This window comes from Ensifer sp. YR511, from assembly GCF_900103045.1.
In the GTDB taxonomy this organism is placed as follows: Bacteria; Pseudomonadota; Alphaproteobacteria; order Rhizobiales; family Rhizobiaceae; genus Ensifer; species Ensifer adhaerens.
Genome location: NZ_FNGR01000025.1, coordinates 1 through 97,601 on the forward strand (window position 1 = coordinate 1; position 97,601 = coordinate 97,601).

At 58.2% G+C, this 97,601-nt stretch carries 56 protein-coding genes and 9 pseudogenes; 36 read left to right on the forward strand and 29 right to left on the reverse strand.

All coding sequences use genetic code 11. From position 1 onward, the window contains the following. Positions 1–155: 155 nt before the first annotated feature. The 5 genes from BLU15_RS28875 (at position 156) to BLU15_RS28895 (ending at position 6,650) form a co-directional block, all read left to right on the forward strand. Complete coding sequence (locus BLU15_RS28875; RefSeq protein ID WP_090300107.1) at positions 156–1,619, forward strand: tyrosine-type recombinase/integrase; 1,464 nt, start codon at positions 156–158, stop codon at positions 1,617–1,619. Beyond that, positions 1,616–3,400 (forward strand): phage integrase SAM-like domain-containing protein, encoded by a 1,785-nt coding sequence (locus tag BLU15_RS28880; RefSeq protein ID WP_090300109.1) that lies wholly within the window; start codon positions 1,616–1,618, stop codon positions 3,398–3,400. The genes BLU15_RS28875 and BLU15_RS28880 overlap by 4 nt, the downstream gene beginning before the upstream one ends. Next, the gene (locus BLU15_RS28885; protein WP_090300111.1) at positions 3,397–5,538 is read left to right on the forward strand and encodes a hypothetical protein; all 2,142 of its coding nucleotides are present in this window, start codon (positions 3,397–3,399) and stop codon (positions 5,536–5,538) included. The genes BLU15_RS28880 and BLU15_RS28885 overlap by 4 nt, the downstream gene beginning before the upstream one ends. Before the next feature lie 11 nt (positions 5,539–5,549). Then, positions 5,550–5,894, forward strand: coding sequence for a hypothetical protein (locus tag BLU15_RS28890; protein WP_090300113.1), 345 nt, complete (start codon positions 5,550–5,552; stop codon positions 5,892–5,894). Positions 5,895–6,020: 126 nt separating this feature from the next. Then, the gene (locus tag BLU15_RS28895; RefSeq protein WP_090300115.1) at positions 6,021–6,650 is read left to right on the forward strand and encodes a recombinase family protein; all 630 of its coding nucleotides are present in this window, start codon (positions 6,021–6,023) and stop codon (positions 6,648–6,650) included. 125 nt (positions 6,651–6,775) lie between these two features. On the opposite strand, the pseudogene BLU15_RS28900 reads toward BLU15_RS28895, so the two are convergent. From BLU15_RS28900 to BLU15_RS28930, 7 genes and pseudogenes are all read right to left on the reverse strand, one after another. Continuing rightward, a pseudogene (locus BLU15_RS28900) lies at positions 6,776–7,342 on the reverse strand (ArdC family protein); the annotation flags it as partial. A 296-nt stretch (positions 7,343–7,638) separates the two neighbouring features. Next, complete coding sequence (locus tag BLU15_RS28905; RefSeq protein WP_090300121.1) at positions 7,639–8,223, reverse strand: hypothetical protein; 585 nt, start codon at positions 8,221–8,223, stop codon at positions 7,639–7,641. A gap of 613 nt (positions 8,224–8,836) precedes the next feature. Beyond that, positions 8,837–9,373, reverse strand: coding sequence for a DUF7007 domain-containing protein (locus tag BLU15_RS39100; protein WP_143034276.1), 537 nt, complete (start codon positions 9,371–9,373; stop codon positions 8,837–8,839). A gap of 234 nt (positions 9,374–9,607) precedes the next feature. Then, positions 9,608–11,284 (reverse strand): annotated as a pseudogene (locus tag BLU15_RS28915) (ParB/RepB/Spo0J family partition protein). A gap of 846 nt (positions 11,285–12,130) precedes the next feature. After that, entirely contained in the window at positions 12,131–17,203 is a 5,073-nt protein-coding gene (locus tag BLU15_RS28920; RefSeq protein WP_090300126.1) for a helicase-related protein, read from the reverse strand. A 98-nt stretch (positions 17,204–17,301) separates the two neighbouring features. Further along, the gene (locus BLU15_RS28925) at positions 17,302–17,907 is read right to left on the reverse strand and encodes a DUF1419 domain-containing protein (protein WP_090300128.1); all 606 of its coding nucleotides are present in this window, start codon (positions 17,905–17,907) and stop codon (positions 17,302–17,304) included. A gap of 156 nt (positions 17,908–18,063) precedes the next feature. Continuing rightward, the gene (locus tag BLU15_RS28930) at positions 18,064–18,960 is read right to left on the reverse strand and encodes a DUF3991 and TOPRIM domain-containing protein (protein WP_090300203.1); all 897 of its coding nucleotides are present in this window, start codon (positions 18,958–18,960) and stop codon (positions 18,064–18,066) included. A gap of 605 nt (positions 18,961–19,565) precedes the next feature. On the opposite strand from BLU15_RS28930, the gene BLU15_RS40210 reads away from it, so the two are divergent. Further along, a complete protein-coding gene (locus tag BLU15_RS40210) occupies positions 19,566–19,724 on the forward strand; it encodes a hypothetical protein (RefSeq protein WP_244546840.1) in 159 nt (52 codons plus the stop codon). Between the two features lie 743 nt (positions 19,725–20,467). Here BLU15_RS40210 and BLU15_RS28945 read toward each other — a convergent pair. After that, entirely contained in the window at positions 20,468–20,734 is a 267-nt protein-coding gene (locus BLU15_RS28945) for a hypothetical protein (RefSeq protein ID WP_244546841.1), read from the reverse strand. Between the two features lie 2,453 nt (positions 20,735–23,187). Here BLU15_RS28945 and BLU15_RS40950 point away from each other — a divergent pair. From BLU15_RS40950 to BLU15_RS40220, 3 genes and pseudogenes are all read left to right on the forward strand, one after another. Further along, positions 23,188–23,511, forward strand: a complete 324-nt coding sequence (locus tag BLU15_RS40950; protein ID WP_090300130.1) for a transposase — start codon at positions 23,188–23,190, stop codon at positions 23,509–23,511. A gap of 424 nt (positions 23,512–23,935) precedes the next feature. Beyond that, a pseudogene (locus BLU15_RS40215) lies at positions 23,936–24,772 on the forward strand (IS66 family transposase); the annotation flags it as partial. A 945-nt stretch (positions 24,773–25,717) separates the two neighbouring features. Next, positions 25,718–26,029: a transposase gene (locus BLU15_RS40220; RefSeq protein WP_090300132.1), complete on the forward strand. Its 312-nt coding sequence runs from the start codon at positions 25,718–25,720 to the stop codon at positions 26,027–26,029. A gap of 564 nt (positions 26,030–26,593) precedes the next feature. Here the strand turns inward: BLU15_RS40220 and BLU15_RS28960 are convergent. After that, positions 26,594–27,712 (reverse strand): IS110 family RNA-guided transposase, encoded by a 1,119-nt coding sequence (locus BLU15_RS28960; protein WP_090300134.1) that lies wholly within the window; start codon positions 27,710–27,712, stop codon positions 26,594–26,596. Between the two features lie 105 nt (positions 27,713–27,817). On the opposite strand from BLU15_RS28960, the pseudogene BLU15_RS28965 reads away from it, so the two are divergent. From BLU15_RS28965 to BLU15_RS28975, 3 pseudogenes are all read left to right on the forward strand, one after another. After that, positions 27,818–28,445 (forward strand): annotated as a pseudogene (locus BLU15_RS28965) (IS110 family transposase); the annotation flags it as partial. A gap of 81 nt (positions 28,446–28,526) precedes the next feature. Continuing rightward, positions 28,527–29,654 (forward strand): annotated as a pseudogene (locus tag BLU15_RS28970) (IS3 family transposase). 114 nt (positions 29,655–29,768) lie between these two features. Further along, positions 29,769–30,228 (forward strand): annotated as a pseudogene (locus BLU15_RS28975) (transposase); the annotation flags it as partial. An 817-nt stretch (positions 30,229–31,045) separates the two neighbouring features. Here the strand turns inward: BLU15_RS28975 and repC are convergent. The 6 genes from repC to BLU15_RS29005 form a co-directional block, all read right to left on the reverse strand. Next, a complete protein-coding gene (repC, locus tag BLU15_RS28980) occupies positions 31,046–32,257 on the reverse strand; it encodes a plasmid replication protein RepC (protein WP_090300136.1) in 1,212 nt (403 codons plus the stop codon). 151 nt (positions 32,258–32,408) lie between these two features. Beyond that, complete coding sequence (gene repB, locus BLU15_RS28985; RefSeq protein WP_090300138.1) at positions 32,409–33,374, reverse strand: plasmid partitioning protein RepB; 966 nt, start codon at positions 33,372–33,374, stop codon at positions 32,409–32,411. Beyond that, positions 33,371–34,585: a plasmid partitioning protein RepA gene (gene repA, locus BLU15_RS28990; RefSeq protein ID WP_090300141.1), complete on the reverse strand. Its 1,215-nt coding sequence runs from the start codon at positions 34,583–34,585 to the stop codon at positions 33,371–33,373. The genes repB and repA overlap by 4 nt, the downstream gene beginning before the upstream one ends. 387 nt (positions 34,586–34,972) lie before the next feature. Continuing rightward, positions 34,973–36,124 carry a site-specific integrase gene (locus BLU15_RS28995; RefSeq protein WP_090300143.1) on the reverse strand — a complete coding sequence of 384 codons (1,152 nt, stop codon included), beginning with the start codon at positions 36,122–36,124 and terminating at the stop codon, positions 34,973–34,975. Continuing rightward, complete coding sequence (locus tag BLU15_RS29000; protein WP_090300145.1) at positions 36,114–36,533, reverse strand: type II toxin-antitoxin system VapC family toxin; 420 nt, start codon at positions 36,531–36,533, stop codon at positions 36,114–36,116. Before BLU15_RS29000 ends, BLU15_RS28995 begins: the two co-directional genes overlap by 11 nt. Beyond that, positions 36,530–36,772, reverse strand: coding sequence for a type II toxin-antitoxin system Phd/YefM family antitoxin (locus BLU15_RS29005; RefSeq protein ID WP_090300147.1), 243 nt, complete (start codon positions 36,770–36,772; stop codon positions 36,530–36,532). The genes BLU15_RS29000 and BLU15_RS29005 overlap by 4 nt, the downstream gene beginning before the upstream one ends. A 219-nt stretch (positions 36,773–36,991) precedes the next feature. On the opposite strand from BLU15_RS29005, the gene BLU15_RS29010 reads away from it, so the two are divergent. Continuing rightward, positions 36,992–38,134, forward strand: coding sequence for an RHE_PE00001 family protein (locus BLU15_RS29010; RefSeq protein ID WP_090300149.1), 1,143 nt, complete (start codon positions 36,992–36,994; stop codon positions 38,132–38,134). Between the two features lie 83 nt (positions 38,135–38,217). Here BLU15_RS29010 and BLU15_RS29015 read toward each other — a convergent pair whose 3' ends face one another. Continuing rightward, positions 38,218–39,852, reverse strand: coding sequence for an ATP-binding protein (locus BLU15_RS29015; RefSeq protein WP_090300151.1), 1,635 nt, complete (start codon positions 39,850–39,852; stop codon positions 38,218–38,220). After that, positions 39,849–41,531 carry a PIN-like domain-containing protein gene (locus BLU15_RS29020; RefSeq protein ID WP_143034277.1) on the reverse strand — a complete coding sequence of 561 codons (1,683 nt, stop codon included), beginning with the start codon at positions 41,529–41,531 and terminating at the stop codon, positions 39,849–39,851. Before BLU15_RS29020 ends, BLU15_RS29015 begins: the two co-directional genes overlap by 4 nt. 353 nt (positions 41,532–41,884) lie before the next feature. On the opposite strand from BLU15_RS29020, the gene BLU15_RS29025 reads away from it, so the two are divergent. The 5 genes from BLU15_RS29025 to BLU15_RS39660 all read left to right on the forward strand — a co-directional run bounded on the left by BLU15_RS29025 (position 41,885) and on the right by BLU15_RS39660 (position 48,935). Continuing rightward, complete coding sequence (locus tag BLU15_RS29025; protein WP_090300155.1) at positions 41,885–44,245, forward strand: DGQHR domain-containing protein; 2,361 nt, start codon at positions 41,885–41,887, stop codon at positions 44,243–44,245. A gap of 120 nt (positions 44,246–44,365) precedes the next feature. Then, positions 44,366–45,394: a DGQHR domain-containing protein gene (locus BLU15_RS29030; RefSeq protein WP_210187471.1), complete on the forward strand. Its 1,029-nt coding sequence runs from the start codon at positions 44,366–44,368 to the stop codon at positions 45,392–45,394. Then, a complete protein-coding gene (locus tag BLU15_RS29035) occupies positions 45,387–47,018 on the forward strand; it encodes a radical SAM protein (RefSeq protein ID WP_090300157.1) in 1,632 nt (543 codons plus the stop codon). Before BLU15_RS29030 ends, BLU15_RS29035 begins: the two co-directional genes overlap by 8 nt. Further along, positions 47,015–48,589, forward strand: a complete 1,575-nt coding sequence (locus tag BLU15_RS29040; RefSeq protein ID WP_090300158.1) for an ATP-binding protein — start codon at positions 47,015–47,017, stop codon at positions 48,587–48,589. The genes BLU15_RS29035 and BLU15_RS29040 overlap by 4 nt, the downstream gene beginning before the upstream one ends. Positions 48,590–48,764: 175 nt before the next feature. After that, positions 48,765–48,935, forward strand: coding sequence for a hypothetical protein (locus BLU15_RS39660; RefSeq protein ID WP_176960381.1), 171 nt, complete (start codon positions 48,765–48,767; stop codon positions 48,933–48,935). Between the two features lie 2 nt (positions 48,936–48,937). Here the strand turns inward: BLU15_RS39660 and BLU15_RS29045 are convergent, their stop codons facing one another. The 5 genes from BLU15_RS29045 to BLU15_RS29060 form a co-directional block, all read right to left on the reverse strand. After that, positions 48,938–50,734, reverse strand: a complete 1,797-nt coding sequence (locus BLU15_RS29045) for a hypothetical protein (protein ID WP_143034278.1) — start codon at positions 50,732–50,734, stop codon at positions 48,938–48,940. Between the two features lie 12 nt (positions 50,735–50,746). Next, complete coding sequence (locus BLU15_RS29050) at positions 50,747–53,008, reverse strand: Rab family GTPase (RefSeq protein WP_143034279.1); 2,262 nt, start codon at positions 53,006–53,008, stop codon at positions 50,747–50,749. A gap of 340 nt (positions 53,009–53,348) precedes the next feature. Continuing rightward, entirely contained in the window at positions 53,349–53,771 is a 423-nt protein-coding gene (locus BLU15_RS39110) for a hypothetical protein (RefSeq protein WP_143034280.1), read from the reverse strand. Between the two features lie 346 nt (positions 53,772–54,117). Then, positions 54,118–55,155 (reverse strand): SH3 domain-containing protein, encoded by a 1,038-nt coding sequence (locus tag BLU15_RS29055; RefSeq protein ID WP_090300164.1) that lies wholly within the window; start codon positions 55,153–55,155, stop codon positions 54,118–54,120. 431 nt (positions 55,156–55,586) lie between these two features. Next, the gene (locus BLU15_RS29060; RefSeq protein ID WP_090300166.1) at positions 55,587–55,979 is read right to left on the reverse strand and encodes a BP74-related protein; all 393 of its coding nucleotides are present in this window, start codon (positions 55,977–55,979) and stop codon (positions 55,587–55,589) included. Positions 55,980–56,159: 180 nt separating this feature from the next. On the opposite strand from BLU15_RS29060, the gene BLU15_RS29065 reads away from it, so the two are divergent. The 3 genes from BLU15_RS29065 (at position 56,160) to BLU15_RS29075 (ending at position 62,121) form a co-directional block, all read left to right on the forward strand. Further along, a complete protein-coding gene (locus BLU15_RS29065) occupies positions 56,160–58,217 on the forward strand; it encodes a hypothetical protein (RefSeq protein WP_090300168.1) in 2,058 nt (685 codons plus the stop codon). Positions 58,218–58,288: 71 nt separating this feature from the next. Further along, positions 58,289–60,031, forward strand: a complete 1,743-nt coding sequence (locus BLU15_RS29070) for an endonuclease/exonuclease/phosphatase family protein (RefSeq protein WP_176960382.1) — start codon at positions 58,289–58,291, stop codon at positions 60,029–60,031. 146 nt (positions 60,032–60,177) lie between these two features. Then, positions 60,178–62,121, forward strand: coding sequence for a S41 family peptidase (locus BLU15_RS29075; RefSeq protein WP_176960383.1), 1,944 nt, complete (start codon positions 60,178–60,180; stop codon positions 62,119–62,121). A 227-nt stretch (positions 62,122–62,348) separates the two neighbouring features. On the opposite strand, the gene BLU15_RS29080 is transcribed toward BLU15_RS29075, so the two are convergent. Continuing rightward, positions 62,349–64,706 (reverse strand): hypothetical protein, encoded by a 2,358-nt coding sequence (locus tag BLU15_RS29080; protein WP_090300174.1) that lies wholly within the window; start codon positions 64,704–64,706, stop codon positions 62,349–62,351. A gap of 372 nt (positions 64,707–65,078) precedes the next feature. On the opposite strand from BLU15_RS29080, the gene BLU15_RS29085 reads away from it, so the two are divergent. From BLU15_RS29085 to BLU15_RS29105, 5 genes are all read left to right on the forward strand, one after another. Continuing rightward, the gene (locus BLU15_RS29085) at positions 65,079–65,816 is read left to right on the forward strand and encodes a hypothetical protein (protein WP_090300177.1); all 738 of its coding nucleotides are present in this window, start codon (positions 65,079–65,081) and stop codon (positions 65,814–65,816) included. Between the two features lie 44 nt (positions 65,817–65,860). Then, the gene (locus BLU15_RS29090) at positions 65,861–75,862 is read left to right on the forward strand and encodes a beta strand repeat-containing protein (RefSeq protein WP_143034283.1); all 10,002 of its coding nucleotides are present in this window, start codon (positions 65,861–65,863) and stop codon (positions 75,860–75,862) included. A gap of 118 nt (positions 75,863–75,980) precedes the next feature. Beyond that, complete coding sequence (locus BLU15_RS29095; protein WP_090300181.1) at positions 75,981–78,179, forward strand: type I secretion system permease/ATPase; 2,199 nt, start codon at positions 75,981–75,983, stop codon at positions 78,177–78,179. Further along, positions 78,176–79,639: an HlyD family type I secretion periplasmic adaptor subunit gene (locus tag BLU15_RS29100; protein ID WP_090300183.1), complete on the forward strand. Its 1,464-nt coding sequence runs from the start codon at positions 78,176–78,178 to the stop codon at positions 79,637–79,639. Before BLU15_RS29095 ends, BLU15_RS29100 begins: the two co-directional genes overlap by 4 nt. A 116-nt stretch (positions 79,640–79,755) precedes the next feature. Beyond that, positions 79,756–80,271 (forward strand): hypothetical protein, encoded by a 516-nt coding sequence (locus BLU15_RS29105; RefSeq protein ID WP_090300185.1) that lies wholly within the window; start codon positions 79,756–79,758, stop codon positions 80,269–80,271. Between the two features lie 100 nt (positions 80,272–80,371). On the opposite strand, the gene BLU15_RS29110 is transcribed toward BLU15_RS29105, so the two are convergent. Beyond that, the gene (locus tag BLU15_RS29110; RefSeq protein ID WP_090300186.1) at positions 80,372–80,572 is read right to left on the reverse strand and encodes a helix-turn-helix domain-containing protein; all 201 of its coding nucleotides are present in this window, start codon (positions 80,570–80,572) and stop codon (positions 80,372–80,374) included. 267 nt (positions 80,573–80,839) lie between these two features. Between BLU15_RS29110 and BLU15_RS29115 the strand changes: the two are divergent. The 3 genes and pseudogenes from BLU15_RS29115 to BLU15_RS29125 all read left to right on the forward strand — a co-directional run bounded on the left by BLU15_RS29115 (position 80,840) and on the right by BLU15_RS29125 (position 84,855). Continuing rightward, positions 80,840–81,849: pseudogene (locus BLU15_RS29115) on the forward strand (IS110 family transposase). A gap of 284 nt (positions 81,850–82,133) precedes the next feature. After that, a pseudogene (locus tag BLU15_RS29120) lies at positions 82,134–83,012 on the forward strand (LysR family transcriptional regulator). 331 nt (positions 83,013–83,343) lie between these two features. Beyond that, positions 83,344–84,855, forward strand: a complete 1,512-nt coding sequence (locus BLU15_RS29125; RefSeq protein ID WP_090300188.1) for a MocR-like pyridoxine biosynthesis transcription factor PdxR — start codon at positions 83,344–83,346, stop codon at positions 84,853–84,855. A gap of 42 nt (positions 84,856–84,897) precedes the next feature. Here the strand turns inward: BLU15_RS29125 and BLU15_RS29130 are convergent, their stop codons facing one another. Genes BLU15_RS29130 through BLU15_RS29145 form a run of 4 tightly spaced genes read right to left on the reverse strand, consistent with a single transcriptional unit; the run spans position 84,898 to position 90,205 of the window. After that, positions 84,898–85,716: an ABC transporter permease gene (locus BLU15_RS29130; RefSeq protein WP_210187472.1), complete on the reverse strand. Its 819-nt coding sequence runs from the start codon at positions 85,714–85,716 to the stop codon at positions 84,898–84,900. Between the two features lie 14 nt (positions 85,717–85,730). Then, on the reverse strand, positions 85,731–86,672 hold the full coding sequence (locus BLU15_RS29135) for an ABC transporter permease (RefSeq protein ID WP_090300190.1): 942 nt from the start codon (positions 86,670–86,672) through the stop codon (positions 85,731–85,733). Positions 86,673–86,728: 56 nt separating this feature from the next. After that, the gene (locus BLU15_RS29140) at positions 86,729–88,351 is read right to left on the reverse strand and encodes an ABC transporter substrate-binding protein (RefSeq protein WP_090300192.1); all 1,623 of its coding nucleotides are present in this window, start codon (positions 88,349–88,351) and stop codon (positions 86,729–86,731) included. A 60-nt stretch (positions 88,352–88,411) separates the two neighbouring features. Next, on the reverse strand, positions 88,412–90,205 hold the full coding sequence (locus BLU15_RS29145) for an ABC transporter ATP-binding protein (RefSeq protein WP_090300193.1): 1,794 nt from the start codon (positions 90,203–90,205) through the stop codon (positions 88,412–88,414). A 285-nt stretch (positions 90,206–90,490) separates the two neighbouring features. On the opposite strand from BLU15_RS29145, the gene BLU15_RS29150 reads away from it, so the two are divergent. The 7 genes and pseudogenes from BLU15_RS29150 to BLU15_RS40960 all read left to right on the forward strand — a co-directional run. After that, positions 90,491–92,029, forward strand: a complete 1,539-nt coding sequence (locus tag BLU15_RS29150) for a M81 family metallopeptidase (protein ID WP_090300210.1) — start codon at positions 90,491–90,493, stop codon at positions 92,027–92,029. 118 nt (positions 92,030–92,147) lie between these two features. Beyond that, positions 92,148–92,828 carry a pyridoxamine 5'-phosphate oxidase family protein gene (locus tag BLU15_RS29155; protein WP_090300195.1) on the forward strand — a complete coding sequence of 227 codons (681 nt, stop codon included), beginning with the start codon at positions 92,148–92,150 and terminating at the stop codon, positions 92,826–92,828. A gap of 95 nt (positions 92,829–92,923) precedes the next feature. Then, positions 92,924–94,138, forward strand: coding sequence for an LL-diaminopimelate aminotransferase (locus BLU15_RS29160; protein ID WP_090300197.1), 1,215 nt, complete (start codon positions 92,924–92,926; stop codon positions 94,136–94,138). Positions 94,139–94,161: 23 nt separating this feature from the next. Continuing rightward, a complete protein-coding gene (locus tag BLU15_RS29165; RefSeq protein WP_090300199.1) occupies positions 94,162–94,917 on the forward strand; it encodes a YggS family pyridoxal phosphate-dependent enzyme in 756 nt (251 codons plus the stop codon). Between the two features lie 63 nt (positions 94,918–94,980). Continuing rightward, positions 94,981–95,802 carry a pyrroline-5-carboxylate reductase gene (proC, locus tag BLU15_RS29170; RefSeq protein WP_090300201.1) on the forward strand — a complete coding sequence of 274 codons (822 nt, stop codon included), beginning with the start codon at positions 94,981–94,983 and terminating at the stop codon, positions 95,800–95,802. Positions 95,803–95,963: 161 nt separating this feature from the next. Further along, complete coding sequence (locus tag BLU15_RS40955) at positions 95,964–96,161, forward strand: hypothetical protein (RefSeq protein WP_371590140.1); 198 nt, start codon at positions 95,964–95,966, stop codon at positions 96,159–96,161. A 320-nt stretch (positions 96,162–96,481) separates the two neighbouring features. Continuing rightward, a pseudogene (locus BLU15_RS40960) lies at positions 96,482–96,703 on the forward strand (transposase); the annotation flags it as partial. 326 nt (positions 96,704–97,029) lie between these two features. Here BLU15_RS40960 and BLU15_RS29185 read toward each other — a convergent pair. After that, a partial coding sequence (locus BLU15_RS29185; protein WP_143034284.1) for an IS30 family transposase occupies positions 97,030–97,601 on the reverse strand: 572 nt, incomplete at its 5' end.

Consider the following 97,601-nt stretch of genomic DNA (forward strand, 5'->3'; position numbering starts at 1 on the left):
TTATCTCGGCTCTGCGGCCGTGTCTCACAAGTGTCACGGCTTCATGATCAACATATCCGGCAATTAGAACGCGCGGCGTTGCGCGATGGGGCGATGTTTTGCCGGGGCGGGCTCGAGCCCGTCCCGGCAAAACATCGCTGCTCGAAGAGGTCCTCTTGCCCCAGCTCTTCTTCACCGACCTTTCTGCCCTGCCTCGTTCGGTGACGATCGACGGCGTTGCACACGCGTTAGAGGCAGACAAGATAGCGGCTGCAGAGAAGCTCGGGCTCGTTGAGGGTATGCCCTTCATTCTTGGCGGAGAAGGATCCTACGACCACAACCTCAATCGCTTCTTGCGATCCTGCCCGACCATGGGCGTACGCTCCCTGAACAGCCTTCGCGCATATGCGCGAGACATCGTCGTGTGGATGCGTTTTCTGGAAGAACGTCGGGGCGGCAAGTCTGTATGGGCTGCGAACCGTGACGACATCGCCGCGTTCCACCAGGCCCGGCGCCTGTCCGAGCCGCCCTTCCGCATCTCGGCCTCTTCCTGGAACCGAACGATCGCGGCTCTCGACAAGCTCTATAGATGGGCCGTCGATGAGAAGATCATCACAACGGCCCCCTTCACTTACAGGCAGCTATGGTCACGGGCACCGACCTCGGGCGCGGTCGTCTCCGTGGCGATCAACTGTGCCAAGGAGAGTGGAGGTCGCAACGGAGATGTGCAATTCCTGGATATGCCGCGCTATTTGGTTTTTCGCGACGTCGGACTGCGCGGCAGACTTCCTGACGGGCAGGAAGACCCGAGCTGGCGCGGACGCAATGGTACGCGCAATGCTCTGTTTGCGGAACTGCTGATCACGACAGGTCTGCGATTACAGGAAGCATCGAGCCTGCTGCTGAGCGAATTGCCAACGTTGGATACCGAAACAGGCTCTCCAGTCCGCTCTTTAGCCTTCCGTCTGGCTGCTGCGACGGCAAAGGGGTCGCGTGGGCGGGATATCCGCATGCCTATTCGTCTGATCAGGCAACTTCACGACTATGGTTTGATTGAGCGGGAGAATGCTCTTGGACGTCACCGGCGGCGCGGGCGCATCTGCCGGATGCCTCGATCAATCACAGTAGCCGCATATGAGCATCGCGCTTTACGCCTAGCCGACGGCGATCACACGGTCAGAGTAAGCGTCGACCAGTTGCGTCCATCGGATCGGGTACGCCTCATCGACAAGACGACCGGCTCACCCCTGGCGCTCTGGCTGACCGAGGATGGGCAGCCAGTGTCGATGGCGGCCTGGGAAGCCGTGTTCATGCGGGCCAGCGAACGATGCCGCCACCTCGGTTTCGATGACATGCATATCACTCCCCACATGCTCCGTCATAGCTTTGCCGTCCACATGTTGACGCTGCTTTTGCGCGAGCAGGTCCGGTGGGTGGTCAGCGAACGATCGGCACAGCTCGGCTCCGCCTATCGACGGATGATCGGCGATCCGCTGCTCAAGCTTCAAAGGCTGATGGGGCACAGCCGTATCGAAAGCACTTACATCTATCTCGACCATCTTGCCGACAGTCAGGAGATCGTCGATGCGGCCGTAAGCAACTTCGGGCTAGACGCGGGATCCGAGGAGTTCGCGCCATGAGACGGGGGAGGCTGGCCAAATTTCCGCCGCAGTCAGATAGCTCCGACGCGGATACCGCCGCGACCACTACGACTGTCGATCCGCGCCGCTTCGCCGTGCGTGTTGATACGGGCAACGAGTTTATCGTGGATTTAACCGACTTGACTCCCTCATCCTTCGTCGTGGAGATCGCGCCGCTGCTCCGGGAACGAATCCGTCAGATGGGACCAACCCCAATTTGGCGCTCAGTACGCAATAGCGTGAAGATGCTGCGGCGGTTTTGGTCGTTTCTCGATGCTCAGCGCCACACAATACGTGCACTGGGTGACGTAACCGTCGAGCTGATTGACGGTTACGAAGATTGGCTGGAGCAAAATGCAGGGAACCGATCGTCCCAGCGGCAACTTCTGGCGACACTGATCAGTGTATTGCGGATCGCCGTCAACGATCGTCCTGGCGTGCTCACACCCGACGTCGTATCGCGTTTGCGCTATCTGGGGCGTGGTCACGGCAGCGGCGGGCGCCCTCGTGACGCTTACAGCAGTGGGATTGCCGAAGCATTGCGAACCGCTGCGCGGACACAAGTGGCAAACGCCCGTGAGCGCATCGTACTCGGCGACGACCTTCCGGCGCCTCCACTCGGACTTAGCGCCGGTACGCGGCTGCGCGTTCTTTATGATGCCGTCCTCGTTGAGATCGCAAGATCCAGCTGGATCGAGGCAGAACATCCCGCCTTCAAACGCTTCGCAAATCTCGCCCGATATCACAAGATTGATTGCAAGATCGAGTTGCCGCACAGAGGATTCCACTTAACGGTAAGCGACTTCGCCGCGTTCCTGGTGCTGCTGTCGCTGGAGACCGGTATGGAGATGGAGTGCCTGAACCGTCTGAAGGCCGATTGCTTGCGCAATCCTACCCGAGGGTATGTCGAGATCGAGTATTACAAGCCTCGGGCGCGGGGCTCGGAATGGAAACACGTGCGGGTGCGGGACGGATCGATCGCCACGCCAGGCGGACTAATGCGGCTCGCGATCTCATTGACCGAACGGGCACGCCGGCACACTGGTTCAGATCGATTGTGGGTCCTTTGGACCGTCAACGGCCTGCGATCGCTGAGCGACGATGGCACGCAGGGAGTCGATGCTTTTGTCGAACGCTACAAACTTACAGATGATGAGGGCAGGCCGCTGCGCTTGCAGCTCTCCCGGCTTCGAAAGACCTTTAAAGCCGAATGGTATCGTCGCACCAATGGGCAACTCGAGCAGTTCGCCGTCGGCCATTCGATCCCTGTCGCAGCCAGGCATTATGCCGACATACCTGCCCTGCGCCATGTCCATGAACAGACGTTAGCTGACGCGTTTCACGACGCTCTCGACGCTGCGCTCAGACCACGCCTCGTCACCAGCGAGCAGGAGAACCCTGCCGTCGAGCCGCAGGACCAGGCTCCCGCAAAAGATGACCAAGACGTGTGGATGGCGCGATGCGGTAACTTTTACGATAGCCCGTTCGCAAAAGCCGGCGATCCCTGCCCCACGCCATTCTGGGGGTGCTTGGAATGCGAGAACGCCGTCATTAGCGAGCGCAAGCTCCCGGCGCTCCTCGCATTCCAATCGTTCATGGCCGATCAGCGTGCTGCCCTCAATGCCGAAGAGTGGTCAGTCAAGTTCGCGCGCGCTTGGCATCGCATCACTCATCAGATCATTCCTGCCTTTGCTCCACAGGTATTGGAAGCGGCCCGAAGGACGACTGATGCAAGAGATCCGATGCTCCTCTATCTGCCGGTAGAGGCGATAGCACGATGACAGCGGCAAATCTCGGCCACATCCCGCGCACCTCCAGCATCCGCAGCGACACTGACATTGTTCTTAAGTCGATGAAGCTGAAGGATGGGACGAATCGGGAAGCACTTTCTCGTTTTGGCGACGACGTCTGGGATCTCGATCCGGCAATCTTTCAGGACATGGCACGGCATGCCTTCCGCACGCTTGACTTCAGCACCATCACCTGTCCGCGGGAGAAGCTCACCGCCAAGGAATACATTTACGCCTGGCTTAACGAGCGATTGCCAGACGCCGCGCGTCGGCTACGGCCCATGAGTGCACGGGCGGCGCTCGGCACGCTACGTCAGCTTATGACCTTCGTTCGGGAACGAGAGGGACGATTCGATGCAGCTCTCATCGATCAGGATCTTCTCAATGCTTATCTCGTGTTTCAGAAGAACCGCTCGGTTTCGCCGTACCGGATCGCTGAGTGCTTGAGGCCGGCTTTGCAGTTGCATCGGCTGGCCCGCTTCCTGACGCATGGCGGCTTAAGTCTTGTGCCCTGGAACGGCGCACCACCCTACAGAGTGGCAGGCTGTAGCGGGCATACGTATGAGAATGTGACACCGCGCATACCCGACGCGGTGATCGCCGAACTGCTGCGATGGTCGCTTCGCTATGTCGAGTTGTTTTCCATCGACATCTTTGCAGCACGCGAGGAATTGGATGAACTGGAAGCGGGCTATTCGGCCCGCCCGCGCGGAGCTCCTGCGGGCAGCGTCGTCGCACGCGTGACGTCCTACATCGACATCCGCCGCCGTGCTGGCCGTGGCATCCCTGTGTGGAATGACCCCGCCGACATTGCAGGCCTGCGAGATGCTCTCATTCGAGGCAAATGGCTCAAGGGGGAAGTACTGAACATTCGGCTCATTTCGTTGCAGAGCTGTGTGCGTCCGAGCAACCTCATCCAGAATAAGGCGGCTTTTGCCCTTCTGCTCGAAGCCGTGCAGGAGCTCGGCGTCGAGCACGGTGGCATGGACACGCCGATCACCATCGATCCGACGAGCGGGCGTCCATGGCGGTCTCGCTTCGATGATTTCTCCCTGGCACACGAAGAGCGCCAGCTCCAGACCGCCGCTTACATCCTGTGCGCTTATCTGACCGGCATGCGCGATAGTGAAGTCCAGGCAATGCAATCCGGCTCCCTGCAGCGCAAACGCAGCGCCGATGGTATGATTGAGCGGCTGACTATACGCAGTACCGTCTACAAAGGGCGTGAAGAGCGCGGGAGCGTCGAGGAGTGGGTGACGATCGCGCCAGTTGTACGCGCCATTGAAGTGGCTGAGCGCCTCGTGGCAAGACATCGGCCACAGCGCAGGCAGGGCTGCATCTGGGTCGCTCTTCATCGTAAAGTTGCCCGAGATGGCGGCGTGCCGCACGTGGTGCAACGTATCAATGGGTTCCGCCAGAACTTGGACCGGCGTTTCGGAACCGCGGATGAACCGGCGATCCCGCTCGTGGATGGGCGATGCTGGATCTTCAACACGCGGCAGTTCCGCCGCACTGTGGCCTGGTATATCGCCAACCGCCCCTTCGGAGTGGTCGCCGGCAAGATCCAGTACAAGCATGCCTCCGTGGCAATTTTCGACGGCTATGCCGGCTCATCGACCTCCGGCTTCCGTCAGGAAGTGGAACAGGAACACTATCTGGGCCAGCTCGATGACATCGTAGAGCACTATGAAGCGGCACGACGCGGAGAACGCTTGACCGGCCCGGGCGCATCGCGCGTCATACACGAGATCGAACGGGTGACGAAGGAGATTGGCTCCTTGCCCGGCGTCATTGCGGATGGCAAACGCATGAAGGCAATGCTTGCTCACCTCGCACGCACGCTGCATGTCGGCTACCTGAACGATTGCTTCTTCGAGCCGGCAACCGCACTCTGCCTCACCCGGTCAGGGACCTCAACAAGCCAGCCTATCCTGTCGAACTGCGCTCCCGATCGCTGCCCGAACTCCTGCATTGCACGCCGCCATTTGCCAGCGTGGCAAGCAGCAATCGCGCATGCCGAAGCCATGCTGCAAGAAAGGCGCTTGTCGAACCTGCAGCGCAGCGCCATCCGGCAAGACCGAGATCGAATGCGCAAGCTGATCGCTCCCCTCCGGGAGGAACCGCCCTGAAGCCGGTCAGCATGTCGACCGACCGCGCGCTACGTGCCGCATTGACCCGGCTTGTCTGCGGCAATGCAACCCGGACCAATGGACGTTTGACGGTTACCAATCTGGCGCGCGAGGCCAATGTCAGCCGGGCAACTGCAAACCGCGCTCCGGCAATCGTGGCGGAGCTCAGAGCGATTTTGGCCGAGACCGCGTCCCCGCCTCTCAAACAGCACCAGCAGATCGATGCGACGCGCGATCAGCGCGACGCAGCGAATGTGGTGGCCCAGCACCTTCAGGTCCGCGCCCTGTTGCAACGCGACAGCGCCAATAGGAATGGTAAACTGCTGTCGGTAGTGGGCAAATTGGATGACGGCTAGCGCTGCCGTCGCTCCGGAACAGTCATCGGCGGCATGTCTTGTCCCCAATAAATTATAGTCTGTTCTGGACAACGCTCGCTCCATCCCTATCAAGGCCCTCCGATCCTAAAATCCCGGAAGGTTCAATTGGGACAACGTGCCGCCATCTATTGTCGGGTTTCGACCGCCGACCAGTCGTGTGAGCGGCAGCAGCGCGACCTGATATCGTTCGCTGCTCGCGCCCATTACGACGTCGTGGCGGTTTTCAAAGAGACGGGTTCAGGCGTGAAGCTTGATCGGGTTGAGCGCAAAAAGATCATGGCGCTCGCCCAGGCCAGACGAATCGACGCCATCCTTGTCACGGAGCTTTCACGATGGGGCCGTTCGACCATCGATCTTCTTAACACGCTACGCGCGCTGGCAAATTGGAAAGTGTCGGTCATCGCCACAAACGGTGTGACCTTCGACTTGTCCTCGCCGTATGGTCGGATGCTAACGACTTTTCTAGCCGGCATTGCCGAATTTGAACGTGACTTGATCAGCGAGCGGGTCAAGTCCGGCCTCGCCGCAGCAAAGGCACGGGGCAAAAAACTTGGCCGTCAGACTGGGCAACGACCCAAATCCGACCGGCTTGCACCCAAAGTTCTCGCGCTTGTCGCCGAAGGCCGCAGCTATCGCTGGATCGCCCGTGATCTTGGCATCAGTAAGAACACGGTCGGTGATATCGTTAAGCGCACCAAATCCGTTGAGAACCTGCCAAGGATCGCGACCCGTTAAGGCAAGACCAAGGCGCCGTCGTCAGCAACAAGCGTACTCACCGAAATCACGCCGCGCCGGCTATTTCGGGTGGCCATGCGAGCGCCTAAACAGTTAGGTGAGACAGATTGGCCGTTCAGATAATGGATGTAGTCCGATCCCGGCACATAGAAGGCTCTGTCGCCACCATGACGGATGACGGCCCCGGTTGCTGCGAAGAAGTCATCCGCGTGACCAATTCTGTCTACGGGTCGCACGCTACTGCCCTCATTCGGAACCGAGTATGTTTCGGGTAAGCCATCGATCTGCTCGACATTGAACACCGTGTAGGCCTTGAGAAAGGGAATGTCGCGTTCGACTTCCTGCCCCTCGCCGTCGGTCTCCGTTTTGCTGATGCGGTTGGCATAAACCACCATCGAGCCCGTCTCGCCCTTGCGGACGCAAGCGCCAAGTTCCAATGCCTGGCGAAACGTCATCCATGTCGATAAAGAAAAGCCGCGTGCCATGCTCTCCGACCAAAGCAGCAGCACGTTGATGCCCGAATACGGCTCGCCGTTATGACGCAAGGGCCGCGAAACACGGCCACTCAGATGCTTCGTGCTCCATGGCTGCACCCACGGCCGCACACCCTCGTCGAGCGCGGCAATGATCTTGTCGGTAATGCGTGCATAAATGTCTGCACGTTCGCCGGCATTCTTGTCTGACTTTTTCATGGCCTTGTCCCTCAACCCCGCGAACCGCGCCCTTCGCGGTTCGTCACGGCGGTCAAGGAAGCGGAGGCCGGAGACGGTGCACCCGCCGGCATCGCGGCTGATAATTCGATTATCGCAGGCGGGCCGAAACGACAGTGGAGGACGGCTTGCCGTTGCGACCGTCCATCTCCGGACGAGGCTAGACCGCAAACCGGGACGAACCGCGATAGGCAAGGCCCATCCAACGACACGGGAAAAGGCCGGTGCGCGGCGCACCGGCCTCATTTCGGATGACGAAGGGGCTTTCGCCCCTCCGGTCAGTCGAAGGCGGACATCTGTAGCGAAGCGGCCTTCTGGTCGACCGAAGGAGCGGAAGCCACAACACCTGCGCGCTCATAAGGCTTCCAAGTCTCGCCGGTGATCTCTTCATAGGCGCTGACAGCGCCTTCTGCGGCCATGCGCAGGACGTGTGCCTGCAGGCCCATGTCGGCTGCGAATTCGCGCTTGCGCTGTGCGCGGCTGTCGAAGCCGACCGGGCCTTCGAGATCCTCATCGCGATAGTCGTTGGAAAGCTTGGTGGTGAGATCGCGGGCCTCCGTAACCGAGCGGCTGTAGAACTGGCCGGCGCCGTAAGCGGAGCCGACGAAGGACCCAACGAGGCGCTGCATGTGGATCTGCATGGCCTTTTCGGCGAGACCGTCTTTCAATGCTTCGGCGCTGTCGATCAGCTGGGCACGGTGGAGTTCGCGGATACCGTCGCTGTCGACGACGGGCAGGCCGAAGCTTTCGGAGATGCGTTGGGCCTGCGCGCTGTTCGGGCAGGCGTGGCAGACCATTTCGAGGGTGGTCGCGCGCGGGGCGGCTGGGCGGGCTTTCGGGGCGGAACGGTTGAGCGATACCATGATGAATGTCCTTGTCCGTGTTGGTTGAGCGATGCCCGAGGCTGCCGTTTGTCCGGCGCTGTCCGTCGGGTGCGGTCGATACGAGCCGGCGAAGCGGCCTGGCCAAAGGTCAGGACGATGCGTGGGGAGAAAGGTGGGGTTGCGGACAGTGCGGGCCGCGTCCGCGGTCTGCAGTGGACGCGGCCACGCCTTGCGAAGCAAGCGTCGAGCCTGCCGCTTCGCGGCGCGGAACGCGGCCTTTGACCAGGACGCCGTCCGGTTCAGACCGCAGCAAACCCGAGAGGCTGGGCCGGATGAACCGCTCGACGTCCGCATTCTCGTCCAACGCGGCGGGAAATCATCGTCGTCTCGCCGTTCCTGCCCAAGAAGCTCACCTCTAAGCGCGCCGATCGTGAAGGCAACCCTGCGGCGGCTTCAGTGCCGCACTTCGTGTTCGCAAAGCGCGTGCGGTGTTCGACAGCTGTGGTCTGCACCTCCACCATCCTACGCTTGCCAACGGCCTGACGAGGAGTCGGCGGCCTGCGCCATGCAACCCGTGCATCGGCAATGGTCCTCCGTGCCTTTTCGGCAGACCCGACCATGATCGACGCTCACCGGCCAAACTGATGTCCAGTTAGCGGGTGTTCAGCCTACCTACGAGTGGCGGCTTCGGGGGCGCCTCACTGCTCGGAGCCGATGAAGCTCGATGGTTCGGATATCGGTCGTCTCGCGCCTCGTCGATGACGAAGACGAAATCGCCGATGCTGTAGAACTCCTCCGCCGCCAGGTAGCGCCGCTGCTCGCCATCGTGCCGGCGGCCAGGCCTTGCCGCGCAATTCACGGGACCCGGGCACTGGGTGGAGAAGATTTCAGAGGCGAACACCCAGCGTTTGGCGTTTTCCTGTTCGAACCGTCGGCGATCCTTCGCGCGCGACTGGCCGGCCCCCAGCGTCTTCGGGTGCATCACTTCCCAGCGTAGGGATAGCCGGAGCGTTTCGTCGGCATGGCGTTTTTCGAAGTCTGTGAAGAGATCGGGAAACGAGACCGCAACGGCGGCACAGGCGCAATCCGCGTAGCAGCGTTGTGTGCGGCGAGATGGGAATGTCTGCTTGCGCTCCGTCGTCAGGGCGGAACCGCCATGGCTTGCAGTTGCTATGGACGACGATGCCATTGTCACGGCCGGCGGCATGTTGCGAAAGCCCCCATGGGGTCGAGACCCTTGTGGCACTACTACGACTACCGAGGAACGCCAGCTGCCGCTGGTGATGTGCCCACTCCTCGACCGTTCGCCTGAATTGGCATCATCAACCGGATCCCTTTCTATTGTGGTCAAAGTCGGCGCTGGTCCAATCAAGGAAACGCCGCCGGATGATGCCGACGGCGCGAATGACACATGCGGTGAAGCCTATTCGGCTGCTTCCTGGAATTCCGTCTCTTTATCGAGCGCATCCGGCTCGGATTCAGGACGGCGAGACGTCTCGTTCTCCTCGGCCTCGGGCTCGGACGAGCTGGTCATGTATCTGACAGCCCACCTGGCGACCTCGCCGGGCGCTGGCGCGATCAGGACCTCGGGATGGACGAAGCGTCCTTCCGAAAAATGCTCGACGAGAGCGGCGCGTGTATCCTTGGCCCTGATGCGGCCGGCGACACCCGATGCCTCCGCGGCGGCTTCAAGCGCCGAACGCGACAAGCAGGAGAGGAACTGCTCTGTGGCAGTGTTGGAAAGGAACTGATCGGCGCCGATCACCTCGCCGGCGATGCGGGCGGTGATGCCGCTGTCGGACCGGTTGCGGCGGCACGACATGACATCGATCAAAACCGATCGTGCCACCTGCTGCAGCGTGTCGCGATCGAAGGCAAGCTTGCCTTCACCATCGATCAGCCGGGCGGCATGTTTGCTGCAATCGGCATGCCCGTAGGGATTGTCCGACGAACCGGTCGCGACCGTCACGTTGATACCGGCAAATGCGAGAATGAGGAGAGCGATTAGCGTATCGTCCTCGATCGGGGCGCGAGCGAGCCCCTCATGGAGAGCTGCCGTCCTGAAATCACCGATCATGTCGAGACCCCTCTGTGTGACGTCCGGCCGCGGCTTGGTCGCGACTGTTTTAGAATCCGCCTCCGAAGCCTCTCCAGTTGCCGGCGCCGTCTTGGCCTCCGACAGTCGATAGGCGACCGACTGGACCGAACCGTCACGCGGGTTGATGTACCAGCCGGTATTGTCGCCCTTTCCGGGCTTCGAATAGATCTGGCTCGCCTTCGCCGGCAGCTTCGGCTGGCCCCAGTCGTTGACCTCGATGATGGCACCACGCTTCGGCAGGTTGCTCGAGAGCTATTCCTGCTGGGCGCCGAGGAATGCCTCCACATCGGTGGTGTAGCGGCTATCCTCGTCAGCCGGCGCGAAGAGATCCTCCTGCCAGACGATGCCGTAGGCTTGGGCCAAGTCGTCGCCGAAGCTCGCGTCCTTTGCAAGCATGCGGGTCTTGGTGAGCGCCCTGGCGATCTCCCACCAGGATGCAGGCTCTTGCTTCTTCGCCTTGTATTTCTTCCAGACCTCGGCCTGCTCGTCGTGGCCAGCCGCCGCGATGGTGCGAAGCTGCTGCTCAGTCGGCATATCACCGCGCGCCATATGTTCGAGCATCGCGGGAAAGACATTGGCGAGCAGACGCAGGCGCCGGATGTGGCGAACCGAGAGAGCCAGGGCGGCAGCGACCGACTCCTCCGTCCAGCCGAGCGCCACCAGGCGCTCGATGGCGCGCCATTGGTCGACCGGGTTTAGCGGCTCGCGGGCGATGTTTTCGACCGCCGAGCGCATCGCGCCGCCATCGTCGGTGGCATCATCGACAAGAACGAAGATTTCCGGCAGGTCGGCAGCGATTGCCTGCGCGACACGGCGGTGACCGACATTGATGACGAAGCCGTTGCCACCGTCCCGTTCAGGGGCGATTACGGGCGGCTGCACGATGCCTACGGCCCTGATGGATGCAAGTAGCACGGCGTCGGCCTGCGGCGATGACTTGGAGCGGCGCGTCTTGTCGGGGTTTTCGTTCAGAGCGCGCGGGTCGATTGAGATCAGATACATGGGCGTGTCCTTTGGGAGTTTGGGAACGGCGCGGTTCGCCGTACATCCTCGTCTTCACCTCGAAGACATCTCCTCGACCGCAGGCCGAGGATCCGGCCGCAATTGCGACGCAGCGCAGCCGGTTTGCGGGCAAGCGAGGCGCATCGCCTTGCGCGGACCGTAGGCCTGCTGCCGCGACCGTCGCGATTGAGTGCCAGCGTCAGCCGGAGCCTTGGCCTGCGAAAGACTTCTCTCTCTCTCTCTCTCTCTCTCTCTCTGCAATCTTTCCCGAGGTTAAAACCCAGCCCCGCCGATAGTGCGGCAATCTAAGGCAGAAACGGAGTCCGCGGGACGCGCCGATTAAAGCTTTAGAACCTTGATAGTTGAAGGGCTCGGCCCATGCCAACATGAAGTAGTTGCGTATCGAGGCAGCGGACGGGGTATGATGCCTTGCCTACGCTTTTGCGATGGAACGACGCGCCATACTTCTGGTCGCCAGCGACAAGTCGGGCGTCAGTCATGAGATTGTACAATGCCGAAAGCGACGATCGTCCGGGCAAGGGACGGACCGGCTGGTGAGCCCAATGGAGAGAGAACAGATACACCGAGCCATTGGAGAGAAGCATAACGCGGCCACCACGAGCCGACCGGTCAATCCGCTTGACGCGGCGGAGGTCTTGTCCAAGACGGCAAAGAAGCTCGGGCTGCCGTCGAACGGCGATCGCTGCCGAACGTCAAGGAGCCGTCTTCCTGAAAATCGACAGCGACGTGCCCACCCATTTTCAGGCGGGAGGGTTTAGGCTGGCAGGAGCGCGTCAACGACGCGCTGCGTGCCGGCGTGAAGGACGATCGTTGAACCGACTGCAGTCACGCGGCCTCTCCTTCGCCTTCCTCGATATCCTGCGTGGCGGCGAGATCGCGCTCGATGTCATCGAGTTCATCGCGCTTCAGAGCAAGCTCGGCGCCAAAGGCGAAGGCCTCTCCGAGGCGCGGCCGGTAGGACGCTAACCGCCGCTCGGCATCGCTCAATCTGTTTCGGAAACTGAAGCACTCCGACTCCATGTTCGAAAGAGAATGCTCAAGGCGCGCCACGGCGCCACCCGGCGTGATGGTCACAGGCAGGTCTATGTCGTAGTCGGCGCCCGTTCGCTTCAGCATCGTTGAATACTGGTAGCCGTCACGGCCAGAGCGCTCACCGCGATATTCCAGCGCAAAGCCGCCGATCGCCGCTATGGGAAAATCGCCTTCCTGCTGCAACTGGACCAGCGTCAGGATCTCCTTCATCAGCGCCCGGCCGGCGAGCTTCCTTTCATCATATCGGACCTTGCCGACGGCCATTTCGAAGCCGGCAGTTGGACCATGGCGCTCGATGTCTCTGCCGATCTCGGCAATCCTGCGCGTTGATAGCTCGATATCACGGTCCGCATCGCGGATCCGCCGGCGGACGGCATGCTGATCGTCGATGTGGGCGGCTTCGAGCCGCTCAAGCCTGGCGATCTCGGATTCGAGCCCGGCTTTCTGCATTAGGCGGGGATCGCCCGACGCGATCGCCTTCGCCATGGCGAACTGGTTCGCCTGCCCCTCCCCCATATCCTCCAGCCGGCGTATCGAGGTATCGCCAGAGAGGGCCGCCGCAATGAAGCGGGCCTTTCGCTCGTTGTTCTGCCACATCGTGGCATCGAGACTGCCAAGCGTTGCATAGGCGAAGATATCGACCTCGTCATGCTGGTTGCCCTGGCGCACGATCCGGCCCTCGCGCTGCTCGATTTGCGACGGCAGCCAGGGAACGTCGAGATGATGCAGCGCCTTCAGCCGCGGCTGCACATTCACACCCGTGCCCATGGTCTCGGAGGATCCGATCAGCACCCGCACCTTGCCGGCGTTGAAATCGTTGAAGAGCCGCTGCTTCGCCTCCGACTTCTTGAAGTCCTGCATGATGGCGATCTCGGAGGCCGGCACGCCCAATCGGATCAGCTCGTCGCGGATCCACCGATAAGCCGAAAAACCGCGCGACGCCTCCGCGGAGATGGTGCCGAGATCGGAGAAGATCAGTTGCCCGGCCCCGGATCGCTCGAACGGCTTGCCGTCCTTGCGGCGATAGTCGGCCTTACTCGTCTCCCGCCAGATGCGATGGGTATTGGCGACCAGCGCGTTGAGCTTGTTCTCCATTTCATTGCCGATCTCGGCGGCGACGAGACGCAGGTCAATCGCTGCGTGCCGGCCGTCGGTGATGACGGAGAGCAGAATGTCATCGCCGGGTTTCGTCGGCCCATTGCGCAGCTCGATCGCCTTGACGCGGGCATCGAGCGTTTTCTGGTAGACCTTGAAAGCCGGGGTAGCCTCCGCTGTCACGATTTGACGGCGGCCGCCGGAAACTGAGGGTACTTTGACGTATTGCCTGAGATCTGCCGGCAAAACGACATCGGCAAAGGTGCGGAACATGGCGATCAATTCGGGGACGTTGACGAATTGCGAGAACCGCGTCACGGGCTTGTATTTACCTGACGGCTGCAGCTCGAGCTCGGTCGAGGTGTCGCCGAATGTCGAAGCCCAAGCATCGAATTCGTGCAGACCACGCTCGGACAGGGCCGCCGCATCCATCAACCGCTGGACGGTGAACATTTCGCCGAGCGTATTGGTGATCGGCGTGCCGGACGCGAGCACAAGGGCACGGCCGGGATTTTTCATGGCGACGAACCGCGACTTCACATAAAGGTCCCAGGCGCGCTGCGAGCCGTTCGGATCGACCCCGCGCAGCGTCGACATGTTGGTGGCGAACGAGAGCTTGCGGAACTCCTGTGCCTCGTCGACGATGATCTGGTCTATGCCGATCTCCGAGATGGTCAGCAGGTCGTCCTTGCGGGTGGCGAGCGCTTCCAGCCGCTCCTTGTGACCTTCCTTCATGCGCTCGACGCGTTTGCGCGACAGCCGGTCCTCGCGATCGACCTTGATGAGCAGATCTTCGTAGAGCTCCAGCTCGTCCTGGATCATTTGCGCCTCGAATGCCGATGGCACGGAGATGAAGCGAAAGGCAGAATGGGTAATTATGATTGCGGCCCAGTTGGCAGTCGCCGCCCGCGATAGGAAACGGTGGCGCTTCTCCTTCACGAAGTTCGTTTCGTCGGCAACGAGGATGCGGGAATTCGGGTAGAGAGCGAGAAACTCCCGGGCGGACTGCGCCAGGCAATGGCCGGGAACGACGAGCATCGCCTTGTTGATCAGCCCGAGCCGGCGCTGCTCCATGATCGCCGCCGCCATGGTCAGCGTCTTACCGGCGCCAACGGCGTGCGCAAGGTAAGTCGCACCTGCCGCGATGATCCGCCAGATCCCGCGTTTCTGGTGTCCATAAAGAGAAAAGGCACCAGAGGCGCCGGGAAGCTGAAGATGGGAGCCATCGAAGGCGCGTGGCGCGATGTTGTTGAAGGTGTCGTTATATATGCGCGTTAACCGGTCGGTGCGGTCGGGATCCGACCAGATCCACGATTGGAAGGCCGTCTTGATCTTGCCAAGCTTCTCCTTCGCAGCTTCTGTCTCGATGGTATTGAGCACCCGGCGCTCTCTCTCGCCGTCGCGGATCGTGTCGAAGATCTGAGGCACCGATGAGTTCAACGCGTCGGAGAGAAGTTGGCCGGCATGGCGGCGATGGGTGCCCCATACGGTGGTGCCGGCGGCGGACCATTCCAACTGGCGGGCATGAACCGTCCAGGTGGCCAGTGCGGGCATGTGATGGACAGTGATCTCGACCTCCATCGTCTCTTTCACGAAGGCAACCACATCGGCGGCCGGGATCCATGGCGCGCCGAGGCGGGCGGTGATATCGGAGGGACGCAGGTCGGTCGGCTGCACACGCATCAGCGCCGACACGTTGCGCGCAAAGGCAGGATCGAGCTCCGCGGCGGCCGTTGCGATCGCAAGCTTCGAGCGCACCGCGCCGGAGAGATAGGCGTCTGCCGTGAGCCAGGCACCATTTGCTGGATCCTGAAAGATCGCCTCGCCGAGCTCGGAGATGACGTCAGCCACGTCACGATGCAGAAGTTCGGCGATATGGTCGGGATCGACATGGCCGCGCGCATTGAGGACGACGGCAAGCGCGTCAGCGGCCGAAGTGATTACCGCCGCCGGAGGCGGTGCGATCACCCGCTCGGTAAAGATCGGACCCGGTTTTGCGGTGTTAGTCTCAAGATCGTAGTCCTCTATCGAGGCGACCAGCCAGCAATCCGGATCGTCGAGGAAGGGCAATAGATTCGGGCGCCGATGCGTCTCGCGCACCTCACCGGTCTCGGGATCTTCCGTGCTCGAGACCGTAGTGAAGTTGATCGGCCCGAAATCACGCACGAAGCTCGACCAGGCGATGCGAAGACTGACCTGCGCGCGGGCATAGGGCTGGTCCCGCTCCTGCAACTTGAGGATCTCGCGCACGGCGTCGCGGATCGGGATGAGCTTGCGGATGATGCGCGCCTGCCTGGCAAAGACGCCGTCCGTTCCCCTGCTCTTCTTCACCTCGACGGAAACCGGTTCACCATCGACGATCTGCATCAGAGCCGTCGCCTTGCCGATAAAATAGCTGCCTTCGCGCACGCCGCGATCGTCTGGGCGTTCGGCCGTCACCTCGCCAGCGTCACCCCCTTGGCCAAGATCGACGGCCTCCGGCTCGCCGTCATAAACCCCTTTTGGAAGCATCTCGATCGCCGTTTCGAGAGCCGCTTCCAGATCGCCCTCGCGCGCCAGGCAGGTGTAGGCTTCGCCGAACGGGCCCGATACGATTGCGTGGCGTCCCAGCACCATGTCAGGGTGGTCGGCGAACCAGCGGTTGACGAGGATCGGTCCCATCCCTTCCTGTGTTTCCTGCACGTCGGAAAGCTGAAGCCAGCTCTCGTCGCCGGCCGGCGCATCGGCGCGACGCTTGTGCAAGAAAAGGATGTCGACGACAACGTCGGTTCCGGCATCCTGACGGAAGGCGTTTTGGGGCAACCTGATGGCGCCGACCAGATCGGCCATGCCAGCAATATGCTCGCGCGCCCGGATATCCGCCTTGTCCATCGTGCCAGCTGACGTCACGAACGCGGCAAGCCCACCCGGTTTCAGCGCAGCGATCGCCTTGACTATGAAATAGTCGTGGAGCCGGAGCCCCTCGCCTCGATCGAGGTGATCGGAGCGGACGATGCGATCGGAAAAGGGCGGATTGCCGATCGCCAGATCGAACGTCGCCGGCAGCGATACGCGAGTGAAATCCTCGTTAATAATGTGGGCGCCCGGCTGAAGCAGACCGGCGATCCGGGCAGTGACAGGATCGAGCTCAACACCGGTAACGCGGCTTCGACCACCGATCGTCTCAGGCATCAGCGACGGAAACAGGCCGGTCCCAATGCCGGGTTCGAGGATGCGCCCGCCCTTGAAGCCCAGGCGGAGCAGACCGGCCCAGATGGCGCGAATGATAAACTCCGGCGTGTAATGGGCATACTGCGTGCAGCGGGCAAGCGAGGCGTAATCGGCGCCGGAGACGGCCGCCTCGAGGTCACGGCCGAGCGTCTCCCAACCCTTGGCGAAGGTTCCTTCACCTGGACGGCGAAAGACGCCGTTGGCAAGATCGGAGGCGCCGAAGCCGGCAAAGCGGATAAGCTGAGCCTGCTCCTCAGGAGAGGCAGAGCGCTTCTGACCTATAATCTCGGTCGAAAGCCGGATCGCAGCTATGTTTCCGGCTGCCCTGTCCTTCCAGCCTTTCGCCAAGCCGCGGTTGCCGAAGAGCCTGAAGTTTCCGGCCCGCGGATCCTCATCGGAGACTCCTTTTTGGACCGTCTGCTGTGGCACCGGCGCATTATCGACGGGTCGCCCCCCTTCGCCGCGTGGCGCCAGGGTGTCGGAACTGAAGGAAAGATCGAAACCGGCCAGTCGGCCAGCATTGGAAAACAAGTCAAAAGTGAAGATGTCGTCATGTGCCATCGGGCATTTCCTCTTGGTGATAGGGCGTACTGCGCCAAGCGGTGTCGCTCGCTTGGCGAGTGCTATGGCGTCAGAAGGGTTCGAATCGTCGGCGCTGATCAGGCGGCGACGGATTCGCCAAGGTGGCGGAACTGCACCGGAAGCTTGGCCGCGATCTCTTCGTCGGTGAGATCATCGATGAGCTTCCAGATTTTCCCCTGCACCGCAGGAAAGACCATGAGGATGCGCCGACCGGCAAAGTCCGCCGCAAAACACTGATCGGCAAAAGCACGGAAATCCGGCCCGGTGATGCTCCAGATGTGTTCAAGTTTTTCGGCACGGCTCATGGACCGCACCGAACGTGATTCCCGGTCGATGATCGCCGCGCGGATGCGGTTGATCGAGCAGGCTGCGGCCAGATCGCCATAGGCATGAAACCAACGGAATCGGCCGTCGATCTTCAGGGTGAAGAAAACGCTAGTGATGCTTTGCGCCAGAAACTCACGCATCGCGAAGTGATCGCCGCGCATGAAGAGCGGCGGCAGGATCTCGAACATACGGTCATGATCTTCTTCGGTGACCTCGAACCACTCACCGGCATAACGGCGTCCGCTCAGCCGTTCCTCGTCGAACGGCGACTGGTTGTGGCGGCTCAGCAGCGCGTAGAATTCGTGGCGGCAGGCGACACCTTCGAAGATCTTGCGGGGTTGGGAATGGCAGGACATGGTCTTCTCCTCGGGTTTTGGCCGAAGCACCTTGTCTCCAGACCTTTTGATCACCCTTCACGCCCCAGGCCGCCTGGGCTTTTTCCGGGTCAAGGGCCGCGCACGCGGGCGAAGCCTTGCCCTTGAAGCGGCAAACCCCATGCGGCAAACCTTCCTTCATCCCCCATTTCTTTCCTTGAGATCCTCGTTCCAGTCACCGCGCAGCGGACGAAGTCGCTGGAAGCCGCAGTCCTGTCGAATAGCAATCTGGCGCAGCATGTCGGCATAGGCTTCGCCCTGGCTGTTGCGGTCCGTCGCCGCGACGAGAAGACCGACGCCTCCAGCGAGCTTTCGGACCACCTCTTCAGTTGCCGGGGACCAGCCGCCGGCGGTGCTCGTATAGAGCGTGTCTCGGCGCTCGCCCTCGATCGCTGCGAGACTAAGGGCATCGATCGCCGCTTCTGTCACGCAGAGCCGCCTCGATGACCGCTTGCCGAAACGAAAGAGGATCTTGTTACCGCTGGAGGAAAATCCTCGCCATTCCGGTCCGCGCTCCTCCCAGCCGCAGATTTGCCCTGCGTCGTTCTCATGCGCGAACCAGGCGCTGCCGAAGGGACCTTGCCGGATCAGCCGTGCTCGGATGGCCTGCCCAAGAATAGCCCGGGGAATGGCGCGCGCGTCGGCGAGATAGCGATATGCTGGCGTTCCTGTTCGTAGAAGCGATTTGGCCGACCAGCGTTCGGGGATCGCGCCATGGTTCGTGCGAGGGCTCAGCGCTGTCCATATCGGCAGGCAGGATGGCTGCACACCGACATGCGCACCGACAGCTTTCACCTTCGCCGGAAAGTCGGCGGGCTTCAGCCAACCGACCAGGGCAAAGACATCGCCTTTCCTGTCCGAAAGAGGATCAAACCAGCCCCTCCCCGCGTGAGTGACAATTATGATGTCGCTGCCGCTCCGATATTTAACGGCCCGGCGGGTGCTTCCCTTCAGATCGATCTGAAATCCCGCCTGCTCCAGGACAACCACGCAGGATACCTTTTCGCGCAGCATCTCGATGTCGTGTCTTTCCATGTCCATAGTTCCTTTCCGCTCTTTAACCCTTGGGCTATCTCCCGAAAGCCGCGAAGACCGGCGGCTGCAAGGGCGCGCAATAGCGGATCGGCGACGACGGGATTGAGCGCGGCGAAGCCTCCCTTGTGGACGACTGGGCGCAAGCGGCACGGATCGCACAACCGGGAAGGGCTCCCGCCTTGCCGACAGCCGGGCCCGAAGGGCGACGCAAACATGTAGACGTGGGAATGACAATTGGGGCCAGAAGGGCCCGATAACCCGATTTAGAGCAGAATGCGGCAGGAGCTGAATAGAAGTAAGGCCTTCACCTTCAATGCCAAGCCGAAGATCGTGCGCGGACCCACCCGCATCCTCAAAGGAACCCAAGGTGTGGCCCATGGCAACCCGGTCGCGATCTCAGGAAAACTCCTGGCAAGCGCGGATCCAGATCCGACGCTATTCAGCATGGCACAATCGATCCAAAGGCGCTGGCGACCTCGACAAGCCCCTAGCTCGTCTTTGTCGCCGAAAGGACGAACTGCTCAAGGTGCTGGAACAGCCAGGCACCCCGCCCCACATCAATGCCTCGGAGATCTGCGCAGATTCGTCAGATCTCGGGCGGCACAATGAGCCGCGATGGTAGCGTCGCTCGCGACACCATGCTCGGGCTGATGAAGACTTGCAGGAAGCTCGCACTGCCCTTCTGGCAGTATCTCGGTGATCGCATCGGTCTCGAAGGCCAGGCCATTCCGCCGTTGGCCACCCATGTCGCAGCCAAAGCCTAGGCGCCCCTCCCCTTCCTACTACCGACCGGACATTGCCCCACTACAGCCGACGCCGGCGTCTTGTATTTCTTCACGCTATGGTATGATCACGCTTCGTTACGCGCTTCGCCCGTGAAAGCGGCATCGCCACCCAATTTGCCTCGGTTACAAAGCCGCATGACAATAGAAGCCAATTTACTAGGTATTAACCAACTGAATTAACGCCGCAAATCTCGCAAACAGAAGCTAAATAGCAATAACTTTCCGTCACCGCGATACTCCCTTCCGCATCCTATGACGGGCTATCGCTTCTTTTTAGAAGAACCCAGACCGCAAGTGCCTTGCGATACGGTCGTGACGCGGACTCTATGTCATTGATTGCCTGCTCGTAGTTGTCGATCAAAACGAGCATTTCGGCACAGACGTAATGCGCAATGAGATCGCAGTCGGAGCGATGACGCTCTTCCTGCAAAGTAACTGCGGTCTCGGCAAAGGATACGATAACATCAGGCAACCGCGGCTTGCCGCAGCCCTGCTGGAGTTTTTCGCAACTCCGTGTTCGAGCGTACGATAGACCTGCGCGCAAGCGGGATCACTTCGCGTATCGTGGGTTCCAACAAGTAGACCAGCGCAGTCATGGACGAGCGCGTGAAACAGGACTTAATAGACCGTGCTCGCGCCCCGTTTCAGGTCGCACTGGCGTGGCCGCTTTGGGCTGGCCTTAGCGAGCCGCCGTGCCGTGCCATCAGCTCGTGAGCGACGGCTTAGCTGGCGATCCTCTGCTGTTCGTCGAAATGGCGCCTGAAATGCGGGAACCTCGCCTCACCGATCGCACTTAGCGCATTGCGGACCTCCGTCGAGAGTCCGTAGGTAGTTTTCGAACTGATCGGCTTGTCCGAGAAAACCCATTTCACGTCGACGAGCAGGATTGGATCGCCGTCGGTGTCGCGTTCAGCGCCGACCACCGAAAAGCCTGCCGGCGCGAGACGGTCGCAAACCTTTTCAACGGCGCTTTTCGCTGCGTTCGACACGCCCTGTTCATCGCTTATAGAAGCCGCTTCCACCAGACCTCGCCATATCCAAAGCTGCGATGCCGGTACCCAAGACGGCGCGTTGCTCTCCCCGCTCCTCCTTCCATCCATAAAATGAGAATATGAAGTGTCCCGAACGTCTTGAGATTCGCTCGTGAAATATGCATTTCTGCGATGGGCTGCGCGGGCGTTGACGATCTGGACTTTCGCAAGACCAAAGAGAAAGAAACATAGATCGGCATAAACGATGCCAAACCTTGGACGGCAAGCCGGGACCTAGTTTGGCCAAGGAGTCGACATCCAGAAGGCTAAGGCCGAGCGCTTCTGAAGCCCGATACCGCAGCGGACACGCTCCAAGGGGCGATAGCGGCCTTTGTGCATTCGAAACCCTACTCTTTGCGAACGCCCGGCCGAATTCGTTCTACCACCATATGGATAGCAAGCCGTTGAACCCGCAGACCAACGAAGGCGGGCAGACTACGCAGGGTCGTTTTCCGGTGTTGAAGCAAAAAAAGCGGCCAATGGTAGGGTAGTTCATATCGTCTCCCTCCTCCCCTCTCCGCCCGTCTCGGCAATGAAGAAGAGCAAGAAGCTCCGTGCGGCCCGTCCTGACCGTGGCGAGTACCAGCGTTCCTCGTCAACCGCTTCGCAATTTGCGCCCAACGCCGCCCACTCCTCGTTCCACGGAGACAGGCAGCACGGCCCCGCAAGCCCCCGAACGCAAGTCCCGTCACAACAGCTGATAAGAGCTGACATCCAGCGAGCAAAGTCACTCAGGCATGGCGGCTTCCACTCCGCGAGCCGCTGGGATCAATCACGGGGGGCGGCTTAAGGAGGGAGACCGGACCCAATGCAAATCAAATCCGACCAGATTGGCTCTGACGACTATCGCAAGAGTCCCACCGAGGATTTCGGACAGCACGATGCCGCGGTCGCACGACCTTTGTCGGGAGTCCACGCTCGACCTTATCGGGTCGTCGTTCGAGACCGCCAACGCGAGCTACGCACAAGCGATGGAGGGAGGAGGCTTCGCTCTGCCAAACGATCGGTGTGCCCGTCCCTGGCTATATGACCGTCGACGCATTTTGCCGCCTCATCCGGCAATGGCCTCCAGCAAACCTCGGTAACGCGCCGATTTCGACGACAAGGGCCCCGCCAACGACCGGCTCGGCCCACGCAGTGGACTAGGTTCCCAGGCGGCCAGGATTAAGCGCGTTGGCGGCCCAAAAGGAGCTGATTTGGCTCCAGACTTCCCTTCCTTCCCGCGTATTCGACAGGCTTTTGAAACGGATCCGATCACACTGACGTAGATGTTTTCTGGCTTCATGGCTAGCTCGTCAATGGTAGCTGGGTAAACGCGGCCATTTCCCGCCCGACGGCGGGCGCTGTGAGACCTCACAGCCACCCAGGAACATCGGATGCGCGCATCCTTCAACACGCTCTGAAGCTGCCGCGGCCCTTTGTTGAAGACTTCCTTCGATTTATCGATGTCCACAAAAGGCGCTATTCTCTGGCACCGGTAACCTCAGCAAGTTCGCAGAGGGGCCAGCATGCGTGGCGTACATAGCCGGGTAATTTTCGTCCTCAACAACGACGCCGAAGGCGTTGATGTGCATGCGAGAATGACAGCCCCCGACATGTTGGCCTACATGACAGCAATGCGCCTGCCCGACCATTCCGAGTTCAGAAGCTTTCCAGCCGGCGGTCCCGAGGAGTTGTTCATTCGCGAATTGACGAGGACGCCGTCACGACCAAATGTCTCCTCGACCCCATTCTTTCGGCCTTATGGTCCTCCGCAGGCTGTCTGGTCGAACTGCACGAAGGAGCTCCATGCCTGGCAGGGCGCCCCGCTGAAGTTCTCTCGTCGGGCAAGTAAGATTTATCCAAGCTACAATGCGTCTTGGACCTTTTGACAGTGCAGGTGAAGGCTTTAGCTCATGAATTCCCAACGGCTTCCCTCTAACGAAAATTCGATTTGACTTCCCTCTGTCCCAATCCTGACTTTGGTTGTGCCGCGGTTAAAATGAGGGCTTCAGAAAACACTTTATCTTCAGCGACTTACCGTCGATGACCGCGGTCAACTGCGCAGCACCAAGTTCCACGCCCCGTCGGCGCGAGGCCGACATCCAGACCTTCAGTCCATTGATCTGAGCTAGAACCCGGCTCCATTTTGGATGGGATCGGCATCTCTGCTCGCGGAACCTTGAGGATCGTGAGGCCTCCCCTTGCGTCCGAGCTCCGCCGTACCGGCTGGGTTAGAAGATGTTCTACGTCGTCAAGGGTCGCCAATAGCTCCGATCTTCGGACGTCGTTTGCAAATCCTGGCATCCGAAGCTCAGGCCGCAAATCTCGCGCCCTTCGATCGACGGAGAGGCGACAGGGTAATCTTAATGGAAAGCGCTGCCCCGGTTGATGGAAAGCCCCTCGTCGGAAACCGACTTGGTTAGTTCCGCGTGTCCCTTGAGTATCCGCTCTTGAGAGCGGACGTAAGAACACACCAGGCAATTCAGGAGATATGCAGTGTTGCGGACGGGAAGAGAAGGCGTGGGCGGTGGTTATTGTCAGATCGCGCGCAGATATGGGCTGAAACTTTCTCGCCAGGTAAGGTGGTTTCTGAAGTCACTCACCAGTTCGAGGTTTCACCCTGCCTAATCTATACATGGCGGCGGCGGGCTTTGATACAGGAGGCCGCTCTCGGCTTCGTACCAGCCAAGCTCGTTGATTCCGCCAGCACCGAGCGCTCGAACCGGCCATGTGCGTTGTCCGGAATGGCGTGAGGGTCAGAATTAGAGTGCAAGCGCATCCCGAACTGGTGGCCGCGGTGATGGAAGCGCTCAAATGATCCCGGTCAATTGCGGGGAGAGGGTGTGGATCGCAAGCGGTCACTGCGAGGTGCGCGAGGGCAGGCGGGATCGGCCGCTTTGGTGCGAAAAGGCTCCGGCCGCAATCCGTTTAAGGGCGACGCCTTCGCCTTTCGCAGCCGCAGCTGATAATAGTCCACTGGTATGATGGGATCGGGCTATCGCTGTATCCGAAACGCATTGCTGAGCGCAGCCGCCTCATTTGGCCGGCGACAGAGAATGGTGCAATCGCGCTGACGGCTGGTTCGATGTGCTATCCACTGGAAGGAGTCAGGCGGAAATTGGCGGCGCCGTGTGAGCCGGGCTGCGGAAATCAGGCTCTCTGCGATTTGCATTCAACATGGAAAACAGCGCTGATTGTTCCCTAGCGATTTTGCTGACTTGCTGGCAGAGCTCATCGCGGCACGCGCCAAAGCCGCGCAGACAGAGGGCCGAGCTCGCCGGCAGCAGGGCCAAGGCGTCCAGTGATCTACCGTCATCGGCCGACTGCAACGGCGTATCAAAAAACTCTCGCGGCAGCGTTGCCGCTCCAAGGCGGAGCCTCGCACACAGCTGATCAATCAGATGAAGTTCAGATGGAGCTTCAACTGGCAGAGTTGCAGATCGCGGCGACCGAGGACGAACACGCAGCCGAAATGGAAGTCGCGAACACCGTTAACGACACCGGCTTCAGCCGCGGTCGGGCCGCGAAGAACTCTTTCCCGATCATCCTCCGCGCCAATGGAAACTCATCCAGACGATACGAGAGAAGCTCAGTTGCAACGATTGCGAAAATATCAGCAAGGCTCCTTCCCCCTCCACGCGATTCCCCGCGGACGGGCCGGACCCAACCTTCTGCCGATGGTCCTGTTCGACACGTTCGGCCAGCAAATGCCGCTCTACCGTTAGATCGAGCGCTTCGGACGGGAAGCCGTTCCGCTCAGCCTGTCAATCGAGGCCGATAGCGTTGGCGGCACGAAGACAGATATGGTCGGAAGTTGTGTCTACGATCCGGATGATCGACCGTCCAGCGGTGCGGCCGGACGGTCGACGTTGTTCGATTATTCCTGGATCGCGCGGGCGAACAGCCGCAGGTACATCTAGCCGCCCATAGCGGCATTCTGCAGCCAGGCGCGTTTTCGGGCTACACCAAATTCCGTCTTCCGGAGGACGGCCAGGCCCGATAACGGGAGCAGCCCGCAGGTCGGCTTACCAAGGGTTAAATGAGCAATTCTGCCGAATATCTGCGGTCGCAGCCATCTATTCCCATCTTCTAATATACCGCTGCGACACCGGCCTTGATGGTAGATCCACAAGCGAGCTTCCAAGCACACGTGACCAGCGCGAAGTTCCATGCACTCAATCGGCACAACTGGTTTCGGTTAGCACGGCTTTGCCATCAATCGCTGTTTATCCTCGCAACCACATCGACCAGACGGCGTCGAATCGAATCCGGGCTAGAGCCGCAATGTTCCGTTCGCCCAGATGTCCATGGGTTCCTCCAAAAGCGCAGCAATGGCCAAACGACACCGGCGGGTTTGTTGGCAACTGCGACTGCTGCGATATTCGGTGGCCGGTAGCTCTAAGCTTCGCCAACCATGTCCAGGATCGACTGCGCCAGCGCATGACTGAGAGGCTGCCGTGATCAATCGCCTCCTGAGATAGCTGTCACAACATTTTCCGATCTCTCCAAGACTCTCACAGCCCCACATGGAAGGCCGCTATTGTGGGCACGGTTTGAAGCGATAATGCCGAATTCTGCGAGATGGGCGCGGATCGCATTAATCAACCGGCGGGTTAGCAATTCTTTGACGCGACGAGACCTGGACCTCCTGCTGCATCGTTCCGATCAAGTCGGAAGATCAATTGGCGATGCGAGCCGTCCATCGAATTCGTAAGCCACTCCTCGGTGTGAGGCTCGTCAACCCGATCCGCGTCCCGCATTCTGAGCATGGAATTGTCATTGCCCGCGACATCACGCAGCTTCGAAAGCGACTTGCGGAAATCATGGTGACTATGCTGCGGCTCTCAGAGAATTGCTCCCATCTCTCACGCACGAACTGCGTGCAGAACTGATAGAACTGGATGCTCGCCTCCGAACACTTGATCTGCGACTGCGTGAACTCTTCCGCAACAGCGAGCAATGCCAGCGCCTGGGAAAGATCGAAGGGGTCGGAACGGTGACGGCTACAGCCTCGGTTGCGGCTGTCGGGCCCGATCGTCATTTAAAAAGGGGAGGGGAGGGAAGGAAGCTTGCCGCCGAGTGGGTCTTGCGCCAAAGCAGCAATCGAGTTGCGGCCGGCAGTGTTTCTTCGGAATAAGCCAGCGAGGAGTTCGCTATCTGCGAACACTGTTGATCCATGGTGCTCGAGCTGCCAGCAAGCACGATCCACGTAGCGTCTGGCTTAACAGGCTTCATCTCCGACGCCATCCCAATATTGCGTCTTCGCGCTAGGAACACTCGAATCATTTGGGCCATGCTTTCCAATAACGAGGACCATGAGATACAGCCATCCGTGGGAAATGTCGCGTGATTAGAGCAAGATCCTGTGGGGAGTGGATAGCGGCCTGCACCGTGGCAGAGTGGGTTCGCTAGAAAATCTCTCTGGAGGTCCATCACGCTGACGACAGCCTAGAAACCCGAGGTACCTGCCGCTATCCGCGTCGATCTTGGCGCAATCTTTGCTTCATTGGAACTCTTATGTTCAATTGCAAGCGGCGTGGCCACGCCTGTTTGTCCCGCCAATAGTGGGCTGGTCCTGCATGGTGTAGCTAATGCGCAATGTAGGAGACAGGGTCTCAAGACGACGGTTTGCAAACTCTTATACGCGGGTTGGATACCGCATTTCCGTGTGTACGCCTGGGGCTGCTTCTATCTTAGCACGGGCATCGACGTCGTCGGCCACTCAGTTCCATCGAAGATTCCCCGACCGGGACCCTGCCTCCAACATTGAGCATCAGCAGATGATCGATCTTGTTTCCTCTTTCTAATTGGTCACCAAATGCGGGCGGCGCTAGGTTAAGCTTGATGAGCTGGTTGCACTTCCTGGCCAATAGCCCACAGGAAGGCCCCCATTTCTCTAGCGATCGCGGTGATCGCGATGGCCTTGTGCTTCCCCGCGAGGATCATTTTTCGGTAGCGAGAGCAGAGGCGGAGCTGACCTTTCCACGCTATTTCGCGAACGGTTCTCGGTAGGCCTTCCAACTGCGCTTGCTTGGTTCGACTTACCCGCGCAGGGAAGCGGTAAGCCCATGCGCCTTCGACCAGCATGCGACGGGCCCGACAGTTCCCGGCCTTAGTGATCCCGCCGCGTTTGACATGTTCACCTGTCGAGCTCTCTGACGGAACGAGGCCAAGAAAGGCCATCAGCTGGCGGGCGTTTTCAAAGCGGCGGATGTCGCCAATTTCGGCAACAAAGACGACAGCGGCAATCAACGACACGCCTCGCAACGCCTGATAGGCTTCGACAACAGGAGCCATCGTCCAGGATTTGACAGTCTCCGAGATCAGATCGGTCAGACGCTTTAAGCGCACCTCGGCATCCTCGATCGCCTGGCAGTATTCCTTGAGCACGATGAAGTGCGCCGGATGCTCGAACTTCAGAGTCGATATCCACCGCATATGCGCCAGCGACCAGGATGAGCGGCCCGAATAGATGCGGCCATGTCGAAGGAGGAACGACTGAAGCTGCTGACGCGCCCGCTTTTGAGCCTCCTGTGCTGCTTCACGGGCCCGCACGAGATCGCGCATAGCCTCATGCCCGCGGTCCGGCACCCAGACCGCCGTCAGCTCACCCGCACGATGTAGCCGTGCCAGGCTGACCGCATCGCGCCGGTTGGTCTTCACTCGATCTCCGGGACGCTTGGGAATTAGTGCCGGTGCCACCACCACACAATCATGGCCCATCTCTGTGAGCTGACGGTAGAGTTCGTAACCTGTAGGCCCTGCCTCGTAACAGAAGTGGAGCTTTGCTCCTCGCTTGGCCAGCTTTTGCGCGATGGATGACACCGAGGCCGGATCTGAGGGTATGTCCCCGAAAAATCTTACCTCACCACCCCGCTCGCCATCCGCGACGGCCACAGAAATCTTCAGTTTCGAGACGTCCAGACCGACGAAAAGCCTGCTATGCTGATCCATGGTTCACCCTCGCTAAGCTTGGGGCTCGGCTTCGGCCACTCCGAAGCAACCCCCGATCTCAGCTTATCGCGGGGGTGAGCCACCTTCACCCCGAGAACATACAGTCTGAGCAAATCGACCTGGCTGGTCACATCGCTTTCGCCGGGAAGCGAGAAGAGTCGCGCCATGCGATCGCTGGCGGCGATATCGCCGGCCTGTTCGCTTGCTTTGCAGATCTGCGTCAAAAAGCACGATCACGCGAGGGAAAGCTTTACCCGTTGGTGGTGATCCAAGACGCGGGATTGGACGGGTTCTGGATTGGCCGGGCGCTGAACCGCGAGGGTTGGACTGAGAGTCACATTGTCGAGGCAGCTTCGATCGCGCTTTCACGCCGCCAGCGCCGCGTGAAAGCCGATCGTATCGACGGCGAGGTGTTGATCCGGACGCTGATGGCCTGGAAAAGGGGGAGCCATGCGTCTGTTCGGTAGTCAAAATGCGACGCCAGAGGAAGAGGAAAGCCGCCGGATTGGCCGCGAGCGAAAGGTGCTGGTCGCTGAGCGCTGAGCGCGTTCTCCACGTCAACCACATCAAGGGACTACTCTTCTGCCAGGGTATCCGGGACTATGCGCTGTAGCGCCGCGATCGCCGAGCGCGTCTGCAAGAGCTTCGCACGAGCGATAACCGTGCGCTCCCTAAACATATCAAAGCCCAAATCTCCCGTGAACTCGACCGTCTCGAGTCATTGCTTGAGCGGTGATCTGAACCCTTCAAACTGGACCGATTTTGGTTAGAGTTTTCCGGTGATTTTTCCTGGCTGGGAAAGGAACGGAAGACGATGAAGGCATCGCAGTTTTCGGACGCGCAGAAGGCGTTCATTCTGAAGCAGGGTGATGAAGGGGTGACGGTCGCGGAGATCTGCCGCAAGGCGGGGATCAGCCAGGCGACCTATTTCAACTGGAAGAAAAAATACGCGGGTCTGTTGCCGCCGGAGATGAAGAAGCTGAAGCAGCTCGAGGACGAGAATGCGCGGCTGAAGAAGATCGTCGCGGACCTGATGCTGGACCGCGAGATGCTGCAGGATGTTATCCGCCGAAAGCTCTGAGGCCTGCTCGCAAGCGTGAGGTGGTGAAGGGCATGTGCCGGGATTGGATGATCTCGATCCGGCGTGCCTGTGGAGCGTTGAACTTTGATCGGTCGACCTACCACTACACCTCTCGCCGTGCCGATCAGGCCGGTCTGGAACGTCGTATTCGGGAGATTTGCGAGACGCGCGTGCGCTACGGCTATCGTCGTGTGCATGTGCTGCTGGAACGCGAAGGTTGGGCCACCAACATCAAGCGAACCTATCGCATTTACAGAGACTTGGGCCTGCAGTTGCGCAACAAGACGCCCAAGCGCAGGGTCAAGGCAAAGCTTCGGGAAGATCGGCAGGTGGCGATCGGTCCGAACGACGTGTGGGCGATGGACTTCGTGCACGATCAGCTCGCGACCGGAAAGAAACAGCGGGTTCTCGCGACAAACGCGTTGCGTTTGCGCTGCGGTGGTCGACACCTTCTCACGCTACGTGCCGGTGCTTGATCCGCGTCACAGCTATCGCGGTGAAGACGTGGTGCAAACGCTGGAACGGGTGTGCCGGCAGGTTGGCTATCCGAAGACGATCCGTGTCGATCAGGGTACAGAATTTGTGTCTCGCGATCTCGACCTGTGGGCCTATGCTAAGGGCGTGATCCTGGACTTCTCACGGCCGGGTAAACCCACGGACAATGCATTTATCGAAGCCTTCAACGGCCGCTTCCGAGCGGAGTGCCTGAACCAGCATTGGTTCCTGACCCTTGCGGACGCCCGCGAAAAGATGGAGGATTGGCGCAGAGACTACAATGAGTTTCGGCCCCATGGTGCGATCGGCAACAAGGTACCGATCTCGCTGATGAATCCGGGAAGCGCCGCCAGCCCGCTTCCCTGAGTTAGGCCGGAAAACTCTACCATCCGCTGGTCCAGAAACTTGGGGCGGTTCAGAACAGCCGAGGCTCTAGTCGCAGCTGGATGAAACTTCAGTGGCAGGTCAGCGGATCAAAAAATTGTCGAGGCTGAACGGGATGTGCTCATCGCCGAACAGACAACGAGCACGCTTTCGCCAGCGGCGGTGCTGCACGGCATCAGGGGAATTGGTCCGGAGTTTGCGGCAGTCCTCGACTGTGAAGGCCTGTTCCGGCACTTCGACAACCGACGTCAAGTTGCCGCCTATGCGGGGCTGGCGCCGTCGCCATCGCAGAGCGGATCGATTGATCGTGAGCAGGGCGTCTCGAAAGCGGGCAATCCCCGGCTGCGAACGACGATGGTTGAGCTTGCTTGGCTGTGGCTGCGCTATCAGCCGGGCTCGGCGCTATCGTACTGCTTCAAGGAGCGTGTCAATCGTAATGGTGGACGTCTTCAAAAAGACGATGATCGTGGCTCTCGCCCGCAAGCTGCTCGTCGCGCTCTGGAAATATGTCAACGCTGGCGTCATCATCGAGGGGTCGGTCATGAAGTCCGCCTGACCGACGAAAGCTCAACTACAAAACCACTCCAATCCCCAGGGCCCGATCAGCCCTGACGGATCCAGGTGAACGGACCGGGGATCATTATGGCTTCGATAGCCGGGAGCAAGGTTGGTTCCGTTCGCCTGAGACCTTGCCCGCCGCAAGGCGGGTGCAGCCGCACTAAGCGGCGACCGTGTGTGAGGTTGTACAGGCTCAAAAACCGGGCCGGTAGAGTATGGGGCTCAGACCTGGATCGAAACGCCGAAGCCGACATGCGACCTTGATGGTGAACCTCCTCATGTGAGGATGTTGAAAAGGGAGAACCACGCCTAACAATTGCAACATACAGCAGGAGATGAAAAACGGTCACTCCCGTCGATTGCAAGCGAGCGAAACCCCATCGACGCTCGCGGCGACGTCATTCGACGCTGCATCAAGAAGCAAAATATACGTCAACACTTGTCCCTTCCTCATCCTGTTAATCTGTTGCAATAGGGCAGGGCCATATATGTCCACAGCATCGTGCCGCGCACCGCCTCGATGAGGCACTTGCCGGGGAATTGGAACACTGCGTTACCGCTATCGTGAGTTCCCGAGGCCCTCCGCCGATCCGCAAAAGACCGACTCGCCGAACTGAACAAAGACATGACGATCTAGCCGCAAATCAAGCCGAAAAATCTTCATGTCCATCAATACGGCACCAGCCGTTCGAAAGACGGCCAACCAAAACTCCAAATGCCATCGTCCCGGGTCTGCAATCTACCAACCGCGGGCCCCGGCTGAGGCTGGCCACTGAAGATCACGGGAAAGATTTCGCCCGCAGCTCCAGCCCTCATCATCCCGCCTTCAAATGAGCATACCCATTGGCTTTCAACAGTGCCATGAGCATAGGTCCCAGAGAGAATTCGGATTGACCCGAACGTCTTGTCAAATCCCGCAAATATCCTCCGGCAGAGTTGATCATGTTCGCACGTTCCAGAATGCACGCCATCGCCACCGCAGCGTTTTCCGGGCCCATAATCTCGCAGGCATTCTGATAGGCCGACGGACTGACCCCGAGCATCGACCGGATCACCACCGCGGCAGACATGAGTTCCCGCCAACTTCCAATCGTTCCGCCCTGTCCATAGGCGACCACCTGGGGGCAGGCCTTTAGCACCAAGGCAAGAGGGAAAGCCTTTAGCGGCTCCCTCGGCAGTCCTTCTTTCCTCGGCTTCGCGCCCTGCTCTTTTTCAGAGCTAGGTTCAAGTTCATTGAGGTATTCTGGTTTTGAATTCTGTATGTGGCGCTCAGTATGAGCAGCATTGCTGCTATTATTTCTGTTTTTCTCTATAAAATCCAGTCGGTTGAGGACTTCCTCCTTCAGGAGTTCCATCTCCTCGAGGATCGAAGTGACGTCATCGATCGTCGGTGTGCGAGGGAGGCGGCTGACTACGCCTACGTAGATCTCTTCCATCGCCCACCAGTCGCCGTCCACACCTTCCTCCATGGCAGCCGAGATGAGCTTGCGTGTGTCGCGTCTGCAGATTGTGAGCCTTTCCTTCGCCTTTCTGAACGCTGCACGCGACGCCACAACCTGCTGGGCCAGCATCGCCAACTCCTCAGCGCGCGCGAGGAGAGGGGAAAGATCGAAACCGAACGCACTTTCGACGTCGCCGGCGCCGTCTTTACGGGCAAAGCGCTTTCCATTGGCACTGTCCTTACGGACGATCAGGCCAGCATCGACCAGCGCGGCCAGATGGCGTCTCAAAGTCGAACCTGGCATGCTGTGTGCTCGTAAGGACAACTGCATATTCGACGGAAAAACGATTAATTGTGCGTCCTGCCGCAACTCGTTTTCCGGATAGAAGCTCAAAAGCGCATCCAGGACCGCTAGACTACTGGACTGGAGCCCGAGTAATTCCATCGCCGCTGAAGCGTCGCGGAAAATCTTCCACTTATCAGCCGTTTTGCCCGCCTTGATCTCGCTGACGGCCTGCTGTTGCCTCACAAGGGCAAGCGTCATCGGTCGCCGCCCGAAAGGCGTCGTCACAAATCCTGTTTGCATCGTTTCTTCACCTTAAGCAGGCAAAAGAAATACGTTCGCCAAAACGGCGCCTAAACTCTTGACGATGATTCTCGGAAATGCGATTCTACCTTTGCTACGAGATAGGGGCTTCCGAGGCGGCGACGTTTTGGGGCCTCTTTCCTTTTGCGGGTTACGCTTCCTTCTTTGGTTGGTCGTTTGCATGGCGCCGTTCGAAAAGAGCGACTGCATCATTGAGCAGAAATGCCGCAAATTCTGCAGCTTCCCTTCTGTCGATCGTTATCTCAAGCTTCGTCTTGCTCTGCTTAACCTGGCCCAAGCGCTGGCCTGATGACGTGGAGAGGACATCAGGCAAACCGCGCACGACGCGGCGAGGCTTGAGCTGCATGAGCACAGCCTTGAACCGCTCTTGCGAGTTCATGGCCTTCATCTCTTCCGCAAGCGCTATTGCCACCGGATCCTGTGTCGAAGACTTTTGAATCAGTTCGGCGAGTTCCTGCCAGCTCCGCCGACCAACACCCGGGGCCGGGCCGATCGCATCGATAAGCTCGGAAGAAAGCGAGTCGATGATGGAAAGCATGCGCGAAAGCTCCGCCTTGTCGATCGACATTGCAGAGGTGATGACCTCGCGCGGAAAACGCTCCTTCAGACGATGTGCAAATCGTGACTTCTCGATGTAGGAAAGGTCCTCGCGCTCGTTGTTTTCTTGCCCCTGAGCGATCACCAACTCTTCGTCGGTGAGACTACGAACGATTGCCTTGACCTGCAGGCCAAGTTCTTGGACTGCACGCAGCCGACGATGGCCGAATGCCACCTGGTAGTGGCCTGATTTTTCCGGATGAGGACGTACAAGGATCGGCACTTGCTGGCCTTGGTCGCGAATTGACGCGAGAAGGCCCTCGATATGCCCAGGCATGCGATCCCGAACGAAAGAGGGCTCGACCAATGTCGTATCCAGGTCGATCACCGCCTGACCTTCAGCAAGACGCCGCTCGATTTCGTCGGCTCGCGCTTGACGGGCTTTCTCCTCGCGCATCGTGCTGGCCACTTGTCCGACGAGTTTGTTGTCAGACGACGTGGCCTTCGCCGGCATATCTGCATCGACCTGGATCAGGTTCAGAAGGTTCTTTCTGCTCATGTTGGTCTTCCCCAAGCTTTCTTGACGAGGGTCTCGATCTCGTCGTTCACGCTGTTCATCGACTCGAGCGCTCGATCGTAAGTGCTTCGAGTGAATTGACCCCGCTCGACTTCGTAGAGCGTTTGATTGGTAAGACCGGCGTCAGAAACCGCGGTTGATTTCAGCATCGGAAAGTTGAGGACGTGAGCGCCGAAGATCGACCGAAGATAACCGACCATCTGATTCTGGGGGCCGTCCGAAGGCTCGAAACGAGTGATAAGGTAACGCATCCAGGCAAAATCGACGTTGCCGCCAGCAGACGCGACTTCTCTGAGCAAATCAGCAACCATCGCCAGGAACTGGTTCATCGACATGACGTCCAGCATCTGTGGATGCACCGTAACGAGAACCGACGTCGCTGCGGTTAGGGCGGAGAGCGTGAGGTACCCTAGCTGAGGAGGGCAATCTATGATGACGATGTCGTACTCTGCACTGACCTCTTCGATCGAGTTGCTCAGGCGCTGGAAAAACATCACATCACCAGGCTGCCGCGTCATCAAGGCCCGCGGAGTATCATGCTCGAACTCCATGAGTTCAAGGTTCCCCGGCACGAGATCCAGGCCGGGAATGTAACCCTTGCGGATGATGTCCTTCAGTGGACGACGCGCGTCATCGTAGCGTATTGCGCCATACATCGTCTCATTCTCTTGGACATCCAGCTCGGGCTGATGTCCATAGAGGGCGGACATGCTTGCCTGGGGATCAAGATCGACTGCTAGAACGCGATAGCCACGAAGCGCTAGATATTGTGCAAGATGCGCCGAAGTCGTTGTCTTGCCTGAACCTCCCTTGAAGTTCATGACCGAAATGACCTGCAACTCTTCCCCATCACGCCGGTGAGGCAGGTATCTGCGGTCGGCTCGCCCCACCTTGTCTAGGTGCCGCCGGATCTTGTCGATATCCTCAACCGAATAGGAGCGCCGGCCACCGGGTGTTGTGCTTACTTCCAAGCCATCGATGTCATTGGACACCTGCCGAAGATAGACTTCCTTCACACCGACTAATTTTGCGGCCTCTGAGGGCTGGAAATGACGAATTCCTTTTCGCGCCACTGGCGGAAATGTGCTCAGATGATGAGCTTGTAGCTGGACCGCAAGTGCCGACGAATGCCTATCAATCAGGCTCACGAGGGTCTCGCGTGATGGCGTATTGGCTTCAGCCGTGGTTTTCATTGCTAGCCCAGAATTCAGTAACAGCGTTTTAAGGCGGCCAAAACCGATTTGAACCGCTGTTGCAATAAGCCCCGATTCTGGCCGCTCGGCAAGCCTTCCAACAAACAAAACCTTAACGGGAGGCCACGGCCGCCGCGGCAAGCCACCAAGTTGAGCCCACAAACCCGCAAACTCGGCAGTTTTCTGACAAAAACGTGCGTTTCGCGCTGCGCCAAAAAAGAGTCGAAAACCTGGACTTGGGGTCGGCTCTTTGCGCGACCAGATCACTTCAGGGTCAAATTCCGGCGAATCACGTCTCTTGTCGTCGCAATATTCCACCATGTGCTCGCGCCTGCTGACACCAACATCTTCGTCGCGGGACTGATCTGCCGGCTCAGGCGGAAGGCGCTAGGTAACCAATCGCGCAGCCTGCCCTTGTTTCCGCTCCGCATCGTTGTAATAGCGCGCTGCCTGCGACACCGATTTGTGCAACGACTGCTGCATGGCTTCAGGCAGAGGTACGCCGCGATTGGCCGCCTCGGTCAGGTAGCCTGATCGCAGTCCCTGCGCCGAAAACTGCGTGGGATCGAGCCCGGCCTGCTTGCAGCGGCCTTTCAGGATAAGGTTTACTGATTGTGGCGTCAGCGGCCGCCGATCGATGTTTCCCCACTGGTCGATACGTCGGAACACCGGACCATCCTTGATTTTGGCTTCTTCGATCCACCGTTTCAATGCGGTTATCGGTGGGCCGATCAGCAGCACATGTTCGTCTTCATCACTGGTGGTCGTCTTCGTGCTGCCCAGACGGATAGCGAGACAGGGAAGGAGAGGGGAGCCCGGGATCGATGGATCCGTCAGCACCTGCTCCTCGTCGGTGATGTCCTCCAACCGCAATTCAGCCACTTCCGATCGGCGTCGACCGCCGGAGGCAAATGCCAAAAGAAGCAAGGCGCGGTCGCGAATGTCGACCAGGCGGTCACCCGCGCATGCGAGCAGCAGCTTTGCCAGGACATCCCCGGTCACCGCCTTTTTGCTCTTTCGTTGCCGTGGCCGGGCGCTGGCGCGGACCGCAAGTCGCAGCGCCGATTTGAGCGAGGGACCGTTGAAGGAACCTGTCAGACCCCGCCAACGGGTCAGAATCGACCAACTGGTCAGGCGGCGACGAACGGTTTCGGGTGCATGCGGCCCGTCGGCGCGCAGAAGCCGCTGGGAACGCAGTCCAGCTTCCACCTCCACCGGCATGCCATGGCTTGGATCTTCCACGCGTTTGCCCGGGTCAAAGAGGTGATGGGCGACGAACTTCAACAGCAGGCTTTCGGGTGCGGGCCAGGGGAGGGGACTGCCGGTCGCGAGCTGGCACCAGGTCTCGAGGTAGCCGAGGTCGGAGGCAAGCGCGCGTAGCGTATTGTCGCCCATGCCTTCGCTGGCCAGATGCTTGAGCGTCGCGACGTCGTCGTCGGTGAGGAGCGCAGCGAGTTGGTCACGCCGGTCGAAGGGCAGGATGGAATCGAGCGCGTCGAGTGCCACCCCTCGCCGCTCTATATCATGATCAAAGCTCATTCTCGAATGGTCCCAGCACCTGAATCCTCTCAGTGCGTGCCGCGCCGGCGAGTTTGCGGTCGAGGGTGGCGAGCGGCAGGGATTGGCGGACCGCAAGGTCGAGGTAGGCGGCATCGTAGGCGCTTAGCCCGTGCGCACTCGCGAGCTCGAGCACCGAGCCGTCCTGACCGGCACCCATGTCTTCAAGGGGCAATCGGCGCAGGCGGGCCATCGCGTTATGGGCCTGGCCGGCGGCAATCCGTTGTCGCCGCTCGGCGCTGATCAAAATGCTGCGCGTCTCGTGCCAGAACAGGTCGGGCACCGGGCAGGGGCCGGAGATCCCGGCGATAAGCTGTTCGGCTGCTTCACTGTATTCTTCTGGCAATAGCCAGGCAGCAGCGATCGACGCATCAAGGATAAATTTGCTCAAAACCGTTGACCCTCACGTTTCCAGTCGAGGATCTCGTCGTTGGACACCGGTTTTGCCCGCATTCTCGCCGCCCGCACCTCGGCGATCAGCGCCGAGAGCTCGTTGTCCTTCTTCACGCGCGAGAGCCGGGCGACCGGATCGTTGCCGCGGGAAATGATAACCTCCTCGCCGGCTTCGACGCGGGCCAGCAGTTCTGAGAGATGGGCTTTGGCCTCGGCGACCTTGACAGTGACGCTCATGGGAAACTCCGTTGAACAGTGTCTCTCGTCGCGGAGATGGCGGACGATCGTGATTTTGATGTTCTGCGCCAAGATAGGACGCGTTTATGAGTTGGTCAACTAGTAGACCACATCACTATCGATACTTGATCCCTATCGATAGTGAAGTGCTGGTCTAACGTCTGTAGCATGTGAGGAACTCTAACTTTCAGATAGAGTTCTTTTCACAATTCATTTATCATGATTTCAATGGCTTACGATCTTGCTGATTTGCCCATCCAGACCCTGTTGCGGCCCATCTCTGATGCCGGCGTCGCGCTCGCCCGTCTCGATGAGCGGATCGCCCGTTCAGCCGTCGGCGCGGGCTTTCTCGAGCGCATGCACTTCGCCGATGCCTGCGCCTCGCTGTGGATCGACGGCGAGCTCGTCCATCTCGAGGACCTGGTGCTGCACGACGCCGGCCATGACATCCGCACGCCGACGCATGAACTGACGATCGCCCGTGACGTGCTGCGCAGCCGACGTCGCATCGCTGCGCAGCCGCCCGGCTGGGCGCTCAGCCTCGACGGCTTTCGCGCGCTGCGGCAGGCGGGACCTGCAGCATCAGCTGACGCCGGCGGTACTCAGAGAAGTGTCGCGGCCACGACCGATCTTGCGTGCGTCGGAGGAGGGGAGGGGGAGGACGTCTCCGCGCAAACTTCCACCCCATTTGACGCCGAACTGGCCGCCATCGATGCGCTGCTCGCCCGATCGGAAGCAGCGATCGAGGCAGCGAAGACGCCTGGCCGTGCCAGCGCGCGGGAAAAGGATCCGCTGGTCTACGATCTCGATTGGGACGAGGACGCGCGCCTCGAAGAATGGCGCGGGGTGCTCGCCGGGATCGCTGATCTGCCGGCGGTGCTGCAGGCGATCGTTGCGCTGGATGCCTGGAACGAGCTCGCCGTGTTGCAGCGCGCGTCGTGGCTCGGCCGGCTGCTGGCCGCGTCTCTCCTGCGCCAGGCAGGTGTCACCACGGCGGCGCACCTCGCGGCCTTCAATCTCGGCCTGAAATCCATTCCCGTCGATCGGCGCCGCCATCGCGACCGGGAGACGAGGCTGCAGGCGATCGCCCAGGGTCTTATCGCGGCCGCCGAGATCGGCATAAAAGAACATGACCGGCTGGCGTTGGCGAAAAAAATGTTCGAGCGGAAGCTGGAGGAGCGGCGAACGTCTTCAAAACTGCCTGAGCTGGTCGAGCTGGTCATGGCAAAACCGTTGGTGTCGGCCGGGATGGTGGCGAAAACGCTGGAGGTGACGCCGCAGGCGGCGCGGCGGATCGTTCTGGAACTCGGCCTCAGGGAGATGACGGGGAGGGGGAGGTTTCGGGCGTGGGGCGTAGTATAGTACTCCGGCCGACTGCTCCCTTAACTGGCACATTCGAACGAATGTTTCGCCTCAGCACTCCTTTGACAAGGCTTCACGTCTACTCAAATCGCCAGCCTCCTCTCGATTTCGCGCCGAGCCTCCTTGTAGAGAACTGGATCGATCATCTCCTGCATCACGCTCCAGACAACGCGCAGAATACGCTCCTCGGTCCCCGTCCGTTCGCTGACAACATCCGCGTCAACTTTTGCTGCCAGTTGGCGTTGCAGCCTCCGTCGATTTTCATTCACGGCAGCGAGCATCAACTTTAATGCTCGAGTGTCCTCGTCATTGGTGATGTCTTTCGAGATCTCAGCGGATATTTCCAAGTAGATTTCATCAATGTGGAGAAGAAGAGCGGCGTCATTCCCACCGTCTACGCCAGCAGGAAGGGTTAATCTCTTTTCTACAGCTTCAGTAATCGCGTCGGCCGAGCGCTTAAAGCGCTTATATCGTTCGTTCCTGACCTTCGATGCCTTGTAAGTCCGTTTTGTCAAGTCTTGCAGGATTGGAACGAATTCTTCCTGAATGCCTCTCCATGCATCGTTTTCTTCAAAGCTGTCCCGGCGAGCATTGGGTACGACGTCATCACTCAGGATGTGGAATTCGCCGATGAACCATTTGTTGAAACGAGCGTAGCTCACCCTCGACTCCGCGAAGAGCCGCTCCATGATATCTGTCCCGTCAATCTGTATGTTTTTCGAACGCACGCGCAGACCAGCGGCGTCGGTGTCGTTCAACGTTGCGACAGTCGGCATATCGCCTATCCACCCCCACCACTTGTTCTCGCCGCTGGTATCAGCGAGCAATGTGACCCCCGAAACCTCGACAGCTTCTCTTTTGCCTTTAGGGGTATGGTGGTTACGGTATGGTTTGAAAATTTGGAACTCGTTGTCGGCTATCTCATCGTCAACCCCCGTCTTCGACGGGTCTGCAAAGTCTTTCTGGCGTATGAACAGTTCAATCGTCTTGATCGGCTTTCCAAATTCGGCAGCGAAATTTTCGATCTTTTGCTCATGTGACCAGAGCTTCGGGTAAAACTTCACTGGTGCCGTTTGCGAGAGATAGGATGAAAGCTTGTCAACGTCTTTCATTTCGTCGGGCGCGAGGTCGATCCCTTCCAATACTACTTCAGTGTAGTGGCTCGTCCGTTCACTCTCGGACGTCGTTCGATACATGTCCTTCACCGTATCCGTCAGGAGGGTCTGAATATCTGTTTGGGTGCTCTCAGCTGGGTCCATTTCTTTACGCAAGCGAACACAATCAAAAGTGACGGTTGTCTCCCGTACGTCTGATCGATGTTTCGTAATGAATTTTAACGTGTTGCAGTACGCTAGCCCGGCAAGGCGACCGATGCCACGAAAGCCAGCTCGTTCAGACCGTTCCTTCGCGGACGCACCTATCGCAGACAATGTGCTCCAAGCATTTTCGCTTCTGATCCCGCTCCCGTTGTCTCTGATCGAAATCGAATTTTTTGTTCTATCGACCGTTATAACAACGAGACCTTCATCTTTCTGGAGCGTCCCGCTGTCCCGCGCAGTTTCAATCGCATCGAAAGCGTTCTGGACGTACTCGCGGATGGTATGGCGCGGCTCGCCATACATCCCTGTAGTCAGAGATTCCAAGACATACGGGCCAATATGTGCACGCCGCGATGGCTCTGATGAAGCGGCGGGTGGAGTGGAGGTCTCGGAGGTCATAGTTCAACAAAGCCTTTTGTATCGTCCCAATTGACTAGGGTCTGACCAGGCTGGTCCAAAAGTAGCCAATCAAGGGGAACACTGTAGCGTTTCGCAATCGCCGCGAGTAATTCATCTACCGTGGCGTTGCCGGTCGGGAAAATCTTTGTCAGCGAGTCAGCTGAATCGATAGGAATTTCTTCAACAATCTGCCGCCCGTCTGCCACGATCTGCTCGAGTTCGCGAGGACGATTGCGCCGTTCTGGTCCGAGCATGAAAGAAAGCCGGATTTTTTCAGCATTCTTTGATGGCAAACGAAGATACCGATCCTCATGGCCTCCGATTTCACTTCCGAACTTTTCAAGCGCCTCCGACACATCGAACTTGCCAAGAACGTGAAATACCGCCTCGACGTCGCCGTCGAGGGGGAGAGGGCGCGGCCTATTGCTGGAATCGAAATACAGGTCTTTCAACACACCGAGATAAAGTGCATTTCGCTCTTCACTTGGTAAGCTTTCAGCCAATAAATCCAGTCTATAAATCATGTTCGAGGCATTCTGCAGCTCGGTGCGGGTTGCCTGCGAAACGCCGCGTCCCAGGCTCTGCAGCTCATCTGATGAGTAGGTATTTATGCCTTGCTGGAGGTCGTCGAGTGCTCTTTCTTGCTCGATAGCGCTCGTCGATGCCAATCCTTCGACTACTTCAGCCGCCGGGGCCACATCGTCTTGAGCTGCCGTGGCTTCATCCGAAGACGCGCTGGCCGGCGGTGACCCAGACGCGGGGATGACCGGCTGAACCGCAGCAAACAGAGCTGGAATCTGATAGTTTGCAAACCGCTCCAATGTAACGGCAAGCATCGTCGTGTTCACAATGAAAAATTCCGAGATTTTACTGGTCGTGCCGATCTCGTGCGTTAGAAGCGGCGGCGCGAGAAATGTCTCGTAGCCATCGCTACTGATGTTTCGATGTGGATTTCCTCCGTCATCGAGGACGGTCTCTGGCCTGAAGACCCAATCTGGCGTGTTATCATCCGTCAACAAAACAGCGGACGTGAACACGGGCTGATCAGAACAGTGTTTGACAATTTCCTGCCAGAAAATTAGGTCACCGAACCGGTTCTCGGGCTTATTCTTGTCCTTGAAGCCTGGCGGAACTCGCCCGGAAACTCGCGTTCCGTACTCGGCCTCGGCCCCGTGCAGCGGAAAGATGTTCGACGACAGTACGTGCTCGTTGATGAACGGGACGATCTCTGCTGCCAAGTCCTGCCACATCTTGGTTTGACCGGCGGCCTTACACTGCTTGATGAACTCCTCGGCTGAGCGGTCGAGGGCCGCGATGTATTCTCTCCGATCGAGGAAACCTGGTCGGCGACGATTATCGGCGGCTAGGCTGACAAGGCGTTTCAGCTCTTTGATCTTCGCTTGGACAGATTTGATCTCGCTTTGAAGGGGAAGCAGCCGCGCAGGGCTCTCGACCATATGCTTGTGGAGTTCATGCGCTGCCCAAACGGGAATGCGGAAGCGCATCTGTAATTTGTCGCTGACCCACTTCAGGAACTCAGTTCGCGCTTCCGCGCTAAGTCCGAACAGCCAAAACAGCACAGAGGTGTCGCAGAACACCACCGTCGTCTCAGCCTTGAGTGCCGCAGCTACTTTCTCGAAATGAATTTTATGAGACACCGTCGGTGGATGCAGCTTCATGGTGTCGGGCTGCGTGGGCATTGTAGCGGGCATTGTGGCCAAATGTTTTCAGTTCTTCGGATAAATTTGGGTATCCAAGCAGTATTATATGTCTTGTCAAGCTTGGCGAGTGCCTCGGCAACTTTAGGGGGCATTTGCTAACGGCAAGTTTCTTTTCTCTGGGCTAACGTGATTGGTGTAGTGCGGCGATCTCGCAAAGATCTACCGGTGTGAGACCAGGAACGGCTTTTTCTTGTGCAAAATGCGTTAAGCTAGCCGAAAACTCGCGAGAAACAGTATCTTCGCATAGACGGTTGTTTAATCGCGAGTCAGTATCCTGAATCACGAACAAGCGGTTCAATGTGGATAATGAAATGCTCCAAGGCCTTTTGTCGGGCGATGAACTTAAGTCCGTCTACAATGCTCGCGCGAAGAACGTAGACGAGAAGACTGTTTCGGCCGCTTCGAGTGGAAGCCTGTCTTTGAAGATCCAGGCTGAAGAAGCGGACGGGTGGACGGTCTCAAAATCCAACAAACGTTCCGTTCGCATGACACGAGAGAAGCCTACCGACCGACAGCTTGAAGACGACATTTGGGCCTTGATGTATCGCATGGGCTTTTCCGAGCTCAACGCCGACCGCAACTTCAAGATCCAGTTGAACGACAAGGCTCCGCCTCGCCAGCTCGATGTGTTCGCAAAAGACCAGGACACAGTCTTTGTCGTCGAATGCACCCACGCAAAGGAAAGTGGCGCGAAATCCGTGAAGGCGTTGATCGACAAGATTGGCGCTATTCGAGAAGACGTCATCAAAGCGGTTCATTCGCATTACGGAAAAGAGCCAAAGCTCAAGGTCAAGTTCGCTATAGCGACCCGCAACATCGAAACGAGATCAGCCGATCTCGGGCGGGCCCATGACGCGGGAATCGCCGTGATCACCGATGATGACCTCGCGTATTTTCGCAGGCTCACGGACATCCTGAAAGTCGCAGCACGCTTCCAGTTTCTCGCGAGATACCTGGAGGGCGAGAAGGTCGAAGGCCTTCGGACGCGCGTACCGGCCACGCGGGGTAGGGTCGGCAGGACCACCTTCTACAATTTCCTGATCTCCCCTCACGACCTCCTCCGTATCTCTTACATCAGCCACATGGGCAAGGCGTCAAATGGTGACCTTGAGACCTATCAGCGAATGGTCAAACCAGCTCGGCTCAAGTCTATTGGCGCGTACATTGATGACGGCGGCTCGTTCCCGACCAACATCGTAATCAACGTCAAGCAGAGCAACCTCAATTTTCAAACTCAGGAGAATTTCGGCGAGACTTCCACCGGAATCCTGACGCTGCCTGGGCAGTACGGCACGGCCTGGGTCATCGATGGGCAGCACCGTTTATATGGCTATGCCTATGCTAACCGTGATCCCTCAAAGGATCAATCTGTCATCTCTGTGCTGGCCTACGAAAACATCCCTATCCGAGATGAGATTCAGATGTTCGTCGACATCAACACGCAGCAGGTGAAGGTCTCGCGGAACCTGGTAAACGAGATCGTGTCCAATCTGGACGTTGAGCACGAAGACCCGGGTCGGCGCCTAGAAGCAATCTGTGCCCGAACCGCCCTGCGGTTGGACAGCAGCAAGAAATCGTCGGTCAAGGGCCGAATACTTACGGTTGCTCAAGACAAAAACAACTTCCGCTGTTTGACGCTGACATCCTTGGCCGACGGCATCTATGGCAATGACCTGATTGGCAAGGTCGGGCGCTCTTCGAAATCGGGGCCAGTCATCATTCTCCCGGGCCCACTCGGAGAAGCTGGGCAGATTCCGAACCTAACGTTGGAAAAAGCCACCGAAACACTGTCGCTTTATTTCGATCTGTTTGCCGGACCGTTATCGGAGCATTGGAAGTTGGGCGATGCAAAGGGCGGATATCTTTGCACAAACCTTGGACTCCGAGCACTGCTTTCGCTTCTGAAAAAGCTGATCGTGTTCGTTGAAAAGGACGGAAGACGCTGCGTCCTGATGGAGCCGGATCAAATCGTTGATGCTGTTCGCCCTCTGGTCGCTCCAATCGTTGATTACTTCCTGCGGGCCGACCCCGCCGATATCGCTCGCTTCCGGAATCGAGGAAGCTCGCTTGCAAGCGTCGATCAGAACTGTCTACAGCTGATGGCGATTATTTCCGAAAAGAATCCCGAGTTCGCGCCTCAAGAGGTCCGGGACTATCTGGACAGCCAGGACGCGGAGGGCACGAAGCGTGCCAAGGAGATGATTGATGAGATCAATCGTATTCTCTTCAAGGATGTAATCGGGGCGCTCAAGCAAAAATATGGCGAGAGCAAAGATGTTTGGTGGCTTCAGGGTGTTCCGAAGACCGTCAGGAACTATTGTGATCAGCAATACAATGAAAACGGCAACACTGACTATGATCGATGGCAGTATTTGTTTCTCGTGAATTACTCTGACATCGTGCTGTACGGTAACAACTGGGACGAATTCAAAGATTATTACAATTTCTACGGGAAGGGTAAGAAGGAAACCTTGGTCCGTTGGATTGCAAAACTGAATAAGGCTAGGACGGTCACCCACCACGCCGAGAAGGGTCCTCTTTCCAAGGACCAGGTAGCTTTCGTGACAAGAGTTCATGAGCTGGTGAAGCGGCACATCGAACAGCGCGAGCCTGTCGACATCAAGGCAAGGTACTTGGCCGAGGACGACGAAGTTACGTCCGTCGCAGCTTAGGGAGCGCTGCACAACTTTGTGGCTGCACGTCACACTTTGTGATCGCGGAATCAGTCGAAGTTTGATATCTGCATTCTACAGGCATCGAATCTGCAGTGAACGACTGCAGAAAGGATCGGAATGCAGGCGATGGAGCAGCTCAGCTGCGTCAAAGGAAATTCGGCCGATCGGGAAGTCCTGCTAGGATTTGCGCCCGCGCGGGTGCTTCACGCCTTGAGTTTCGCCGATGTCCTCGATGAATCGACGGGGCGAGGCTATCAGCGGCGCTTCAGTCCCCAGCACAGCATGGACTTTCGCCGCTACATCCAGCGGTCTGGAAGCGCGACGATACCGCTTACCTTCAATTTAAGGCCTGCCGCTGACGGCTCCTGGTCTATAAGGCAGGCAAACGGCGGCATCTTCATGCTTGAGATCAGGAAGGGCACGAAAGTCCTCTCGCAGGTCGATTGCCAGCATCGGCTTGGCTATCTTGCCAATCTGGATATCGAACTTCCGTTTATGTGCTTTATCGGCCTGACCGAACGCGAAGAGACTGCTATTTTCGATGTCATCAATGGCAAGGCAAAGGGTCTTTCGAAGAGCCTTCTCGATTATCACGATGCCCAGCTGTCAGAAAATCTGAGCGCGGAGAGGCCCGAGCTTTTTATCGCGTTGTTTCTGAATGGCGAAGCGGGTTCGCCTTGGCGCCAGCGCCTTGATATCGGCGGCGAGGCGACATCCGGCCTGGAGCGCCGTGCTTCTCTGCGAACTATGCAGAAAGCTGCGAAACAGTTCTATAAGAAGGTAAAAACCGACCGGGGGCTATCCGTCGAGGATGCTGCTGCGGCTGCGCGGAACTTCTGGATGGCGTTCGCCGAGCTGCTTCCTCAGAGCTTTTCCAAGCCGCGCAATTTCCTGGTCACCAAAGGCATCGGCGTTTACGCGCTTATGGAGGTAGCCGCTGACATGGTGTGCGAAGCGCCCAGGGGTGAGGCCTGGGTCCTATCCTCAACCTACTTCGCCGCATTACTCGGTGATTTTGCGCTTGATTTCGACTGGTCGAGTTCTGGTCCGCTCCGCGGTCTCGGCGGACAGGGCGGGGTCAAGGAAGCTCTAACAATTATTCGCGAAGCGCGTCGTCGCTCGCGCCTGAAGGTTGCCAATGGCTAATAAGAACATTCTGCTCATCGAACCGGGGTACAAGAACAAGTACCCGCCATTGGGCCTCATGAAAATTGCGCAGTATCACGGCCCGCGCGGAAAGCGTGATCGCGTACAGTTCATCAAGGGTGAAGACCGATCCGTCCTCAATGAGGCATGGGACCGCATTTATGTTACCACCCTGTTTTCGTTCGAGTATCCAAAGATTTCACAGTCGATTGATTTCGCCTTGGAAGTCGCGAACGGGCAGGCCGATAAAGTGTTCGTAGGGGGCATTGCTGCCTCCCTCATGCATGAACGGTTTATCGAGGAGCGTCGATGGCACGGAATTCGATTCATTAAAGGGCTCCTATCAGACGCCCCCGCCGTTTCCTTGCAGCTCGATGAATTCTCAGAAGAGCTATACGCAAGCGACACCAGCGGGCGGCCGATTGAGGATCTTGTTCCAGACTATGACATTCTTTCGCAGATCGGTTATCGATACCCCGTTCGCGACGCATATTTCGCCTACACCTCGCGCGGATGCATCCGTAAGTGCCATTTCTGCGGGGTCCCAAAGTTAGAGGGCATGCAGCGGGATACCGAATCCCTCACTGACCTCGTCCGGGCTATCGACGAGCACTACGGCCCGAAAAAAGACCTCATCCTGATGGACAATAACGTTGTCGCATCAGCGCGTTTCAAAGAAATCATTGCTGAGATTCGCGACCTTGGCTTCACTCCGAATGCCAAGCTTTTGAGGCCAGGGGCGAAGGTCGCCGTTCAGCGCAGGGTCGATTTCAACCAGGGTGTAGACGCACGAATCCTTTGTAAGGACCCGATGTACCTTCGGGAACTCGCAACGATCAGCCTGCGGCCGCTCCGTATCGCGTTCGACCATCTTGGGGTGCGGAAGCCGTACGAGCAGGCTGTCCGATACGCCGCCGAGCACGGGCTGACGGAGCTTTCAAATTACATGCTCTATAATTTCCACGACGGTCCTGAGGACCTGTTCGAGCGCATGCGCCTGAACGTGACTCTGAACGAAGAGCTGGGGGTCCGCATCTGGTCGTTCCCGATGCGCTATCAGCCGACGAACAGGCCTGACCGTGGCCATATTGGTGAGAAGTGGTCCCGCTACCAATTGCGGTCTATGCAGATTGTCCTGCAAGCGACCCACGGTATCGTCAGTGGCGCTCCTGATTTCTTTAAACGGGCGTTTGGCGACACGTTCGACGATTACTCTCGAATCCTGATGATGCCGCACGACCTTATCTTCAATCGCACCTGGTATGAGCGCTTTGACCCAGATCAGAAGCTCTACACGTTCCATGCGGAGTTCGCCGACCTCGATTCCTATGAACGGGCGGAGCTGATGGAACTCCTGTCATCCAGGGACCCACGAGAGTTTGTGACGCTCAGCGACAGGGCCAGCCACGACAAGGTCCGGCGCATCCTGCGTTTCTATATCCCGGCGTCGAAAGAAGAGCTGACGTCCATATGGGCGAGGCAAAAGGAACTCGTCCGGCTTGAATCAATATCCGACCTTGGACTAGCAGAGGACGAACGCGTCGAGGACGCAGGCCTGGACTATGATGAAGACTCCGTCGCGCCAGTGATTGTGGAAGCGGCTGATCAAAGGAATGTAGCATGAGTGGAGAAGCAGCCATTCGCGCAAATCGCGCGGCATTGCTTGCGGCGAAAGAGCAGGGCGCGACCGAACCAATTGGCGAGGTCGTAATCGGTCGAGACGTTCTCGAACTGGTTTCCAGCGCGATGTACATCGATCCTATGACCGTCTACCGCGAGTATGTTCAAAACGCCGCGGATGCTATCGATGATGCCAGGGAGCTTGGTCTGCTTAAGGCATCGGAAGACGGTAAGGTGACAATTGATATCGATCCTCCAACCCGCTCCATTCGCATCCGTGACAATGGGACGGGTGTTCCTGCCAAAGATTTCGCCCGCCGGATGGCGGCTCTAGGCGCCAGCAACAAACGCGGATCGAGTTCTCGCGGCTTTCGCGGCGTTGGGCGACTGGCAGGTCTCGGGTATGCGCAGGAACTTGTGTTCCGCTCTCGCGCAGTCGGTGACGAGCTTGTTTCGGAGCTGACATGGGATTGCCGTAAGCTGAAATCCCTTTTGAGGCAGACGGACGGTTCGATTGAAGATCTTGTCCGCACGGTCGCAACATATCGAAGGAAGCCTCCGGGAGAGTATCCGGAGCACTTTTTCGAAGTTGAGCTTCGAGGTGTGATCAGGATACGCAGCGACAAGCTGATGAACCCGGCGGCAGTCGATGACTACCTTGGCCAAGTCGCCCCTGTTCCATTCTCACCCGATTTCAGCTTCGCGGAAGAAATCCGCTCGGTTCTGGAACCGGTGGTCCATCTCGGTCAGCTGAAAATCTACGTGGATGGAAAAAGCGACCCCATTTACCGCCCGCACCGTAATTCCATGGTCCAGGAAAACGGCAAGCCCATCACTTTCGATCGCATCTCGATAAACGAGATTTCGGGAATGGAAGGTGACCCGGCGGCGGTGGTGTGGGTGCTGCATCATGAATATGAGGGTGCCCTGACCAACGGCTCTGGCGTCAAAGGATTGCGTCTCCGAGCTGGAAATGTGCAGGTCGGCGAGAACAACTTGCTCGAAGACCTCTTCCCAGAGGCTCGATTCAACTCGTGGTCCGTCGGAGAAATCCATGTGATCGACCGGAAGATTGTCCCGAACGGTCGCCGCGATCACTTTGAGCAAAATGCTCACTACGCGAACCTCATCAATCAGCTGAGCCCGATTGCACGAGAAATCTCAAAGCTATGCAGAACGAACTCGATCAAGCGGAAATGGCTCCGGGAAGCGGAGTTGCAACAGGAGCAGATCGAGCACGCCATCCAAGTCTTCGATCAGGGAGCGATTGGCAACGTTGAGCGTGAGAAACTGGTCGCGCGAACGGAGGAAAACTTCGGGCGGGCCACCAAAGCCATCAACAACTCATTGCTTGAGGCGTCGGAAACTGAGGCATTTACTCAAAGCCTGGAGGGATTGCGCAAGAAGTTTGAAACCGCAAAAGGACCGAGGGCTGCCCCGGCATCCATACCAGAGCTGGATGAGACCGAACGGCGGGTATTCACTCGCTTTTGTGACTTGGTTTACGAGTGCTCCCCGAATTCGGGTGCGGCAAAAACCCTGATTGATAAGATCTTGGCGCGTCTTCAGAATTGAGGAGGTGCATTCAATCGCGGCGGGCTCTCTTGCATCCATCGTACTGGGTCCACCATATTAGTGTGAACCACAGCGTTGGATTCTCGTTAACTAGCTCAGAGACGGCATTTTGTAATTCTCGTGACGACGTTCACACTACAGGGTATAATGCTATTAGGCACATCGAGGCGAATAGATGTTAAAGTATGGCGAAACCTTCCTGGAATCCAACAAGGATGCCCTTGATAAGCTCAAGACCGTGTTGACGCCTGAAGCCTTTCGCGTGGCTCTGGAAATGGCTCCCAAACAGGATGACGAGGAAGCTCCTGCTCTTGAAGAGGACGAGGAAGAGCCCGCTGCTGCTTAAGGCTACACCCCGTCCGGCCACTGTCCATCCATAATTCTCTTGTTTGGATCGCGAATTATCACTGGCGCCATCCCAGTCAGTCTCCACGACTGAGACCCCGTGTTGTCCGCACGACCGTCCAGCGTTCTTTCCTGAATTGCGGTCGGCTGTAGGGTGAGACACAGCGCCTGAGCGGAGGGAGCGAGGGACAACTCGCTGGTCCTGCCGGTGTCATCACGCCACAAGCCGATTTTGTCCGACGCGGGAAACTGCCGCGTATCATTTGATCGTCGGAGCAAGCCCGCCGATGTCACCGTTAGAACAGATGACCCAGGGTCTTCCGCCAAGACCGTAGCATATCGTGCAGGCCACCGGTCCTTGAGCTGGGGGCCGTCCATAAGAAGGGCGATGACGAGGTTCGGCCCGATCCCGCGAACCAGCTCCTGGCAGGGATCACTTCGTGCCAGGTCCTCGCAAATCAACGTGGTCACCGTAGCAACGCCTCGGAGAACAAACACGTCCAGGCTTCTGTTCAGGATATCGATCTGTTCCCACCATCCGCGACTGCTGTCGAGTGATGATCCCAGCGCATAGGCTTCGATCTGACTCTTCTCGATCCTCCACCGGTGATGCTTTTCTCTGGTGGAGATGTTGAAGGTCATTTTTCCATCCCGACCAGGATCGCGCCTTGCCATTGCTGCGAAATTTCCAGGCCGGATATCGCCTCCCTGGTTCTGGCTGTCGAAAACACCTGAGACAAGCAGCTCAAATCCCTGCCTGTCCTTGAGTTTGTCGCAGAGCCGAGTGAAGACCTCGTAGCTGAGCGCTGCCTCAGGAAAAATGAGGCCATGAACTGTGCCGACGTCACGAGCCCCGGAGTCAAGGACCCCTTCGACGAATTGCCAAAACTGATCAAAGCCCTCGTCGATGATATCAACGTCTTCGCTGGATGGGCACCAATGCGGGTCGACATGAAACCATCCCCATGACGCCTCCTTGGCAGGGGTGCCTTTGAATGCTTTTGCTTGGACTTGGTATGGGAGCGGGATCACGATCAAATTGAACGGCGAAGCCGCTGCGACAGCGGGCTCCGCACTACGGATCTGAGGGTGGGGGCTCCAGAATGCTCGCGCCAGACCCCGTGATGGGAGCAGCGAGAGGTTGTGAGAAAGTGACCGCAACGTACAGCCGACTTTCGGTGTTCGGCTTTTGGGAAGCACGCAGACCTGATCGTTACTGGCATTGGAAACGGTATAGACTTTTCTGTCACGCTGAATTGAATCGCGCATTGCGACTTCAGCCATCGCGGCCTGCGCAGATTTTTCTGAGCCCTGTTCAAATCCCAAATCACGAGCGGCCTCGTCGGCGATGGCAAGAAGCGCCATGGCCGCACGCCACCAGGGGCGGGGCCGTGATTTTCCCGAACTGCTGAGGAAAAGCGGGTTCCTTCCAAACCGGAAAAGCTCCCGCCACGCATCTGTAAGAGCCTTTGGCGGTGCAGGAAGAGCATCTTCACCTTCGCCACGCCATTTTCGCCCCGCCTCGATCCACTGGGACCGGCTTGATTCGTCAATGACGAGGCTGGCTGAGGTGCTTGCGCCATCGACCATCGGAGAAATGTGATGATAGCCGCCACTCCGATGGAGCAGGAAGGCGGCGATTGCGAAAAGGTCGACCGCTTGGCAAGGAGGCCGCACGAAGCTCTTATGCAGATTGCGCGGTTTTCCCTCTAGCCGAGCCTGATAGCCTTGATAGTCGAGGTAGCCAGTTGGAAAGAGTGCCCGTATTGCATCAAAAAGGGAATATCGGTCGTCAGCCATAAATCGCTCGCATCAAATAGTTTCGAGTTCACCACGTGCCTCTCGAATGGCATCTGCCACGAGAGTTCTAATGGTCTTTATGAATTCAATTTTGATTGGTGACATGTCCGGACCGGGGACCGGCGCTGCATGGTGAAGAAGAAGATTTATCTGCTCTGACCGCTGCTGCGATGACCCACGACCCGCGAGGTCGAATGCTCGCTGCCAGGCGATGATTTGCTCCTCCACGATCCTCTGTCTGGAGAAATCATGCAGGGTCCGGAACACGCGATTTCGGACGTCCGCAAGGGCTTCCTGAGCTTCGTCCTCCGACGCGGGCGCCCGCACCCAGGATGAAGGGCTGTCCAGAAATCGTGAGACTTGCGTCTGCAACTCCCGTATTAGGTCAGCGACGGGCTGCAGGTTGCTATAATGGTCAATGCCGACAACCACGCGTCGGTTCAACGCCTTTACGCGAGTCCAATGTTCCTTCTGCGTGCCGCCCCTTCCGCCAACGCCGAGTTTCGACGCCCATCTGTCGGCGAAACGGGTCGTTGCGGCCTGAATAGCAAAGTCGAGGCCGACAAGATTGTAGCGAGGCGCGACATCTGCCTTGACGACAGAAGCTATGGCGTTCCTGCACTGTTGAAAGAAGCGTTCGAGTTCCTTCTGCACGCCGCCTGGAAGTCGGGCGCTCTTTTCGTGAAGCGCTCCAAGCATGTAGCTGTTCGCTTCGATGGATTTCCCTAGAGAATTCGCTACGCCGCCGCCGACGACCTCACGCAACGAGGTCAGGCCGTTTCTGACAGACGCCAGGACGTGATCTCGCTTCGCGACGAAGGTCGGGAGGTTGTCGCCTTTGACCTGGTCGAAGTGGGTAAAGGCTACCGCGAGCTTGCTGTGATAACCGGCAGTTCCGACTGACGACAGGACAGCGAGAGGCGAGGCTTGCATCGGCTGTTCAGCGTTGTCGACTAAAAGGATAACATCAACCTCGGCAAAGCGCTTGGTGATCGACGTCGCGATGCTTGCGGTGCTGTCCGGCGTGTGGCCAAGCCCTTGGCCGTCGAGTAGAATCAGGCGAGGCTGTTCTGACGTGAACTTCGGGAAAAGGGGGCCCGAGACACGCACGCCGTCAACCAAAGGTGTCAGCAACCGTCCATAAGACGGTGCGAAATTGCTCGAAAACCATCTGACTTGCCGAATGAATTCGCCACGATCTTCAGAGGTGAAGCTCCATGATTGCGGCCAGCCGGAGTGTGTTCGCTCGAATTTCCCACCTGGCACGAGATCAAGTCGCGCCTGGATGTCGTCGATGACATCCTGGACCAGATCAGGAAATTCATTGCTGTCGTAGAATTCGCCCTCAAGCAAATCCAGCGCTGTGTCCCAGTCCTCGGGGCTTGCGGTTTCGTACTCAACGCCAAGCGTCACGAGATGGGGGATGGCAATCGATTTCACCATCTCCCGGACGCGGGCGACATATCGCTCCAAGCCTTTCTGGTTTCTCTCAGCCTCAGCGGCCGGGACAGCATCTTCGTCCGCTGATGAGTGCGCCTCCGCGGAAGGAGTTGCGTCAAAATCCCAATCATCGGCCGAGACATCAACCGCAGCGCTCTTCCGCCAGTTTCCAAGAGTGTATCCCAGTCGATACCGCTGGTCAGCGTGATTGAGAAACCTGTCAGCGACCCGCTCATCAGGACTGTTCGTCAGGACGGCGGTGCAGGCGTTGAGGACGCATTCTTCGATTGCAATCCGTAGTTCTTGCTCGGTGAAAAAGGTGACGACCGCCTCATGCTTCGTTCCAGGCTTCAGAATCACCTCGGTCTCGGCAATGGTCGTCTTGGCGGTCGATGTCGACGGAAAACGGTCTTCATCGGGGTCTGAACCGATGAGGTGACGTACAAGAGAGGTTTTTCCGGCGCCCGTGGTGCCGACGAACAAAACCTTGGTGTAGCCGTCGGAGGCGCCCAAGAGAGGCATTATGTCGTCCCTCAGCGCCCGATTGTCGACGTGTGCAACCTCGATATCGTCATAAAAGGCGTCGACGATCCTGGGATCAAAGTTCTGCGAGGCCTCCGGCTTCCGCGCAACGCTCCACCATCTTGGATCGGAAAGGAGCGTGTTCATTTGGCTGACCAGCTTTTCCGCCTCGTCAGCAGACGTGGTCCCAAGGCCTCGACGGACTTTTAGGCCGGTCTTTCGCTTTGTGTCACGCCGCATTGGATGCCGGAACGTCACGCTCCAGCCTGGGCGTCCGGGGTTCTGCGTTTTGGTAGCGGTATACTTGATCACGCCCGTGCCCCCAATGATGTTCCTGGGTGTACCAGTGGGTGACATCAAAGTCAAGGAACACTCTGGAACATCGTGTGGGTTGAGCTACCAGCTGTTCGTGATCGGCGTGGTCAGGGGTATGATCACGCTTCAGTCAACAACGATCGGCATACATGGATCGGCCTAGTGGCATCCGGCGGTCCTGCCGCGAGCTACGCACTGTTGCAGGACTCGGCGGCCGCCTTCCCATACGATCATCGGCACGTATTACGCTGCGGATCTGCGCAGTGAACAATGGCAAATTGGGCGTTAATTCGCGCATCGAGCCCGAAGGCCAACACGCCTATCGTCATCTGCTGGTTCATGAACTGCCTGCTGTTTCCGTGAAACTGAGTAAGCGGCGTCGAAAGCTATCGGGATCGAAGCGGGGCTGTCCAGCGATGGATACAAGCGGCTCGGCAGCTGCACATCGGAAAAGATCGCGATGGACTGTGGTCCTTCCAACCTCTGTCGTGGGCAGCGTGAACCCCGGTGCCCCGCCATCTTGAACTAACAGTTCAAGTGCACGCTGTCGAAGTCGGATCGACGCCACAGATGCTCGGAGCTGATAGTCATCATGCATTCCGCCTTGTTCCAGTAGATCAACAATCCGTGCCACCTGTAGATCATTGTCGTTGCGCTCTTCGGCGGACATACACGCCTGCAACGCGTAAGCTTCATCAAGCAGCTCAAACGTGATCGGCGTTTCATTGGCTACGTCCAAAATTGTCGGCTCTCGGCTCACCGCGGACCACTCCTGTGTATGAAGGATATTTTGACACATATATACAGCACTTTAGCGTATTCAGCCAAACCCGTCGGAGGTTCAAATCCCATCAAGACCTTTTAAGTGCTTACCTGGGCTCTCCGTTGAGTTTTGAGACACGAGAAAATGTAAGGATTTACACAACCACCAAGGCGAAAATTCAACTTCAATGGGCCACATAAGTCCACTTGCGTCAGACCTGCTTCGAACGAAATTAAACGCCGGCTTGTTATAGGCGAGCGCCGCTTATCGGTTCAGTGAACGGACGTTGCCGCTGCAATCTGCGCACGGCATTCCGTTCAGATTTTGTCAGCGCACGCTGACGCTATCGCTTGGAGATGTTGCCGATAATCGTGAGAAAATCATGGGCAAGTTTTGCGGCCTCGTCCGCCTCGGCTTTGTTCTTGGCCTGTAAAAACTCGAACTGCTGCGCGGTCAACTCACAGGCGTCGGGCAGAAAATCGGCGGATATGAAACCCTTCTTGCCGTCGCCGGTTGCGATGCGGCACCATTGGCTACCGCTTCCTGACAGGACAGGCCCATAAATCAATACTTCAATCCCGTTTGGAAGTTTGCTGACCAGCTTAAACTCTCTACCAGGTCCGGTGCGCATGTTGGCGTAAGGTAGCGATGCGTTTGAAACAACCGAAACAGGAAGACCGCTTCGGGGATCGACGAATTTGCTAGGCTGCTTCAAAACCGGTTGTGGCTCAGACCGGTCAGGCTCGACAGTGCTGATGCCGTTGCCGAGCCGGGTACAAGTCTGTGGCGAAAGCTCACGCCGCAGTGCTTCAACAACATAGAGCTGCTTATGCTCCGCGGTTGAAAAATCCGATCGGCTTCCGTCGAGCGCGCTCTGGCATACGGAAAGGCTGGTAAGGTTGCGAATTCTATCGACCTCCTTCTGAGTTTTCTCCTCTTTCAGGGTTCTGAGACCGAGCCTTTCGCGACATGTGTCAACGCTGTCTCCGTGCTCCTGGGATCGGATGACAAAGCGTTCAGCGTCGCGAGAGGACGCCCAGCCGCTGCGATCGCTGCTCAGCGCGCGCCCACAGACTTCTGTGGAAGTGAGGGCCAACGGTTCCGACCCGATCCGGGTAGTATTGGTGGCTACGTCCCCGGTCGTGCCATTGCCTCCAAAAAAACTGCGGATTGGTGGAAGCTTTTGCCCGAGGAATTGCTCGGAAACAAAATCGAGCAGGGCGTAGGTCGGCAGCAATAAGAACAGCAGATAGATGGCTCTTTTCATGAGCCTTTGAACAGGTCCTCCCTCCATATCCCGCAAATGTTGTTTTGATTGCAGAAGAAACGGAGCTAATACAATGAAAGCAATGAAAAATATCTCTATGATATATAGTCTCAATTTTCCCACCAGGTCATTTTCGGGCCGCCTTCTAATTTTTATCCGACTAAAATTCGAGACGCAATGCTGGGTTGCCAAAAACGCCCAGCACCCGAGCGGAAATCCAAGCGGAAGGTCATGTTGAAAATCGGTGGTAGGAATTCATAGTGACCCGTCGGATACCGCGCGCAAACATTAAGGGTAGGGTTGGGCGAGCCCTTTCGACCTCGAACGTGTCCAACGTCGCGCCCGCAGCAAAGGAGTAGGGCGCATATGAGCGAGGCCCCACGCGACTTTACCGATGACCTGTTTTGCGAGTGTAGCCTGGGCGCGCGTTGGGGAGCGAAGCCCGCGACGACGTGAAAATGTTAGGGAATCGTCACGGGAGGCCGTCCCTGCTGACCTCACCGCTTATATGAGCCGCCCAGCTCCGCCATCGGCTCGCTAGGACGCTAAATTTTAAGCTTCTCGGTTTCTGGTTCGACGAGATGGGTGACCTCTGCGGCGATCGCTGAAGACCAAGGGCACCAAAATGAACGTGGGAGGAAGCTACCACCAACCTCGTCGAGCCGACTATCGATGTGAGCCATGTTCGCGTCGCATACTTCGATCTGCCTTTCAAAAAAGCCGACGGACTCAGGATCGATGTGAAACGACCAGTTTGGATTGTACGCGACGCGCGATTGGCGGATCGTGCCGTGAACGTGTCGCCGAATGAGCGATGTGTCGGCTAGGATTGCTCGTGCCTCGGCTATCTTGGCAGGGTCTGTCAACTTGAAGAAAAACGTGTTCACGATGCCGTCCGGCGACGCCTGCCAGAACGCGAAATAGGCATTTTCAGTCATTTGATCTCCCCAGGTACGAGCAGCGAGTTCTTCTGGCTCGTCGTTGTCTTGCTCCACCGCACGGACGTTAGGCCATCGGCAGGAGTTCAACAATAGGGCGAGAAAATCGGTTGAACCTGTTCAACCAGAGAGCGTGGTGTTATGGTTTCCTTTGTTCGGGGAACTCTGCTGGGGGCATCAATGAGTTCAATCCTTCGGCGTGCATTTATCCTGGCCTATGTCCCATATTTCTTTTTTGCTTTGTTTCTGCCTTCGCAGATCGAGCACGTTTTGGCGCAAGCATCGGGGCAGTATGCCTATCTCGGCCTCTGCTACTTCTTTCTTACCCTTTGCGCATGGGCGCAGCTTGTCCTTCTCGGATACCGGGCGCAGCCGAGATGGTTCGATCTCCTCCTCGTCAATCTTCCGGCCATGCTTGCGACGATCGCAATCATCCGCTCGGGTGGCCAGACTCTGGTCCCGATCTTGGTAGCTTTGCTTTCCATCTCGGCAACGGTTGCCGCATGGCCTCACCTAAGAATGAGGGTGTTGTCTCCGGTGGCTCTCCTCGCCGAAGTATGGCTCGTTTTGACCGTGGTGACTGTGGCGGCAACGATTTATTTCCCCATCGACTTTCCCCGTTTCCTGGGCGTGCTGGGCACCATTGTCGTCGCCTTAGGCCTGATTGCCATCGCTGTTGCCCTGCTCTTTCTTCGACCAAGGATTGGCGCGGCGGTGGCCGTCGTGTTCGCTTTGGTCCTCATCTTTTCTGCGACCAACAATCATGATCTTCGGATTGCGGAAAGCGAGTCCGCTCGCTTCGAGGGAGGAATATCGCGCACGTTCCTGAAGTGGCTGCACCAGCGCAAAGACCTCGATCGATATAGAGCGGCAAAACGGCCCTATCCGGTTATTTTGGTCTCGTCTGAGGGAGGCGGAATTTACGCCGCAGCGCATGCCTATGCCGCGTTGAGGTCTTTTCAGGACCGATGTGCCAGTTTCGCGCAGCATGTATTTGCCACCGTCGGCGTATCTGGAGGTTCGTTCGGCAACGTGTTGTTTGCCGAGTCACTAGCGCCTTCGGAGGTAAATGCGCCACTGAAGCCGTGCAAGTTAACGGATGACCGCGTCGACATGAGTACGCTCGCGCGGGATCACCTCTCGCCGGTGCTCGCCCGCATGCTGTTCGCCGAACTTCTTGATGCGTTGTTGCCCGGTCGACTCTTCCAGGATGATCGGGCTTCCGTTCTCGGGCTTTCGATGCGCGATGCATTGCCAAAACCTAGCCGCATCTTCGACCTTCCCATGAGGAACAGCTTTGACGTGAAGGGGAACCAGCCCTTGTTGATGTTTGTTTCGTCCGACGTGCAGCGCGGCCAGCGCTTCGTCTTTTCGCCCCTCACCTCTGATTGGGGGCAGTCTTTGGTTGAATGGTTCCCCGCCTATCTCGAACACGACGTCACGGTTGCTGACGCAGCATCGACGAGTGCGCGATTTCCGTGGATTACACCGACCGCGAGACTGAGCGTGGAGAAAAATCGGGATCGGCTTCTGGGCGATGGAGGGTACTTCGAAAACTCTGGTGCCGAGACCGTGCTCGACGTCATCAAAGATATTCGTACGATGGCTGAGACCAAGGCATTCGACAAGGAGGTCGGAAACGAGTCCGACGATCCCAAATGGGCAGAATGTCAGCTGAAAATTGAACACGCCTTCGAAGCGAATGCTGCTTGGTCGGGTTGCGATGACCATGTGTTTTTTGCCCACTATGCAATTTCGACGGTGGACCAGGGTTCCGACGACGAGAACCCATCGCAGTTGTCGCAATCGTTTCTCTTCGACCCAATACGAACGATGCTAAACGCGAGAGAAGCGCGTGGGGTGCTCGCGCTCGATCGTTCGAAGACGACGTTTTGTGGGCTTGGCGCATGCATTACCCATTTCGACGTGAATTCTGGGTTCTTCTTCCATAGGTTGCCCCTTGACGAAATCGACCTTCCCTTAGGGTGGTCTTTGTCAAACGAGCAGACGAAGGCTGTGGCGGCGTTGCTGCCTTCTCGACGGTGCGCGATGGCGTCAGACGGTGGTTTCAATCCCGATCCCAAACTGGTGAAAGTCGCGGAATCAGGCGGTGGCTCGACAACTGTGAGCGAAAACCTCGCTGACCTTATCGAGGGCAATGTCTGTGACGCAGAAGTGATGGCCTACTTGTTCAATCCGGAACTTCAAAAGGTCAGTTACGGAGTGCGAGAGTGGTGAAAATGAGCGCCGTCTACGCCTCCGTCGAGTCGATAATCGGAGTCGTAGCGGAAAGATCAGGAGGCAGGGGTATGCGTATAGGCGGTTTTCTCGTTGCTTTAGGGGCTTGTTGTGTTGCTTCGTCGGGTTATGCCGCGGAGGTCACGACGATCCCCAAAATTCAGGGGCTTGGTCATGTGTCTCCTTTGGATGGAAAGGTGGTCCGCTTCGAAGGAGTGGTGACCCAAATCCGCGACAAGACATTTTTTGTCCAGGATCCGATTGGTGATGGAAACCACCTGACCTCCGACGGAATTCTGGTTCGTCGTGAGCCGGTCGGCCTTCAGATCGGTGATGTCGTCAGAGTCGAAGGCTCAGTTGAGGAGCAGAGCGGCGGCTTCGGTGAGTTTTCCACGACAACGGTCACTCGCTCCATCTTTACCAAGATCGGCTCCGGCGCCATACCGACCCCGGTAACGATCGGTGCTTCCGGCCGAAAGCCTCCTACTGAAGTGATCGTTTCCGCCACAGGCTCGTTTGATCCCGAGCGTTCCGGCGCCGACTTCTTCGAAACTCTGGAGGGCATGCTCGTCACGATCGCTGAGCCGATTGTCGTGGGACCGCTGGCTAAGAAATCGAATGCTTTTTATGTCGTTGCGGATCGCGGGGCGAATGCGACGGGCATGAACTCGCTTGGCGGCATCACGGCCACTCCGGGCGATGCCAATCCTGAGCGAATTCGCGTCCAGATCGGAAAGCCGTTCGTGCCGGCGAACTTCCTGGTATCGGTAGGAGATCAGTTCTCGCGTCTCGGCGGCGTCGTCATAACTGACGGTGGTTCATATGGGATACAACTGCAATCCCATGCAGAATATGTTCCAAAGGTTTGGCAGTTCCCTCCTGTGGAAACGCAGCCCTCTGCCGATGTCCTCACCATCGCCAGCTACAATGTCGAAAACCTCGATGCCAAGGTTGAAGAGCCTGCCAAGGTTCCATCGACGGATGACGTGGATGACGATGTGGGCGCGAAGAAATTCGCTGCGGTTGCCGACCACATTGTCAAACTTCTCGGTGCACCCGACGTGGTTGCCCTTCAGGAAGTTCAGGATGACGATGGAGGCGAACTCAGCGACGAGGTCGGCGCTGAAAAAACCCTTCGCACCTTGACTGATGCGATCTCGGCTGCGGGTGGTCCAGCCTATCAAGCGGTTTCGCTCAATCCGGTCGATGATGCGGAAGGTGGGCAGCCGGGCGGGAACATCCGTCTAGCCTACCTGGTCAACCCTCAGCGTGCAGTTGTGGACGCAAACTTGGCCAAGCGGATTGGCGATCCGTCCTTCGAGCGCACAAGGCTCCCGCTGGCACTTCCATTGAAGTTCCATGGAACCGAGGTGATGATCATCAACGTTCACTTCTCGTCTAAGTCGGGAAGTGACCCCCTCTACGGAACGATCCAGCCGCCTAAAGATAGCACCGGCCTCATTCGCATCGGCCAGGCGCGCGCTGTTCGCGAGTTCATTCGCTCCCTTCCGGCGGACGGTCGACGATCGGTCGTGATCGTCGGGGATTTCAACACCTTCTGGTATGAGGAGCCACTGCTCCTTCTGACCGGCGGCATGCCGGATCTGAGGAACATGGCTCTCGACAACGAGCCTCTCGATCGCGTGAGCTATACCTTCCAAGGCAATTCGCAATCACTCGACCATGCGCTCGTACTGCTCGGCGAAGGACAATCGGCAGAAATGCGCACGCTGCACGTCAATTCGGTTCTCCCGGAGGAAAAACAGATCAGCGACCATGATCCGAAACTCTTGAGCATTACGTTTAAGCGCTGAGCGCAGCGGCGCAGGCAATGCGAGATACCGCAGAGCGCGGCGAATGGCCAGCTAAGGGCCGAGGACGTTGTGCGCTGGGGAGTGCAGTCAAAACGACGTCGCGGGCAAGAGTGCGGCCATGGATAGCAAATAGGGGGAGTTCAAGAATGTCGAAACGTGAAAAGTCGAAGCGAAATCTTGGTAGCCCGGTCCCCAAGGGCAGGGCCCGTGTGATCGAGTCCCGAATCCACTCGCCGGGCGGAAAGCTGCTTGCCAAGACTTTTGCGTTGCCCGCCGCAGGCCTGGCGGTAGCGCCTATCTATGCCTTTGCGGATCGACAGCGTCTCGTCGACCAACTGACGATTGCCCTTGATAGCTTCTACGTCAACCTCAACCGCAAAAAGGCGATCTACGGCTTCGATCCAGTCCGAGCTCTGGGGCTGCTCCGGCTGCAGCTTGATGCCATGACTGACGCTGAATTCCACGAGAACCTGGTCGAAATACTCGCTCGCGTCAGAGATCGGCACGTCATGTTCTATGGACGAGCACCCTATGGGACCGCAGCCGTGCTGCCCTTTATGATCGAAACCTGCTGGGATGGTGGAGCCGAGATATACGTCGTCACCAAGGTTGATGTGGATGTGAAGTTCAAAGTGCTCCAGCCAGGGGCGCGCGTCACCCACTGGAACGGAATACCGATCGACCGCTATGTTCGCCTAACCGCAAATCTGTTCGACGGTGGAAACGAAGCAGCATCCCTTGCGCGGAGCCTCGCATTTCTCACGCACCGTCCCCTCAAGCAGTTTGGGCCACCACTCGAGGAATGGGTCGATCTCCGTTTTTCGCTTAGTGGTTCTATCTCTGAAGAACGCTTTACGTGGACCGGGTTCGATGCAGCGGCGGCGCCAACTTATCCCGCCCTCGGGCGCAATCTGACCGGCTTTGGTGGCGACCTCCTTCTGATGGACCTTCAGAATGCGCGGCGTGTGCTCACCGCACCTCAAACTTTCGATGCGGCGCCACCTGCCAAACCAGTCCCAGCCGAGTTGGGTGTCCCCGATATCCAGGGAAGCACGGCGCAGGGTGTTATCGACTACGGCACCATTGCGACAAATGCCGGTACTTTTGCCTATCTACGCTTCTGGTCATTTCGCGCGAACGAGGTCGATGACCTGGTCACTGCGCTGGTGCCGATTCTTCCGACGCTTCCGCAGAATGGCCTTATCTTTGATATCCGAGGAAACACCGGCGGGTACATAGCAGCGGGCGAACGGGTGCTCCAGCTTTTCAGTCCACAGCCGATTGTGCCGGCTCGGTTCCAGTTTCGCGTCACCGATCTGACCCGCGCCATGGCAGAAGCCAGCGATGCTTTCGTCAAATGGCGTCCCTCATTCGCAGAGGCATTCAAGACGGGGGAAGCCTATACGCGGGGCATCCCAATTGAGGGCGATGATGCCGATTACAATAAGGTCGGGCGCAAATACAGCGGTCCAGTGGTTCTGATCAGCGACGCTCTGGCTTTCAGCACAGCAGACATGTTCGCGGCCGGTTTCATCGACAACGAAATCGGGAAGGTTATCTGCACAGACAGCAACATGGCCGCGGCTGGAGGCAATAACTGGGGCTGGGATGTCGTGCGCATTCTAAATCCCGATTTTCGTCTTGATGGGGATCTGAAAGCCGACCTTGAAGGCGGAAAACTCTCGGCACAAATCGTCGATGCTTTTAATGCCGCTGGGGTCTCCCTGTCGAAGAAGGCGGCTCTGTCGCCCGCCCAGGTCGATGGCAGTGATACCGCATGGACAATTCACGACGGCGTGCTTTCTCATGTCGTTCGTTATCAGCCATGGATGGGCGCGGAGCTCGCCGTCTATTTGGCGCGAAGCCCTGCTGGCCTTACCGATCTTCCAAACGGAATCTACGTAAGCCTGACGATGCGCCGCGCGTTGCGGGTGAAGGCAAATGAGGGACGTGTACTGGAAGATACAGGGATCGTCCCCGATGTCTCGTATCGAATGACATTCCGCGATGTGATCGAGCAGAATCAAGATTTGTTCGAGCGTGCTGGTGTCGAACTGGGCGGACAGTCGATGCAATCAGCCGCCGAGTAATGACTCGTTGGCAACTCACTCGTCACTGTAGCCTCAACATGGATGCTGGACCCAAGGGCAATGAGCCTTGGTGGGAGATTCTTCAAGCATACGAGATGCTTGGTCGTTTGGTGACTAGGTCAGTGGTTCGGATCCCTTCAAGGCGTCGCCATTAGCGCCGGATAGATGCTGAAGTGGCCTTCGCATCTATCCGGGGTTGTTCGGCGTCCGTAGTCTGTCTTGGCCGGCTATGCGGCCTCCCAGACCTGGTTGAGTATCTTTGCGGCAAGCGCCGCTTTGTCCTGTGGCAGAAAACGACCGTAGTGCTGCTGCACAACATCTGGCGTGTCCTGAATGGCGTAACTCGCCTGCTCGTAGGATCCAGTCTGCTTCAGGATATGTGTCGCGAGCACGTCTCGAAGATTATGAGGACCGTGCGGTAGCAAACCCTTGATGGCGCCCCGGCCAGTGTAGGGATTGTAGATTCCATATCGTTGGATCACGGTTCGCCACGCTTCGTAAAATGTAGTCGAATCGTATGCCGCGTCCAGGCTGGTCGTCTTCACCGTTTTGACGAAGAGCGTTTTCGGGTCCTTTGCCGAACCGAGCAACACACCGCGATGGCGATCAATATAGGCGTTGAGATATTTGTAGAGATCAAGCAGGTCCGGAAGGACGAGCCGGAACGGCTTCTGCCCGAAGAATGATGATCCGGAGTTCTTGAAGGCGACCGACGGGATGAGCACCTCCCATCCACCGTCTCGGTCGCTCCAGCGCAGTTCTCCACACTTCATGTCTTCCAGTCGTCGTTCGGACGTTGGAAATTGGCCGCGCGGGCAGACACGAAGCTGGCGAAGATTCTTTTGTCGGAGGCCCAGGTGGAGGCCCAGTCGAAGCATGAGGAAGGACCGGACCGACTCTGCAGCCGCTCGCGGGTACCGGTTTTCGTCTGGCATACGTTTCAAAATCTCGTCTGTGATCTTGCGATATTCCGCCAGTGGGCTGTCCGCTTCCAGAATGCACATGATCGGTTCAAAGGGATCGCGATGCACACGCATCACACGTTGAACCTCCTTGGAACGGTTGGCGGCGTGCCGATGAAACGCGTCGCAGGCACCATGCCAGTCACGAGAAGCGAACTCGATCTCCTCGGGCGCGATCAGTCCTTCGATGGGTCTGACATACTTGATGAGCTCGGGATGCTGACGGATCCAACCGACTTCCGCGCGCGTGAGAGCTTGCGCGACCATCAACATGTCCTCCTCCCACTTGGTGTAGAAACCGCGGCGTTGCTCCCGCCACTGCAGATACCAATCCCAGACGCCGGGGAAAATCAGCAGTCCAAAGGTCATTTGGCTGAGCGGGACGCCGCGGCCCTTTACAATACAGGCAGGGGAGGCAGCGAGAGCGCCGAACATCAGGCCGAGATGTTCAATCTTTTGCGACGCGGTTTCCTCGCCCCATACGCCGTTCCGCTGAAAGCCAATCGCCGTCAGCGTCGATGTTTTGAACCGGATCAAATCGGCCATTTCCATTGCTAGCCGCGGCGGCGCATCGACGACGCCGGACAGGAGATCAGGGTCTTCAAATGTTTCCGTAGCATTGGTGTTAGCGCTCGCTGCCGAGGTGAACGCTCGCGGCGACAGCGATCCTCCACCGTATGTGACGCCCGGAAACCGGATGGCGTAACGTTGTTTGGTCGCCGCAGCCTGGTAACGTCGGTAGTCCGTTGAACCCGAGATGATGACTCGGCGCACCCAGTCGACAATCTCCTCCCGCTTGGTAAACGGCAGGCTGCCGAAATCGTCGGGAAGATGCAACGCAATCCGTCGCCGTTCCGCGGGGCTGATATCGCCAAGGTCGTGACCATGGAGAGAGCGGGACTGATGAGGCAGCTTCGCCTTGAAGTATCCAACCGACAGTCGGTATCGCTGCTCGATGCGCGAAAGGATCCCGAAGCTCGCGACGGATCGAGGCACGCGCTCGCCCTGGATCCAGGACAGCAGCGTCTTGTCGTCGAACGTCTCACCCAGCCGAATAACGGCGCGATAGAGTTGCCAGTATGTGTCGCCGAACCTGCGCATATGATAAATGAGCGCTTCCTGAAAACTCGCGGGGTCTTCACTCGCTTCGAACAGAGGATCCGGAGACGGCTGCAGCGGTTTCGGTTGGGGGCCCCTTGGCGTAGAAGCAGAGTGGAAATGAGTATCGTGGGCGCCAACCCGTTGTGGTTTTCGGGTGGAGGGCGCAGTGGTTGTCGAGCGACGCTGATCGCGCTCGCTTGATTTGGTGGTCTGCTTCTTTGGCCGAATGTCTTCCACTACTGCTGGCTCCCCGAGCCAACGGATGATCGCGTCAATTCCCGGACGAAGTTGCTTCTTCAGATCCGCAGTCAATTCGTCGGCGATCCCGCAGGCGTCGGCGGTCGCGGTCCAGTCGATGCGACCATTCAGCAGTGGCGGCGACTTGCGATAAATGATGAGGCTGGTGAGGTAGGGCCTGAGATTCTCCAGCGCCCGCTTCGGTGCGATGGGCGCGATGCGCACATCGCAGAATTCGGAGATTTTTCGCTGAAAATGACGTGATGAAAGGTCTGGTTTTGGCATACTCGCATTCCGTTGCTTTCGGCACCAATGCCGGGGGCGAGCGGGATACGAGTGGATTTTTAACAACCTATGTAGTGAGTGACGGTGGATACACCTTGGCTGCCATTTATCCACGACTACTCGGGTTCACATGATGTTCCCTGTATGTGCTCGAAAGATCGCATGATGTATCGACGGGAGGCTATGCCGTTCTTTGCTTTGCCCCCCTGATCGCAACACGTCAGAAATGAGTTGAGGTGCAACAGAATCTCTTGCCGCAGTTGCGTGTAACTGCTAGCTCCACAACTGTAGAAGATAGATGAGCAGTTGCCGTTCGGCAATCGATTTTCGGGACATGTGAGTTTGGGTAAATCTTGGGAAAGATGCAGGCGAATGTTCGCTTGGCGTGACGTCGGTCCGAGCTTGCCGATCGCAGTACTGCTGCTGTGCGCCGGCACTGCCGCGGCACAAGACTATCCTTGCAAGCCGGAACCCCAGGACAATCTCGGCGCCTACTATCGCAAACTGACAATCGATCCGGACTACCTTGTTAAATTCCAGATGGGGCAGCGGCAGTTCGCTGTCCCTTATGCTTATGGAACCGGGAGGCAAACACCGGAACGCATCAATTGTGCGCCTGTCCGGAACCGTTTCGAATTCGCTTTCTGGATGCCAGATCTGCGAGCACCGAAAGAAGACTCTTGGAGCAAGCCCGACTGGCGGCCGCAGGAGCCCGGTCGCTCGCGGCCTAGTGACGACGAGTACCTTGTGAAGGCGCCATTCGTCGAGGAAGTCACATCGGCCACCGTGCCACCACCGAGGATATTGGAAAATCTCATAGGGATTGCCCATGGCGAGTATAGACTCTCCTTCGCGTATGACGGGCTAATCCGGCTCAGTTATTCAGACGATTCCGAGGCCACTTACTTCAACCTCGAAGAGGGACACGAGGAAGTGATGATTAGATGTCACGCCACGACCCTTGCTGAGCCAGCTTGTAAATACAAACTGATGTTTCGTGACCTATCGCTCGTCGTTGAAGGGTCGATGCCAGACAAAAATGGCCTCTCGCAATGGCGTTCCGTCAAGGCAGGCATCCGAACGCTTCTTGAGCGCTGGCTAGTGAAGTAGCACGCCTCCGCTATCCGCAACCAACCTACCAAGGGAAAACTTGCATGGCCGCTGAATTCAGCCTTACGCAAGAGCAGAGAGACCAGCTCAACAAACTGACTGATCGCGGCACACGGAACTTTGCAGATGGTTATGACTATCTTCGTTCGCTGATTGAAGCGGATCCCGACGCAGACAATTACCAAGAGCAACATTTTTGGCTCGGGAAAGCTGCGGAGATCAACCGCAATGATCTGACGAGCGAGGCCAACGTCTTTATCCGGGCTATAACGCGCGCGGGCCTTCTGTGGGACCAGAAGGCCGCCGGCCCTGCCAAAATTCAGGAAACGTCAGACCTAATCGGAAGAACCGTTCTCAAAGATGTCATTGACAATGGCAAATTGCCCTTGGTTGATCGGATCATTGCGCAGGACGCATTGGCCGCGATCAGGGATGGCGGGCAGACGATGGCGGGATGGGGCGGAGCGTTCAATTACTGGGACATTCAGCTGTCATCGAACCCAGGGGACACGGTCGGAAATCGCATCATGGCGGATCCAGCTGAATACGAGAAGTTTCTGGCGGTGGCGGCGCTGGCAACCGTCGATGTCATGCAGAAATTCGGTATGAGTTTACAGCAGGCGGAGGTCGCGCTGCGGGCCCAGCTTCCGAACAAGGCGTTGAGCGACGTGTTAGGCCGGGTGGACGAGGCTCTGACGAAGGGTTTTGGTTTTGCTGGCGATCCTAGTCTAATCGACGGTTATAGCCCAGTGTTTAACGATGCCGAGCAACTTGTCGGCTGGCGAGGGCGCAACAGCGCTGGACTATTCGACTTGACCGACTCGGCCAAGATACATGAGCTCAACCAACGCTTACAAACTCGTCTCGACAAGATGTCGGACCCCTCATGGGAGTTGTCAGCAACTGACGGAAATCTTGGCCTTGACGGCAGTCTCTCCCATGCCGATTTGGGTGCGAGAAGCAGCCCCATCGGCAACCTTGCGGACTCGTGGTTAGGTTCTACCGCAGCAGGGCTCTCGGCACTATTTGACGCTACGGTAAAAGGCCTGGCCGAGCGAAATCAAGGCGCCGAACTGCCAGGGGAGCCACTGTCCGGCAGGCCACGGCAAAACCAATCAATCGACATGCCCGGTAGTATGGACCTGACGCCAATCAACGCGACAGAGCGACTGACGTGGCCCGGCTTTTCTCGAAATCCCGCGCTCGACAATCAGCCAGCGACTTACTCAGGTTTTGGGAACCACGGGTCGTCCCCGGCACCTTCGCTGCCAAATGTGTCCACGCCTGAAGAAATCGGGAGCCTTCCTGGAATCAGTTCGCCCATGGATTCCATTCCTGGAGTCTCGGCCCCGTCGGCCTGGACCGATGCAAGCTATCCTGCGCATATAGCGCCAGTTTCGCCGTTTTCAGGCGTGGTTTCTCCAAGCACCATTGAACGGATAGCCACGCCACTTTCGGTAGCGCCATCCGACATCAGCCCCGTAAATCCGCCCGAAATGCCGCAGCCCCGACCCGGGGGAGTGCGGCCGGATAATACAACGGGGAGCCCCCTGACCGGCGGAAGCGGCGGATTAGGCGGTGGTGGCTCGCGCGGAGAGGACCGCAACGATCGTGCGAGTAACGGCTATGGCGCGGGAAACTATGACCGAGGCTCTTCGGGTGAAAGTAACTCGCGCGGCAGCGGAAATGCGGGGGGATCATCCAGCGGCGGAAGCTCATCGGCAGGTAGTGGACGTTCGCCTTCGGGTGGATATGCCCGAACCCCTTCGGAAGGTCCGACGCCCAGCGCCAGACCCGACCGCGGAAACAGCCCTGGCGACACCGCCAAGGGCAACGGTTTTGGCGGCGGCGGCTCTTACCGCGGGAACGGACCGGGCCGCAGCCCGACAGGGAGAAGCGGCGCGAAGGGCGGGGAAAGGGCCCCACGTGGCCAGAATAATAGCACCAGCAGTAGGGACCTCACGTCGCCGGTACTACTCGACCTGACAGGCAACGGTCTCGACATCAATGCACTGACCTCATCCTCGAGATTCATCGAGACCAGTGGCGACGGTTATGCGCGGCGCTCGGCCTGGGCTGCGGAGGGCAACGGCGTACTGGTCCTTGATCTTGGAAATGACGGTAAGATCACGGACGAAAAGGAATTTGCGTTCGCCGAGTGGGATCCCGGCGCGAGCGGAGACTTAGCTGCCCTAAAAAGTGCGTTCGACACCAATGGAAATGGCAAGCTCGATGCTGGCGATGCGCGTTGGGGCGAGTTCAAGGTGATGGTGGGCGACAATTTGGCGTCGCTTGCTTCGCTTGGCATCGAGTCGATTGATTTGACGCCGACAGGCGCAGGCCGAGTATTCAGCGACGGGTCGGAAATCACTGGCACGACCACCTTCACTCGGACTGACTGCTCTAAAGGTGCGGTCGGAGACGCGGTGCTCGCGATGGAGACGACCGGTTACGTGATAAAACGTGCCACCACGTCGAATGAAGATGGGTCAACGACGACGGAGATCTTTGCGTATAGCAAGGCAGGCACGTTGGCGTTTCGCGAACTGGTGACGGTCAGTCACGACAAGACAACGACAACCACTCGCTTTGATGACGACGGCAATGGGACCTATGATAGACTGCAGACCGTGGTCCTGTCGATTGGAGCGGATGGATCGAGAACTAGGGTCGTGTCGAACTTCGCGGTCGACGGGGCGCTGACCGATCGTACGACGACGACCACGAGTGCAAACAAATCGAACCTGACGACGTTGGTGGATGCGAACGGCGACGGGATTGTCGACGAACGCCAGATGTTCGCCTTCAATGCAGGCGGTTCGACCTCAACTACGATTGAAGCATTGAGCGCCAGCGGCGCGATCCTGAAACGCGTCGTCATCGAGTCCACTGCGGATGGCTTGACCAAGACAACCAGGACGGATCGGACCGGCCGCGGCGTGTTTGATGTCGTTCGGATGGAAATGACCACGGTTGGCGCCGATGGCAGCCGCACGAAAACGATCACCGAGACGAGCGCCAACGGGGCGCTGTTGTCGAAGATCGTGCAGTCGATCTCTGCCAACGGTAAGGTTCAGAGCATCGATCTCGACAATGGCGGTTCTGGCCGGTTCGATGAACGGCGCTCAGTGACCACCGAGGTTGCTGCAGACGGTGCTGTTTCGACGACCAGCACCGTTAGTAACGCCGATGGTTCACTACGGGAAAAGACGGTCGCAATCACGGGTGCGAACGGTCGCGAAACAAATTTGTCCTCGGACCTGACAGGCGATGGCCTGTTTGATGAGTTTACCTCAACCAAGACCACCATCGGCGGCGATGGGACCTGGACCGAGACGACGGAGCGGCGAAGCGGCGATGGTAGCTTGCTCGCCCGGCGCGTCAGCACCAATAATGCATACCGTTCAACTACGACGATTGAAGACGACAAGAATGGCGACGGCTACACCGATGAGGTCGCAACCATTGTTGCCGGCCCCGATCGTTCGACGACAACCACCATCAAGACGCTCAACCGCGACGGGACAGCAATCGCAACGACCGCAGGCACGGTTTCGGTAGACGGTCTGACACAGACTGTAAAACGCGATCTCGACGGCGACGGCGTTTTTGATGAGGTGACGACCGATACCACGGTTACCAACGCCGACGGCAGCCGCACACAGACCATTGCCAGGACCAGCGCCTCCGCGGCCTTGCTCGGCAAGGTAATCAAGTCTGTCTCGGCCAACAGTCTGACCAGAATCACAGAAACCGACATCGACGTCAACGGCTCGATCGACCTTACAGTGACCGACGTTTCTGCGCTTGGCGCGGATGGCCGTCGAGTACAGACCGTGTCCGCCCGTTCGAGCAACGGCACATTACTAAGTTCGTCAGAAACGACCATCAGCGCCGACCGCAAGATGCTGGAGGTGTTGGAGGACACTGATGGTGACGGCAAGAGGGACCGCCACAGGACTGCCGTTGTGGGAGCGGATGGCAGCCGAACGGAAACAGTCGTTTCGTTCGCTGCCGACGGTTCCAAGATCCAGCGTAGGATGACGACAGTCAGTGCAGATGGTCTAACCACGACGGTCGAAATCGATGCCGACGGCAATGGTGCCGTCGATACGCGAACCACAGACGCAACGGTCATCAATGCGGACGGTAGTCGCACCCGCACGCTCACTGCGCGCTCATCGGACAACACCCTGCTCTCGACGTCTACGGTCAAGGCGAGCAGCAATGGCTTGACGAGTGAAACGAGATTGGACCGAAATGGCGACGGCACGACCGACCACTACGGAACAGACTACACGTTTCTCAATCAGGACGGATCACGCACGCGGATCGTCTCTGTTCCCGGCGAAAGCGCCAGCAAGACGATAGTTAGCGCCAATGGTCTCACCAAGTTCATTGAGGTCGACGCCAACAGTGATGGCCACTTCGAGCGGACGAGCAGGGAAAACACGGAGCTGCATGCCGATGGTTCGGTGTCAACAACCGACTACGTCACCAGCGCTACAGGTAAGCTGCTGGCAAAGACGACATCCACGACATCCGCCAACCGCAATTCCACGACGAAGTTGACGGACCGCGATGGCGACGGGATCAACGATTTCGGTGAGTCCGCATCAATTGATGCGACGGGGGTGACAACCACGACTGCTTCTACGTACGCGTTGACTGGCGGTCAGGCGGTACTGAATTCCCGCACCGTGACGATGGTCTCGGCCAACGGCTTGATATCGCGCCAGACGCTGGACATCGACGGCAACGGAACTATCGACAAGACGACCGAGACTGCCAAAACGCTACGCGCCGATGGTTCTGTTTCGGAGACCTTCGCCGAACTGAACGGAGCAGGATCCCGCACGGCACACGTCATCAAGGACGTCAGTGCCAATGGTCTCGCCAAAACCACGCGTTGGATGGCCGATGGCGTCAATCTGAGCCGCAAGGCGACGGAAACGCGCTTGCTGAATGCTGATGGCAGCATTCTTGATACAGTCTCCACGTCCAAGGGCAACGGCACGCTCGAAAGCAAGGTGACGGTGTCTGTGAGCGCGGACAAACGAACGGCAACGACGTCGAGCGACATCGACGGCGATGGCATCGTCGACCAGACCGTTCAATCGACCATACTTTTGAACGGCTTATCGGTAACGACCTCAAAAGATCTTGCCGCCGATGGGATCCAGACCAGCGCCGCAAGGACGGTCACGAAGAGCGCCGACGGCCTTGTGACCACCACGACCTACGACGGCAATGGTGACGGCACAGTCGATAGCAAGTTCGAGATGGTCAAGACCTTGCAAGCCAATGGCACCCAGTCAGAAACGGTAACCCGCTTCGGAGCCAATGGCACTGCTGCCGAGCGTGCTGTTATCGATACGTCGGCAGGCGATTTCTCGATTTCACGGAGATGGGATCTCAACGCCGACGGTACGTTTGAGCGATCCGAAACCGACGTCACAACGCTTAGTTTCGATGGCGCAAAAACTCGGACGGTCAGCACGTTGCTCGGATCAACGCTTCAGAAGCTTTACCAAGAGTGGTCGAATGCCAACCGACTGAGCAAAACCCGCCAGTGGGACCTGGACGGTAACGGCACTTATGAACAAGCTGCAACCGACAGGGTCTTTCTCAATCTGGACGGCACGTCATTAAGGATGATCGAGAGCCGGCGCGATGGCGTACTGTTCTCCTCGCACTACACGACGACGAGCGCCGACGGACGAACGGTCTCTATCAACGACACTCGCGAAGGCTTCGGCCTTCGCATGATCACATCGACGGTCAATGCACTTGCCGATGATACGACTATTGAAACCCGGAGCGTCCGCGATGCTTCTAACCGCCTGACGGAACGGCAAACAACCACAACGTTCGGCAACGGTCGCGATATGAAGATTGAGCGCGACGCCGATGGCGATGGTGACATCGACCAGGTCGAAACTCGGTCGAAAGCTGTCGATGGTGCGAGCAAGACGGTTATCACCGACTTTAACGCTGGCGGCAGCAAGGCTGGCGTCACCATCATCTCGGTGGCTGCCGACGGCCGCACGACGACCACGGAATGGGATCAGGACGGCAACAGTAGCGTCGATCGCCGCCGCGTGTTGACGGAGAGCTTCAACGCCGATGGCAGCTACGAAGGCATTGCGGTTGACACCAAAGTCGCCGGCAATACGGTTGCCGCCCGCACCAACACCAACTCAAGTGCTGATGGGCGAACCCGTTCCATCACCCGCGATCTCAATGGCGATGGGGCTATCGATGTCAACGAAGTCTCCATCTCTGACGTCAGTGGTACTACAATCGTGACGACAACCAACAATGCGGAAGCGCGGAGCACCAAATACCTACGGGAGGGCGATGTTTATTGGTCGGAGGCAATCGCGGCAAAAACTGAACTGACGCTTGCACGCGACGGCCTCTTCCGAACGATGCGATCCGATTACGATGGTGACGGCACGTTCGAGCATGTAGCGACTTCACAAACGCAGATTGACGGATCGATTGTAACCAGGATTGAGGAGCGCAATGCCGGCGGCACTGTCATTGCGAAAGGTATCTCGACGGTAACCGCCGATGGCATGATTACAACTTTGAAAAAGGATGCCAACAATGACGGCAAGGATGACCGGTTTGAAACCAGTGTTCTGCGCATCGACGGTTCCCTCACCAACACGAGCATCGAGAATAATGCCGACGGCACGGTGAAGCAGACGACGCGCACTGAGATCAATGCACTTGGAGTCCCGACGCTCGTTCTTGCCACCGATGCTCAGTCGCGCAAAATCTTAGAGCACATCTTCAGGCCCGATGGATCCTCGACAAGAACTGCGTTCGCTGGTGCGAGCGGCAACATCCTCTGGAAAGGGGAGTTCGGGACGAACGGCGTTCAAACCGGCGGTGTGCTTTTTGATCCGTTGAACCAGAACACCTGGTCACGCGTCGAACAATTCTTCGATGCGGCTGGCGCAAAGACTTTAGAGAAGCAGTTTAACGACAATGGGACGACACAGGAGCATCGCTTCAATCCAGCGACGGGCAAACTCTCGGACGTGCAGACCTTTGCTGCCAATGGGGCACTAACGTCGAAGACGCTCTTTGACGCTCAGGGCAAGGCGACTAGCTCAGTTCTTTACGATCCGCTCAATCAGCAAAGCTGGTCGCGGGCGGAGCAGACCTTCGATACAGCGGGCGTGAAGACGCTTGAAAAGCAGTTCAATGACGACGGCACACGTACGGAGTTCTTCTACTGGTCACCAAGCGGCGCCGTCTCTGAGTCCCACAACTTCAGTGTGAATGGCAGCCTGTTGTCGAAGACTTTCTTCGATGCGGCTGGCAAGCGAACAAGTGCGATCGCTTACGATCCCCTCAACCAGAACGGCTGGTCACACATCGAACAGACGTATGATGCTTCGGACGTTAAGACCCTCGAAAAGCAGTTCAACGACAACGGCACGCGCGTCGATGTGTTTTATCGGTCCCCAGGGGGCAAACCATACGAGTCCCAGAACTTTGGCGCCGATGGCCATCTCGATTCGAAGACCGTCTATGACACCACCGGTGTCAGAACCAGTGCGGTCGTCTATGATCCTCGCAACCAGGCAAGTTGGTCACGCGTTGAACAAACATTCGATGCGGCTCAAGTAAAGACAGTCGAGAAGCAGTTCGGGGATGATGGCACTCGCGCCGAATTCTTCTACCGGTCGCCAAGCGGTGTTGTCTACGAGGTCCAAAACTACGCTACCAACGGCAGCCTGCTCTCGAAGAGTTTTTACGATACGTCCGGCAAGAAGACGAGCGCGGTCGTCTACGATCCTTCCAATCAGAATGCTTGGTCGCGTGTCGAGCAGACATTTGATACGGCGGGTGTGAAAACCCTGGAGAAGCAGTTTCAGGACAACGGGACGCGAACCGACCTCTACTACCGCTCCCCTGGCGGTCAGCTCTATGAGGCGCAAGTATTCTCTGTGACAGGAGTTTTGACGAGCAAGACCGAATATGATGCGCTCGCCCATCAGGTTTGGAGCCGACGGGAGCATCTGATCGATGCGCAGGGGCGTATCACCCAATCGGTCACGTTCAACGACGATGGCTCAAGGAGAGTCGAGAGCTTTGATGCGGCCAACGCACAAAGCTGGTCCACTAGTAGGTCATACCATAACGCCGTTGGGCAGCTCTATTACGTCGATCAGGCCAACGACAACGGCACGTTCAACACCATCACTTATGATGTCGCCAATACTCAAGGCTGGTCACGTTATGAGCAATACAAGGACAATATGGGCCGTGTTCTGGTTCAATCGAACTTCAATGACAATGGCACGCGTTCAACTTATTCCTACGATCCGACGAATGCCCAGACATGGTCGTTGCACCAGCAAAATTACAACGCGGCGGGCCAACTCCATACTGTTGATCAGACAAATGACGATGGAACTCACAATACCATCCAATATGACGTCGATAACAATCAGGGGTGGTCGCGCTACGAACAATACATCGACAACAGCGGCCGCCTCGTAAACCAGGCCAACTACAACGATGACGGGACGAGACATGTTTATAGCTTCGATCCGGCGAATACGCAGAGCTGGATGAAGATCACGCAGGTCTACAATGCGGTTGGCGCACTCGCGTGGCAAGCCAACGAATTCGACAATGGAACAACCGAAACAACGACGTTCAACGTCTACAACAATCAACCCTGGTCGAAGTTCGTCGAAGTCAAGAATGCTGCGGGTACGGTGACCACAACGGCCGCTTATCAAAGCGACAACTCCCGTTTCGTCAAATTCTGGGACGCGAGCAACAGTCAGCCCTGGTCGTATCTCGAGCAGTACGTCAACGCCGCCGGGCAGGTGACGGCGCAATTCCAGCGGCGCGACGATGGAGTGGTTGAAGAGAGCCGCTACGATGGACAGCCGACGGCGCGGCAGCTCGCCACATTCGACGCGGAATACTATATGGCCGCAAACCCGGATGTCGCCGCCGGCTGGAATGCGCCGGCGATCGACCATTTCAGCCAGTTTGGCTGGAAGGAAGGGCGACGGCCGAATGCATGGTTCGATTCGTCTTTCTATCTTCAGCAGTATGCCGACATCAGAAATGGCGGTCTCAATCCGTTCGAACACTGGCGCGGCTGGGGCTATGCCGAGGGACGCAAGCCCTATGCCGGCTATACCGGCTTTGAAGCACGCGCTACTGGCGATCTGGCTGGCATCCAGGAGCCGTTGTTTACAACCCTGCAATGGAACCGCATTGGTGCGATGCGAACCTATGCAAAGGATACATACCGGCGCATAACCTCCGACAACGATCATTCGCGACCGAGATATGGTCCGGGAGTAATGAACACTCTCCAAGGCGTCGCCTATACCTACGATGATCGGAGAGTGCTGTCGCTATACCCCTCGTATGTGCAGAACCGCTTTGGCGTATCGAGCAACAAACCGGTCATGCTCGACCTGGACGGCGACGATCACATCGATCTTCGCATTTTCTCTCCTGCTGTGTTCGAGGCGGGCAATGGCCCGCGGTTCGACTGGGACGGAGACGGCATCGCTGACGGCAGTGCCTGGGCCGGTCCTGCAGACGGCTGGCTGGCGATCGACGTCGCGGCCGATGGCAGTGCAGGTCCGGATGGCCTGATCAACCAGGCGAAGGAGCTGGCGTTCACCATGTGGAAGACGCCCGAGGAACTCGCGGGCGAGCAAGCCGATATCACCGATCTGGAAGCGTTGCGGCTGGTGTTCGACACCAACCACAACAACCAGCTCGATGCCGGCGACGCACGGTGGAACGAATTCCGGGTGTGGCGGGATGCCAACCAGAATGGCGTTACCGATGCAGGAGAACTGCGCACGCTTGAGCAGGCCGATATCCGCCTGATCGAACTGGTGCCGTCGTCCGCCGGTGCACGACAGCTTGCAGATGGATCCGCGATTACCGGCACCAGCAGCTACCTGAAGGGTGATGGGTCTCGCGCGCTCGTGGGCGATGCCACCATCACCTTCCGACCCGGTCAGCCAACGACAGCCGTCGCATAGGCCAAGCTCTGTCGGCTTTGACCTCAACGATCTGCCCACCTCCCTTGGGGGTGGGCAGATCGCTATTGCGCGCCTTGCCGCGCAACCCCCTTTTGCCTCCAAAAATTTGCGCGGTTTCATGAATACCCTTCCGCTTCCCCGAGACGTCTCCCCAGTATCGGAGGTGCCGCAGCCACAGCCTGACCCCGGCCTGACCGCGCTCTGCCTTGTTGCCGGCTATTACCGGATCGCGGCACAGCCTGAGGTGCTGTCTAAGCAACTGGCTCTCGGCGAGCCCGCAGTTGCCGACGATGTGCTGCGGGCGGCCCGGCTGGTCGGATTGAAGGCACGACGTGTTTCCGGCGTTTCCGAACGGCGCCTGAGTGGCCTGCCGACCCCCGCGGTTGCCTGCCTTGTTGATGGCGGCTTTGCGATCCTGGCAGGCGCAAACTCGGCCGGTCAGATGCGGCTGGTCAATCCTGTCAACATGGAAACCGAGGAACTTGAGCCGCGTGAACTTCTTCAGCGCACCGGCGGCTGCTTCATCCTGCTGCAGCGCAAGTTCTTAGGCGCAGGGGCGTCGGCTACCGGCTTCGGTTTTCGCTGGTTCCTGCCGTCGATCTGGCGTTATCGCCGGTCGCTCGGTCACGTGCTGATCGCTAGCCTGTTCATCCAGTTGTTCGCGCTGGTGACGCCCTTGTTCTTCCAGGTGGTGGTCGACAAGGTGCTGGCCCATCGCAGCTATTCGACCTTGACGGTTCTCGTCATCGGACTGGTGGTCATCGGCCTGTTCGACGTCATCCTGCAATATCTTCGAACCTATGCGCTGTCGCACACGACGAGCCGCATTGACGTCGAGCTTGGACGCCGGCTGTTTCGACATCTGCTCAACCTGCCGCTCAACTACTTCGAGACCCGGGCGGCCGGCCAGACGGTGGCGCGCATGCGTGAGCTCGAGACGATCCGCGAGTTTCTGACGGGGCAGGGACTATTCAGCGGCCTCGACTTCATCTTCGCCTTCGTCTTCATCGCCGTTTTGTTTGCCTATTCGACGACACTCGCCTGGATCGTCGTTGCCTCCATCCCGTTCTACATCGCCATCGGCTTTCTGATCCGGCCGTTCCTGCGTGAACGCATCGACGAGAAGTTTGATCGCGGCGCCTACAGCCAGCAGCTCCTGGTCGAATCCGTCGTCGGCATGCAGACACTGAAGGCATCGGCAATAGAGCCTGTCGTCGCCTCGCAGTGGGAAGAGCGGCTGGCCGCCTATGTGCGCTCTTCCTTTGCGGCAACCATGCTGGCGGCCAAGGGGCAGAACGCCATCCAGTATGTCAGCAAGCTGACGAGCGCTGCCCTGCTTCTGTTCGGTGCTCAGGCAGTGATCGATGGCAGCTTGAGTGTCGGCGCGTTGGTGGCCTTCAACATGATCGCCGGACAGGTGGCACAGCCGATCCTGCGACTGTCGCAGCTCTGGCAAGATTTCCAGCAGGTGCAGATCTCGGTGTCGCGCCTTGCCGACATTCTCAACGCGCCGTCAGAGCCGCGACCGGCCCAGCCGGTCGCGCTGCCAAAACCGCGCGGCGGGATCTCTTTCAAGCATGTGAGCTTCCGCTATTCGCAAAACGGGCCGGAGGTTCTGAAGAACGTCGATCTGGACGTTCAGCCCGGTGAGGTGATCGGCATCGTCGGCCCGTCCGGATCGGGAAAGTCGACGCTCACCAAGCTGATGCAGCGGTTCTATATCCCCAATTCCGGTCAGGTGTTTGTCGACGGCCAGGATATCGCCCAGGTCGATCCTGCCTGGCTGCGCTCCCATGTCGGCGTCGTGCTGCAGGAGAACCTGTTGTTCAATCGCACGATCCACGACAACATCGCCCTTTCCAATCCCGCGATGTCACGCGAGGCCGTCATCAACCTTGCCCGGCTTTCGGGCGCCGACGAGTTCATCGTCAAACTGCCGAACGGCTACGAGACGATGATCGAGGAGCGTGGCGCCAACCTGTCGGGCGGTCAACGGCAGCGGATCGCCATTGCCCGTGCACTTTCGACCAATCCGCCGATGCTGATCCTCGATGAGGCAACCAGTGCGCTCGACTATGACAGCGAGCGCATCGTGCTTGCCAACATGCGCCAGATCGTGCGCGGCCGTACCGTGATCATCATCGCCCACCGGCTGGCGACCGTGCGTGCCTGCAACCGCATCATCGGCATGTCGGAAGGGCGTATCGTCGAGGTCGGCAATCACGACCAGTTGCTGGCACGCAAGGATGGACTTTATGCCCATCTGTGGCGGCTGCAGAACGGCATGTCCGATGTGGCCGTGGAGGCGCAGGGATGAGCCGTTCTTCAAGCCGTTCGACGAAGCAAAGCAACCGTGCCGACAATGAGTTCCTGCCGGCGGCGATCGAGATCCTGGAAACGCCGGCGTCACCGGTGCGAGCGGCGATGATCTGGCTGATCTGCGTGCTCGCGGCGCTCGCACTGATTTGGGCCTATTTTGGCAAGTTCGATATCGTCGCGACCGCTCAAGGTAAGATCCAGCCAGTTGGCCGGGTGAAGATCGTCCAGTCCGAGGAACCAGGCCGGGTGATCACGGCAAATGCCGTCAACGGTATCCGGGTGCAGAAGGGTGAGGTGCTGATCGAGCTTGATCCGACGACCGCGCGGGCCGAGGAGCAGGCGCTGAAGCTGCGGCTCGACGCATTGCGCGCCGAGATCGTGAGGCGGCAGGCGCAGCGGAATACCGTGTCGACCTGGGCCAAGAGTGATCTGTGGGCGAATGCCAGCGGGCCCGCGTCCCTGGTCATCGCCTTTCCCAAGGAAACGCTCGGCTCGACGGTCGAGCGCGAGCAACAGCTCTACGACGCCGAACTGGCGAAGCTTTCCGGCGCGATCACCAATCTCAAGGCTCAATACCGCAAGGGCGTCGCCCAGGTCGATCGTCTCGAGCACACGATTGCTGCCCAGCAGACGTTCGTCTCCACCCTGTCCCAACGCGTTTCGATGCGCAGCCGGCTTGTCGATGTCGAGGCCGGCACCAAGGCGGCGATGATCGACGCCCAGGAAACGCTGCAGGAGGCCGAGCGTGACCTCGTCAGCCAAAAGGGCGAACATCAGGAGGCAAGGACAGCACTCGATGTGCTGAAGTCTGAGGCGGACAGCCAGTTCAGCACCTACCAGTCGGAGAACATGCAGCGTCTGGCCGAAGCCATGCGCGAGGCGGAGCAGGCGGTACAGGAACTCGCAAAGGCAAGTCGGCGCCTATCTGCCATGACCATTCGCAGCCCGGAAACCGGCATCGTTCAGGCATCGGCGATCACGACCGTCGGCCAGGTGCTGACACCGGGCACGGAATTGATGCGGATCGTCCCGAGCGACCAGAAGCTGGAGATCGAAGCGTATCTGCCAAACCGCGACATCGGCTTCGTCGAGGCGGGCGACGAGGCAGTCATCAAGGTGGAGGCGTTCCCGTTCACCCGATACGGCATTCTGCACGGCAAGGTCATCCGTGTCGCCACCGACGCCATCCCCGAACCCGATGCCCGCCAGCTTGAGGAAATGTCATCCGGCAATCTGCAATCGACCGTTCCGGTCAGCAATGCCCAGCGCGTCCAGAACCTCGTCTATCCCGTGATCATCGAGCCGATCGAAACTGACATTCAGGTCGACGGCAAATCAGTTCCGCTGACCCCGGGCATGACGGTGACGATTGAGATCAAGACCGGTCAGCGCCGCATTCTCGAATATCTGTTCTCGCCCCTGGTCGAGGTCGCCTCCGGCGCGATGAAGGAACGGTGAAGGAAGTGGTCCGGGGATGGTGGAGTTCCTGAGCATCGGAGCTCTGCCTACAACCATCCCCCCGAAGAGTAGCTTTTCTTTCGCCCATTAAGATTGCCAAGCGAGTGGAACCACCTATGCCTGAGACTAACAACCTGATGCCTTTCTATCGCCACTATACTCTTGTCGCATTCGCCACCTCTCTTATGTTCATGTTTGGAGCAGCAGTCTATCAGCGCTATATTGGGTCGCTTCCAAACAGCGTAGGAACGGGCGCCTCCATTGGGCTATTGTTTGCCGTCGGCGGGGTCTCGGCGGAAAGGTTCATTCGGGTAAACGGGCGCGCGCCCAACCTGGCCGAAATGAGGCGGCTTGCATCCGTTGGCTCGTTTCTATCGAGCGTCATGGGCCTGGTAGCCGGCCTGACTATGGTGGCTTTCCACTACGTTATGGCGTTTCTGATCGCTCATCCAGTCTATCAGCTCTCATACTATGTTATGCGCCAGCAACTCGTGGCGATGTGGATGGATCTTGGAACCGGCCTGCTGCTTCTAATTCTTGGTGGAGCAGGCGTGTTCTCTTGGATCCTTGGATACGGGATTTTGCGATGGACCTATGAACGGTCTGCCCGAAAATTCTCGTTGAGGCGGTGAAGCTGGCAATTCGGTCCGCGAGGCCTGTTTCAGCGTTGCCGTTGGTGCGTCCAGTATCACATAATGTATCGTTGGGAACCGAACTGCTGGTCGACGGGCGTCAGCCCTTTTCTGCTTCGCGCATAAGGGTATAGGGGTCGGCGCCAATTGCTCGACAGACCTTCACGAACTCCGCAGCATCCAGGCGCCGTTCGCCGAGTTCAAACTTGGACACGAATGTTTGACGCTGTCCAATCCGCTCGCCGAGTTCGACCTGCGTCACATTGGCGGCTTTTCGCGCGGCTACGAGACCGTCGATCATGCGACCATAAACGATTGCGTGGAATGAAGACAATTTCGATCGCCAGTTAGAGAAAACTGACGCACTGAATAAAACCGATTTTCGGATACCCCAAAATAGGGTATTGATGGTTGTAGCGTGCCTTGATGCTCGCGTTTTCAACTCGCTTGTGGATCGGAGCTGCCGTGTTGGGGTGGACGGCTCCCAACGGCATCAGATGTGCCAGAATGAGTTCGTTGAAAGCTCAATCGAGGGAGACCGTCCGCGGAACAGATTATCCGAATTGGAATGGATACGTCAAAGAGCGTGTTCCAATTGCATGGCGTGAATGCAAGCGAGCATACGGTTCTTCGCAAAAAGCTGTCACGCAGAGAAATGGTGAAGTTCTTCGAGAAGACGCCGCCGACCACTATTGCGCTTGAGGCCTGCGGTGGCTCGCATCATTGGGCGAGGTTGTTGAGTTCATTCGGCCATGAGGTGAAGTTGATCGCGCCGCAACTGGCAAAGCCTTATGTCAAACGCGGCAAGAACGACGCGGCGGATGCGGAAGCTTTGTGTGAGGCGATGAGCCGACCCACCATGCGGTTCGTGCCGGTGAAGACTGCGAACCAACAGGCGGCCTTGATGCTGGTCGGTGTGCGCGAGAGGCTGATCCGCAATCGGACGCAGCTCGCCAATGCCATTCGCGGTTTTGCCATGGAGTTCGGCATCGTCGCGGCCAAAGGCATGTGCCGGATCGAACCGTTGCTGGAGCGCATAGCGGCTGATCAATCTCTGCCGGAACTGGCGCGCGAGCTCTTCGCCATGCACGGTCAGGAATATCGCGACCTGCTTGCCGAGACCAAAACGATCGATGAAAAGCTGATGGAGCTGCATCGCGCCGACGAATGCAGCAAACGCCTGGCCGAAATTCCGGGTGTCGGACCGATCGGCGCATCGCTCTTGATGATGAAAACCCTCACCCGCGGATGTTTAAATCCGGGCGTGATTTTGCTGCCTGGATTGGTCTGACACCCAAAGACCATTCGACCGCCGGAAAGGTCAGGCTTGGTGTGATCACCCGTGCCGGCGATGAAATACTGCGAAGCATATTGGTGGTTGGTGCGACCGCTCTTCTTCAGCACGTTAGAACAGGCCGAAGCAGGCATTCTTCCCGCTGGCTCGTCGACCTTCTGCAACGGAAGAAACCGAAGCTGGTTGCAGTGGCGCTGGCCAACAAGATCGCCCGAATTGCCTGGAAGCTTATGGTGAGCGGCGAGACGTACCAGAGGCCAAAGGAACAAATACAGGCCGTATAAGAGATTGGCCAGCACGGTGAGCGGAGACAAAGTGCTACCGTGCGAGCTGATGCCGTAAACTTGCAAGAGAAAAGCAGATGGTGTGATGGATCGATCCAAGACGCGTGATACTCCGTTAGTTCCGATGGCCTTTAAAGGCCGTTGCCGTGTTAGGAACTCGCGTCGCGGAAACCATCTTGGCCAGTGGTCATGTGCGGCCACACCCAAAGGCCGCACATATGGAAGCAAGCGATCCGATCAAAAAATATCTGCAGAAACCACTTGCAAGCGGGCGCCGTCCACATATGGAACTTCGCCAACTCTCCTATTTCGTGGCGGTTGCCGAGGAGCTGCATTTCGGTCGGGCGGCAGCCCGGGTGCATATCAACCGGCCTTGAGCTGCCAGATCCAGTCGCTGGAAAAGGAGCTCGGTGTGCAGCTGTTCATCCGCTCGACACGGCGGGTGGAACTGACAAGGGCAGGGGCGGTCTATTATGATCGCTGTGTGCGGATCCTCGGCGATGTCGATCTGTCGGCCGAAGTGGTCCGCTCGGTTGACGGCAAGGCGGTCAGGAAGATCCGGATTGGAACGATCTATCCGGCAACGATCGGTGTGCTGCCGGCATTTCTCGCGCGCATCGGCCGCAAGTACCCCGATATCGAGCTGCATATTTCCAGCGGCTCGACCAACGATATCATCCGCGGGCTCGAGAACGGCCAGATCAATCTCGGCTTCATCCGCCCGGTCGAAAACATCGGCTCGCTCAGGTTCTTCTCCATCGCGCATGAGCGCTACCTGCTGGCGGTCGAAAAAAAACAGCGCCCGAAGCGAAATCGGCATCGAGGATTTGAAGGGTGAGAAGATCATCTCGTTCTCGCGGCAGAACCTCTCCTATACCGAGCGCTATTTCGCGGAGAAGTTCGAGGAGCACGATCTTTCAAAGAGCGTCGCCTATACCTGCGACGACACCTTCTCGCTGATATCACTGGTGTCGGCCGGCCTTGGCATCGGCTTTGCGCCGGAATGGACGCTGGATCTGCCAAATCGCAATTTCGAGCTCAGGAAGGTGAGGGGTGTCGACTTCAGGATCGGGCTTGGGGTCGCGTGGTCCAAGGATGACCCGACGGCTGCCCGCGATGACATCATCGATATCGCCCGGTCGTTGGTGAGGCCGGGTAGGTGAGAGATGAGTGACCGCAACTGGGCGATCCCTCAATCGGGCGGAGCGGCTTGCCGGGGGTAGTCGGTCTCGGTTGCAGTCCTTGCCGGCGCCATGCTGAAGCTCCTGCTGCGACCCCTTTTAACCGGTCAAGCCGCGTGCGAACGGGCTCCGACAGCTTGGCTGCCGCCGCCTGGTATGCTCATCTTTCTCCTGATACTCGCCACAATATGGCGGAGAGATCGCTGGCCTCATTCGCGGTCTCAGCGCGCGCTATCGCGCTTGGGCGGTACTTGACATCCCAAGAATTGGTTGCCCAAATAAAGAAAAATTGACGTTCTTGGGAACCATTTCTATGGCAGGCATCTTGGACAGAAAAGGCACGGCGGGCGTGCTGCTCGGAATCTCGTTGGCGCGTGGCGGTGAAGAGAGCTATCTTTCTCAACTCTATCAACGGCTGCGTGACCTCATCTTGAGTGGACAATTGTCGCCTGGCGAGCGGTTACCCTCATCTCGGGTGCTGGCCGACGAAATCGGCGTCTCCCGAAACACGGTCATGACGGTCTACGAACAGTTGCAGGCGGAAGGGTACGTTGCGGGTGTCGTCGGCTCGGGGACCCGGGTAGCAGCAGTCCTTCCGGAGGGCCTTCTCAATGCCGAGGCTGATACCACAGCGGGGGGATCGAGCCTTTCGCCGGAGATTTCTCAGCGAAGTCAAGCCGTAGCAGAAATGGCATTGAGCGGCGCAACCTGGCTTCCGGCATTCAGCCCGGGAATGCCGGCCATCGACAGGTTTCCGTTCGCGACCTGGTCGAAGCTTCTTTCAGAAGAGTGGAAGAACCCGGGCCTTGCCGCCCTGACGAGCGATCCGGGTGGCTACTGGCCGCTTCGCGAACATATCGCGACATACGTCCGAGGCGCGCGCGGCGTCACCTGCGAGGCAGATCAGGTCATCATCGTGTCGGGCAATCGCGAGGGGACGGAGCTGGCAGCGCGCGTACTTCTCGACACCGGCGAGTCCGCGATCGTCGAAGAGCCGGGTTACGCAGGCGTTCGCTCAGCCCTTACATCCGCCGGTATCCACCTTCTCCCGCTTGAAGTGGACGCTGAGGGCCTGATGCTGTCGGAAATGTCGGCAAGGCATCAAACGGCCAAACTGCTTTGCACGGCACCATCTCATCATTACCCTCTTGGTGGAACAACCTCGCTCGCGCGCAGGCTGGCCATTTTGGACTGGTGTCGGAAGAATGCCTGCTGGATACTGGAAGACGATTATGACAGCGAGTTTCGTTACTCTGAGCGTCCTTTGCCGTCGTTGCAAAGCCTCGCGCCGTCCGCAAATGTCATTTACGTCGGCACATTCTCCAAAACCCTGTTTCCATCCCTGAGAATAGGCTACCTCATTGTACCCAAGTCGCTGATCCAGCCCTTCATTCAGATGAAGCTGGCGGCCTCCGGGCCGACGACCATGGTCTCTCAACGGGCAATTGCGCGTTTCTTCGATGGAGATCTGTTCTATCGTCATGTCCGGACGATGCGTAAGCTCTATCAGCATCGCCGCGCGGCTTTGGTGGGCGCGCTTCAAGAGTACCTGCCGCAGCTCGTCATACCGCTCCAGCAAGACGCAGGCCTATTTCTTCGAACGGAATTGGATGGCGGACTTGCTCGTGTCGGCGACATGGAAATCGCACGACGCGCGCGCTCCCTTGGTCTCCATGTCGAGCCGCTGTCAGCGACCTATATGGGAAAACAAGGCAAGCAAGGGCTGATATTCGGATTTGGCGCCGTGGACGAAGATACTGTGGTCGCGCACGTCAAGCGGCTCGCGGGCCTGTTACAGCAGACGTTGAATGATTACACCGGCTGAGTATCTGTCAGCCGGCGCTTCTCTAGGCGCAGATAAGTCTCGCTAAGCTGTCTTTGGCGACGAGCGCTCGAGATCGTCCCGCAAATCATCAAGCACGATGTTTGCGGACAACACGAGCAGCGCTATGAGCAGGCCGGGAAAGACGATGCCCCAGGGCGAGACTGAAATGTAGTCACGCCCTTGCGCAACGACGTTGCCCCAGCTCGGCATATCCGGTGGAACACCGACACCGAGAAAGCTCAAGTAAGCTTCAACAAGCACTGCCAGGGCGCCCACATAGACCATCTGGACCAGAAGCGGTGCAATGGTGTTTGGCGCGACATGGCGAAAGAGTATGCGTGTGAAGCTAGCTCCCATGGAGATGGCCGCTTCGACGTAAAGCATCTCCCTTATGGACAGCACGAGGCCGCGCACCAGCCGCGTCGTTCGGGGTATCTCCGGCACGGCGATAGCGACGACAACCATTTCGATGCGCGCCGAAAACATGGCCGCCAATGCGATTGCCAGCAGCATTTCCGGGATCGCCATGATGCCATCCATGATGCGCATGATGACGCCGTCCAAAGGACGCACGAACCCCGCCAGTAGCCCGAACAAAAGACCGAGCAAGCCGGTCAGGATGGGCACTGCCACAGCGACGAGAAGGGAAACCTGAGTACCGTAAAGCACGCGTGAGAAGATATCTCGACCGAGGTTGTCAGTGCCGAACAGATGCTCGACAGACGGCGGCTCCAAGCGGTTGAGCGGATCGATTTGAGTGGGGACGTAAGGGGCTAGATAAGGAGCCAGAAGGCCGCTTACGATGATCACCACGATGATGGACAGCGAGATCGCTGCAGGAATTGACAGCTTGAGTTTCATGACCGCCCCCAGTTTCAGCCGCGGATCCGTGGATCGAGCATCGTGTACGAGATGTCGATCGCGAGATTGATGACGACATAAATCGCCGAGAACAAAAGGATTGTACCCTGAATGACCGGATAATCGCGCCGCGCGATCGCATCGACCACAAGCCTGCCAAGACCTGGAATGGCATAGACGCTTTCTGTCACCACAACTCCGCCGATTACAATTGCGAATGCGGAGCCAATCGTCGTGACAACCGGGATAGAGGCGTTGCGAAGTGCGTGCTTGAACAAGAGCGATGCTGTTCCCACGCCCTTGGCCCGTGCAGTTCGAATGTAATCGGACCGAAGCACTTCGAGCATGCTGGTGCGCGTTATGCGTGCGATAATTGCGGTGAAAACAAGTGTCACCGTGAGTACGGGCATGGCGAGGGTACGCGCAGTACCGACCGGATCTTCAAAAATGGAGACATAACCGGATGTGGGGAGCCAGTGCAGGCCAAGCGCGAATGCGTAGATGAGGAGATAAGCGGTCACGAAAACCGGGGTAGAAAAGCCCGCCGTCGCGATCAGGAGGATAATGCGGTCCGCGACCCCTCCCTTTTTCCATGCCGCCACTATTCCTGCCGGCACGGCGATCAAGCTCGACAACAAAATGACAGCGACTGCGATAATCAGCGTGGGCTCGATGCGCTGACGAAAAAGTTCGATTACCGGCAGTCCGGAGAACACCGAAATGCCGAGATCCCCCTGGGTGGCACGACCCAGCCATGCCACATATTGTATAGGCAGTGCGCGATCCAACCCAAGTTGGCTTCGAAGTGCATTGAGCTCGTTCGTGCTCGCATAGTTGCCCAGTATGGCTGCGGCCGGATCGCCCGGCGCAAACCGGGCGAGCGAGAAGACGCACACGCTGACGACAAGCATGACCAAAATTGCACCGAGGATGCGGCGTATTATCAAAGCGACCATGTCTGGCCTCCATTCGGCGGAACGCAGCAAGGCTTTTTGCCTCGCTGCGCCTGCGGTTACGGATTGATCGTGAGGTTCCAGTAGACCGGGTAACTTCCCTTAAGGACGCCCTTGATCTGGCTGCGCCATGCCGACGCCTGATAGAACTGGCCGGTGTAGATTTGCGGCACGCTCGCGTAATACTGGACCTGGATGTCGTCGATGGCCTTGCGCTGATCTTCCGTCGTCGGCGCATCGATCCAGGCGGCACGAAGTGCCTCGATCTTGTCGTCCTTGGGCCAGCCGTACCATGCCGTCTTGGGGTCACCCGTCGCAACAAGCGCAAGATTGAAGGGATCCTTGAAGAAGCTGCCAGGCAGCCAGGTTCCAAAAATGTCCCATGCAACCTTCGGATCCTTGGCCGGATCGCCGGTGTTTTCGCGGCGTGACGTCAGGGTCGACCAGTCCATGGATTGGGGGTCGACCGCGAAGCCCGCCTGTCGCATGAATTCGACCAGTACGAGGCTCTGGTTCATCAATTGCTCGTCATCCGACGGGATCATGACGACAATTGGCCGGCCGTCGTAGCCGGACTTCTTGAGCAGATCCTTTGCCTTTTCGAGGTTCTGTCCCTTCCAATCTTCAGTACCGGCTGCAGTCTCGAACGGGACTGCTCCGCAACCGAAAATCGAGTAGCACACCCTGTACATGTCTTTGCTGCCGACCATGGTCGAAAGGATGCTCGGCTGATCGACAAGCGCTTGCATGGCCTGACGCGCATAAACGTTGTTGAAGGGCGGGTGCATCGTGTTGAGGCGGATTGCCCCCATCATGCCCTGGTTGTCGATGACCCCGACCGTGAAATTGGGATCCTGACGAAGGCTTTCGACAGCATCCTGTGGGGGAGAATAAAGGAAGTCCAGCTCGTCGTTTCGCAGCGCCTGCAAGGCAGTGTTGCCGTCCGGCATGTACCGCTCTTCCAATCGATCGACGTTCACGACCTTGCCGCCCGCCTGGCCGCTTGCCTTCTCGGAGCGCGGCTTGTACGTCGGTGACTTCTCGTAAACAACGACATCCCCTGGTCTCCAGAGGTCCTGGCGGAAAATGAAGGGGCCCGATCCGATCACCGTTGTGATCTGTGCTGACGGATCCGTTTTAGCTTCCTCCTCGCGCATGACGAACATCGGCAGAACCGGGTTTGCCAATCCGCGGATCAAGAGTGCAAAGGGCTTCTTGAGCCTGATCTCAAACGCCGTGGAATCAGTTTCGACGATGGTTTCGAGCCGCTCGTTCATGAGCTGCCCTTCGCTTCGCTTCTGGGCCCACCGTTTGATGGACGCGATCACGTCGCTGCTTTCGACCGGCGATCCGTCCGAGAAGACAAGGCCGTCGCGCAGCCTGAAGCGATAGATCAATCCGTCATCGGAGACCGAGTAGGTATCAACCATTTGCGGCTGAGGGGTTTCGTTTTCATCCATAGAGAACAGGGTGTCGTAAACCTTCAGGCCATGCATGATCGTAACGGCTGTGGTCGTCGAGACGGGATCGAGAATCTTTAGATCTGTGTCCGTTGCCGTCCTGAAAACTGTGGCATCGGCAAGGGTTGTCGTGGAAAGGAGCAGGGCAGCTGCAACACTGATCCTGGTTGCAGCACTGCGGAGAGGTCCGCGACCAATTTGGATATTCGTCTGCATGTTCATGTCGTTTCCCCTTTTTTGATGATTTGAGACGTTGGCATGTTCCCTCCTGGACCTTTCGGGCTAGCTGTCGGCGAGGACGAAGTGGTTCTCGCCCACGAGGGTGTAAGTCGCCGAGCGTGGCTGCTCGTGCAAAAGCCGAATGGCGCTTGGTGCCGGTGGCGCTTCGGAGTGTTGGTGTGCATGCCGCTGCGAGGGGTCGGGTCGCAGCACCGCGGAAAGAAGCCGTCGGGTGTAAGGATGTGCGGGGGATTGAAGGACCTGGCGCTTGCCGCCGAACTCGACGATGCGCCCCATGTGCATGACGGCGACACGATGGCTGATGCGCTCGACGATGCCCATATCGTGCGAGATGAAGAGATAGCTGAGCGCCTTTTCGCGCTGCAGGTCTATCAGCAGGTCGACGATCTGAGCCTGCACGGTGACGTCCAGTGCCGACACCGCCTCATCGAGAACGATAACAGAGGGAGCCGTCGCGAGCGCGCGCGCAATGCAGACGCGTTGGCGCTGTCCCCCCGACAGTTGTCGCGGTGAACGCTCTGCGAGGTTTGATGGAAGGCCCACGCTTTCGAGCAGAGTTCGTATCACGTCCGCTTTGTCTTTGATCTGCCCGTGGCCATGGATAATGAGCGGCTCGGCGATCAGGTCTCCGATCGTCATTTTCGGATTGAGCGAGGCGTAAGGGTCCTGAAAGACCATCTGCATGTTTGCGCGATAAGGTCGAAGCCGGGATCCCTTCAACCCGACCAGCTCCGTGTTGTGCAGCTTGACGCTTCCACTGTCCGCAGACAGCAGTTGCATGACAGTGCGCGCCATCGTTGACTTGCCCGAGCCACTTTCGCCAACGACGGCGATTGTCTCCCCGCGAAAAAGATCGAACGATACGCTGTCGACGGCCTGAAGGACGCGCGCGGGGCGGCGCAAATAGGGCGTGTTCTCGATAACGAAGGACTTGCAGAGCCCGCGAACCTCGAGAACCTGCTCCTTGTTCGGACAGGGACACGTCTCGTTGCGTGAAGGGGCCGACCTATCGAACTTGACAGGTTCGTCGACTTCAGAAGCCGATCCCAGGACCGGTACGGAAGCGAGCAGTCGCTTTGTATATTCCTGCTGCGGACTGTTGAACAAGGAAAGGACTTGCTGGCTTTCGACCATCTTGCCGTTCCGCATTACGATGACGTGGTCAGCGATCTGGGCAACGACACTCAGGTCGTGAGTAATGTATGCGACCGCCATTCCGATTTCCTGCTGGAGGTCGCGGATCAAGCCCAGCATCTCGGCCTGCACCGTTACGTCTAGCGCCGTCGTCGGTTCGTCGGCGATCAGCAGGGACGGCCGGCAGGCGAGAGCCATGGCGATCATGACGCGTTGGCGCATTCCGCCCGACAATTGATGAGGGTATTGTTGAAGCTTCTTTTCGGGATCTGTCAGTCGCGAGCGCCGCAAACTCTCAAGTGCAATCTTCTCCGCGTCACTCCTGGAGACCGCCTGGTGCAGCCGAATGGCCTCGGAAATTTGAGCACCGATGGTCATGACCGGATTGAGACTGGTCATCGGCTCCTGAAACACCATGGCGATGTCGGCGCCGCGTATTTTCCGCAGTTCCTGTTCAGGCTGCTGTAGAAGATCGACGGACCCACCGGCGCGCTGCAGCATCACGCGCCCGGAAAGGTTAGCTCCGTCAAGCAGCCGCATGATCGCCATGGCGGTGGTCGATTTGCCAGAGCCGCTTTCCCCCACAATTGCCAGCGTCTCGCCTTGGTGGATCTTGAAGCTGAGGCCATCGACGGCTCTAAAGGCGCCGTATTCGACCACGAGGTCCTGGATATCGATTAAGGGGCCAGATGTCTGGATCATCGACTATTCTCGGTTGTTGGTGATAGCGGCAGCGGCACCCATTCGGCCTTGGAATTGTTAGGTCCGCTCTGTTGCCTTCATGAGGAGAGCAGAAATGGCACCAGGAGAAGTGCCATTTACTGCTGGGTCGGCCATGCCACTTGTCCTGGGTGGGGCGGAGTGCACCGGGCGGCACCCGTCGAAAAAATGGATGGTACGGATTTCACGGAAATGGCCATTTCATTCGACCGCTTGTTGCCCTCACATTCGGTTCACATGTGAGAAATTGGATACGAGGACGGCATGATGAGCGAGAGTTTGAAGGTGTTTTGCGCAGGGCTGATGCATGAATCCCATAGCTTCTGCCCAATCCCGGCCGACCTTGCGACCTTCAAATCAACCGGAGGTATTCTCGTCGGTGACGAGGTCAGAAGCGAGTTCCACGGGACGAGAAGCGAGTTAGGTGCGATCTTCGATCTTTCGGACCGGTTGGGATGGAGCCTGCTTCACCCTCTGTTTGCCCACACGGTCCCGTCCGGGCCTGTGACTGCAGAAGCCTTTGAATACTTCAGCGCCATCATCGAGAAGGAGCTTGTGAGCAATCTTCCCGTGGACGGCGTTATCCTGGTGCTGCACGGGGCAATGCTGGTCGATGGTCTTGATGACGCTGAGGGAGAACTGCTGCGGCGCGTACGGGCACTGATCGGACCCGAGACGCCCATTGCCGTAACGTTCGATCTTCATGGAAACATCGGCACGGCGGTCGCCGAGCAGGCAAACATCGTCAGCAGTTATCGCACGACGCCGCACGTTGACCAATATGAGGCCGCGCTGCGCGCCGGAGAGTTGCTGCAGCGGACAATGGCGGGAGAAATCAATCCTCGGGTTGCATATGCGCAGCTCCCCATGTTCGATGCTCTGGACATGGGTCGTACGATAGCAGGGCATGGCCCGATGGGCGGGATCAACAGGCTGGCCGCTCAGGAGATCGAAAACCATCCTTCAATCCTCGACATCGCCATTCATGCGGGATTCGACTGGGCGGACAAATACTCCACCGGGCCAAGCGTCTTGGTCACATACGACGGAGATGAAACCCTCGCTCAATCGGTTGCCGACCAACTCATCGAATATGCGTGGCAGACGAAGGCCGAGAAGACTGTCGACATGTTGGGGATAGACGAAGTCATTCGGATCGCGCGCGAACCGGCAACGTCTAAAGGGCCCTTGCTGATCGGCGACTTCACAGATTGTCCGGGCGGCGCCGGTATGGGCGACAACACCAATATGCTCAAGGCGCTGATCGAGGCAAGGATCGAAGGAGTGGTCGTTGCATCAATCGCCGATCCGGCCGCTGTCGAAAAATGCCTTGCCGCTGGCGTAAACACCATCGTCGAGCTCGAACTTGGCGGAAGACTCCACGCGGTCTACAGCGGCAGCCCTTTGCATGTCACGGCCCGCGTGCTGACGGTTTCCGATGGTGTCGCGTTCCGTGCCGGCCCCTATTTCACCGGTACGAGAACGTATTTCGGTCCAAGCTGCCTGGTCGATATCGAAGGTGTACGCGTGATCATCGCGACCGAACGGGAACAGATCGACGATAGGGCCCAACTGCGGATCTTTGGTATCGATCCGGACGAGGAAAACATTCTCGTCTGCAAGGCGGTGAACCATTTTCGGGCGGACTTCGAGCCGATTTCCCGCCGGTTAATCTACGTGGACTCCGGCGGAGTCGTCTCGAGGAATTTCAAGCAGTTTGCCTACAGGAAAATAAGGCGCCCTATCTGGCCGTTGGATGCTGACGCGCGCGCGGAAAACCCCGCCAGCGAAGCTCGCCGCGCTTAGCGGCTGTCCCACTTGCTCACCCGGAAACTGAAAATCAACCGGCCCAAGTCGCCGGAGGTAGCTCTTCTGCGACCAGGAGCGCTGCAGACAACTGCTGTCATTCATCAATGAGGATATCATGAAAGAGAAGAGTTCCATCGATGCCTACCCGACCACCGAGCGGACGCGGATTCGGCGATTGCACGAGCGCGGCTCGCACGAGCGGCAGGAGGTCCACAAAATCCTCGACGAAGCGCCACTGTGTCATGTCGGCTACACGATCGATGGGGCGCCTTATGTCACCCCGACGTTGCACTGGCGGGCAGGCGACCGCGTTTATTGGCATGGATCGGCAGCGAGCCGTTTCCTGCGAAAGGCCGCTAACACCCAGGTCTGCCTAACCTGCAGCTTCATGGACGGCTACGTGCTTGCGCGATCGGCATTTTTTCACTCGGTCCGTTTTCGATCGGCCATGGTCTTCGGGGAGGCGAAGTTCCTGGAGGGCGACGACGAGAAGCTCGCTGCGCTACGTGATTTCGTGGACGGGCTTTTTCCGGGCCGTTGGGACACGCTTCGTCCCATGCAGCCCCAGGAATTGAAAGCGACGGCGGTCCTGTACATGGACATCGAAGAGGCGACAGCAAAGGTGCGCACAGGACATCCCAACGACCCGGAGGATGCGAACCATCCGGTGTGGGCCGGGGTCGTTCCCATGGAGCAGCGTTTAATCCCCGTCGAGCCGGCGCCGAACCTGATGGAGGGGGTTGCCGTTCCCGACTACATCTCCGAATTGCTTGCATCGGGCCGCCTGCGCGGATGAACGGACGAGCCGGCGGATTCGGTCGCGAGGCAACTTGCTGCAGCCACGCGGTCGACCCCGGCCGCAAGGCAAATACCCTGCGAGCGAGAAAGCACATGGCTGACTTTCACACAATTAAACGCCTGCCTGCCTACGTGTTTGAGCCGGTAAACCGGCTCAAGGAGCGTGCACTCGCAAACGGCGTAGACATCATCGATCTCGGTATGGGCAATCCGGACATGCCCACGCCGCCAGCGATCGTTGAGAAACTCCGCGAGGCGGTGATGGATCCGCGATCCCACCGCTACTCCACCTCGCGAGGGATAGCGGATCTGCGGCGCGCACAGGCCGCTTACTATGCACGGCGGTTCGGTGTGAAGCTCAACCCTGAAACCGAAGTGGCTGCCACCCTCGGCTCAAAGGAGGGATTTGCAAACATGGCACAGGCGATCACAGCACCTGGCGACGTCGTTTTGTGCCCCAACCCGACCTATCCCATCCATCCCTTCGGGTTTATCATGGCGGGAGGAGTTGTCCGCTCTATTTCAGGGCTTCCCGACGATACCTTTTTCGGTCCCGTCGAGCGCGCCATCCGCCATTCGATCCCCAAGCCGATTGCCATTGTGCTGAACTATCCAGCCAACCCTACGGGCCATGTCGCGAGTGTGGATTTCTACAAGGATGTTATCGCTTTTGCGAGAAAGCACCATTTGATCGTGCTTTCCGATCTGGCATATGCCGAAATCTACTTCGGCGACGAGCCGCCGCCTTCGGTGCTACAGGTGAACGGTGCTGCGGAGGTGGCGGTAGAGTTCACGACTATGTCCAAGGCGTTTGCCATGCCGGGTTGGCGGTTGGGCTTCGCCGTGGGCAACGAGCGCCTGCTGGCCGCACTTATGCGGGTAAAATCCTATCTCGACTACGGCGCGTTTACGCCGATCCAGATGGCCGCGGCCGCCGCGCTTGAAGGGGACGGTTCCGAGATTGCGGAGATACGATCGATCTACCGCCGGCGACGCGATGTCCTGGTGGAATCCTTCACTGAAGCTGGCTTGGAAGTCCCACCGCCAGATGCAGGCATGTTCGCATGGCTGCCGATCCCCAAGAGGTTCTCTGACCTCGGTTCAATTGGATTTTCGAAGCGACTGATTGAGCAAGCCAACGTCGCAGTTGCGCCAGGAATCGGTTTTGGCGATCAGGGGGACAACCACATCCGTGTCGCCCTTGTGGAGAATGAGCAGCGTATTCGTCAGGCGGCCGCCAGCATAGGCAAGGTCTTGTTATCGGCCGGACACGCGGCCGACTTCAAGCCAAAGCCCGCTTCTCGATGACAAGTAACCGGGTTGGATCGTTCATGTCGGACAAAAAGATTATCGAGGCCAATATCGAACACGTGCGGTTGCGCATCGATCGCGCCTGCAAGCGGGCCGGCCGCAAACCGGCGGATGTCCAACTGTTGTTGGCCACCAAAACCGTACCCCCCGAGCGTGTGGCTATCGCGCTGGAAACGGGCTGCCGGTTGCTAGGAGAGAACAAGGTCCAGGAGTTCCGGTCGAAAGCCGAACCCCTTCAATCGTTCTCGTATGAACGGCACTTCATAGGCCATCTTCAATCCAATAAGGTCAATGAGGTTTTGAATTATGTCAGCTGTATCCATTCAGTGGATAGCCTCCATCTCGCTGAGAAGCTCGACAAGCGGCTCGACACGCTGGGGCGACAACTGGACGTTTTTGTTCAGGTAAACACGTCCTATGAAGAGAGCAAGTTTGGCATCCCGCCCCATGCTGCGGAAGCACTCGTCCGGCAAGTTGCCACCCTGAAAAATCTTAGAATTCGGGGTCTGATGACGATAGGCAAGCTGTTTGCAACGGGAGATCGCGCGCGCCAGTGCTTTGCAGCGCTGCGCCAGGTCCGCGACAGTATCCAGGAGCTCGGGATTGCCGGTGTCGATCTGCATCATCTTTCCATGGGGATGACACCGGATTTCGAAGAGGCAATTTACGAAGGGGCGACGATCGTGCGCGTCGGGGCGGCCATTTTCGGAGTCCGACCCACACCGGATGGTTTTTTTTGGAACGAGCAAGACAGGGAAGGCCTGCAAGGCCTTTAGCTTTCGCGGACGGGAAAGTTGGCGTTACCGGCCAATACGCAACTTGCAGGGTGAGGAACGGTGATGACGAGTATCATTTTGGTGGGAGCAGGAAGCATGGGGTTCGCGATGCTCCAGATGTGGACTGCGAACGCCGTCTGGTCGATTACAGTCATCGAGCCGAACGAAGATATGCGTATGAGGGCCGGCGAACTTGGGGCCGATACATATGGTTCGCCCCACGAGATGCCGGGTAATCTGAAAGCCGACGTCGTAGTCATCGCGACGAAACCTAGGTTCGTTGCTGAGATTGTTTCAAACTGCAGCAGCCTGATTTTCAAGGATGGGTTCGTGATGTCCGTTGCGGCTGGCGTGACGTTGGACGAAATGGCCCAGAATGTGAAAGAACCACTTCCTCTCATTCGGTGTATGCCCAATACGCCCGCTGCAATAGGCGAGGGAATGATCGTTTGTTGCGCCAATCGACACTTCAAAGAAAGCCATCGGGTAGTAACGTTACCGCTTCTTTCCCAACTGGGATTGGTATCGTTTGTCGATGACGAAGCCCTCATGAACGCCGTCACCGCTGTGTCCGGTTCCGGACCTGCTTACGTCTTTCACTTCATCGAGGCGCTTCAGAAGGCAGGTGTTGATGCGGGGCTATCTGATGAATTCGCTTTGATGCTCGCAAAACAGACCGTATTTGGAGCGGCGAAACTTGCCCAGTCGAGCCATGAGGAGCCAGCGGCGCTCATTAAGAATGTAACGAGCCCCAATGGTACGACTGCCGCAGGGATGGCTGCTCTGAAAATCGGTCCGAAAACGCTGCTTCACATAGTGTCGGACGCGGTGGCGGCAGCTAGCGAAAGAGCCGGCGAGCTCTACACGAGTCCAGGAAAGAGGTGAAGCTGATCTCCTGTTCATCGGCCGACCGCTGGTTCGCTCCCCTTATACACTCTAAGATGGTGTAACGGGCTCACCCGGCACGGCAGGTTTGAAGGGCCGGTGGTCGTCCCTCACAATGAAGTCAGGAGTGGCCTGCTCCATAGCATCACGGAGAAACGACCATGAAGCAGTATGCGGGCATCGACGTATCCCTGGAATACTCGAGTGTGTGCGTGGTCGATGCGGATGGCCGCATCGTCCGGGAAGCAAAGATCCTCAGCGAGCCCGATGCGCTGATCGCCTGGTTCGGCGCGCATGGCGCGATGATGGAGCGCATTGGTCAACCGACAAGAAGGATGCCCGCGGCATTGTGCAGTTGATGCGGCTTGGCTGGTTCAGGCCGGTCCACTGCAAATCTCTCGCCGCCCAGGAGGTGCGTGCGCTGCTGACTGCCCGCAAGCTCATTCAGGGCAAGCTTCACGACATCGAGATGAGCATCCGGGGCATCCTGCGCGGCTTCGGCCTCAAGGTCGGGCCGACGACGCGGTGCACTTACGCGGGGCGCATTCGCGAACTGATTGCAGGCCATTCGACCTTGGAAGCGATCGCCTCTTCGCTGCTGAAGGTACGCGACGCGCTGGTGCAAGAATTTGCAGGTTTTGAGCGCACGCTGCGCGCCATCGCCCGTCAGGACGACAATGCCCTCAGGTTGATGACGACGCCCGGCGTTGGCGTCCTGGTGGCGCTGACGTTTGTGGCGGCCATCGATGCGCCGGAGCGATTCCGATCGTCACGCGCCGTGGGGCCGCACTTCGGATTGACGCCAAGGAAATATCAATCGGGCGAGACCGATCATAGCGGTCGCATCTCGAAGATCGGCGATGGCAGCGTGCGAACCGCGCTCTACGAGGCGGCCCACCTTCATCGCGCATCAGGGAGCGCCCACCCTGGTGGCTTGATCGGAGGAGACGACAAGACAGGTTTTCGGACGGGCACAACCATCAGTCCACCGGAGCAAGGTCCCTTCGCCGGGACGGTGGATAGGTTAGGCCGCTATGCGATCAGCAGCACGCGATGACTGCGCCTTCAAAGATTGGCCAACCTTCCTTGGCAGACACCATAGAACAGCGGCACAGCGCCGACTGCGGACAGAAGCAAGCACTCGGCGAGGGATTACGCTCACAAGGGATTGACGCAACGCGGGAGATCCTAACTGAAGTGCAACACGCCGGTTTTCAGGGTAGGGGTTCAGCCTCCCTCTTGCAAATGTGCCCGGAACACTTCGGCCGGCGTCTTGTAGTCGAGGCACTTTCTCGGCTGATTGTTGAGATGGCGCGCAAGCTGGACGAGCTTGCGTTGCGACACGGCTGCAAGATCGGTATCGCCTGGCATGAACCGGCGGATGCGCTTGTTGGTGTTTTCCACCGCACCCTTCTGCCACGGTGCACTGGGGTCACAAAACCAGCTCCGCGCGCCGATGCCATCTTCCAAAGCCCTGAAAGCGGTAAACTCCGTGCCGCGATCGAAGGTGAAGCTCTGCCGGGCAAAGGCTGGCAAGGGAGAGAACGTTTCGATGATCCTGTCCATGATGGGTCGTGAGTGCCGGCTCGGGTTCTTGATCATCACGGTGTAACGGCTCTTGCGCTCGATCAGCGAGGTTACGTTGGCGTTGCCTAAGTCACGTTGGAAGATCAACAAGTCGCCTTCCCAATGCCCGAACTGCGAACGATCACCAACGAAATCAGGACGTTGCGATATCCTGCAGGCAGCAGGAAAAGTGCCGTCGCGCGGTTTCCTCGAGCCGCGGGGGCGGCGTTTGC

Bases quoted from the DNA above. Each gene is read 5' to 3' on its own strand.
- BLU15_RS39660 (WP_176960381.1), top strand. From the start codon at position 48,765: ATGTTAAAGTATGGCGAAACCTTCCTGGAATCCAACAAGGATGCCCTT.
- BLU15_RS39100 (WP_143034276.1), bottom strand. From the start codon at position 9,373: ATGGCATCGTCGTCCATAGCAACTGCAAGCCATGGCGGTTCCGCCCTG.
- BLU15_RS29005 (WP_090300147.1), bottom strand. From the start codon at position 36,772: ATGAGCGTCACTGTCAAGGTCGCCGAGGCCAAAGCCCATCTCTCAGAA.
- BLU15_RS40210 (WP_244546840.1), top strand. From the start codon at position 19,566: ATGAGCCGCGATGGTAGCGTCGCTCGCGACACCATGCTCGGGCTGATG.
- BLU15_RS29080 (WP_090300174.1), bottom strand. From the start codon at position 64,706: ATGCCAAAACCAGACCTTTCATCACGTCATTTTCAGCGAAAAATCTCC.
- BLU15_RS40220 (WP_090300132.1), top strand. From the start codon at position 25,718: ATGCCAGCGCCTGGGAAAGATCGAAGGGGTCGGAACGGTGACGGCTAC.
- BLU15_RS29125 (WP_090300188.1), top strand. From the start codon at position 83,344: ATGGCAGGCATCTTGGACAGAAAAGGCACGGCGGGCGTGCTGCTCGGA.
- BLU15_RS29130 (WP_210187472.1), bottom strand. From the start codon at position 85,716: ATGAAACTCAAGCTGTCAATTCCTGCAGCGATCTCGCTGTCCATCATC.
- BLU15_RS28930 (WP_090300203.1), bottom strand. From the start codon at position 18,960: ATGGAAAGACACGACATCGAGATGCTGCGCGAAAAGGTATCCTGCGTG.
- BLU15_RS29015 (WP_090300151.1), bottom strand. From the start codon at position 39,852: ATGACCTCCGAGACCTCCACTCCACCCGCCGCTTCATCAGAGCCATCG.
- BLU15_RS29010 (WP_090300149.1), top strand. From the start codon at position 36,992: ATGATTTCAATGGCTTACGATCTTGCTGATTTGCCCATCCAGACCCTG.
- BLU15_RS29040 (WP_090300158.1), top strand. From the start codon at position 47,015: ATGAGTGGAGAAGCAGCCATTCGCGCAAATCGCGCGGCATTGCTTGCG.
- BLU15_RS28960 (WP_090300134.1), bottom strand. From the start codon at position 27,712: ATGGATCAGCATAGCAGGCTTTTCGTCGGTCTGGACGTCTCGAAACTG.
- BLU15_RS29095 (WP_090300181.1), top strand. From the start codon at position 75,981: ATGAATACCCTTCCGCTTCCCCGAGACGTCTCCCCAGTATCGGAGGTG.
- BLU15_RS29135 (WP_090300190.1), bottom strand. From the start codon at position 86,672: ATGGTCGCTTTGATAATACGCCGCATCCTCGGTGCAATTTTGGTCATG.
- BLU15_RS28925 (WP_090300128.1), bottom strand. From the start codon at position 17,907: ATGTCCTGCCATTCCCAACCCCGCAAGATCTTCGAAGGTGTCGCCTGC.
- repA (WP_090300141.1), bottom strand. From the start codon at position 34,585: ATGAAAACCACGGCTGAAGCCAATACGCCATCACGCGAGACCCTCGTG.
- repC (WP_090300136.1), bottom strand. From the start codon at position 32,257: ATGCAAACAGGATTTGTGACGACGCCTTTCGGGCGGCGACCGATGACG.
- BLU15_RS29160 (WP_090300197.1), top strand. From the start codon at position 92,924: ATGGCTGACTTTCACACAATTAAACGCCTGCCTGCCTACGTGTTTGAG.
- BLU15_RS29060 (WP_090300166.1), bottom strand. From the start codon at position 55,979: ATGACTGAAAATGCCTATTTCGCGTTCTGGCAGGCGTCGCCGGACGGC.
- BLU15_RS28995 (WP_090300143.1), bottom strand. From the start codon at position 36,124: ATGAGCTTTGATCATGATATAGAGCGGCGAGGGGTGGCACTCGACGCG.
- BLU15_RS28880 (WP_090300109.1), top strand. From the start codon at position 1,616: ATGAGACGGGGGAGGCTGGCCAAATTTCCGCCGCAGTCAGATAGCTCC.
- BLU15_RS29090 (WP_143034283.1), top strand. From the start codon at position 65,861: ATGGCCGCTGAATTCAGCCTTACGCAAGAGCAGAGAGACCAGCTCAAC.
- BLU15_RS28890 (WP_090300113.1), top strand. From the start codon at position 5,550: ATGTCGACCGACCGCGCGCTACGTGCCGCATTGACCCGGCTTGTCTGC.
- BLU15_RS29025 (WP_090300155.1), top strand. From the start codon at position 41,885: ATGCTCCAAGGCCTTTTGTCGGGCGATGAACTTAAGTCCGTCTACAAT.
- BLU15_RS29100 (WP_090300183.1), top strand. From the start codon at position 78,176: ATGAGCCGTTCTTCAAGCCGTTCGACGAAGCAAAGCAACCGTGCCGAC.
- BLU15_RS29140 (WP_090300192.1), bottom strand. From the start codon at position 88,351: ATGAACATGCAGACGAATATCCAAATTGGTCGCGGACCTCTCCGCAGT.
- BLU15_RS29165 (WP_090300199.1), top strand. From the start codon at position 94,162: ATGTCGGACAAAAAGATTATCGAGGCCAATATCGAACACGTGCGGTTG.
- BLU15_RS29075 (WP_176960383.1), top strand. From the start codon at position 60,178: ATGTCGAAACGTGAAAAGTCGAAGCGAAATCTTGGTAGCCCGGTCCCC.
- repB (WP_090300138.1), bottom strand. From the start codon at position 33,374: ATGAGCAGAAAGAACCTTCTGAACCTGATCCAGGTCGATGCAGATATG.
- BLU15_RS29045 (WP_143034278.1), bottom strand. From the start codon at position 50,734: ATGGCTGACGACCGATATTCCCTTTTTGATGCAATACGGGCACTCTTT.
- BLU15_RS29065 (WP_090300168.1), top strand. From the start codon at position 56,160: ATGAGTTCAATCCTTCGGCGTGCATTTATCCTGGCCTATGTCCCATAT.
- BLU15_RS28920 (WP_090300126.1), bottom strand. From the start codon at position 17,203: ATGGCACATGACGACATCTTCACTTTTGACTTGTTTTCCAATGCTGGC.
- BLU15_RS29030 (WP_210187471.1), top strand. From the start codon at position 44,366: ATGCAGGCGATGGAGCAGCTCAGCTGCGTCAAAGGAAATTCGGCCGAT.
- BLU15_RS29085 (WP_090300177.1), top strand. From the start codon at position 65,079: ATGTTCGCTTGGCGTGACGTCGGTCCGAGCTTGCCGATCGCAGTACTG.
- BLU15_RS29150 (WP_090300210.1), top strand. From the start codon at position 90,491: ATGAGCGAGAGTTTGAAGGTGTTTTGCGCAGGGCTGATGCATGAATCC.
- proC (WP_090300201.1), top strand. From the start codon at position 94,981: ATGACGAGTATCATTTTGGTGGGAGCAGGAAGCATGGGGTTCGCGATG.
- BLU15_RS29020 (WP_143034277.1), bottom strand. From the start codon at position 41,531: ATGAAGCTGCATCCACCGACGGTGTCTCATAAAATTCATTTCGAGAAA.
- BLU15_RS28905 (WP_090300121.1), bottom strand. From the start codon at position 8,223: ATGGTATCGCTCAACCGTTCCGCCCCGAAAGCCCGCCCAGCCGCCCCG.
- BLU15_RS28885 (WP_090300111.1), top strand. From the start codon at position 3,397: ATGACAGCGGCAAATCTCGGCCACATCCCGCGCACCTCCAGCATCCGC.
- BLU15_RS40955 (WP_371590140.1), top strand. From the start codon at position 95,964: ATGAAGCAGTATGCGGGCATCGACGTATCCCTGGAATACTCGAGTGTG.
- BLU15_RS29070 (WP_176960382.1), top strand. From the start codon at position 58,289: ATGCGTATAGGCGGTTTTCTCGTTGCTTTAGGGGCTTGTTGTGTTGCT.
- BLU15_RS29105 (WP_090300185.1), top strand. From the start codon at position 79,756: ATGCCTGAGACTAACAACCTGATGCCTTTCTATCGCCACTATACTCTT.
- BLU15_RS29110 (WP_090300186.1), bottom strand. From the start codon at position 80,572: ATGATCGACGGTCTCGTAGCCGCGCGAAAAGCCGCCAATGTGACGCAG.
- BLU15_RS29145 (WP_090300193.1), bottom strand. From the start codon at position 90,205: ATGATCCAGACATCTGGCCCCTTAATCGATATCCAGGACCTCGTGGTC.
- BLU15_RS29155 (WP_090300195.1), top strand. From the start codon at position 92,148: ATGAAAGAGAAGAGTTCCATCGATGCCTACCCGACCACCGAGCGGACG.
- BLU15_RS29035 (WP_090300157.1), top strand. From the start codon at position 45,387: ATGGCTAATAAGAACATTCTGCTCATCGAACCGGGGTACAAGAACAAG.